The sequence below is a fragment of the Sphingobium sp. DN12 genome, from assembly GCF_051058005.1.
Lineage (GTDB): Bacteria > Pseudomonadota > Alphaproteobacteria > Sphingomonadales > Sphingomonadaceae > Sphingobium > Sphingobium yanoikuyae.
This window is the reverse complement of the sequence record NZ_CP173717.1, coordinates 1,796,354-1,911,696: the sequence shown is the minus strand read 5'-3', so window position 1 is coordinate 1,911,696 and position 115,343 is coordinate 1,796,354. Positions and strand designations below refer to the sequence as shown.

Genomic DNA, 115,343 nt, shown 5'->3' with positions numbered 1-115,343 from the left:
CCTCAATGATTGGTATATCTTGAGGCGCCAAGCAAGTTTCTGTTTTGGGCCGGGAAGGCGAATTAGGGCGCGCTCTGGAAAAATTGCCGCTTAATCTCTATGTTGCTGGCAACAGGGTAAAAGGGGCGCGCCAGCAGGGCGGGTCCGTTCAGGGACGTTTCGATGCTGCGTAATCTCATCGCCTATCTGGATTCGGTCAAGTCGCGCGACCCTGCGCCGCGATCGCGGGCGGAAATCCTGCTCTATCCCGGTATCTGGTCGCTGGCCTTCCATCGCGTGGCGCATCGTCTCTATCGGGCGCGGCTCTATTTCCTGGCGCGGGGGGTCAATCATCTGTCGCGATTCCTGACCGGCAATGACATTCATCCCGGCGCGAAGATCGGCAAGCGCTTCTTCATCGACCATGGCTTCACCGTGATCGGCGAGACGGCAGAGATTGGCGATGATGTCACCCTTTATCAGAATGTGACGCTGGGCGGGACCGATCCCGCCAACGGGATCGCCGGCAAGCGCCATCCGACGCTGGAAAATGGCGTGATCGTGGGGTCGGGCGCGCAGGTGCTGGGGCCGGTCCGTGTCGGCGCCCGTGCCCGTGTCGGCGCCAATGCGGTGGTGACCAAGGATGTGGCGGAGGCCGCGACCATGGTCGGCATTCCCGCGCGCGCGATGCTGGTCGATGTTACCGCCTATCAGCGTGACTTCCTGCCCTATGGCACGCCCTGCTCCGATTGTTTCGATCCGGAAAAGCAGAAGCTGGAATTGCTGCAGTGCGAAGTGGAGCAGTTGCAGAAGCGGCTGGCCGAGTTGTTGGCGCAGAAGCAGGTGCCTGAACTGCCTGCCGATGATGTCGCCCTGTTCAAGGAGCGTGGCCGGGCCTGATGTCCAATGTGACGCCGTTCCCAGCACCCAACGGCCAGCAACAGGGGCAGGTCGGGTTCGATCGCCTGGAATTGCAGCGGATCATGGATCTCTATGGTCGTATGGTCGCCGCCGGACACTGGCGCGACTATGCCATGGACCTGGGGCGTGAGGCGGCAATTTTCTCCGCTTTTCGTCGCTCTGCCGAGCGTCCTGAGTATCGGATCGAGAAGCGGCCGGCGTTGCGTAACCGCCAGGGCATGTGGGCGCTGGTGGGTGAGGCCGGCCATGTGCTCAAGCGCGGGCAGGAGTTGCAGGGCATATTGGCGCCTGTCGAACGCAAATTGATGCGCATCGTCGAGGATTGATCCGCCGATCCGGTTAATTGTGCCCGCACGCTGCGGCAGTTCGGCGCATTTTCCATTCGCCCCACGTCCACATGTGCCCGCCTAGCGCCAAGTCGCGTTGCAACGGCGTCATGACCCGACTTATGCTGCATCGCGTCAACAGGTGGCTGGTTCCACTGACGCGGCAACTGTCCGAACAGGCCGGGGGCTTCGATCTTTGTCAGGGCGAGAGGTGCGCGCATCCGGATTTTCCGGAGCGCTCTGTCGCGTCCTGTCCGGATCGGGGCGATCGGCTGCGGGCGGATTGTCGATTAGCTTGCACATTGGACAAGGAGAATTGTCATGCGGATCGTGATGACCGGATCTGGTTATGTTGGTCTGGTATCGGGCGCCTGCCTCGCGGATTTCGGCCACGAAATCATCTGCGTCGACAAGGATGAACGCAAGATCGCCAAGTTGCGCGAAGGCGGCGTGCCGATCTATGAGCCGGGCCTCGCCGATCTCATCGCGCGGAACGTCAAGGCGGGCCGTTTGAGCTTCACGACCGATCTGGCAAGCTCGGTTGCGGAGGCCGATGTCGTCTTCATCGCGGTCGGCACCCCGGCGCGTCGGGGGGATGGCCATGCCGACCTCAGCTATGTCTATGATGCTGCGCGCGAGATTGCCGGCGCGCTCAAGGGCTTTACCGTTGTGGTTACGAAGTCGACCGTGCCGGTCGGCACTGGCGACGAGGTCGAACGGATCATTCGCGAAACCAATCCCGACGCCCAGTTTGCGGTTGCCTCTAATCCCGAATTCCTGCGCGAGGGTGCCGCGATCGAGGATTTCAAGCGGCCGGATCGCATCGTCGTCGGCATCGAGGACGAGCGCGCACGCCCGGTGATGGAAGAGGTCTATCGCCCGCTCTATCTCAATCAGGCGCCGCTGCTGTTCACCGGTCGTCGCACCAGCGAACTGATCAAATATGCCGCCAACGCCTTCCTGGCGATGAAGATCACCTATATCAACGAGATGGCCGAATTGTGCGAACGGGTCGGCGCGGATGTGCAGCAGGTAGCGCGCGGCATTGGCCTTGATAACCGGATCGGTTCGAAATTCCTGCATGCCGGACCCGGCTATGGCGGCTCCTGCTTCCCCAAGGATACGTTGGCGCTGGTCAAGACGGCCGAAGATGCTGGCGCGCCCATTCGCCTGATCGAAACCACCGTCGCGATCAACGAAAGCCGCAAGCGCGCCATGGCGCGCAAGGTGATCGGCGTGTGCAACGGATCGGTGCGTGGCAAGACGATCGCGGTGCTGGGCCTGACCTTCAAGCCCAATACCGACGATATGCGCGATGCGCCGTCGCTGTCGATCATCCAGGCACTGCAGGACGGCGGTGCGCAGATCCGCGCCTTCGACCCCGAAGGGATCGAGGCGGCCCAGCCGCTGCTGCAGAATGTCGATTTCTTCCACGATCCCTATGCCGCCGCCCAGGGTGCCTCGGCCGTCGTGCTGGTCACCGAATGGGATGCGCTGCGCGCGCTTGACCTGTCGCGCCTGCGCGGCGTGATGGCCGGCAATGGTCTGGTCGACCTGCGCAACATCTATCGGCCCGAAGTCGCTGAAGCGGCTGGATTTATCTATGACAGCGTTGGCCGTGGCATGGCGCCGGAGTCCGAAATGCTGGTTGAAGCGGCCGAGTAAAAGTTCCTCGCCTCGTCGCAAAAATGGCTGATTTGCGACGAGGCGAGCTTGTCTGGAAGCAATTGTTAACCCTCGTGGCGGACCCTTTAGGGACACCAAAACGGGGGTTGCATTATGCGCAGCAAATCGGCCGGCTCCATGATCGGAGCCGGAGCAATCATTACGTCTGTCTTCGCGGCAGGCGCCGCCACGATCCTGTCGGGCGGAACCAGTACGACCAGCAGCTCATCGACCAGCACGGCCGATAGCGGCACGGTCACCATCTCCAGCAGCAGTACGAGCAGTGCAACGACGACCAGCACGGCGACGACCAGCAGCACCAGCAACAGCTTTGCCGACTTCGACTTCGCCAATGGCACGGTATTGCCGGGCAAGGCGACGCTCTGGATCGGCAACGCCACCTACAAGCCGGGCAGCAGCACCGCCTATGTCCCGGTCTATCTCGATCGGGCGACGCCCAACACGGTGATCGCGCGGATCACCACGGTGAACGGCACCGGCACGCTGAAGGCGACGTCTGGCACCAATTACAAGACGGTCGATACCGTCGTTATCTTCCGGCCGGGCGATCCGCTGGAACAGACGGTGGAAGTGCCGGTCATCAGCGCGACCGAAGGCCAGCAGTTCAGCGTGAAGCTGCGTGAGGCGCCCTGGGGCGCACTGCAGGGGCAGTCGACGGCGACCGTCACGGCCAAGGCCTATGTCGCGGCCACCGAGAAGGCGACCGGCACCTTCCGCGAAGCGCGGACCTTCGCGGCCTCGGGCACGCTGCAGTTCGAACTGCTCAAGGACACGCACAAGCGGTCGGTCGATGGCGGCTGGGATCGCTGGGCCACGACCCTGTCGCATGGCCGGGCGCAGACCGGCAATGGCGAGACCGGCCTCTATGTCGACACCACCACCTATCCGGGGATCGAAGGGCCGGTCTATTGGAGCAACAAGGGCCTGGTGCTGCACAGCCAGGTGCTCAAGACGCCGATCAGCTATGAGGGCGTGACCTATAATTATGGCGCGTCGATCCTGGATGGCCGCAACTTCCTCGCCTCGCAGATCGGCTATGGCCAATATGAGTGGGAAGCGAAGATGCCCAACCGGCGCGGTTCCTGGCCCGCTTTCTGGCTGATCTCGACCAGCGGCTGGCCGCCGGAAATCGATGTCTATGAAGGCTTTGGCTATCAGAGCTATTGGGATTTCGATCGCCATGTCGGCCAGACGATCCATGTCGGCGCCAACAGCACCCGCTATGACCAGCGCGGCATCGTCATCCAGACCGAACAGGCCTATGGCCTGTCGGGCTATTCGCAGGATTTCCACAAGTTCGCGGTCGATATCCAGCGTGACTACATCACCTGGTTCGTCGACGGCAAGGAAACCTACCAGTCGGTCAACCCGTTCAAGGGCTTCCGCTTCTATCCGCTGATGAATGTCGCGGTGAAGACGACGGGTGCCTATGACGATGGCAGTGGCGACATGACCATCCGCAGCTTCAAGGTCTATTCCGCGCCATAATAGGCTCGGCTGCCCCGGCCCGTCAGGGCATAGAGGCGGCCCCAGCATTTGATCCACTGCCCGGCGATGTCGACCCGTCGCGCGCCGGGCAGTAACAGGGCGAGGAGACCGGCGGTCCGCATCGCGAACACCGCCAGCGTCCGACCGAACAGGGTGAGGGTGCCGAGGATGCCGGGCCGATGCTTCCGGCGGGTCAGCGTCTCGGTAAAGCCGATCCGCCACATGCGGGACAGTATCCAGCCGAGCCGGACCCGTTCGGGCGGCACCCATTCGCTGACGCGCGCATCTGCGGCCCAGCCGAAACCGATGCCAATATCATATAGCCGGGTGAGGTAATCCAGATCCTCGCCGCCGCTGCGATTGAAGCGCGGATCGAACCAGGGGGCGGGCAGCGCCTCTAGCGCCTTGCGGCTGAGCAGCAGATTGTTGCTGGCCCATAGCATATCGGTGGCGCCCGAAGGCCGATCCTCTGCCCGGAAAACCAGCGCTTCGCGCGCCCAGTGCGGCGGGGGGCGCAGGAAATGGGCGTCGACCGGGCCGCCAACCACATCGGCGCCGCACATCTCGCGACAGGCCAGCAGCGCGTCGAGCCAGCCGGGCTGCGGCCATTCATCATCATCGATCATCGCCAGATACTGCATTGCCGGAGCTGCCAGTGCGGTGGCGACGATCGCGTTGCGGACCGAGCAAAGGCCGGGCTCTGGCACATGCAGGATGCGGATCGGCAAAGGATAATCGGGGTCATCCTGCATCTCGTGCGCGACCATCGCGCCTTCCTGCCCGACGGGGTCGTTGTCGGCGACCAGCAACTGGACATCGTCATGCGGCACGACGGCGGCCAGGCTTTCGAGCAGGTGGCGCAACTGGCCCGGCCGGCGGAACGTCGGGATGGCGATCCAGATGGTCGGGGCGGCGGGCATCAGGCAGCAACCTTGACGGGGGCCGGGCGGGCGCGCCCGCCGCGTTGCAGCCATTTGATGATCTTGTGGCCCGGCAGCTCGATCAGGCGATAGCTCGCCCAGCAGAGCAGCCAGGTGGCGACCAGCATGGCGGCGATGAAGACCCAGTCGTGGCCGACAAAGCCGTGACGATGGGCGATGCCCATGACACGGGCCATGATGTCGCGCACAAGCGGGTGCCAGAGGTAGATGGAGTAGCTGATCAGGCCCAGATGATAGCTGACCGGATTGGCCATCACCGCGCGAGCGGCGGCGCCATCATAATAGCAGGTGAGGACCAGCGCCGGCATCAGGCAGACGACCAGCACGTCGGCGGCTCGGGGCAGCATCAAGGCGACAGCGATAATGACACATATGGCGGCAAATCGGCCGGGGCCGGCAAGCAGGCTGCGGGTCAGCGCCATGTCGCGGATGCGATAGGTCAGGACGCCCAGGGCAAAGCCGGCAAGGCAGCGCAGCAGCGTCAGCACCGTGTCATAATCGTTGACATCCAGGGGGCCACTGGCGCCCCGGCCGGAACTGGCGACCAGCACCAGAATGCCGACGCACAGTGCCAGTTGCGCCCAGGCCCAGCGGGAAAAGGCCATGATCGCGATCAGCGGATAGAGGAGATAGGCGGCAACCTCCGTGCTGACCGACCAGCTGTTGCCCGCAATCGGCTGGGTGCCCCAGCCCCAGCTCTGGATCATCAGCAGGTTGGTGAGGATATTGGGCAGGTCGAGCGGGATCGCCTGCGTCCCCGACACATTGACCAGGATGCGGGCCATGAACACCAGCGTCACGATCAAGTGCAGCGGCCAGACGCGGGCGGTGCGGTTGATCAGGAAGTCCATGTAACTGGACCGCCCCAGATTGTGCATCAGCCGGTCATAATAGCCGTAGGAAATGACGAAGCCACTGAGAATGAAGAATAAATCGACCGCCAGATAGGCGCGTGAGAAAAGCGGGATCGCGAAGGCCTGAAAGGCCGGCGCATGGGGAATATGGTAGAGCAGGACCGAAACGGCGGCGATGCCGCGCAGGCCCGTGAGCGAGGAAATTCTCATGCGGCATGTCTCCCGGCCGGCGGCGCGTCGTCGAAGGCCGCAGCGATGGCGTCCCACAGCGGCTTGCGGCGCAGGGAACCGTCCAGCGGCAATCCGCGCGACAGCTGGCCGTCGGGCCATTTATAATCCTTGTAGTTGGACAGCCAGGAATAGCGGTCCGACAGGCCCCAGCAGAGCACGGCCTGCATCGCCGGATTGTCCAGCGCGACATCGATGAAGGCCCGGCCGACACTGGCAACTTCGCTGTCACGCTTGGCCGGGTTGGGCGGGCCGCCAATGTCGGCAATGTCGAACTCGGTAATCTCCAGCTTCAGGCCGTAGCCGCGCAACTGGTCAAGGAAATCGGCGAAGCGGCGCTCGTTGAACCCCTCCTTATAGGGTTTGAGATGCCCCTGGATGCCGATCGCGTCGATCGGCACATCGCGCGCCTTCAGCCGGTCGAGCAGCTTCAGCATCGCGGTCCGGCGCCGTTCGCAACGCGGCGAGTCATGTTCGATGCCATAATCGGTCAGGAACAGGGTCGCCCTGGGATCGGTCTCGCGCGCGGTGTGGAAGGCGATGTCGATATAATGTTCGCCCAGCGCCTGCATCCACATGCTGTCGGCGCGCATCCCGTCGGCGCGGCCGTCATTGGGCTCCAGCGCCTCGTTCACCACGTCCCATTCCTGGATGCGCCCGGCATAGCGGGGCATGGCGGTGGTGATATAGCTGGTCATCAGTTTCCGGCGGCCGCGATCGCTGGCGGCCTGCAGTGCGGGTTCCAGCCATTTGGGCTGGGCAGCATACCAGACCAGGGCATGGCCGCGCGCGCGCATGTCATGCTTCTGGGCGAAATCGATGATCTGGTCGGCACCGCTGAAATCATATTGGCCCGGTTTGGGTTCGGTCGTGCCGCGCTTCAGCTCATATTCCTGCACCAGGATATTGCATTCCTGCGCCACCGCCTGGGTAAAGCCGGCATCCTCGCGCAACTGGCGCGACTTGACCGCTGCGCCGAAATAGCGGCCCTTGGCACGGGCATGGGTCGCGAGGCCGGGCGGCATGGCGGCCGCCGCCACGCCAGCGGGCAGCGTCGCCGCCAGCGCCATGCCGCCGGCCAGAAATTCGCGACGCTTCACAGGCGCGGCCTCCCGCCCACCATCTGGGCCATGTCGATCCATCGGTCGGAAATCCGGCGATAGACCGGGTCGGGCAGGATGATCTGCATCAGCACGGTCGCGGCCAGTCGAGGACCGAAGGCGCCGCGCAGCACGGCGCCGACATAATAGCGCATCGCCTGAAACCGGCTGGTCGGCCAGATGCTCTTGGCTGCATGCCAGCCCATATAGGCGGAAAAGGCACGGGCCGAGATATGCGGGCGCAGGTCGCGCAGCCAGATGAGGCTGCCGACGCTGCCGCGCACCGCCGACAGCCGATGTTCGGCATCGCGGTCGGCCCAGATCGTGCCGGGCCGCGCGGTCATCTGGAACTGGCCGCCGGCCAGCGCAAGGCGAACGGCAAAGTCGGTATCGTCCCCGAACTTCACATCCTCGCGATAGCGGACCTTGTTGGCGAGGCCGCGACTGAGCGCCAGGCTGCTGGTCTGGATGAAGCCGCGATCGCACATGAGATAACGGTCGATCGTCTCGCCGGTCGCGATCGCGCGCGGGGGCTTCAGGAAATTGCGGCCCTGGCCTCGATCGACCAGCACCTGACCATAGGCGACCACATTCTCGTCCTGTTGCAGCAGGGGCAGCAGGTCGGCGAGATGATGGGGCAGGAAACGGTCATCGCAGTCAAGGAAGGCGATATAGCGCCCGCGCGCCTGCGCGATCCCGGTGTTGCGTGCTGCCGATGCGCCGCGATTGGGCTGGACGATGACGCGCAGGCGCGGATCTGCGATCCCGGCCAGCACCTGTTCGGTGTCGTCGGTCGATCCGTCGATCACGACGATCACCTCGATCAACGCGATCGTCTGGTCGAGCGCGGACAGCACCGCGTCGACCACCTTGTCGCGGCGCTGATAGGTCGGGATGACCACGGAAAAGAGCGGCGAGGCCGCCTGTTCCTGCAGCGCGGACGGAGGTTGCCAGGCCGCCATCACGAACGGGCGCCGCTACTGAGGGCATCGGCCTTGCCGAAGCGCAGGACGAAGCCGTTGACGAGCGAACGATAGAGCGACTTTGGCATGTAGGAGCGCAGCACCTGGCGCGCGATTACCCGTGGCGGCACGCCGCCGGCGGTCAGGCCGATGGCGAGGTCGCGGATCGCCGCGACCGGGCGGATCGGCGCCATATGATAGGCGAGCACGGTAGCGCGATAGCCACGCCGCGCCCGATTGGTCAGCATATGGCCGCAGCGATCGAGCCAGTCGAGCGAGGTTTCATAGCCGCGTACATAGGAGGTACGGCCGACCTCTGTGGCGTCCAGCCAGATGGTGAGCGGCCGTTCGATCATCCGGAAGCGCGCGCCGGCGCCCTGAAGCCGGACGCAGAAGTCGAGATCCTGCCCCTTCTTGAGCGCGGGATCGAACAGCACCTGCTGGGCCATGCGGGTCGGCACGACCATCGTCGAGGTCTGCATGAACTGGTTGGCGCAGAAGAGATATTCGCCGACATCCTCATCTTCCCGAATGCCGCGGTCTGGGCGGATCCAGTAACGGTCGACGCCCCGGTCCACCTTCATCCGAGAATAGAGCACGGCATGGCCGTCGTCGTCCGCCAGCGCTTCCGCCATGGTCGACAGCTTGCCGGGCAGGAACAGGTCGTCGGAATCGAGGAAGGCGATGTAGCGCCCCTCGGCGGCGAGAATGCCCCGATTGCGCGCCGCACCACCACCGGCATTGTCCTGCCGGATGTAACGCAGGCGCGGGTCGCCGATCGCCTCGATCACCGGGCCGGGATTATCATGCGAGCCATCATCGACGACGACGATCTCGAAATCGGTCCAGTCCTGCGCCAGTACCGACCGGATCGTGTCGGTGACCACGTCGGCGCGGTTGTAGAGCGGGATGACGACGGAGAAGAAGGGGATGTTGGTCATGCGCCATGGACCTTTCGATATTCTTCATAATGGATGCCGGCGAGGCCGGCGATTTTGCCCGCGGCGCGATAGAGCTTGCCGAGGCGCTCCACCCGCTTGCCGCGGTCCAATGTGGTGAGGGGGCCGACCGCGCCGACCAGGAAGCCGACCGCGATGCGGGGGCTTTCGCTGAGCGCCGCACGAAGGGCGCCGCCATGGGTGCGGGCGACGATCATGTCGGTCATGCCGACGCGATAACCGCGCATCAGCAGCCATTTGGCGGTGACCCGGCTGGCCGGGATGAGTTCGGTGACCAGCGCTTCCTCCGACCAGGCGAAGCGGAAGCCGGCGCGCTGCATTCGGGTGAAGAGCTGCTTGTCCGACCCGCCGGTGAGCGCCATGCGCTCGTCGAACGGACGGGCGCCGATGCGACGCAATGCGTTGGCGGACATCAGCACATTGGCGGTGCTGTCGACCAGCGAGACCGGGCCGGACTTGTCGCGGCGCTTGGGCTGGAGCAGCGGATGACGCGAGGCCCAGGCGGGCAGCGGGCTGTCCATCTCGCGCAGCACCGCGCCGCCGACGACATCGGCGTCCCAGCGATCGGCCGCCGTCACCAGCGCGTCGATCCAGCCAGGGCATGCCGCCTCGTCATCGTCCATCATCGCCACATGGGTGACACCGGGACGGGCGAGAGCCGCCTCGACCAAGGCGTTGCGGACCAGGGGGATACCGCGTTCCCGCACCAGCAGCGCCTCGATCGGCCAGCGATAGCCCGATGTCGCCAGCGCCTCCACCACGGCCAGCCCCTGCTGCTCCCTTGCGTCATTGTCGGCGACCAGCACATCGATCCGGTGGCGGGTTTCGAGCGCGGCGAGCGAGGCAAGCGTGCGCCGCAGCCCCTGGGGGCGATTGCAGGTCGCGATGCAGATGACGACATTAGCCATGGGAAGCCTCCGGGCGGGCGAGAAAGCGGCGGCGCCACTGCGGCAGCGGGCGCGCCTTGTAGGTGGCGTGAGCAGCGGCGATGGCCGCCAGAAAGATCACCCAGACCTGCCGATCCTTGTCGAAAAACGAGGTTTCCAGCAGATTCTGGTAAAGGACGAAGACCCAGATCGCGAAGCAGGGCACCATGATCGGCCGGTTCTGCGGCGTCGCCCCGGTCAGGAACCAGATGGCGGGCAGCGCCAGGAAGGTGAGCAGCAGCATGATGAGACCGAGCGGTCCGGTCGTCACCAGGATTTCCAGATAGCCATTGTGCGAATGGGCGGTCAGCGTCTGGAACGCCTGGTTGAGATAATCGAGCGAGGGGCTGCGATCCCCGACCTGCCAGAAGCCGCCGAAACCCGCGCCCAGGAAGGGGTGGTCCTTGAGATAGGCTAGGTCCACTTCCCAGATGGATACGCGGCCGGTGAAGGAAGTGGGATCGGCGAAGATCCGCTCGACCACCGGCTGGAAGGCGACATATAGCCACAGCACCCCGACCATGCCGAGCGCGACCATGATCAGCAGCACTGCCCGTTTCTGGGTGGAATCGCTCAGTGCCCGATAGACGGCGCAGACGCCAAGGATGGCGAAGGACAGGGCGAGCGAGGTCTTGCTCTTGGTCCCGATCACGAAGACGAAGGCCATCACCGAGAAGAGGGCATAATACCATTTCTTGGTATCGACCCAGGCATTGGCCGCGACCATGAAGGTAAGCGCCATGACCGCGCCGGCAATATTCTTGTGGAAGAAGAAGCCGCGCCAGGCGCCGATCAGCGCCTTGTCGCTCTCGGTCGGCGGATGGACCGCCGCCGAGGTCAAGGGCAGGGAGACCCAGCAGATGACGAGGGACAGGATCAGGGCGTAGCGCAGTGCCTGGAGCAGCCTTTCGGGGCCGATCAGGCTGAGCGCGCTGAAGGTGATGTAGATCACGATCAACTGCTGCATCGCCCGCTTGAACGACACGAACGGATCGACACCCCAGCTGCAGGTGATGAAGAACCAGGCGAGCATGATGGCCAGCGGCCAGAGCGTGAAGCGATAGCGTGGCGGATAGCGGCGGATCAACTGCACGCCGGTCAGCAACATGGCAAAGCCGATGAACAGCACCTGCTTGAACAGGTCCGATCCGTTATTTTCCTGCGCCATGGCCACCAGTTCATCCTGGGTGCGCGAGGCGAAGGGCTGCTGGCCGATGAAGACCAGCATCAGGAAGGTGAAATAGAAGATCTGGGCGACCAGGATCAGCCGGGCGCTTTCGGTCTTCTTGATGGCGGCGACGCCCGGCCGGGTCAGGACCGGCGCGGGAATGTCACGATGCCAGGGCGTGCTTGCCATCGCTCAACCCTCCGCCTGGTTGCGGCGCCAGCTGCGGTCGAGCTGCCAGATGCCGAGCATCATGACGAGCTGCGACAGCACGACGCCGGCGATGGAGAAGACGGGCGCGACCAGCAGGGTCAGCAGGGTGACGGCGGCAATGCCGACGCCGCAGCTGCGCAGGCTCTGGGCGGCGAGCGGACGGAACGCCTTGCGTGCCTGGGTCATGACGCTCATCGGCGTCTGCACGCACTGGACCAGCGAGAGCAGCGCGCAGAGCGCCACGGCAGTGATCACCAACTGATGGTCGAGCGTGGGCTTGAGGATCAGGCCGGGGAAGAAATAGAGCGCGCCGGCCGCGACCACGCAGGTGCCGAGCCACAGGAAGACAAGGGCGCCCATGAAGATGCGTTCCGACTGGATCGCGGCCTGATGATCGCCGCGCGCGACGGCACGGGTCATGCGCGGGCGTTCCAGCTGGGTGAGGGCGGTGATGCAGACATTGACCGGGCGGAAGAACAGCATGCCGACGGCGATCGGCGCGAAGGCGGTGGGCCCTGCCAGCAGGGTCACGGCATAGCTGTGGGCGTTCGACGTCGCCTCGGTCGACAGCACGCCGACCAGCGTCCAGGCTGACTGTTCCTTCCACACCGGGCGGTAGGCGCGCAGGGCGGCCAGCGGCGACATGGCGACATGGCGGCGCAGATAGGGACTGCCGAAGGGCAGCAGGCCAGCCAGGCTGGCGGCGACCAGCATCGTGCCGATACCGGTGAGGTCCGCGCCGGTGCGCATCGCGACCAGCAGGCCAATGAGGATGGTCGCGGCATAGGCGATGTCGGACCGGGCGGCCTGCATCGGCGCATGATGGGCATAGGCGTTGGACCGGCCGAACCAGCGGATCAGCGACAAGGTGCCGGCGAGGCCGAAGACCAGGGCGGCCTGCGGCGTCGCGGTGGTCCAGGCGATGGCGGCGCAGATCAGGCCCTGGCTGAGCGAGAGCAGCAGGTTGACCGGAAAGAAGAAGCCATGCGCCGCGCGATCGACATCCTCGCCCTGATTGACGGCGATCGTATAGGGCGTCGACACCAGCGCGTTGGACAGGCTGTAGCCGAACTGGATGATGACCAGCAGGAAGGCGAGCACGCCGATGCCGGTGGTGGCGAGATGATGGATCGAGAAAAGCTGGACCAGCAGATGGCTGACCGAGACGATCGCCGAGGAGAAGCTGGCGAGGCCGAAGCGGCCGAAGATGGTGCCCAGGCGCTGGGTACGGCCGGAAGCCGCCTGCGCCTCAGCCATGGCGGTGCTTCCAGATCAGCCACAGGGCATGGGGATTGGTGGTGATATAGCGCCAGGCCAGTTCCTTGGGCCTGGTGCCCATGCGGTGCAGCCATTCCAGGCCATTGCGCTGCATCCACATCGGCGCGCGCGGATAGTCGCCGGTGATATAGTTGAACAGGCCGCCGCAGGTGACGATCCAGCCGGCCTTGATCCGATCGCGATTGCGCACGCAAAAGGCCTGCTCGCGCGGCTTGCCGGTGCCGACCCACAGGACGTCGGGTGCGGCCGCATTGATCGCGTCGATCACCGCATCCTCTTCCTCCGGCTTCCAGAAGCCGTTGCGGCGCCCCGCGACGGTGAGGCCCGGTGCCATTTCGACGATTCGATTGGCGCAGGCGGCGTTCACCTTCTCCTCGCCGCCAAGCAGATAGTAGCTGACACCGGCCTTGGCTGCGGGCACCAGGCTGTCGATGAACATGTCGGTGGTGCTGGATCTGTCAGCAATCGGCGGCTGGCCGACCCAGCGCGATGCGGCGACGACGATCTGGCCATCGGCATGGATCAGGTCCGCCTGGGCCAGATTCTCGCGAAAGCCCTTGTCCGTGGCGTTCATCGACAGGCCCTGACCATTGCAGTCGAAGATCAGCAGCGGGCGCTGGTCGAGCGCGCGGCGGAGCGGCGCCTCGCCCAGCATCCGGTCGATCAACGCGTCGAGCGACAGGGTCGACACCGGAATGCCGCCGACCAAGGCGATTTCCTCCGGCGTGGATACGGGCTGTTGCAGCGGTTGGCGGGGAATGGCCTGCTCCAGGCTCATGCGATCACGCTCCCTGCGATTGCGACGCCGTGGCGGTCCAGATCGTCGATCACGCGGCGCATATCGGCGATCGCGGTCTCGCCGCGCCGGGCGACAATGGTGACAGCATCGAAGCCCGCGAGGATGGAGCCGAATGGCGTCTGCTCGCCGCGCCGCTGGGCGAGGTAGAAGAGCATCGACGTGTCATGCAGGCCCCAGCCGGCGGCGGTGTCCGCCAGCGGCCCCTTGGTCACCAGGCTGGATGCGCTGCCCGATGCCCGGCCGGCGGTCATCAGCCAGAGGCCATCGACCGCCGTGCGTGCGGCGGGCAGCAACGCGGCACTGCCCAGCAATTGTTCGGCCAGACCCGCCTTGTTGGCGACGCGGAACAGCCGGTCGAGCGAGGGGCGGTCGATATCGACATCGACCAGCATCGTCTGCCCGTCCATCTGCGCCATCACGACGGCCAGATTGGCGGCAAGGATCGCGGCCTCGTCGCCCGCGTCGATCGACAGGATGGCAAGGCGCAGGGCCGCGCCGTCGCTGTCCTTTGCCGCCGCGCGCATCTTGGCGCGGATGGTGCGGACCTTGGCGGCATAGGCATCTGCCGGGTCGAAGGCGCTGACCACCAGCGGATCGACTCGCTGGTCGCCGGCCGCCAGCAGCGGGAAGCCGCCCTGCATGGCGAGGATGACGCCTGCCGTTTCAGGATCGAGCAGGCCAAGGTCGATCGCCGCCTGCTGGAAGGGCTGGCCGGCGGCATGGCCATGGGCTTCGATCCGGCCGATGTCGGTTTCGGCGAGGAAGCCATGTTCGACCGCGAGTTGCGCGAAATCCTTGGTATCGCGGGCGCGGGGCTTGAGGCCGGTCGTGGCGCCGGCGGTCAGATGGGGATGGGCACTAGCCGTGGAACGCAGTCTCATGCGGCCTCCTGTCGCTTGGGGAGCCAGCCGCCCCGCGCGGGGGCAGGCAGCAATTCGGTGATGACTTCGACCTCGGTCGCGCGGGCCACGCCGGCGGCGGAGCGGACGCGGGGCTGAGCGATTTCGATCAGGACGACCGCCGCGATGCCGCCGACCAGGCCAAGGGCGATGCCGCCCACCAGCCAGAGCAGCAGGTTGGGCTTGGCGGGCAGCAGCGGCACGCTGGCCTCGTCGAGCAGGCTGGCATTGGGCTGCGAGATCTGGCTCTTGAGCGCCGCTTCGTTGAAGCGCTGGCGCACCGTGTCATAGGTCTGGCGGGCCGCATCGACGTCGCGCTGCATGACCATCAACTGGTCCTGCACGTCCGACATGCGGATCATGCGGTCTTCCTGCGATGCCATGTTCGACTTGAGGTCGCCCTCGCGGCGGCTGGCGGCGACGCTGTTGGCGCTGACCGCACCGGCCTGGCTGGCGCGGGCGGCGCCGAGCTTGGCCTGGAGTTCGGACAGTTGGGCCGAGGCGGCGGCCATGGTCGGGTGGTTCGGACCAAGGGTCTTGCCCAGTTCCTGCACCTTGGCCGACTGGGCCGCGACCTGTTCCTGCAAATTCTGGACGATCAGCGACCCTTCGATGTCGGACACCGAACCGGCGCCGGCCTTGCCGCGCGCGGCGGCGGCTTCGGCCTGGGCCTGGGTGAGCTGATAGGACATGTTCTTCAGCTTCTCGGCCTCAAGATCCATGCGGTTGATGCCGATGATGTCATGGGCGCGCTGGAAGTCGGACAGGCGCTTCTGCGCATCCTCATAGCGGCGGCGCACGTCGGCGGTCTGTTCGTTGAACCATTTGGCCGAGGTGCGCGCCGGCGAGGCGCGCAGTTCCACCTGCTCGCGCATGTAGATCTGCGCGGCGAGGTTGGCGACGCGGGCGGCGACCTGCGGATCGGGATCGAGATACTGGATCTGCAGCACGTTGCTCTGGCGGCCGGTGGTCACCAGCAGCCCGGCCCGCACGCGCGCGGCGGCCTGTTGCAGGCGGGCATCGGCCGGCATGTCCGCGGGCAGCGCGTCGATGAAGCCCGCTTCCTTTGCGACCGCATTGATCACCTTGGCGCTGCGGATGATGTCGGTCTGGGTGCCCAGGATCGAGTCCACCTCGACCCGGCCCTGATTCTGGGTCGTGTCGGTCGGATCGGTCTGCGACAGGTCCAGCATCAGCGAGGTCGTCGCCATATATTGGCGCGACTGCATGAAGGCCGCGACCGCGATCAGCAGGAACAGGGCGCCGCCGATCATCGCGGCGACCCGCCAGCGCGCCTTGACGGCGGCGGCAAGGTCCAGGGGGTTCATCGTCATAGTCCGTCCACTCCTCGGAGCATGGCGCGCATTTCCTCGGCCGGCGTCGGCGCGACCGTGCGCGGCGCGGGCTGCTTGGCCATCAGCAGCAGAAATTGCGGCGCCAGCGTATCTTCAAACATCCACAATTCGCCGCCCGGCGTGGGCGTGAGGGCAGGCTGCAACCGGGCCAGCGCATCGCTGGCATCGGCCTCCATGCCCGGATATTCGCCCAATATGTCGCTGCCGACGCGCAGCAGCCGCTCCAGCGAAATCGCCGACATCTGCGATGCGACGATGCCGGCCAGCGCGATCATCCGGCGCCCGGATGCGCTGTCACGCAGGGCGCGGGTGAACAGGCCATGGCTGGCGCTGCTCATTTCCGCCCAGTCGTCCAGCGCACTGGCCAGGCCCTGTTCGACATCGCTGGCGGTCACCTGCTCGCGGCCGCCGGCCTCGGTAACAAGCGCCGCCTGCATGCCGAACAGCCGGGCGTGATAGGGCGACCCCATCGCCGCGCCGGCGAGCGCCTCGACGGCTTCGGGCGTGATCGACAGTCCGGCCTTCTCGCCGCAGCTTGCCAGCAGCAGTTCCAGCTCGGGGCGGGCGATCGGGCTGACCCGCTGGGGCGCGATATGGCGGCGGAGCGAGGGATGGGCGGCGATCAGGCCGTCGACGTCCCCGGCAATGCCGACCAGCACCACCTGCACCGGCGAATGGATATCGGTCAGCAGCTTGAGCAGCGTTGCGACATCCTGCTTGGCGGTGTCGGAGCGGACCCGGTCATACTCGTCGAGGATCAGGATGGAGCGCTGGCGCACCTCCTCGACCAGCAGGGTCGCAAGGCCATTCACGTCCAGCGGACCGGTAGCGAGCTTGCGGGCCCGTTCCTGGCCCGCGCCGCTCATCGGCAGTTCGGTCAGGAAGGGGCGGAACAGCGAGTCGAAATCGGCCTCGCCGCTCGCGGACCCGTAAAGGGCGACGCAACCCGCCTCGTCCGCCAGATCGCCGAAGACGCGCGCAAGCGAGGTCTTGCCCGATCCGCGCGTGCCGAAGATGATTGCATGCTTGCGCTGGACCACGATCGCCTCGACCAGCTTTTCCAGCTCATTGTTGCGGCCGGCCAGGCCATGGCGGTCGGTCACCGGCATGGCGGTGTTGAAGGCGCTGTAGATCGAATCCCGGCGCAGGCTGATGGGCTTGAGCGGCGTTGCCATCGCGCCCATCGAAAGCGGTCGGGGGGTGTCGTCGGGCGCCGGTTCGGGCTCGGCCGACCGGTGGAAGCTCGGTGCGACCGGTTCCTCCAGCAGCAACGGGGCCTGATCGGGGATGACGCGGGCGGAGGGGCTGGAGCCGCCGGCCAGTCGGCGCGGCAGGGACCAGAGCCAGTCGAGCGTGCCCGCCGAGCGGGCGCCGAAATCATGTTCCATCGCGGTCAAAACAGCTTCTCCCGGATGATGAGGACGTCTTCGGGCTTGACCGGGTCATCCAGCTTGGCCTGGACCTCCTGGCCGCCGCGCTTCACCTTGATGCTGCGGGTCGATCCGGCGAGGGTCGGACCACCGGCCAGGGCAAGCGCCTGACGGAAGGTCTGGCCCGCGACATAGGAGAAGGCGCCGGGCTGCTGGACCTGGCCATAGACATATACCTTCTCGGCCGGCGGCACGAACAGGATGTCGCCGGCCTGGAGCGGCCGTCCGGCGCCAGCGCTCATGTCGGTGAGCGAGATGCGCACCGCGCCGCTGCCATCGGCGGGGGTCAGGATGACGGCATTGGCGCCGGCCGTCGTCGCGCCGCCGGCCTTGGCCAGCATCGACGCCACCGTATAGTTGCGGTCGAGCGGATAATTGCCGGCCTGGGGCACATTGCCCAGCACCGTGACCGAGCGGCTGACATAGTCGCTCACCTCGACGCTGACCGAGGGTTTGGTCAGATAGCCGCCACCGGCATAGCTCGCCGCGATGTCGGACGCGAGCTGGGATGTGGTCTTGCCTTTCGCATCCACCGGCCCGACCAGTGCGAGCAGCACCGTGCCATCGGCCTTGATCCGGGTTTCGGTCGACAGGTCGGGCTGGCCGAAGATCGAAATCTTCAGCTGATCGTCCGGACCGAGCAGATAGCCGGCGGGGGCAGACGCCGCCGGCCGCGCGGGCGTGGCGGCAACCGCCGCGGCTGCGGCGGCACCGGCAGGCGCCTGTGCCGTTTGGGTTTGGGCCGACAATGCGGTCGGCACCGCCAGCAGGGGGAGGGCGGCAAGGATATGGAAGCGTGTCGCTATTCTCATGGGTCAGGCTCCCTTCGGGTCAAAAGCGCAGCAGGGCTGAGAGCGTCACCTGCGTGCCGCTATAGTTGGAGACATCGGTGTCGGTCCGACGGCGGTAATGCTGGGCGTCGAGGCTGAGATCGAAGCGATCGGTCAGTTTGCGCTTGAGCGTCGCGCCGAACTGGCGATTACGGTCAGCCTCGATCGAGAAGGGGCGCAGCGCCGCATCCTGCCGGAACTTGCGCCTCTGCCAGTCGGCATAAAGGCCGGCCGAGGTCAGTTCGCTGATCGCGAACTCCCCTTCGATCCGATAGCTGGACCGGATCGCGAAGCCGCTGGCGATCAGGCTGTCGTTCATGATGTCGCGGGCGGTGGAGGCGGTCAGCTTCACGCGCGGAATGATGCTGGTCGACAGCCGCACATCCCAGCCCATGCCATTATAATTGCCGACCGCGGCGGAATCGCTGCTGACATCCAGCCATTGCAGGTCGGCATCGATCTGGGTGATCGGCGTGACCGAGCGCTGGAAGCGCAGGCCATAGGCGTTGATACGGTTCTTGATGCCCAGCGTGCGCCGGTCGCTGACCGTCCGCTCATAATAAGTGGTGAGCGTGCCGAAACTGGGCTTGTTATAGCCCAGGCCGACCTTGAAGCTGTCGCTGTCCTGGTCGGCATAGTCGAAGTCATCGGCATTGCGCGTCGTGTCATGCTGGTAGCCGGCGACCGGGAAGAAGCCTGGCCGCTCGCACGACAGGTCGGCCCCCAGCGTCGAGAAGCGCTGGAGATTTTCGGTCGCGGCGTTGATGTCGCCATAATCGGCGCGCTGCTGGCGATAGCTGGCGCGCGGCGTGATGCCGCAGGTCGCTCCGAATCGAATCGTGGCCTTGGCCTCCGCATCGAGTCGCAGCTTGCTGCGCTGGGTCTCCGACACGAACTGGTCATAGCCAGCCTTGGCCCGGATCTGGATGTCGTGCCGACCGACTGGATGGGCATAGGTCGCCTCGATCGAGGGTGTGACGATCAGGTCGCCGGTGGGGTCTTCGACCCGGTCGTCGACGCGATAGACATTGTCGTCATAGAGAAGATCGAGCCCGGCCGTCAGGTGCAGGCCGAGCGTATCTATGCGCTTGTCATCATCCTGGGCCTGCGCCGTGGAGGGCAGGCCGGCGAACAGCATTGCGCCGCCAAGAGCGGCCATGGCGGCCGCATGCGGCCATGCAAAATCATTTGCTGCGGGCGCACAGGGGCGCGCCCGCAAACACGGGTTATGGGCATTATCCAAACGCATGAATCCTTATTGCATTGCAGCAACAAGGGGCATGCTAATCGTATTTTTACGTAATGCACACGGGTCCGGACGCGACTTGTCGCGCCAAAACAACGGCTCGTTTCATCGACGAAAGGAGCCGTTAACAGCCGATCCCGGCTGTTAATCTGAGGGCAAGGAAACTGGCCCCGATCAGAAGATCAGATAAGCGATCGCGCCGATTGCCGCGCAGAAGGCGAGGATGCCCGCCCAGCGCGAAACAAACTGGATCGGACCTTCCGCGCGGTCGGCGATCGACAGCGCATGGCCGTTATCGGGGAGATCGCGGACGGCGATGCCCGCATCGGAAAAGGAGGTTTTCGTTGCGGCAACTGCCGCCAATTCATCAGCCACGACCGTCATCCTGGGAACTTTATGAACGGTCGTTAATATAGGATTTTAGGGTTCACAAATAGTTTACATCGGCATGAAAGCCGGCTCAGCTCATCGCAAAAGCCGGCTTCTGATGCGGAAAATCCTCAATCCTGGTCAAAGCCCCTGTAAACATTGGGGCTTTGCCAGGAAGCGGGATCAATAGGCGTTGCGGTGAACCAGAACCCGTGCCGTGCCGACCAGGATGCCGATGTCGCGCATCAGGCTCCAGCCATGCAGATATTCCAGATCCGCCTCGACCCGGTTCAGAATGTCGCGCCGGGTTTCGGTCGCGCCGCGGAAGCCGCGGATCTGGGCCAGGCCGGTGATGCCGGGCTTGAGCGCATGGCGATGCCAATATTGGCGGTCGACCTGCCAGAACAGCTGGTCCTCGGCGGTCGAGCCCAGCGCATGGGGGCGCGGGCCGACCAGGCTCATCTCGCCAAGCAGCACGTTGAGGAGCTGGGGCAGCTCGTCGATGCTGGTGCTGCGGATGAAGCGGCCGACGCGGGTGATGCGGTTATCGTCGCGCTGGGTCGAGGTGGCGCCGGCGGTGTCGCACTGTTCCACCCGCATGCTGCGGAACTTGAGGATGTGGAACAGGCGGTTGCCGCGGCCGATCCGTTCCTGGCGGAAGAAGACCGGGCCAGGCGAGTCCAGCCGGATGGCGACGGCCACGGCGATCATCAGTGGCGCCAGCGCGATGAGCACCGGCACGGTCAGGATGATGTCGAGCAGCCGCTTCTTGGCGCGATTGGCAAGATTGAGCGGGCCGCGAGCGACCACCAGCGTCGACACGCCGCGATGGCTCTGCACCGCGAGCGGCGCCATCGGGTCGAGCTCCGGCACGATGATCTCGCCCAGGATATTGCCGCCCTTGAGCATCTGCGCCCAGTCTGCCTTGCGCTCCAGCGGGCAGGAAATGACCACCCGATCGAAATCGCGCAGCAGCATGCCAAGCCGATGCAGCATATAGGGATCGTCAAGATCGGCGCGCAGGCCGAGCGTCGGTGCGTCCACGATCGTCATGCCGTTCACATCGTCGGGGATCAGGCCGTCGTCGATGATCAGCAACTGGGCGAACAGCCCTTCGGCGAAATGGCGACGAACGGCGCGGACGACCAGCACCCGCTGCATCACGATCAGCGCGCCGCTGAAGAACAGGCCTGTGCTGATGCCCAGGCGCGAGAAATTGTCGGTGACCTTCAGCGAGAAGACGACCAGCAGGAAGATCAGCAGGGTTCCGGCGAAGGCCATTACTGCACTGCGGCATGACGCTGTCATGCTGGTCAGGCAACGCGGGTTATAGGCCTGGTTGTGAAAGGCGATGGTGCCATAGACCAATATCCCGCCGGCGAGCGGTTGCCAGACCTCCATCGACAGGATCGGAATACCCGCCACGCGCAGGCCGATGACGAACCCTGCGGCCAGGGCCATCATGTCTGCAAGCAGCAGAACCAGGCTCAGCCACAGGCGCGCGTTCCGCTGGAAAGCGGCGGTGGCGGGCTGGCGACTGGGGGTTCCTGCAATCGCCAGATCTATTTTGGACATCGGCAACCCTTTAAATGCGTCGTGACGTCATGGTCCGCCCGCCCGTCGTCAGACGGTGGCGATCTTTCCCCAGGACATCCGCTGCCTTTGATTTATGTTGCGTAGCAGCAGGACATAGTTGCTCGGTTGTTACAATTGGGGGAGGGATATTCGGACGCACATTTCCGACGATCCGTTGAGCGCGCATTTTTCATCCTGCCGCCCCTTCGTTCTGTCGCAGGGAAAATCGATCAGACGCGGTGAGAGGCCTCGCTGGCCTGACGGAAACGACGTCGAATCAAATCGCTCAGCGAAACAGCCACCAGCCGATCAGAAGCAGCGCGCCGACGAGGGCCACGGGGCCGGCCCAGCGTGACAGGAACTGCACGCCGGCTTCGGCCAGATGATGGGGGAAAAGCCAGATTCTGGGGCCATCTGCATCCTCGCCATGATGCGGGACGGGATCATGCCGTGGCGCCGGCCGGGCGCTGTCGTGTCCGGCATTGCGATCCTGCGGTGGCGGAAACAGATCGACCATCATCATTCCCGATGCGATGCGAGGATAGCGACCGCAGATCACGATAACCTGCGGCCGGGCAAAGATAAACCATTATCCCTGCCCGGCCGCGTTCGGTTCAATAGCGGAAACGCGCCGATGCATAGACGGTGCGTCCCGGTTCGGGAAAACCATCCGTCAGCGTGTAATAGTCATCGAACAGATTGCGGCCGCCAATGCTGAGGTCGATCTGGTCGGTCAGCGCCAGATCGACGCGCAGGCTGGCATTCACATAGGCGCCGGTGCGGTCATAGCGGGCGGGCTGCGACGCCGGGGTTGCGGTGAACAGGGTCCAGCGGTTCGATGCCAGATCGACGCTCGGGACGATATGCAACCGTTCGACAGGCGCCCAGTCGATGTAGGCAAAGCCCTTGTGCGTGGGAACGCCGGTGGGACGGAAGCGCGCGTTGGACGGATCGGTCAGATCGCGCTTGATGCCGGTATAGTTGATGCCCGCGTCCAGCCCCGGCAGCAGCGTCGCCGACGCCGACAGTTCGATGCCATAATATTCACCCTTGCCGACATTGCGGCTCTGGCTGAGGTTGGTGAGGGCGCAGCCCGTGGTCGGCACGGCGGGCGGTGTGGTCGATGCGGTGCAGGGATAGGCCGGCGTCGGCACGCTGAAGATGGCGTCCCGCACCCAACTGTAGAAGAGCGCGCCTTCCAGCCGGATGGATCCCTGGCTCCAGCTTCCGCCGATCTCCGCATTGGTCGCCCGTTCGGCCTTCAGGTCGGGGTTGGGGATGGCGGTGTTGAAGCGCTGGCTGAACCGTTCAAAGATGGTCGGGAAGCGGGCACGCGATGACAGGCTGGCGTGGAACGACAGCGCATCGCTGGCCTGCCAGTCGAACCGGCCCTGCGCGTTCCAGGTGTCGGCGTCCCTGCGCGGGTAGTTGTAGATGACCGATGGCGTGCCCGACGTGCCGAGCGGGGCGCCATATTCCTCGGCTCGTTCCAGGTTGCGCCAGTCATAGCTGCCACCCAGGGTGAAACGGAGCGTCGGGCTCAGCGCCAGTTCATTTTCCAGCGCGATGGAATAGGTGGCCTCGCTTTGGGTCTGTTTCGGCTCCGTGGTGGCGACGCCGGCCGTCGAAAAGCTGGTCTGGAACTCGACATGCTCATCATGGCGATAATGGAAGGCGAGGCGCAGCGTGTCCGCATCGGTCGCACTGAAATCGAGCTGGGCCGATCCGCCCCAGGCCTTGTCCTCATAGGGGCTGTCAAAGGCATAGGGCCGGCTCTGCGTGGTCTGCGTTCGGTCGTTGAAGGAACGGAGCATCGAATCGAACTGGTTATAATAGGCGCGGGTCTTGAGCGTCGCCCGGTCACCCAGCGCCGTGGTCGACAGGAAATAGACGCTGGTGATGTCCCAGGACGGCCAGTCCCAGAAACGGGCCGTGGTGACCGTGTCGCTGATGTGGAGCGGCGCGCCCTTCGATCCTTCCTGATAGGTATAGCTCAGCGCATATTCGTCCGTGGCATTGGGGGTGAAACCGATCTTGGCATTGACCCGCCAGTCTTCCGCCCGTGAAAAGTCGCGCGCGCCGCCATCTTCCAGCGTTGGCACGCGCGGCGTGAAGCCATTGGGCAGATCCCAATGATCGGTAAAGCTGTGGGCATAGCTGGCCTGCGCATACCAGAGGTCGTGCCGGGTGCCGACCTTGGCCGACGTGGTATAGTCGGCATAGTCCATGTCATTGTCGAAGCTGACCTGTCCGCGCAGGTCGATGTCGAGCGCCTTGGTCGGCTTGCTGGTCACCAGGTTGATGGCGCCGCCCATGGCGCCGGGGCCGTCAAGCACAGAGGCATAGCCCTTGGCCACCTGGACCTCGGCAATGTCGGTGGTCAGGAAGCGGCCATAATCGAGCCGGTTGTCGGCGGGCAGATAGACACGGATGCCATCGATCGAGAGTGGCACCTGGAACCGGTCGAACCCGCGCACGAAGACCAGCCGCTCGTTGCGGGTGCCGCCGCTGTTGCCGGCGGAGACGCCGGGCATGAGGTTGACCGCATCGTCGAGCGAGGTGCGGTTGAAACTGTAGATGGCGTTGGAGGACAGGGTGCTGCCGTCAATCTCGATCCCGCTGGTGCGGGGGGCGGTGACGATGATCTGGCCGAGCGAAAAGCGATCGCTGTCGCCGGTCGCGTCGGGCGCGCCCTGCGCCGCTGCCGTCGCGGTCCAGCAGCAGGCGCTGGCGAGCAAAATGCGCATCATGGTCTGTCGCATGAAAATCCCCCTATTCTTGGTCGTTCGACTCGCTATATCCCGCCGTATATAGTTTTGCCTTCGGGAGGGAAGCCCGTGCGTCAGCCACTGTTCCTGCTGTTTCCGGCCCTGTGCGCGGCCTTGGTGCCGGCATCGGCCTTCGCGCAAATGTCGGGCATGCCGGCCTGCACTGCCCCGGCCGATCCGCCGGCGGAGATGGCATCCTGGCGCGCGCCGCAGCCGATGAAGGCGGCGGCGGATGCCAAGGGAGCCGGCAAGGTCAAGCTGAAAGCCGGGCAGGCCGTGGCGTTGACCCTGCTGCCGACGCCCAGGATCAGCTATCCGCTTCGCCCGGCCAAGCCCGGCGGCAGTGTCAGCTTCGGTGGCATCGTCCATTTCACCGTCGATCAGCCCGGCACCTGGCGAGTGGCGCTGAGCAGTGGAGCCTGGGTCGATGTGGTGAAGGACGGCACGGCCGCGACCTCGACCGCGCATGGCCATGGCCCCGATTGCACCGGCATCCGCAAGATGGTCGATTACCGCCTGGAACCGGGCGACTATATCCTCCAACTCGCAGCCAATGGCGATCCGAAGATGACGGTGCTGGTGACCCGTCTGCCGTGAAATCGGCGCGCTGGCCGCTATTGCTCGCGACGCTGCTGCTGATCGGGGCAGGGCGGCCGTGGCATTGGAGCTTGCCCCTGGGCGAAGCACCGCCCCCGGTCCCGGTCGGCAACGCAATGAGCGCGGCGAAGGTCGACCTTGGCCGCCGCCTTTTCTATGATGCCGACCTGTCGGCCAATGGCACGTTGAGCTGTGCTGGATGCCATGAGCAGCATCGTGGCTTTGCCGACGGCAATCGCACGCGGCCCGGCGTCCATGGCGATCCGGGGCTGCGCAATGTGCCGGGCCTGGCCAATGTCGCCTGGTTGCCGCGCCTCACCATGGCCGATCCGGCGATCACCAGCCTGGAGACGCAGGTCGCCGTGCCGCTGCTGGGCGAGCATCCCATCGAAATGGGGATGAAGGGGCTGGAGGCGGAACTCCCGCGTCGGTTGGGCGCCGATGCCTGCTATCGTCGGATGTTCGCGCGCGCTTTCCCGGACCGTCGCGGCCGGATCGACATCGCAACGGTGTCGGCGGCGCTGGCGGCGTTCGAACGCACGCTGATTTCGCGCGACAGCCCTTATGATCGCGATCGACGGGGGCAGGCCGGTGCCCTGTCGATGTCGGCCCGGCAGGGTATGCAACTGTTCGCGGACAAGGGCTGCGCGTCATGCCATGCGGGGCGGGATTTCAGTGACGGCGCCTATCATCGGCTGGAACCGGCGACGGCCGCCGATCCGGGGTTGGCGGAAAAGACGGGGCTGACCAGTGATGCCGGGCGTTTTCGCACGCCCCCGCTCCGCAATGTCGCGGTGACCGGTCCCTGGTGGCATGATGGGTCCGCGCAAACGCTGGACGCGGCGATCCTGCGCCATGGCCAGAAACTGACCGACGCCGAACGGATCGCGATCACGGCTTTCCTCGACAGCCTGACCGATCAGGCGTTCCTCACCGATCCACGCTTCGCCATGCCGGCTGAAGCCTGCGGCAAGAAACTATGAAAGAGGGGCGGGCAGGGGGATCGGCCGCAGCAGGGTGTCAAGCTGGCCCTGTGCCCGTCCTTCCGTCGCGGTGAGCGCGGCCCCTTCCAGCGCGCGATAGGCGGCCAGCACGGCCCGCCCGGCCTCCGTCACCCGCGCGCCACGATCACGGCCGCCGCCAGCCACCGTCTCGACCAGCCGGTCGTTCCAGCAGCGGTTCATCGTGTCGACCAACAGCCAACTGCGCCGATAACTCATGCCCAGCGCCCGCCCGGCCGCCGATATCGAGCCGTGCAGCGCGATCGCATCGAGCAGATCGGCCTTGCCCGGTCCCATGGCGATCTCATCCCCGCAAAGGATCTGGATCTTGAGCTTGAGCGTTCCGGTCTGCATGGCCCTGCCTGATTGCGTGCGATTTGTTCCTCTTAGCCCGTTGTCGCAGGTTCAGCGAGGGGGTGGCATGAGCCGCATTTACTACCGCCTTGGAATTGCCGAAATCCTGTGGGACAGGCGCAATGGTCGCCGAAAAACATAGATAGCCGGATAGAGAGACATGCCCCAGCCTTCCGCCCCGATCCAGACCGCGCGCCTGCGCCAGCCGATCGGCCTGTTGATCGGAACGGCATTGGGGGCTGCATTGCTGACGCCGGGCCTTGCGGCCGAGCCTGCCCCGTTCGAGCTGACCGGGCCGGACATCAAGGTCAGCGTGACCCGCGGCACGTCCAGCTTGCCGATCAGCCAGGTGCCGAGCCTGCGGGCGGGCGACAAGCTGCTGATCGAGCCGAACCTGCCCAAGGAACAGGGCGCCAATTTCGTGCTGATGTCGGCCTTCCTGCGGGGCGCGACCAACCCGCCGCCCAAGGACTGGATCGACAGCGCGGAAACCTGGAAGAAGAAGGACAAGGATCGCCGCCTCGCCCTGACCGTGCCGGACGGCGCGCGACAGATGGTGCTGTTCCTGGTGCCCGAGACCGGTGGTGGCGAGGGGACGGTCAGCGATGCGGTGCGGGGAAAACCCGGCGAGTTCGTGCGGGCAACCCAGGAACTCAATCAGGCGTCGCTTGATCGCTCGCGGCTGGATGCCTTCATGACGGCGATCCGGACGCAGGAAAACAGCCATCCCGAATTTTTGCGCAGCGTTGCCCCGGCGCTGGCGCGCAGCCTGTCGATGAAGCTCAACGAGGATTGCCTGTCCAAGGTGATCGAGCTTCAGGCGGCATGCCTGCTGGAGAATAAGGACCAGCTGGTCATGGCCGACGTCCATAGCAGCTCCATAGCTGAGACGCTGAGCGGCACGCCGACCGACCTGGCCCTGCAACTCGCCTCCACGCGTGAAGCGGGCTATGGCTATTACAGCCCCTATATCGGCGTAGTGCGCGATCTGGCCCGGATGTTCGGGGCCTTCAGCAGCCCCAGCTTCGAATATCTGCCGACCGTCAGCCTGCGCCGCGACGACAATATCGGGCTGATGCTGAACAAGGCGCCGTCCTTCGCCAAGCCCAAGTCGGTGATGGTGGTCGGCATGCCCTCGATCGAGGCGGACAGCCCGCCGCGCCTTCGCAGCGGTGCGCAGGCACCGATCTGCGCGGCATTGCCCGGCACGGTGCTGCCGGTCGAGGGAGCGCCGCTCATTTATTCGACCAGCTATGCGCGCGGCATGACGGTGCAGTTGAAGGCGGCGTCGGGCCAGACGATCGAATATCCGCTGGAGGCACGGGCCGATCGCGGCGGCTATGTGATCCGCGCCGATGGTCCCTGGCCGGCCGACTTCAGGGGATCGATCGAGGCTCATGTCTATGGGCAATGGGGGTTCGATCGGTTCGAAGGGCCCGATTACATCCTGCAGCGGCCCGATGACGCGGCCTGGCAGGTGAAGGGCGAGGCGCCGACGCTGGTCGTCGGCCGCGACAATGGCCTGACGCTGACGGGCGGTGCGCCTTCTTGCGTCGAAAGTGTCACCCTGCGCCAGGGCAATGCAGCGCCCCAGGCGATCGGCTGGAAGGTGCAGGGCCGCGATGCGCTGGACCTGACCCTGCCGCTTGCTGATCGGCGCGCCGGACCTGTCACTGTCGATGTCAAATATCAGGGCGTCGCCAAGCCATTCTCCATGGCGCTGCGCGCCTATGCCCAGGCGAGCAAGCTGGACGGGCTGACCGTGCATCAGGGCGATGCCTGGGGCGAACTGACGGGGCAACGGCTCGATCAGGTGGCGAGCGTCGACCTTGGCGGGCGTAGCTGGAAACCCGATGGCCTGACCCGCGACGGTTCGGTCGATCGGCTCCGTCTGACGGCCGCGGGCGATGGGACTGTGCCCGCCGAAGGCGCCAGCGCCCGCGTGCAGCTGGAGGATGGGCGCATCGTATCCGTGCCGGTCACGATCGCCCCCGCGCGGCCCCGTGTGACCCTGCTCAACAAGAGCGTCACGCCAGCTGCGGCAACGGGTCTGCCGGTGACGCTGGGTGGATCGGACGTGCTGCCCAATAATGGCCGCCTGGTCTTTTCCGTGCAGGCGCAGGACGGCACCAAATTGGCCATGACCGATGCGATCGAGGTGGCGACGCAGGATGGCGGGGCCAGTGTCCGGCTGACGGCCGGTTCCGGCCTGCAACTGCAAGGCCCGCAGGTGATGGTGGCGACCCTTGATCCGGCGGCGCTCGGCCCCGCCTTTGGCCCGCTGCAATTCCGCATCGTGCGGGGCCGCGAACAGGGGGATTGGCAGCCGCTGATGCCGCTTGCCCGCCTGCCGCGGATCGAGGCGGTGGATTGCGCGGGCAAGGAGCAGAAGGATCAGGGCTGCACCATCAAGGGACGCGACCTGTTCCTGGTCGATGCCGTCGCCGGCAATCCCGCTTTCGATCAGCCCGCCCCGGTGGCGCAGGGCTTCACCGGATCGACCCTGACGGTCCCGGCGCCGACCGACGGCAAGCTCTATGTCCGCCTGCGCGACGCGCAGGGCGCGATGCTGGTGGTGCAGGCGCCATCGCCCGCCGCCTGATCGCCTTCCCGATCAAGGCTGGCCGCGCTAGGTTGACAGAATAGAATGATTTCGAGGCCCGAATGACCGTCATTGCCGCCTATCTCTATCGCAACGGCCAGAGCGTGCGCGAAGTGTCGATCAATGAACGGATCGATTGCGCCGAGGACAAGTCGGAATTCGTCTGGATCGGCGTCGCCAGCCCGACGGCCGAGGAAATGCGGACGCTGCAGCAGAATTACAATCTCCACCCGCTGGCGGTGGAGGATGCGATCAAGGCGGACCAGCTGCCCAAGGTCGACATCTATGGCGAGCAACTGTTCGTCGTCGCCCGCACCGCCCATGTCGAGGAGAAGACGATCGCCTATGGCGAGACAGCGATCTTCGTCGGCCACAGCCATATCATCAGCGTCCGCCATGGCTCGGCGCGTGGGCATATCGAGCTGCGTCACGCGCTGGAGGCGGTGCCGGACCGACTGGCCCATGGCGTCGATTATGTGCTGCACGCCATCCTGGACTTCATCGTCGACGGCTATCTGCCGATCGTCGAGGGGATCGAGGAGGAAGTGCTGACGATGGAGCAGCACACGGTCGACAATTTCCTCGGCCGCGACGAGATCACCCGCATCTTCAACCTGCGGCGCCAGTTGATCCGTTTCCAGCGCATATTGGGGCCGATGCAGGAGGTCGCGACCAAGTTCGTCAAGATCGACCTGCCCTGCATCGACCCGGAAACCCGACCTTATTTCAGCGATGTGCGCGACCATGTGCGGCGGGTACAGACTATGGTCGACGATCTGCGCGAGGTGCTGAATTCCGTCTTCGAGTTCAGCAATTTGCTGGAACAGCAGCGCACCGGCACGATCACCCGTCAGCTGGCCGCCTGGGCCGCGATCCTGGCGGTGCCGACCGCAATCGCCGGCATCTACGGCATGAATTTCGAGCATATGCCCGAGCTCAAGACCCGCTACGGCTATTTCGTCGTGTTGGCGGTGATCCTGCTGATCTGTTCGATCCTCTATCGGCGGTTCCGCAAGCTCAACTGGCTCTGAGCGCATCGCCCCGCCGAAATGGGGCGGCGGTCGCTTGACCTATTCGGACAGGCGGTGCCAGCCTGTCCAAATGGGAGGTCCGGCGATGGATGAGGCGCGCGACGCGTTCGAGGCGATCAATGCCCATATGCTGCGGTTTCTGCCGGAACTCGTCGCGGAACTGGGCGGGGAGGCGCCGGACAGCAGCGGTGCGTCGCCCAGCTATCGCCAGACCATCGCGCTGATCGAGGAGGCCGCGCATCGGCTTGGCTGTCCGGATTTCGGCATGCGCCTTGCCCTGCGGCAGCGTGGCGTCGACCTGTTCGGGCCGCTGGGCGACGCGATGCGCAACGCGCCGACGTTTGGCGCGGCGATCGATTATGTGTGCAGCCATAATTATGCGCACAGTCTGGCTGCGGCGGTGTGGCTGCGGCGCTTTCCTTCCGTCCGCCATGTCTTCGTCGGGCACGACATATTGCTCGACGGCGTGCCCAACCGGGCGCAGGCGATGGAGCATATCCTGTTGGTCGGCCATCTCTTCGCGATGGAACTGACCGGCGGGCGGGCACGGGCGCGGCGGGTGCATTTCCGCCATCAGCCGATCTCGCCGGCGCGCATCTATCGCCGCTATTTCGGATGCCCGGTCCATTTCGGCCAGAATGAAGACGGGATCAGCTTTTCCGAGCGCGACATGGCAAGCCCGGTGATCGACCGGGACGCTGCGGTCTTTGCCGCGGTCACCGCCTATATCGAACGCGAATTTTCCCATCGCCACCCGCCGCTGCATGCGCAGGTGCGCGGCATCGTCATGCAATGGCTGTGGACCGCCCATTGCTCGAACGATTGGGTCGCGGCCGAACTGGGGCTGCACCCGCGCACGCTGCACCGCCGGCTGGCAACGGAGGGCACGAGCTTCCAGAAGATCAAGGACGAGGTGCGGCGCGACATATTGCGCTATTATCTGGAGCAGACCGACATCGACTTCGCCCATGTGTCGGAGAAGCTGGGCTTTTCCGAACAGTCGGTGATGACGCGCAGCTGCAATCACTGGTTCGGGGCGTCGCCGACGCGGTTGCGGGCGCGGTTGCACGCGCCCGCCTGACCCTTCAGCCCGCAATCGAGGTGCGGTGCATCATCCGCCCGGAATCGCGGGCATAGGGCACCACCCGGTGCAGCGCGCCGGTATTGCTCCAGATCACGAAGTCGCCCGCCTGCCACTGATGCTGATAGACGAAATCGGGCTGGGTCGCCCATTCGTTGAGCCGGGCGATATAGGCGCGGCCATAGGCCAGCTCCATGCCGACGATCCGGTCGGCGGTCGACCCGACGATCAGGCTCTTGCGGCCATTCTTGTGGGTCTGGACCAGCGGTCGTTCCTTCTCGACGCCGATCGCCAGCTTGCCCTTTTCCGCTTCGGGAATGGCGTCGGCGATCGAGCGCAGGCTGGCGGCGACGCTGTGGATGATGCGCAGATCCTCGATCTCGGCGCGCTGCGCTTCCGGCATCTGTTCATAGGCGGCGAAGCTGTTGGCGAATTCAGTCTGGCCACCCTTGGGCGCCAGGCGTCGGGCCGAGAGCAGCGTCGCGAGCGGCGGCGGCATCTCCATCGGCATGCCGTCCATGTGCCAGAAGAAGGTGCCCAGCACATATTCCGGCGCGCGGTTGATCTTGCGATCCAGCGTCACCTGATAGACGTCCTCGTCCTTGTTGGTCGTCGCTTCGCTGGTGAGGTTCAGGCGCCCGCCGAGCAGGTCGGTAAAGGCCAGTTGCTCCTCATTGGTGAAATGGACCTGCGGCATGACCAGCACGGTCCGTTCCTCCAGCATGTCGCGGCACTGGGTGACCACCTCGGGATCGAACAGCGCCTCCCGATCGGCCTCGACCACCGCGCCGATCAGCAGCTTGACCGGGCGGAAGGTGACGCGGCTCTTGTGAATGACGTTCATGATCCTGCTCCTTCGATCTCAACCTTGTTCGGCGGCCATGCCGGAAAAGCCGATGCAATAGCCGCCATCGACCGGCAGCAAGGTGCCGGTGATGTAGGATGCCTCGTCACTGGCGAGGAATAACGCCGCATTGGCGATCTCGCTGGCGAGGCCCCACCGGTCCATCGGGATGCCGGGCACGCGGAAGATGCCGGGCGGCGGTTCGGGATGATCCTTGGCCATCGGCACCAGTCCGGTCCAGATCGATCCAGGCAGCACGGCGTTCACGCGGATATTGTGCGCGGCATAATCGAGCGCGGCGCATTTGGTCATCTGGCTGACCCCGCCCTTGGCGGCGGCATAGACGCCATGGCCTTTCCACCCGACCATGCCGGTGGCCGATCCGATATTGACGATCGCGCCGCCGCCGCTTTCCAGCATGGCGATCACGCCATATTTCATGCCCAGGAACACGCCCTTCAGATTGACGGCATGGACCCGGTCCCAATTGTCGCTGCTCTGTTCGTGCAACGGCATGATGCCGCCGCCGAAACCGGCATTATTGACCAGGATGTTGACCCGGCCAAAGGCGTCGCAGGCAGCGGCGATCATCGCCTGGACATCCGCTTCCTCGGCCACGTCGACATGCAGGCCGACGGCGCCGTTGCCGATGGCGGCGGCGACCTCATCCTGCGCGCCGCTGATGTCGGCGCACAGCACCCGCGCGCCTTCCTGCGCGAAACGTTCGGCCATGGCCTTGCCCATGCCCGATCCCGCGCCGGTGATGACCGCGCTCTTGCCCGCCAGCCTCATGGCATCGGCTCCGTGTCGATGGTCGGCTGGATCAGGATGCGGCTGACATTGGCGCGGCGCGGCAGGCTGACGGCGAGCAGGATGCCGGCGACGATATCGTCCGGCGCCATTGCCCCGTCCTTGTGGGTGTGCTGCTGGATCATGTCGCGCCATTGCGGGTCGGAAATGGAGCTGGCGATCTCGGTCGCGGTGGCGCCCGGTTCGATGATCGAGACGCGGATACCGGCCTGGCCGCCTTCCTGCCGAAGGCTTTCGGTGAAGCCGGTGAGGCCGAACTTGCTGGTCGAATAGGCGGCAAAGCGCCAACCCGATCGGCGGCCGGCGGTCGAGGAGATGTTGACGATGTCGCCGCTGCCCTGTGCCTTCATCACCGGGAAGGCGGCGCGGCAGGCATGGATGGTGCCCATCAGGTTGATGTCGATCACCCGCTGCCACTGGGCGCTGGTCAGGCTTTCGATCCCGCCCGCCTCGTTGACGCCGGCGGAGTTGACGAGGATGTCGAGCCGGCCGAACCGCGCCATCGTGTCGGCAACGACGGCCGCTGCATCTGCCTCGACCGAGACGTCGCCGGGCAGGGCGAGCGCCGTGCCGCCCGCCGCTTCGATCCGCGCGACTAGCGCGTCGAGCCGGTCGCGACGCCGTCCGTTGACAGCGACATTGACACCCTCAAGCGCCAACGCAAACGCCGCCGCCTCGCCAATGCCCGAGGATGCGCCGGTGACCAGCGCGACCTTGTTTTCCAGTGCTGTCATGACCTCTCCTTGCCCCGCAGGCCTGTGTCGGGCCGCGATGCTGAACAGGTTATTAGCAGGGGTGGGGCAGGGGACGCGATGCCGGTAATGGCGATAGCGCTGGGGCGATCATTTGGCTTCGAGCTGGTCCAGCATGGCCTCGATCATCGCCAGAGCCTGGTCATGGCCTTCGGTGAGGCCAAGCGCGGTCTCGCTGACCAGCATGCGGGCGAGCGAGGCGGCGATCATCACCAGGCCGCCGGCCTGACCCGCCCGATCGGCCGGTAGCAGCGCCGCGACGGCCTGCGCCTGATGCGCGCGGAACGCCTGGGCGGCGGTGACGATCTCGGCCCGCACCGCCTCGCGATGATGGGCGATGGCGCTGAGTTCTGCGGCGAGGGCCGCGGTCGAGGGATCGCGCATCATCTCCCACATGGCACGCAGCGGGCGGGGCGCGGCCATTGCGTCGGCGAACCGGGTCATGCGGCGCTCGTTGATCCGCTGCACCACGGCGCGGAGCAGATCGTCCATGGTGCGGAAATAATAATAGAGAAGCTGGGTCTTCAGGCCCGCCTGCTGCGCCACCTGCCGCGCGGAAATGCCATGTTCGCCGACCTCTGTCAGGATCGTTTCGGCCGCGTCGATGAAGCGGGCGCGGTTCTGCGATCCTTCGGCGCCAAGTCTGCGAGCGGTAGCCATATCGTCCTTTCCGTCCTTCTCCGCCTTCGCTTCTGGGCAATTTTGCGATGCGCGGCAATGGCCGCGCGCCTGTCCATTTTGGTCAAGTCGCCGTGTCGGGGCGTCGCTAGCCTTGGCGCCAAACAAGCCCATTTGCGGAGAGACGATCCATGACCAGCCCGACGCTCGATTGTTCGGATATCGACAATTATCTGGGCAAGCCGATCCAGCCCGCGCGGATGGTCGAACCGATCAACAATGGCGATATCCGCCGCTGGGTGCAGGCGATGCACTATCCCAACCGGCTCCATTATGATGCGGGCTATGCCGCGCAGAGCCGCTGGGGCGGCATGGTGGCGCCACAGAGTTTTGCCGTGACTATGGACTGCGCCCATGGCTCCGCGCCGTCCTGCATCGGCCGGGTGCCCAATTCGCACATGCTGTTTGGTGGCGACGAATGGTGGTTCTACGGGCCGCGCATGGTGGCGGGCGAACGCATCCTCAATGAGCGCATCCCGTTCGACTATACCGTCAAGGACACGAAATTTGCGGGGCCAACCTGTTTCCAGCGCGGCGATAATTTCTATTATAACCAGCAGGGCGACCTGATCGCCAAGCAGCGTTCCACCTCGATCCGCTACAGCCAGGAAGCGGGCAAGGACAATGTCCCGACCGAGGGCTTTGACGATCCGGTCTGGACCGACGACCAACTGGAGGAACTGGAAGCGCGCAAGATGCAGTGGATCCAGATGCTCCACGATCTGGGCCATGACCGGCGCTGGTGGGATGATGTGACGGTCGGCGCGGCGCTGCCAGAACGGGTGGTCGGCCCGCATTCGATCGTGTCCTTCGCGACCGAATGGCGGTCCTATATCTTCACCCAATGGGGCGGCACCCACCGGCGCACCGACCTCGACATGGAGGCGCTGGGTTTCGTCAAGGAAATGGCGGGGCATGAGAATGACCCGGTGATGGAGGCGATCAATCCGGAATTCACCGACGGCGCCTATGTCGGCCCGTCGCGTGGCCATCTCTTCCCGCGCTGGGCCCGGTTCATCGGCATGCCGCGCGGCTATGGCTATGGTGCGTCGATGGGGGCGTGGATCACCGATTATTTCGCGGGCTGGGCGGGGGAGTGGGGGATGATCCGCCATTCCGCCTGCAATTATCGCAGCCCGGCGCTGACGGGCGACATCACCATCACCACTGGCACGATCCTCGACAAGTTCGTCGACGAGGATGGCCGGCACATGGTGCAGGTCGATTGCCGCATGGCCAATCAGGCCGGTGCCGTGCTGGCCACGGCCAAGGCGGAAATCGAACTGCCCAAGCGGCCGGCCTGATCCGTCTGGTCAAGCGCGCCGCGCTGTGGAATAGCGCGGCGATGGATTTAGACGATCAGTTTCGCCATTATTTCGGCACCGACGACCTTGCCAGCGTACCGCCGGAGGGCATGGCGGCCGGGATCGAGCGCATGCAGGTGGCCTTCGGGCTGGAGGCCGACCGCCCCCGGCGCTTTGCCCTGTGGACGTTGCTCTACATGCTGGGCGCGGCACCGGACCTGGATGTCGCCTTCGAGGATGAAGCCGATCGCAATGCCGCGCGCGACGTGATGGACATGCTGGACGAATAGGCCGCAGGCGCGATGGGAAAAGGCATCACCAGCGCCGGCAGGAAGGAACGCGCGTCGGCGCGCGGCGCGATATTGGCCGCGACCGAGAGGCTGATGGTCGAGGAAGGCTATGCCGCCGTCACCACCCGGCGCGTGGCCAAGATCGTCGGCGTGACGCCGGCGCTGGTCCATTATCATTTCGCGACGACCGATGACCTGCTGCTGGAGTTGTTCCGCAGCCTGTCGGCCCGGTTCAAGGAAGAACTGGCGAACCGGCTGGATACGCCCGATCCGCTGCGCGCGCTGTGGCGGCTCAATTCCGATCCGGATGGCAGTGCGATCGTGCTGGAGTTCATGGCTCTGTCCAACCATCGCAAGGCGATCCGGCAGGAAATCGCCGCCTTTGTCGAGGAATTGCGCGATATCCAGACGCGGGCGATCGGCGCGGCCGATGGCGCGGGGCTGTCGCCAGTGGGGCTTTCCGTGCTGGCGGCGGGCATGGCCCGGTCGATCGTGATGGAACAGAGCCTGGGCGTGACGCTGGGCCATGACGAGGCGCTGGCCATGGTGGAGGCGCTGATGCGCCACGCCACCGGCAAGGATGCCGACGAACACACCGCCTAGCCGGTCAGCCGGCGCGATGATGCGCGCCGGCCTTATCCTTATTTCTTGGCCGGGATCTTGTTGAGATCGGCCTGCACCTTGGCAAGCGCGGCGTCGGTCAGCGTGTCGGCAGCATATTGCTGCACGCCCTTCAGCGTCATCGAACGCGCCATGTCGATCTGCGGATTGGCGGTGAAGCCGGGCAGATTCTTGTCGAGAACGGCCTTGGTCGCGGGATTGTCGAGCAATGTGCCGATGTCGGTCGTCTCGACGCTATAGGCCGGGGCAGGCGCGGCGGCAGGGGCCTGCGCCATGGCGATGTGCGGCGTGGTCGCAGCGAAGATCAGGCTGGTGGCGATCAGGGCAGTTTTCATCGGCATCCTCTCAAGGCAACAAATCTGGTCCCGACGTCCGGTGGCCGTGAGACGATCTGTATCATAAGCGGGGCCGAGCAGGCAGGGAACCGGGGCGCAATCCAACCGCCCCGGCGATGTTTGGTTCAGTAGCTGCCGCCGATCCAGCTGCGCACGACGGCGCCCTGGGCATCCAGTTGCAGCAGGTCGGCGCGCAGGCCCGGCGCGATGCGGCCGGTTTCGGCGGCAAGGCCCAGGAAGGCGGCCGGGGCCGCCGATGCCATGGCGATGGCGCGTTCGATTGGGACGTCCAGCATGGCGACGCTGTTGTGGACGGCGGTGATCATGTCGAGATTGGAGCCGGCGAGCGTGCCGGCATCATCGGTGCAGGCGCCATTGCGGACCAGGATATGGCGGCCCTGGAGGATGAACTCGTCCGCGTCGGAGCCGACCGAGGGCATGGCGTCGGTGACCAGCATCAGCTTGTCGCATGGCTTGCACCGCAGCGCGATCTTGAGCGCGGTGGCGCTGACATGATGGCCATCGACGATGATGCCGCAGGTCACGCTATCCTGCTCCAGCGCTGCGCCGACGATGCCGGGCTTGCGCGACCCCAGTGGCGACATCGCATTGTAGAGATGGGTGACGCCCGACAGGCCAGCCTCGACCGCACCGATCATATCCTCATAGCGGCCATTGCTGTGTCCCGCCGCGACGATCACGCCGCGCTCCACCAGCTGGCGCACCATGTCGGGCGAGGTCCGTTCGGGCGCCAGCGTGACCAGGGTGCGGCCGCGCTTGAGCGAAGACAGCACTTCCAGCCCCTCGGCATCGAGCGGCCGGATCTTGTCGCCGTCGTGAATGCCCTTGCGCTCGATATTGAGATAGGGGCCTTCGATATGGATGCCGAGCACGCCCGGCACGCCGGCCTCGATCGCGGCGTCGACGGCGGCGACTGCCTGGCGGATGACGGCCAGATCGTCGCTGATCAGCGTCGGCAGGAAGCCGGTCGTGCCGAAACGCCGATGGGCGGCGCCGATCGCGGCGATGCCTTCGACCGTCGGGGCATCATTGAACAGCACGCCGCCGCCGCCATTGACCTGCGTATCGATGAAGCCGGGCACCAGCCGGTCGCCGCCGAGGTCGCGCCGCGCGACATCGGCCGGGATATCGGCGTCGGGCAGGATCGCGGCAATGCGATCGCCTTCGATCAGCAGCGCCTTGCCGGCATGGAAGTGGCCGTCGATCAGGATCGACCCGTTGACCAGAGCGTGACGCATCAGAGGGTCTCCGTCACCTTGGCAAGGTGCGGGGGCTGATCCGGGTTGAAGCCGCGCCGGACCGACAGCGCATTGACCGCGCGGTAGAAGGCGTGGACCTGAAGCATCGGCTCGATCGCCGAATGGGCGGCGGGCACCGGCAGGTGGATGGCGCCATCGACCGGCTCCCCGGCGATCAGCACCTGGCCGCCGCGCGCGACAACCTCGCGCACCAGTTCATCGACGCTTTCGGCGGTCTCGTCCGCCTGGCGGAAGACCAGCAGCGGGAAATCGGGGCCGACCAGCGCCATCGGGCCATGCTTGACCTCGGCCGCGCTGAACGCTTCGGCGTGGAGGCCACTGGTTTCCTTGAATTTGAGCGCGGCTTCCTGCGCGATGCCAAAGCCGATGCCGCGGCCGATGACGTAAAGGCCGCGCGCGGTGGCGAGCTGTTCGACGAGCGGCGTCCAGTCGCAGGCCCAGGCCTGGGCAAGCAGGGCAGGGGCAGTCTCCAGCGCCGCCAGCAATTCTGCATCCTCGCTCCAATGGGCGGCAAGGTTCAGCAGGCTGGCGATCGATGCGATATAGGATTTTGTGGCGGCGACGCTGCGTTCCGGCCCGGCATGGAGCGGCAGCAGCGTATCGACCTGGCCGGCGAGCGGCGAGTCGGCGACATTGACCATCGCGACGGTCCTTGCGCCTGCGCTTTTGGCCGCATCGACCGTGGCCAGGATGTCGGGGCTCTTGCCCGACTGCGAGATGGCGATGGCCAGCATGTCGGCGAGTGCCGGAGCCGTGCCATAGACCGAGGCGATCGAGGGCGCGGCCGACGTGGTCAGCAGGCCCAGGCGCGTTTCGAACAGATATTTGGCGAAGGTCGCCGCATGGTCGGAGCTGCCGCGGGCACAGGTGACGATGCCGCGCGGCGGATTGGCGCGCAGGCTGGCGGCCAGCGTCTTGACCGTTTCGGCGTTGGCGGCGAACTGGCGGGCGATGACGGCGCCGGCCTCTGCGGCCTCGGCGAACATCAGGGTATCTTGCGGATTGAGCATCGTATCAGGCATCTTTTCGGTCAGGCGCGCATGTCGAGTTCGGCAACGAAGTCATAGGCATCGCCCCTGTACCAGCTTTGCGTCGCTTCGATGACGCGGCCATCGTCCAGGAAACCGCGCCGTTCGATGTAGAGGCCGGGCGCCCCAGCCTCGATCCCCAGAAGCTTGGCCTGCTCGGCGTTGAACAGGACGGCGCGCAGGCGCTGGAGGGCACGGACCGGACGGTTGCCGGCGGCTTCCAGGGCGGCATAGAGCGAGGCGCCGACGACATCGACACCGTCGAGGCCGAAGCCGGGAATGGTCGAATATTCGAGCGCCATCGCGACATCGTCGGCATAGCGGATGCGGTTGAAGCGGTAGACGGCCGCGCCGGGGCTGAGGCCCAGCGTCAGCGCGTCGTCGGGCGTGACCGCGCCGACGCTGCGGCCGAGCCACTCGCTGCGCACGGTGCGGCCGCGTGCCGCCATATCCTCGGAAAAGGAGGAAAGCTTGGCGAACTGCTTTTCGACCCGGTTGGCGACGAAGGTGCCGGCGCCCTGCTTGCGCACCAGCAGTCCTTCCTCGACCAGGGAATCCAGCGCCTTGCGCAGGGTGATGCGGGACACCGAGAGTTCCGATGCCAGGTCGCGTTCGGGCGGCAGCGCCTCATTGGGTTTTAGGCGCTGGGTGCGCAGCGCTTCGCGCAGCGCGTCTTCGAGCCGGCGATAGAGCGGGCCACCGCCCAGCGCGTCGAGCGGTCCAATCTGTTCGGCAAGCAGCGGCATCTCGTCTCCACCAGCATCTGTGTTGCCTGCACACTAAGACCAATTAAATACCATATGCCAGTGAAAAATTTCAAACGCCGTCACAATTTTGAAAATATCCCTCTTGACGGCGATATGACTTCGGCGGATGGTCTGCTTATTGGTATGCAGTTGGTCCGCCCAATTGGTGCCATGCATCAAATATAAATAAGGGGTGAGATATGGGGATTCGGACTTTTCTGGTCGGTACCGCCAGCGCCATCGCGCTGTTTTCCGGTGCCGCGCATGCGCAGGGAAGCGATGCTTCCGCGCCGGACGCCGATGCAAATGCCAGCGATATCGTCGTCACCGGCTATCGTGCCTCGCTCGCCAAGGCGATCGACGTCAAGCGTAACGCTGACGCGATCGTCGACAGCATTTCCGCCGAAGATGTCGGCAAATTTCCCAATACCAATGTCGCCGAAGCGCTGACGCTGGTGCCCGGCGTCACCGTCGACCGCCAGTTCGGCCAGGGCGAAAAAGTGTCGATCCTGGGCACCGATCCGGCGCTCAACCGTACCCTGCTGGACGGCCAGACGGTGGCATCGGCCGACTGGTTCATCCTCGACTCGCCGGGCCGCACCTTCAACTATGCGCTGCTCGCGCCGCAGCTGGTCGGCCGGGTCGATGTCTACAAGTCGCCGGAACCGCGCATTGACGAAGGTTCGATCGGCGGCACGGTCAATGTCGTGACCCGCAAGCCGCTGGAGCTGAAGCCCTTCACCATGGCGGGCCAGCTTGGCTATCTCTACAATGATCGCTCGAAGAAGGGTGACATCCAGGGATCGGCGCTGGTCAGCTGGCATAATGAGGAAGGCACGTTCGGCATCCTCGCCTCCTTCCAGCGCGCCAAGGACCGGCTGCGCCGCGACGGCGTCGAAACCTATGGCACGATGAAGGCCGACCAGTGGGCCGGCGGTAATGCCGACAATCCGGTGGACTCGCGCGACAATGGCTGCGTTGGCGAATGCGCCACCACGCTCAGCAACAATCTTGATGCGATCAGCCCCAACGCCTTTGGCACCTCCTATTTCGAACAGGGCCGCGAGCGCCTGACCTATTCGGCCACCGCCCAGTGGAAGCCGGTCGATGAACTGACGCTGGAGGCGAGCTGGCTCAAGATCGACGCCACCTACAACAACCTAAACCAGTCCATGTATGCCTTCCAGGGCAATACCTGGAACAGCCTGGGCGCGCTGACCGGGCTGGAAGTCAATAACGGCATCGTCACCAGCGCGACCTTCAAGAATGCGCTGTCGGTGCTGGACGTCCAGTATCGCGAGGCGGAAATGAAGTCCGACACCTATCGCGGCAAGGCGAGTTGGGACGGTGGCACCTGGGATCTGACGGTCGAAGGCGGCCTGTCGGACGCGGACGGCGGCACCAAACGCCAGGTCTTCCTCGAATTCCTGAACTGGGCGGATTACACCGTGAACATTGGCGATGCGCCCAAATCGCCGGGTTCGCTGACCTATGCCACCGACGTTCAGGGTAACCCCAATGCCTTCGCCACCGATCCGGGCTGGAGCGGCAACACCGTCACCAAGCCGACCAGCGACAAGGAGCGTTACGGCCAGGCCGACCTCGGTTTCGATTTCGACGGTGCTTTGAAGCGCATCCAGATCGGCTATAAATATCGCCATCACGAGACCGGCCAGCAATATGCGGGCATCGCGCTCAATGGCCTGGGCGTCGCGGCGGCGCAGTTCGATCCCAAGACGGTCGCGGGCAATTATCTGCGCGGCTTCAGCGGTGTGAACGACCAGATGACCGACCGCTTCATCATCAGCGGTCCGTCGATGGTCGACTATCTGGAAGGGCAGACGCTGCCGACGCCGTCGATCTTCGCGGCGGCGGAATTTACCGCCGGCAACTGGAACATCCAGGAAGATATCAACGCGGTCTATGCCCAGGCCAATTTCGATACCGGCACGCTGCGCGGCAATTTCGGCGTGCGCTATGTGAACACCAAGACCGACAGCGCTGGCTATGTCTGCAACGCTGGCGCGCCCTGCAACAGCGCGGCGGACTGGACCTGGCAGACCACCAAGCGCAGCTATGACAACTGGCTGCCCAGCGCCAACATCGCCTGGACCGCGCAGCAGGATCTGATCCTGCGCTTCTCCGCCGCCAAGGTGATGTCGCGTCCCAACTATGCCGACATGACCAATTATTTCTGGCTGTCGGACACGGTCCTCACCGGCGGTGGCGGCAACCCGAACCTGAAGCCCTATACGTCGGGCAATCTCAACGCCTCGGTCGAATGGTATTTCAAGCAGGGATCGATCCTGTCGGCGGAAGTCTTCTACAAGGATATCAGCAATTATATCCTGCAGAAGACAGCGCCCGAGAGCTATTTCAACCAGTCTCAGGGCCGGGTGACGACCTATCAGATCAGCCGTCCCTATAATGCCGGTTCGGCCGAGGTGAAGGGCTTTGCCGTCGCCTATCAGCAGAACCTGCCCTATGGCTTCGGCATATTGGCCAACTACACCTATTCCGACGGTTCGGGTGAAGGCGGCCAGGCGCTGCCCTATAATTCCAAGCATCAGGCCAGCGTCAGCCCCTTCTTCGAAAGTGGCCCGGTCGCGCTGCGCGCCACTTACACCTGGCGGTCGAAATATTTCACCGGCATCGACCGTGGCGACAATATGTTCGTGCGGGACTCCGACAATCTGGACGTGTCGGCGACCTATAATGTCACGCCGCAGATCGGCATCACCCTGTCGGGCATGAACCTGACCGACGCGGAATATTATGCCTATGCCAATACCACGGCACTGCCGCGCGGCGTCTATCGCTCGGGCCGCAAGTTCCTGGCGACGGTGAACTTCAACTATTGATTGCCTCGCCTGTCAGAAGGCGCATGACTTGAAGACGGCGGGACGGAACGCAACAGCGTCCGCCCGCCGCACGTCCCTTGTCGCGTCCGCGCGGCGTGGCAGGGGCACGCTATTTTCGGGAGCCTGTTTCGTGATCCGTGCCCGCCGCCTGACGCTGCTAGCGTCGCTGATGCTGTCCGGCATCGCCACCGCCCCGGCCATGGCCGAACTGCCCCGCCTGTTGCCGGTGCCCGCGCAGATGCGCGAAGGGCAGGGAACTTTCCTCATTACATCCACCACCCCGATACGGGTTCCGGCCAATGACGCCGCCGCCCGCAACGCGGCCGAGCGGTTCGCCGACCTGGTCGCGCGCAGCCGGGGCTTCCGTCCCCGGATCGAGACGGGCGGTGACGCCAACAATGCGATAGTGTTCCGCCGCGCCAAGACCGGTGCGGCGGAATCCTACACCCTCGACGTGACCGGCAAGGGCGTCATAATTGCCGCTGGCGATGATGCTGGCCTGCTCTATGGCGCGGTGACGCTGTGGCAGGCGATGACACAGGATCAGGGGGCCGGCCCGGTATCGGTCGCGGCGATGCAGATTGCCGATGCGCCGCGCTTCCAGTGGCGCGGGCTGATGCTCGACAGCGCCCGCCATTTCCAGTCGCCGGCCTATGTCCGCCAGTTGATCGACTGGATGGCGGTCAACAAGCTCAACCGGCTGCATTGGCATCTGGTGGATGATCAGGGCTGGCGTATCGAAATCCCCAAATATCCGCGCCTCACGGAAATTTCCGCCTGGCGTGTGCCCGCCGGGGCGCCTGGCGCGCCGCCGCTGCCCAAGGTCGGCGGCTTTTACACCCAGGCCGAAATCCGCGAGATCGTCGCCTATGCCGCCGCGCGCGGCGTCATGATCGTGCCGGAGATCGAGATGCCGGGCCATGCGCTGGCGGCGATCCGCGCCTATCCCGCGCTGGGCATGGGCGTGCCGATCCCGCCCGGCACGGAGTCCGACTGGGGCGTCTTCCCCTGGCTCTATAATGCCGATGACGCGACCTTTGGCTTTCTGGAGGACGTGCTGGCCGATGTGATGGCGCTGTTCCCGTCGCCCTATATCCATATCGGCGGCGACGAGGCGGTGAAGGACCAGTGGAAATCCTCGCCGGCGATGCAGGCGAAGATGAAGGCGCTGGGCATCAGCAGCGAGGACGCGATGCAGGGCTGGTTCATGCACCGCATCGACGATTTCCTGACGAAACATGGCCGCAAGCCGATCGGCTGGGACGAGATATTGGAAGGCGGTGCCTCGCCCCATGCCACCATCACCTCCTGGCGCGGGATCGAGGGCGCGGTGACCGCCGCCAAGTCGGGCCATGACGCGATATTGAGCCCGGCGCCGATCCTCTATTTCGACAATCGCCAGGGCTTCGGGCCGCTGGAACCGCCGGGGCGTGGCCATCTGTCCGACCTGCGCAGCGTCTATGATTTCAATCCCGAGCCCGAAGGGCTGAGCGCCGCAGAGCAGCAGCATATATTGGGGCTGCAGGGCAATCTCTTCACCGAGCATGTCCGCACCGAGGAACGCGCCCAATGGCAGCAATTCCCGCGCGGTAGCGCCGTGGCCGAAATCGGCTGGTCGCCGGTCACGAGCCATGATTTTGCTAGCTTCATGGACCGGCTGGTGCCGCAGATGATGCGCATGCGGACGCTTGGCCTCAAGCCCGCGATCAGCGCGCTGACGGTGACGGCGAAGACGGATTATGCGCCGAGCGACAAGACGGCGCGGGTGACGCTGGAGAGCCAGTCGGGCTTCCCGATCCATTTTACGCTGGATGGCAGTGCGGTGACGCCGCGCGCGCCGGTCTACAAGGACGGCCTCAGCCTGCCGGTCGGTACCCGGCTGCGGGCCGGTACTGCCTGGCGCGGCGGGATGATGCCGGTCGCGATCGACATCGGCCTCGACGCGTCCTTCCTGCGCCGCCGCACCGATGAGCAACTGGCAAGCTGCGCCAACAAGGTGGTGCTCTCGCTGGAGGATGATGCCCCGGCGCAGGGCGAGCGGGCGCATTTCCTGATCGATATCCTTGAGCCCTGCTGGCTCTATGTCGACGCCCCGGTTGGCGGCGCGTCCAGGATTGCGATCGAGGTCGGCCAGCTTCCGTTCAATTTCCAGATCGGCAAGGATCGCGACGCCATCCATTTCCGCCCCCCGGCGACCCCGGCGGGCGAGATGGAAGTGCGGGCCGGCGGTTGCGAGGGCGAGCGCATCGCCGTGCTGCCGCTGGCACCCGCGGTCGGCAATCCGGAGGTGACCCGTCTGGTTGCACCGATCGCGCAGCGCAGCGGCAAGGAGAATTTGTGCATCACCTATACGGCGAAGGATGTTGAGCCCCTATGGGCGATCAAGCAGGTGGAACTGATCCCATGAGCGGGATGATGGCCAGCGTGACGTTGCGCGCGCCCCTGACGGGCTGGCTGGCGTCGATCGAAAGCGTGCCCGATCCGGTCTTTGCCGAGCGGATGATGGGTGAGGGCTTTGCCATCGACCCGATCGAAGGCGAAGTGCGCGCGCCGGCCGACGCGACCGTGCTGACGGTGGCGCCGACTGGCCATTCGGTCTCGCTGCGCCTCGCCAATGGCGCCGAACTGCTGATCCATGTCGGGCTGGAGACGGTAGCGCTGGGCGGCAAGGGCTTCACGCCGCAGGTGAAGCCGGGCGATGCCGTGGCGGCCGGAGACCTGCTGATCGACTTCGACCTTGACGCCGTGGCGCAAGGGGCCAAGGCGCTGATCACGCCGGCGGTGCTGGCGGGCGAGGGCTATGTCCTGTCGCTGGAGCCGCTCGACCGGCTGGTCGGCTGGCAGGATGGCGTCGCGCGGATCACGGCGCTGGCGCCTGCAGCGGCCAAGGGTGACAGCGAAGGTGACAGCCATCAACGGGTCGTGCGCGTCGACGCCCCCCATGGCATTCATGCCCGCCCGGCCGCGCGGATCGCGGCGCTGCTGCGCACCTTCGTCGCGCCGGTGGCGATCGTGCGGGACGGCAAGAGCGTCAATGCGCGCAGCACGGTCGCGCTGCTTGGCCTGGGCGTGCGTAGCGGCGATGAGATCATGATCCGGGGCGCGGGCAGCGATGCCCGCGCGGCGGTCGAGGCGCTGGTGGCGCTGATCGAAGCGGGGTTGGGCGAGGAGGCGAAGGCTGTTCATCCTGCGGCTGCGCCGGTGGTGCCGCAGCATGGGCCGGTGACGGCCGCACCGGGCCTGGCGATCGGCCAGGTGGTGCAGCTGCGCGTCGCCGATGTCGATGTGCCGCGCGACGGGCAGGGCGGAGCGGCCGAACATACCGCGCTGGCGCGGGCTATGGCGGCGGTCGATGCCGAATTGTCGGCGGGCCATGGTCTGGCCGCCGAAATTGCGGCGGCGCATCGCGCGCTGCTGGCCGACCCGGAACTGGCCGAGGCGGCCGGGCACCAGATCGATGCCGGGCGCAGCGCAGCCTTTGCCTGGCGCCATGCGACCGCCCAGGCGTCCGAGGCGATCCGCGCGACCGGCGACCCGCTGCTGATGGAGCGTGTCGCCGACCTGATCGATATCGAGCGGCAGCTGATCGCCGCCCTGCTCGGCAGCGAGGCGAGCGCGGTGCCGGCGCTGCCTCCTCAAAGCATATTGATCGCCGAGGATCTGCTCCCCTCGCAATTCCTGGCGTTCGATAGGGACCGTCTGGCCGGAATCTGCACGGCGGCCGGCGGTCCCACTTCCCATGTCGCGATCCTCGCCGCGTCGGCCGGCATCCCGATGCTGGTCGCCGCTGGCCGGGATGTGCTGGCCATTGCCGAGGGGCGGACGGTCATTCTCGATGCGGACGGGGCCCGGATCGATGCCGATCCGGGCGTGAACACATTATCGGAGGTCAGCGAACGGATCGCCGCCGCGCGCGAGCAGCGCAGCCGCGACCGGGCACAGGCCCATGCCGATTGCCGCATGGCCGACGGCACCCGGATCGAGATTTTCGCCAATCTGGGATCGCAGGCCGATGCCGCCGCCGCCGTGGCGGCCGGGGCGGAGGGGTGCGGCCTGCTGCGCACCGAATTCCTGTTCCTGGACCGGGAGGAGGCGCCGGACGAGGCCGAGCAAAGAGAAATCTATTCCGGTATCGCAACGACATTGGGCGATCGACCGCTGATCGTCCGCACGCTCGACATTGGCGGCGACAAGCCCGTGCCCTATCTGCCGATGGCGGCCGAGGAAAATCCGGCGCTGGGCCTGCGCGGCGTGCGCCTGAGCCTCGCCCGGCCGGACCTGATGCAGGTGCAGTTGCGCGCGATCCTGCGCGCCGTGCCGGCGGACCAGTGCCGCATCATGCTGCCGATGATAGCCGACCTGTCCGACTATCGGGCGGTCAGGGCGATGCTGGTCGCGGAAAAGGCGGCGCTGGGCATCGACGTGCCGGTGCCGCTGGGGGTGATGATCGAGACGCCGGCGGCGGCGATGCTGGCCGACATGCTGGCGGCCGAGGCCGATTTCCTGTCGATCGGCACCAATGACCTGACCCAATATACGCTGGCCGTCGATCGCGGCAATGCGGCGGTATCGCACCGGATCGATGCGCTGCATCCCGCCGTGCTGCGCCTGATCCGCGAAGTCGGCCGCGGGGCGCAGCGCCATGGTCGTTGGGCCGGCGTCTGTGGTGGCCTTGCCTCCGACCCGCTCGCCGCGCCGATCCTGATCGGCCTCGGCATCACCGAATTGTCCGCCACGCCCGCCGCCATCGCCCGGCTGAAGGCGGTGGTGCGCACGCTCGACATGGCCCGTTGCATCGACCTGGCGGAGCGCGCCTGCGCCGCCGAAAGTGCCGCTGCCGTGCGCGAAATGGCCCAAGGAGTCCTGGCATGAGCTTCCGTCCCGCCATCCTGCTGGCCCGGCTGCAACCGCTCGGTCGTGCGCTGATGCTGCCGATCGCGGTGTTGCCGATCGCCGCGCTGTTGCTGCGCCTTGGCCAGCCCGACATGCTCGCCATTCCCTTCATCGCGGCGGCGGGCGATGCTATCTTCTCCAATCTCGGCCTGCTCTTCGCCGCCGGTGTCGCCGTCGGCCTGGCGCGTGAAAATCACGGCGCGGCGAGCCTGGCCGGCGTGATCGCCTATCTGGTGACGACCGAAGGCGCGAAGGTATTGCTCGTCCTGCCGCCCGACGTGGCGGAGGCGGCGCAGGCGGCCTGGCGCGCCAAGGAAATCGCCAAGGTGTCCGTTCCTGCCGGCATCCTGTCGGGTATCGTCGCCGGGCTGCTCTACAACCGCTTTTCCGACATCAAGCTGCCCGATTATCTCGCCTTCTTCGCGGGGCGGCGCTTCGTGCCGATCGTCGCGGGGCTGGCCGGCCTGTTCGGTGCGCTGATGTTCGGCCTTGGTTTCCCCTGGATCGAGGCGGGGATCGATCGCCTCAGCCAATGGGTGGTGGCGGCCGGGCCGCTCGGCCTGTTCGTCTATGGCCTGCTCAACCGGCTGCTGCTGATTACCGGGCTGCACCACATCATCAACAATGTCGCCTGGTTCCTGCTCGGTGACTTCCATGGCGCGACCGGCGACATCAAGCGCTTCTTCTCGGGCGATCCGACTGCCGGCGGCTTCATGTCGGGCTTCTTCCCGGTGATGATGTTCGGCCTGCCCGCCGCCTGCCTTGCCATGTATCGCACCGCCTTGCCCGATCGGCGCAAGCGGGTCGGCGGCCTGCTGCTCAGCCTCGCGCTCACCTCGTTCCTCACCGGCGTGACCGAACCGATCGAGTTCAGCTTCATCTTCCTGGCGCCGATCCTCTATGTCGTCCATGCGGTGCTGACCGGCCTGTCGATGGTCGTCATGGACGCGCTGGGCGTGAAGCTGGGCTTCGGCTTTTCCGCCGGCCTGTTCGACTATCTGATGAACTATGGCCTTGCGACCAAGCCGCTGATGCTGATCCCGGTCGGGCTTGTCTATTTCGCTGTCTATTATGCCACCTTCAGCTGGTGCATCCGCCGCTTCGACCTGAAGACGCCGGGGCGCGAGGATGAACCCGCCACTGCGGCCGAGATGTCAAGCGTGGCCGGTGCGCGGGGGCCGGCGATGGTCGCGGCGCTGGGCGGGAAGGCCAATGTCCGCTCAGTCGACGCCTGCACCACCCGGCTGCGGCTGGTGCTGGACGACAGCGCGATTGCGGACGAGGCGCGGCTGAGGGCGCTTGGTGCGCGGGGCATCGTCCGCCTGCGCGATGGCGGTTTCCAGGTCGTTCTGGGGCCGATCGCCGATCAGGTTGCGGCGGAGATCCGCAGCGCGCTGACCGGGCATGATCCGGCGCCGATCGCGGGCACGTCCGATCTGGTCGCGCTGCTCAAGGGCGCCGGCGTCCGCGCGGTCGAGCCGCGCGGCACGCGCCTGCTGGTGCGCGTCGATAGGCCCGCTGCCGTGGATGCGGCCGCGTTGCAGGGCGCGGGGGTCAAGGCCTGGGTGCTGCCGGCATCGGCCGATGGCTGGCTGCACCTGATCCTGGGCGATCAGGCAGAGCCACTGGCGGAGGCGCTACGGGCTGCCTAACCCAGCGCAATTCGCCGGCTGATGCCGATCGCGTCGAGAAAACGCTCGTCATGGCTGACGACCAGCAGGGCGCCGTCATAGCCGCGCAGCCCGGCCTCCACCGCCTCGATCGCTTCGAGGTCGAGATGGTTGGTCGGCTCGTCGAGGATCAGCAGCGGCGGCGGCGCGCTGCCCAGCACGCAGGCCAGGCCCGCACGCAGCATCTGCCCGCCGCTGAGGCTCCCGACCCGTTGCAGCGCGGCATCGCCGCGAAAACGAAAATGGGCGAGCAGGGCGCGACGGCCATTCTCGTCCAGTTCGGGGTGCAGCCGCGCGAGATTGTCCGCGATCGACAGCGCGGGATCGAGCAGTGCGGCAGTCTGGTCGAGCACGGCGTGGCGCACCGATCGGTCGATCCGTCCGGAGAGCGGCGGCAATGTGCCGGCCATGGTTGCGAGCAGGCTGGTCTTGCCCGATCCATTGGGCCCGGTGATGGCGATTCGTTCCGGCCCTTCGACCAGCAGTTCGACATGTTCCAGCAGGGGCGTCGCGGGATCATGGCCGACGCTGACATCGGTGAGGCGCAGGACGATCCGATCCGGCGCAAGGCCGGTCGAGGGCAGGGTGATGCGGATCGGCTCCAATATCTCGACCCGGCTGCGTGCGGCCTGCGCCTGGTCCTCCGCTTCGGCGCGCAGCCGCTCCGCGACATGGCGGCCGGCGGCGGAAGAGGCTTCCGCCTGGTTCTTGCGGGCGCCGATAAGGATGCGGGGCATGTCGCCGCGCGCGCCCTTGCGCGCGCCGGCTGCGTCGCGTCGCTGCTGGCGCTCGGTCGCGACCTGGGCCTTGCGCGTGGCCTGCTTCACCTGCCGCTCGGCGATGTCGAGGTCATGGGCGGCGGCGGTGAGTTCAATCGCCTTGCGCTCGCGATAATGGGACCAGTTGCCGCCATAGCGCTGGGCGCCGAGGCCGGTGAGTTCGACGATCGCGTCGACCCGCTCCAGCAGTTCGCGATCATGGCTGACGAGGATCAGCCCGGCGCGCCAGCCATCGACCAGTTCGGCGACGGCCGCGCGCCCGGCCCGGTCGAGATTGTTGGTCGGTTCGTCGAGCAACAGGAAATCGGGGGCTTCCAGGATCGCGCCGGCAAGCGCCGCGCGGGTGCGTTGGCCGCCCGACAGGGTGCAGAGCCGGGTATCCGGCCCGGCATCGAGCCCGACCCGCTTCAGCGCGGCGTCGATCCGGCTTTCCAGCGTCCAGTCGGCATCGGCCAGTTGCTCGGCGGTGGCATCGCCACTTTCGGCGAGGCGCAGCAGGGCGATGGCATCGGCGACGCCCCACAGATCGGCGATCCGTTCATTCGCGCCGAACTGCACGGCCTGGCGAAGACGGGCGATCCGGCCCTGCACGGCGATACTGCCGCTGCTGGGGGTGAGATCGCCAGCGATCAGGCGCAACAAGGTCGTCTTGCCGACGCCGTTACGGCCGACAAGGGCGGTACGTTCGCTCTGGAAACGAAGGTCTAGACCGGAAAGGACGGACTGGCCGTCAGGCGTGGTCCAGCCGAGATTGGAACAGGATATGGCGGGCATGAGCATGAATTTCCCTGGCAGCGGTGCGGATCGGCATTGCGGTCAGGTTGAAATCCACGGCACGGTCTCTTTTCTTGTGAATTGAGGCCGCAATCTAGCTGCGATCGCCGCCCTGTTCAAGCGCCGGGCCGTACAGGGCAAACATCGGCATCGCGATAAACGACGAAAAACCGCGCTTTTCTGCGGCCTGGCGGGATGTTCCCGCTCGTTTGTGCGCATGCTGTCACCGGCCGTGGACTTGTGCCGGCGGGCGCTGCTCCGCCATGGCAGGGCAGAACAAAGATTTCCTCGGAGGGGAACCATGAGCATAGCCGTCTTCGACTGTTCGGACATCGACCAATATCTCGGCAAGCCGATGCAGCCTGCGCGGATGCGCGAGCCGATCCACAATAATGATATCCGCCGCTGGGCGCAGGCGATGCATTATCCCAATCTGCTCCATTATGATGCCGATTATGCCGCCGAAGGGCGCTGGGGGCGGCTGGTCGCGCCGCAGAGCTTTGCCGTGACGATGGATGATGGCCATGGCGCCGGACCGGCCTGCGTCGGTTCCATCCCCAATTCGCACCTGCTGTTCGGCGGCGACGAATGGTGGTTCTATGGTCCGCGCATCCAGGGCGGCGACCTGGTCCATAATGAGCGCATTCCGTTCGACTATACGGTCAAGGATACTAAGTTCGCCGGGCCGACCTGTTTCCAGCGTGGCGACAATAATTACTACAACCAGAATGGCGAACTGATCGCCAAGCAGCGCTCGACCTCGATCCGCTATCTGGCCGAGGCGGGGCGCGAGAAGACGACCGATGTGGTCGAGGGCACCGAAGATCCGGTGTGGAGCGACGAGGAACTGGCGCAGATCCAGGATCGCAAGTTCGACTGGGTGCAGATGCTGCACGAACTGGGCCATGGCAAACGCTATTGGGACGATATCCAGATCGGCGCCGCGCTGCCCGAACGTGTCATCGGCCCGCACAGCATCGCCAGTTTCACCACCGAATGGCGCGCCTATCTTTTCACCATCTGGGGCGGCACTCACCGCCGCACCGATCTCGACATGGAGGCGCTGGGCTTCGTCAAGGAAATGGCGGGACATGAAAATGACCCGGTGATGGAGCGGATCAATCCGGAACTGACCGACGGCGCCTATTTCGGCCCGTCGCGCGGCCATCTCTTCCCGCGCTGGGCCCGCTTCATCGGCATGCCGCGCGCCTATGGCTATGGCGCGTCGATGGGCGCCTGGATCGTCGATTATCTGGCGGGCTGGGCCGGCGAATGGGGCATGGTGACCCATTCGGTCGCTTCCTATCGTGGGCCGGCCTTCACCGGCGACATCACGATCATGACCGGTACGGTGGTCGACAAGTTCGTCGACGATGACGGTCGCGACGTGGTGCAGATCGACTGCCGCATGGTCAATCAACTGGGCACAACCCTGGCGACCGCCAAGGCGGAAGTTGCATTGCCGCGCAAATAAGCGCGGCAATGGCCGCGGCGCGTTTTTGCGGCTCGCAGTGCCAAGATGTTGAAGCAAAAAGGGGATTTTCCTGCGTGCGACGAACGGTGCGTCGCACGCAGTGCCCGCAATGGCGCAACTTCTTCGAATTTCTAAAGATTTTGTTAACCATTTTACTCTAGGTTTTCCTTGGATATCAGGGAGAACAGGGCCATGCGCTCCGACGCAGAAAGCCTTCTGGCCCGGCTGGGGCGCCGGGATTTTCGCTATCGCGAGTTCGCGGACAGTTTCGCGGACATGGAATTGTGGCCGATTTTCGAGGCCCTGCTGACCGACCCGCGCGTGGTCGGACGCCCCCTGTCCAAGCTGGAAGCGCGCGAGGCTGAAGCCGTGCTGGCGGTCCGCCGCGCCGAGCCCGAGCAACATGCGCCCGCACCCCGCGCCAATGTGACCAGCATGTTCGACGCCTATCAGGACGCGCCGCCATCCGCTGCGCCGCGCGGCAATCTGCGCGATTTCCTGGGCCATCTGTCGAACGATCCCGACAAGCGAGATTATTGATGCCGCTGATCCTCTGTCATTCACCCAAGGGCGGCGTCGGCACCAGCTTCATCGCGGCGCAACTGGCGATCCATCTGGCGCAACGCGGGCATGATGTCAGCGCGCTCGACTTCACCTATCAGGATTCTCTCAAGCTCTATTTCGGCCTGACCCCGGCCCAGGGCCTGCCGGAACTGAACGACGGCAGCGCGGACCAGATCGCGGTGTCGGGCGTCGCGCTCTTTTCCGCTTATGGCCTGCGTCGTGACGCGACCTTCCAGGATCTGCTGGGCAAGCCGGATCATTCGCCGTTCGCCGGCAAGAAGATCTTCATTGCTGATGTGGCGGCGGGTGACCGCGAGACCAAGGACATGTTGCTGCCGCATGCCGCCCTGCATGTCTGTCCCCTGCATCCGCGCCCCGGATCGCTGGCGGCCCTGCCCAAGGTCGAGCCGGGCACCGCGACGATCGATCTTGCCAAGACCGGGTTCGTGCTCAACCATCTGGACGATACCCATCGTCTGTCGCGCCACACCCATATCTTCCTGCGTGAACTGTTCGGCAGCAAGCTGCTCGGCACAATCCGCCGTGACGAGGCGGTGAACGAGGCAAGCGCGATGTTCGAGCCGCTGGCCCGCTTCGCGCCGGCCAGCGTGGCGCTCAACGACCTGCGCAGGCTGGTGACGACCGTGGAACAGGCGGCCGGCCTGGTCGAGGCAGCCGAGGAGGCGGCTTCGTGAAGGCCCGGCAGGCGATCCTGAGCAACGGACTGCTGGTGCTGGCCGGGCTGTTCGCCCTGCTGGCGATCACCGTGCCGCTCGATCTGGAAGCACAGTGGATCTTTGCCGGCATCACCATCGTGGGCGCGACCATATTGGGGCGCATGCGCAGCCGCCGCGCACTGCTGGTGCTGGCGATCCTGTCGATGATCGTATCGACCCGCTACATGTTCTGGCGCACCACCGAAACGCTGGAGTTCGGCACATTAGCGGAATTTCTGTTGGGGTCGGGCCTGTATCTGGCCGAAGTCTATGCCTGGCTGATCCTGGTGCTGGGCTTCCTGCAGACTGGCTGGCCGCTTGACCGCGAAGTGGTCGAGATCGAGGGGGAGCCCGATCAGTGGCCCAGCGTCGACGTCTATGTTCCGACCTATAATGAAAGCCTGGAAATCGTCCGCAACACCGTGTTCGCGGCGATGGACATGGACTATCCGGCCGATCGCTTCCGCGTCTTCATCCTGGATGACGGTCGCCGGCCGGAGTTTCAGGCGTTCGCGCGCCAGGCCGGCTGCGGATATCTGACCCGCGGCGACAATCTTCATGCCAAGGCCGGCAACCTCAATGCCGCGATGAAGAAGACCAATGGCGAACTGATCGCCATCTTCGACTGCGACCATGTGCCGACCCGCGCCTTCCTGCAGATGACCGTCGGCTGGTTCCAGCAGGATCCCAAGCTGGCGCTGATGCAGACGCCGCACCATTTCTATTCGCCCGACCCCGCCCAGCGCAATCTGGGTACGGTCCGCGACCTGCCGGGCGAGGGCGACCTGTTCTACGGCGCGGTCCAGTCCGGCAACGACCTGTGGAACGCGACCTTCTTCTGCGGTTCCTGCGCGGTCATCCGCCGCGATGCGCTGGCCCAGACCAACGGTTTTGCCGGCGAGACGGTGACCGAGGACGCCCATACCGCGTTGAAGTTGCAGCGCATGGGCTGGAACACCGCCTATATCGGCGCGCGCCTGTCCGCCGGCCTCGCGACCGAGCGGCTGGTGCTGCATATCGGCCAGCGCATCCGCTGGGCGCGCGGCATGACGCAGATCTTGCGGATCGACAATCCGCTGTTCGGGCGTGGCCTCAATTGGCAGCAGCGACTTTGCTACCTGAATGCGATGCTGCATTTCCAGTTTCCGCTGCCGCGCATCGTCTTCCTGACCAGCCCGCTTGCCTATCTGATCTTCGGCCAGAACATCATCCATGCCTCGGCCTCGCTGATCTTCGCCTATGCGCTGCCTCATCTGGTCTGTTCGATGACATCATCGGCCAATACGCAGGGCGGGGATCGCCGACCGTTCTGGGGCGAAATCTACGAGACGATCCTGGCTTTCCACCTCGCGCGCCCGACGGTCATGACCTTCTTCCAGCCGCGCAAGGGCAAGTTCAACGTGACGGACAAGGGCAGCCTGCTCGACCGGACCTATTTCGACCTGTCGACGGTGCGCCCGCACCTGATCTGCATCGGCCTCATCATCTTCGGCATCGGGCTGGCGATCGTGAAGCGGGTCTTCTTTCCGCATCTGTTTAACATCCAGACCGATACGCTGGTGCTGAACGTCGTCTGGGCCGTGTTCAGCCTGATCATCCTGATCGCCGCCGTTTCGGTCGCGCGCGAGACGCGGCAGGCGCGCGAATATATCCGTATCGTCACCGAATTGCCTGTCACCCTCTACATGGCCGATGGCTATGTGATCGACGCGACGACGATCGACATTTCGATGGGCGGTGCCGCGATCGCCGTGCCGCCCGACTTCCCGCTGCGCGACCGGCGCGTCGCCTATATGTCGCTGCCGATGGGTGACGAGAAGCTGACGATCCCGGTCGAAATGGTCCGGTTCGATCGGGGCGAGGTCAATCTGCGCTTCCAGGAACTGGACATGATCTCTTCGCGCCACCTTGTCCGCGCGGTGATGGGCCGTGCCGATGCCTGGCAGCCCGCTGCCCCCCGCAAGCCGGTTTCGGCCCTGCACTCTCTCTGGGATATCATCGTGGTCGACTATATGACCCTCAAGCGCCTGTTCCGCCTCAACCGCACGGAGCGCCGCAAGCAGAAGAAGGCCGTTCGCCTGGCCGCCGCTGCGAAAGCCGCCAAGCAGGCCGCGGCCGCATTGCTGGGCCTGGCCGCGATCGGGACGCTGGCGCTCGCAGGCAGCGATCGCGCCTTCGCGCAGGCGGCACAGGCGCCTGCGGCGACGCTGGCACCCGCCACCGCAGCGGGCGTGCAGAAACAGCGGCTCAGCTTCCGCGACCTGCAGGTCAAGATGCCGATCCGCCTGGCCGGCACGCGCGGCGAAATCGGCATTCCCTTCGGCATGCGCCGCAACGAGGTGGTGACCGACAGCAGCCTGACGCTGAATTTCGCCTGGTCGCCGGCGATGCTCGGCGACCTCAGCCAGCTGGTCGTGTTGCTGAACGGCGAAGTGGTGCGTACCATTCGCCTGACCCCGGCGGAATCCGGTGGTCAGAACATCACCATTCCGGTCAATCCGGCGCTGTTCCTGCCGGGCGACAACCAGCTGAACCTGCGCCTGGTCGGCCATTATGCGCGCGATTGCGAGGATCCGTTCCACAGTTCGCTCTGGGCCAATATCAGCAATGTCCGGTCCTGGTTCGACCTCAGCGTCCAGACGCTGCCGATGGCGCCGGATCTGGGCCGTCTGCCCGGTCCCTTCTTCGACCGGCACGACAATCTGCCGCTGCGCCTGCCCTTCGTCTTCGCCGGCACGCCGCGCGCAGGCGAGCTGGAGGCGGCCGCCAGCCTGGCCTCCTGGTTGGGTGCGCAAGCCAGCTATCGCGGCTTTTCGTTCAAGCCGGTCTACAACCAGATCCCGACCGGAAACGCGATCCTGTTCGCGACGCCGGACCGGCCGATCGCCGGCCTCAACCTGTCGATCACCGGGCCGAGCGCCACGGTCATCCGCAATCCGCGCGACACGTTCGGCGAATTGCTGGTGGTGATGGGCCGCAACGCCAGCGAGTTGAAGCTGGCCGCTGCGGCGATCGCCAGCGGCCGCGGTGTGCTGAGCGGCGCGCGGATGAACTTTGATGGGGTCCGCATCCCGACCTATGCGCGCTATGCCGCGCCGCGCTGGCTGCGCACCGACCGCCCGGTTCAGCTGGGCGAGATCATGGATGCCAATGCGCTGCAGGGCATGGGCCTGCCGCCTGGCCCGTTGTCAGCGCGCTTCCGGGTCGCGCCCGACCTCTTCTTCTGGCCGCGCCAGGGCGGTCGCCTCGACCTGCGCTATCGCTATCCGGCGGCCAAATGGCTCGATCGTCGTGCCTCGCGCCTCGATGTCTCGATCAACAACCAGTATCTGCGCACGCTGCCGCTCGCCGGGGCTGGCTGGTGGGACAGCCTGTTCGGGGCGCAGGGCGCATCGTCCAACGATTCCAGCGCCTCGATCGTGTTGCCGCGCTACAATCTGTTCGGCCAGAACGAGCTGATTTTCGACTATAATCTGATCATTGCCGACAAGAAAAAGTGCGAAGGGACGCTGCCCGACAATGTCCGGGTCAGCGTGCGTCCGAGCAGCAGCATCGACCTCAGCCGCGCCTATCATGCGCTGCACATGCCCGATCTCGCGACCTTTGCCGGCGCCGGCTATCCCTTCACCATCCGTCCCGACCTGTCGGAGACCACGGTGCTGATGGGCGGCCAGCCTTCGGCCGGGGCGGTCGAGGCCTTCCTGGTGCTGATGGGCCGCATGGGCGATTCCACCGGCGCGCCAGTGACCGGGGTCGTCGTCGCCAACGCGGTCGATGGCGAGCGGCTGCAGGGGCGTGACATCATCGTTATCGGTGGCAGCAGCGTCGCGGGTTCCGACCAACTCTTCGCCGGCGCACCGGTCCGCTATGAAAATGGCCGGCTGCAGGTGACGGAGATGAGCCCGGTCCAGCGCATCTTCGCCTTCTTCTCGCCGTTCGATCGATCGGGTGATGGCGAAGCGGACGCATTCGTGACCTCGTCCAGCGGCTTTGCCGGCATTGTCGGCTTCGAATCCCCGTTCGAGAATGGTCGCAGCGTCGTGGCCCTGCTGGCGGACGATCCGCGCGCATTGCCCGATCTGGTCGGCGGCATGGCCGATGCCAAGATCAACGCCCAGATCCAGGGCGACCTGGCCGTCACCAGCGGCGACGGGATGAGCAGCTTTGCCGTCGGACCCGGCTATTGGGTCGGTTACCTGCCCTTCTGGATGAAGGCGGCCTTCTGGCTGAGCCAGCGTCCTTTGCTGATGGCCGCCTGTGGCCTGCTCGCGGCGCTCATCCTCGCCGGACCGCTCTATCTCTACCTCAGCCGGCAGCAGCGCCGCCGCCTGAGCAAGGAGGATGAGGCATGAGCCGCACCCTCCGCCTGCGTGTCACCTGCGCCGCCCTGGCGCTGGCCTGTATGGCGCCGCTGCCGACGCTGGCCGATGTGCCGGGCGTTGCGCCGCTGATCCAGCAGGGCCGCTACTGGCAGTCCAAGGGGCGGCAGGATCTCGCCAACCAGGCCTATCGCCGGGCGCTGGCGCTCGATCCCAATAATGCCGAAGCGCGCAAGGGGCTTGCCGGCCCACCGCCCAAGGCACAGCCGGCACCCAAACCCACGCCCACGCCCGCGCCGGCACGGCGCGCCGAAACGACGCCACGCCCGACGCCCACGCCGGCTGCGGCCCCCTCGGCGGCAAATCGGACGCAGACCGCGCGCCCGAGCGGCAATACTGGCGGCGGCGCGTCGCGCGCGAGCGGTTTCAAGGCGCTCGACGCCAATGATCTGGATGGCGCCGAGCGGGCGTTCGAGCGCGCCGTGGCGGCCAATCGCAACGATGCCGACGCGTTGGGCGGCCTTGGCCTGGTGCGCTTGCGCCAGGGGCGCTTTGGCGAAGCGCGTGACCTGCTCGATCAGGCGTCGCAGCGCGGTTCGGCCGGGCAATGGGCGCAGGCGCTGGCCTCCGCCCGCTTCTTTGGCGGGCTGGCCGATGCGCGTGCGGCGCTGGCGCAGGGGCGGCTTGGCGAAGCGCAGGCCGATGCCGAGGCGCTGGTCCGTTCCGGTTATCCGCAGCGTGGCCCGGCGCTCGAATTGCTGGCCGATATCTATGAGCGGCAGGGGCGCTATGCCGATGCGGCAGATCTCTACCGGCAGGCAAATGAAGGGACGAAACAGTCCGATGGTCGGCTGGCGAGCCGGGCGGCGCGCGATCGCGCCCGTGCCGCGGCCGCGCGCGGCGATGATGTCACCGCCGAACAGGAATTTCATTCCGGCCTGTTGCTGGACCAGCAGGATCCGTGGATCCGTTACGAGTTTGCCCGCTATCTGATCCAGCGCCAACGCCTGCCCGAGGCGGAATCGCTGATCAACTCGCTGGGATCGTCGAGCGACCCGGACTGGCTCTATGCGGCAGCGTTGCTCAACGCCGATCGCGGCCGGGCGTCGGCCGCCGATACGCTGATGGCGCGCATTCCCGAAATGCAGCGCACGGAACAGATGCGCAATTTCGCCGTCGGCCTGAAGGTGGATGGTGCGATCGAGCGGGCCAAGGCCATGGCCGCGCAGGGCCGGCAGGCCGATGCGCTGATGGCGCTGCGCCAACTGGCTGCGACCCCCGGCATCGACCCGACCAAGCAGGCGGCTGTGGCCGACGCGATGTTCGAACTGGGTGACCGGGAAGGGGCGGCGCAACTGGCGCAGCAGGCGCTGACCGCCGGGACCATCACCGACCCGGCCGGCTATGAACCGATCGTGCGCGTGCTGGCCAAGACCGGGCGCGATGCCTTTGCCACCAGCGCCGTGCAGCGCGCCGCGCAACTGGCGGGCAATACGCCCGACGGCCAGCGTGTCGTTGCGCGGATGAACGGCATTATGGCGGCGTCGCAGGCGGATCGGCTGCGACTGGCCGGACAGAACGCCCAGGCCTTCGACCTGCTGCAAGGCGCATGGAACGCCGCGCCGGGCAATCAGGAAGTGCTGGCCGCGCTGGCACGGCTCTATCAGTCCGGTGGCATGCCGGCCCAGGCGGCGCAGACCTACCAACTGGTCCTGGCCCAGTCGCCCAATGACAAGGGCGCGTTGATGGGCCTGATCGAGACGGCGGGCGCAGCGGGCGACAAGGATCTGGCGCGCGCCACGATCGAGCGCGCCTTGCAGCAATCGCCCAATGATTATCAGATTTACATGGCGGCGGCGCGGATGGAGCAGGCGCGGGGCGACGAGGGCGCCGCGCTGCGCTATCTGAAGCGCGCGAAGGAAGTCTATGCCGCGCAGAGCGGCGCAGGCAATGTCACCGCCAGCAATCCCTTCGCCGCGACGATGCAGGGCAACAACCCGTTCCGCAACCAGTCGGCTGCGGTCGCTCCTGCGGCGGTCAATCCGTTCGCGCTGGGATCGGGCGCCCGGCTGGCCGGACAGGCGCCGTCACCGGCAGGCATGGCGTTCGCGCCGATGCCGCAGGCTGGCGAAGCCGGCGGCTTCCCGCCTGCGGTCGTGGCCCAGTCTGCGCCGATGCCGGGCGGCTATCCGCCGGTCGGCGTGCCGGCGTCTGCGCCCGGCGGATCCATGATGACGAGCGGCGATCCGGTGATGGACCGTATCCAGACCGAGATCCGAACCCTGACCCGTGACAGCGGCCCACGCGCCGAACTGCGCACCGGCTATCGCGAGCGATCGGGTGAAGCGGGGCTAAGCGAACTCAAGGAACTGACCGGATCGGCCGAAGTGTCCACCAGCCTTGGCAACGGGCGGATCAAGGCGAGGGCGGAAGCGGTGGTGCTGGATGCCGGCCGTCCCAGCCGGTCGGGGCTCGCCCGCTTCGGCCGCAATGCGACGCCCGAAGCGCAGGGGATCGTCGATCAGGAGGAGTCCGCGCTGGTGGATGCCGATACCCAGCATGCGTCCGGCGTGGCGCTGTCGGCCGGCTACGAGACACCACTTCTGAAACTGGAGGTCGGCGTCACGCCGCTCGGTTTCGAGGATAGCGACGTGACCTGGCATGCGGCGATCAGCCCGCGTTTCTCGCCCTATGCGACGGCGCGTGCCTGGTTCGAGCGCAAGCCGGTGACCGACAGCGTCCTGTCCTATGCTGGCACACGCGATCCCGTGACCGGGGCGATGTGGGGGCAGGTGATGCGGACCGGCGGCGGCGCATCCTTCTCCTATGATCAGGACGGGGCGGGGGTCTATGGCGACCTGTCCTATTATAAATATGCCGGGCATGATGTCCGCAAGAACCATGGTTTCCAGGCCAATGTCGGTGGCTATCTGCCCTTCTATCGCGGCGATCGCTCGTCGATCACCGGCGGCGTCAATGTGAACTATCAGGATTTCGACAATAATCAGAACTACTTCACCTACGGCTTTGGCGGCTATTTCAGCCCGCAGAGCTTCTTCAGCATCAGCCTGCCGGTGCGTTATGCCTATGCGTCGGACCTGCTGGAGGTGAAGGCGGGCGTGGCGCCTGGCTATCAGAGCTACAGCCAGGATCAGGTCAACGTCTATCCGACCGATCCGGCGGCACAGGCGGTGCTGGATGGCCTCAAGGCCCAGAACAGCGATGTGCGCTCCTATTATGACAGCCTGAGCAAGACCGGCTTTGCCCTTTCGGCGGACGGCTCGATCTATTATCGTGTCAGTCCCAGCACGCGGGTCGGCGGTGAGATGAGCATCAACACCTTCGGCAGCTATGACGAGTTCAAGTCGCTGATTGGGATCAAACAGTCTCTGGGAGGCAATTGATGATCCGGGAAGCCGTGGAATATCAGCCCGCCGAAACCGATCAGTGGACGATGGACGGGCTGTCGCTGCTGACCGCGATGATCGGCAGCGAGGTGTTCGGCACCGCGACCCGTGGTCAGGCCGATGCCTTTTTCGGCGCGGTCGGTCGGCGCATCGCGTCGCTGCTTCAGGTCGCCGACATTTCGGACGGCGATGCGCTGATGGCGCGGATCAACCGGCTGTGGCGGACGTTGGGCTGGGGTGAGGCGCAATTGCGGATGACGGACGATGCAATCATGATCCAGCATGTCGGTTTGCCCGAAACGCTCCAGGGCGATGTCGATGGCCGCTGGGCGGACATGGCGCCGCCGCTGCTGCGTGGCGCCTATGACGCCTGGTTCCGGGCGCTGGGCGGCGGCGCGGACCTGCATACATCCGTGCTGCAATGGCGCGACGGCATCATGGAAATACGCCATGGGCGTTGACCGGCGTGCGTTGCTGGTGGGGATGGGACTGGTTTTCACAGCAGCCTGTGCCAAGGCGCGTCAGCCGCGGGGCAGCAGCGTGACCAATGGCGACTGGGCCCGGTTCAAGGCCGCCTTTCTCGATCCGTCCGGCCGCATCATCGACAATGGCAATGGCGGTGTCAGCCATAGCGAGGGGCAGGGCTATGGCCTGGGCCTGGCATTGTGGAACGATGACCGGGAAGCGTTCGACGCTATCCTGCGCTGGACCGATAGCAATCTGGTCCGGCCTGATATGGCGCTTTACGCCTGGCGCTATGACCCGCGGCAGCCCAATCCGGTGGCGGACACCAATAATGCGACCGATGGCGACCTGTTCATTGCCTGGGCGCTGGCCGAAGCCGCGAAAAGCTGGGGCGAGGGGCGCTATGCCAGCCGTTCGGCCGAGATCCGCGCCGCGATCCGCCAGCATCTGGTGCTGGAGCGCCATGGGCGCAAATTGCTGCTGCCCGGCCTGCAGGGCTTCGTCACGCCAGAGGCGGTGACGCTCAACCCTTCCTATTTCGTCTGGCCCGCGCTCGACGCCTTCCGTCGCCTGGATGGGGATGCTGCCTGGGGGCGGATCATCAGTGACAGCGAAGCGCTGATGGCGGCGGCGCAATTCGGTCCGCTCAAGCTGCCGACCGATTGGGTCGATGTGACGGGCCATGACATGGTCGTGCCGGCCGTGGGCAAGCCCGCCCGTTTTGGCTTCGACGCGATCCGTGTGCCGCTCTATGCCCAGGCCGGGCGCCGGGCTGCGCTGCTGAAGCCGATCCGGGATTATTGGCAGGGCTATGTGACCCGGCAACAGCCGATCCCGGCCTGGGTCGATGTCCAGTCCGGGGAGGTCGCGCCCTATGCGCTGTCGGCGGGTGGCATGGCGATTGCCGGCAAGATCATGGGCCTGCCGCAACCGGCAGGCCTGTCGACCGATTATTATGCGGCCTCGCTGCAGATGCTGGCCGGCAAGCTCGCCTGATCGGGGCTGAGCTGGTGGCTCAGCCCAATATCCCCGGCAGGTCGAGCCCCTTGTCACGGGCACAGTCGCGCGCGATCTCGTAGCCCGCATCGGCATGGCGCATCACGCCGGTGGCCGGGTCGTTCCACAGCACCCGTTCCAGCCGCGCGGCCGCTTCCGCCGTGCCATCGGCGACGATCACCATGCCGCTATGCTGGCTATAGCCCATGCCGACGCCGCCACCATGGTGGAGCGACACCCAGGTCGCACCCGACGCGGTGTTGAGCAGGGCGTTGAGCAGCGGCCAGTCGCTGACCGCGTCCGACCCGTCCATCATCGCCTCGGTCTCGCGATTGGGGGAGGCGACCGAACCGCTGTCGAGATGGTCGCGGCCGATGACGACGGGGGCCTTGAGTTCGCCCTTCGCCACCATCTCGTTGAAGGCGAGGCCAAGGCGATGGCGATCGCCAAGCCCGACCCAGCAGATGCGCGCGGGCAGGCCCTGGAAGTGGATCTTCTCCCGCGCCATGTCGAGCCAGTTGTGGAGATGGGCATTGTCGGGCAGCAATTCCTTCACCTTGGCGTCGGTCTTGTAGATATCCTCCGGATCGCCCGACAGCGCCGCCCAGCGGAACGGGCCGATGCCGCGGCAGAAGAGCGGGCGGATATAAGCGGGCACGAAGCCGGGGAAGTCGAAAGCATTGTCCACGCCCTCATCCTTGGCCATCTGGCGGATATTATTGCCGTAATCTGTGGTGGGGACGCCGGCGGCCTGGAAATCCAGCATGGCACGGACATGGACCGCCATGCTGGCCTTGGCGGCCTTCGCCACCGCTTCGGGCTCGCGCTCGCGCCGCTCGATCCACTCGGCAACACTCCAGCCGGCGGGCAGATAGCCATTCACCGGGTCATGGGCGCTCGTCTGGTCGGTCAGCAGGTCGGGGCGGATGCCGCGCGCGAACATTTCGGGCAGGATTTCGGCCGCGTTGCCGAGCAGGCCGACCGAGACGGGCTTCTTGTCGGCGCAGCTTTTCTCGATGATTGCCATGGCTTCCTCGATCGTCGCGGCCGCGACATCCAGATAGCCGGTGCGCAGGCGCATCTCGATGCGGCTCGGCTGGCATTCGATCGCCAGGCAGGAAGCACCAGCCATGACGGCGGCGAGCGGCTGCGCGCCGCCCATGCCGCCCAGCCCCGCCGTCAGCAGCCATTTGCCGCTGAGGCTGCCGCCATGATGCTGGCGCCCCATCTCGACGAAAGTCTCATAGGTGCCCTGCACGATACCCTGGGTGCCGATATAGATCCAGCTACCCGCAGTCATCTGGCCGTACATGGCGAGGCCCCGCTTATCGAGTTCGTTGAAATGCTCCCAATTGGCCCAGTGCGGCACCAGATTGGAGTTGGCGATCAGCACGCGGGGCGCATCGCGATGGGTGCGGAACACGCCGACTGGCTTGCCCGACTGCACGAGCAGGGTCTGGTCGTCGTCCAGCCGCTTCAGTGTCTCGACGATCCGGTCATAGCTTTCCCAGTCGCGCGCGGCGCGGCCGATGCCGCCATAGACGACCAGTTCCTCGGGCCGCTCGGCGACATCGGGGTGGAGATTGTTCATCAGCATGCGCAGCGGCGCTTCGGTCAGCCAACTCTTGGCGCTGAGATTGGAGCCGGTGGCGGGCTTGATGATGCGGCTATTGTCGGTGCGGGTCATGGAGGATCAGCCTTCCTGGCGGGTGAAGGCGAGGCAGGCCTTCAAGATGGCGGTGAGGGTGGCGGTCAGCGGCGCGGCATGGTCCGGGTCGAGCGGCGGCGGCCAACTGGCCTCGGTCCGCTCGGCCGGTTCTTGGAGATAGCCGCGCATCGCCAGTTCCATCTGGATCGCATGCACGCCCTGTTCGGGGCGGCCATAATGGCGCGTGGTCCAGCCACCACGGAAGCGGCCATCGACGACATGGCTCATGCCGCTTGCCGCGCAGAGGCGGGCGACTTCGGCGGTGAGGTCCGGCGAACAGGTCGTGCCGAAATTGGTGCCGATGTTGAACTGCGGCAATGCGCCGTCGAACAGGCGTGGCACAATGCTGCGGATCGAATGGGCGTCGTAGACGACGACCCGGTCATGCCGGGCGCGCAGCCGGTCGATCTCGGCCTGCAGTGCGGCATGATAGGGTGTGAACCAGCTGGCCCGCCGCCGGTCGATCTCGGCCGCGTCGGGGACGGCGCCGGCATAGAGCGGCGCGCCGTCGAAATCGGTCGTCGGGCAGAGTTCGGTCGTTGCCTGTCCCGGATAGAGCGAGGCGCCGGAAGGATCGCGATTGACGTCGATGACGCTGCGCGAAATGGCGGTGCGGATCGTCGTCGCGCCCAGATCGCAAGCGAAGGCGTAAAGCTGGTCCACCCACCAGTCGGCATCGGCGCGGGCGATCCAGGGCGAGCGGAAGCCGTCGCCGACATCGGCGAGATCGGTTCCTGTATGCGGGAAGGCGACGATCAGCGCCGCCTCGCCCCGCCGGATGTCGAGCCAGTCGCTCATCCCAGCACCGGCAGGGCGTGACCAGCGGCCGCCACCAGCGCGCCCGATCGGACGATGCGGTTGGCTGCCTCCATATCCGGGTGGAAATGGCGGTCGTCGGTCAGGTGCGGCACCGACTTGCGGACGCAGGCGCGCGCCGCTTCCAATGCAGTACTGGAGGTGAGCGGGGCGTGGAAGTCCATGCCCTGCACCGCCGCCAGCAATTCGATGCCGATCACTGCGGTCGCATTTTCCGCCATGTCGAGCAGGCGGCGCGCGCCATGGGCGGCCATGGAGACATGATCCTCCTGATTGGCGCTGGTCGGGATCGAATCCACGCTGGCCGGATAGGCGCGCTGCTTATTCTCCGAGACCAAAGCGGCGGCGGTCACCTGCGGGATCATGAAGCCCGAATTGAGGCCGGGTTTCGGCGTCAGGAAAGCGGGCAGGCCCGACAGCGCCGGGTCGACCAGCATGGCGATGCGGCGCTCGGCGATCGATCCGATCTCGCAGATGGCGAGTGCGATCATGTCGGCGGCGAAGGCGACCGGCTCGGCATGAAAATTGCCGCCTGACAGCGCCTCGTCGCTTTCCGGGAAGATCAGCGGATTGTCCGACACGCCATTGGCCTCGATGCCGAGCGTGGTCGCTGCCTGACGCAGCAGGTCGAGCGCGGCGCCCATCACCTGCGGCTGGCAGCGCAGGCAATAGGGATCCTGCACGCGTTCATCGCCCTTCAGATGGCTCGCGCGGATGGCGCTGCCTGCCATCAGGCCGCGCAGCGCATCGGCCGTCTCGATCTGCCCGGCATGGCGGCGCAGCGCGTGGATGCGCGGATCGAAGGGGGTGTCGGAGCCCTTGGCCGCTTCGGTCGAGAGCGCGCCGGTGACGAGCGCGGACTGGAACAGCGTCTCCGCCTCGAACAGGCCGGCGAGCGCGTTAGCGGTCGAGAATTGGGTGCCGTTGAGCAGCGCCAGCCCTTCCTTGGGGCCAAGCTCCAGCGGAGCGAGGCCGGCACGGGCCAGCGCCTCGGCGGCGGGCAGGCGCTCTTCGCCCAGCATGATGTCGCCGACGCCGATCATCGCGGCGGCCATGTGCGACAAGGGCGCCAGATCGCCGCTGGCGCCGACCGACCCCTGGGCCGGCACCACCGGCGTCAGCCCCTGAACCAGCATCGCCTCCAGCAGGGCGACAGTCTGCGGCTGCACGCCCGACGCGCCCTGGCCCAGGCTGGCGAGCTTCAGCGCCATCATCAGGCGGATGACCGGCACGGGGGAGGGGGCACCGGTGCCGGCGGCATGGCTCAGCACGATATTGCGCTGGAGCGTGGCGAGGTCTTCGTCGCCGATCCGCACGCTCGCCAGCTTGCCGAAGCCGGTGTTAATACCATAGACCGGCTCGCCCTTCGCCAGGATGCGCGCCACCGCCGCCGCGCTTTGCGCAATGCGCGGCGCGGATGCACCATCAAGCCCGGCCGTCGCGCCGCGATAGATGGCGCGCCAGTCGGCCAGCGAGGCTTCGCCGGGGACGAGGATGATAGCGTTCATTGACCACTCCAGATGCGGGCATGGAGCGGGTTATACCCCATGCGATAAACCAGTTCGGCGGGGCGCTCTATGTCCCAGATGGCAAGGTCGCAGCTTTTGCCGACCTCCAGTGTGCCGATTTCGTCGGATAGACCCAACGCGCGCGCGGCATTGCGGGTGACGCCCGCCAGGCATTCGTCGACGGTCAGGCGGAACAGGGTCGCGCCCATGTTCATCACCAGCAGCAGCGAGGTGAGCGGCGAGGTGCCGGGGTTGCAGTCGGTCGCCAGCGCGATCGGCACGCCGGCACGGCGCAGCCCGTCGATCGGCGGCAGCTTCGTCTCGCGCACGAAATAATAAGCGCCGGGCAGCAAGGTCGCGACCGTGCCGGCGCGGGCCATGGCGGCGATGCCGTCTTCGTCCAGATATTCCAGATGATCGGCCGACAGTGCGCCATGGCTGGCGGCGAGCGCGGCGCCATGCAGGTTGGAAAGCTGTTCGGCATGGAGCTTCACCGGCAGGCCGAGCGCGCGCGCGGCGCTGAACAGCCGGTCGGTCTGCGCCGGCGAAAAGCCGATCCCCTCGCAAAAGGCGTCGACCGCGTCCGCCAGCCCTTCGGCGGCGACGGCGGGCAACAGGTCGTCGCACAGCATCGCGATATAGGCGTCGGCATCGCCGGCATATTCGGGCGGCAGGGCGTGGGCACCGAGGAAGGTCGTGATGATCCGCACCGGCCGTTCGCGGCCCAGCTGGCGCGCGGCGCGCAGCATCCGCAGTTCGGAGACGGGATCAAGGCCATAGCCGGACTTCACCTCGACCGTGGTGGCGCCTTCGGCGATCAGCGCGTCGAGCCGGGGCAGGGCGCTGGCGACCAGGTCCGCCTCGCTCGCTGCGCGGGTGGCGCGCATGGTCGAGACGATGCCGCCGCCGGCGCGGGCAATCTCCTCATAGGAGGCGCCGGCCAGGCGCAGTTCGAACTCTGCGGCGCGATCGCCGCCATGGACCAGATGGGTGTGGCAGTCGACTAGGCCCGGCGTGATCCAGCGGCCGGCACAGTCGATCGTTTCGGTGGGGGCGAAGGCAGGGGCATCGGCACGCGAGCCAGCATAGGTGATGCGGCCGTCGCGCGCGGCGATCACGCCGTCCTCGATCGCGCCGATCCCATCGCCCGCCATCGTCGCCAGCCGGGCATTGGTCCAAAGTCGGTCGCATATCATCGTCATCGCCAGCCTCCCTTCACGGCCTCCCGCCCAGATTGCATGATTCGATATTTAATGTATAGACATTATATCGGTCCGGGAGATTTGCAGTCCATGACGTCCCTGTTTTTCGACCATGTTTTGCTGCCGGAGGGGTGGGCGCGGGACGTCCGGATGGTGCTGGATGACGGCACGATCGCGTCGATCGAGCAAGGCGCCGCGCCGCAGGCCAAGGATATACGTCACGCCGTCGCGCTGCCGGGTCTGCCCAATCTGCACAGTCACGCCTTCCAGCGGGCGATGGCGGGGCTGACCGAGGTGCGCGGCCCGGCGGGCGACAGTTTCTGGACCTGGCGCGACCTCATGTATCGCTTCGTCGATCGCATGACCCCGGACGATATCGCGGCGATCGCGGCGCTGGCCTATGTCGAGATGCTGGAAGGCGGCTTCACCCGCGTTGGCGAATTTCACTATCTGCATCACGCCCCGGACGGCGCGCCCTATGCAAACCCGGCCGAAACCAGCCTGGCGATCATGGCGGCGGCGGCGGAAAGCGGCATCGGCCTGACGCTGTTGCCGGTCTTCTACGCATGGTCGGGCTTCGGCGCGCAGCCACCGAGCACGGGCCAGCGGCGCTTCATCAACGATCTCGATGGCTTTGCCCGGCTGCGCGAGGCCGCGATCATGGGCGCACGCGATCTGCCCGATGCCGTGGTCGGCGTGGCGCCGCACAGCCTGCGCGCGGTCGCACCCGACGAACTGGCGCTGCTGGCCCGGATCGCGGGTCATAATCCGGTCCATATCCATATCGCCGAGCAGCAGAAGGAAGTGGCCGACTGCATCGCCTGGAGCGGCCAGCGGCCGGTCGAGTGGCTGCTCGATCATGCGCCGGTCAGCAAGCGCTGGTGCCTGGTCCATGCGACGCACATGACCGAGGACGAAGCACGGGCAATGGCGGCCAGCGGCGCGGTGGCGGGTCTCTGCCCGATCACGGAAGCCAATCTGGGCGACGGCGTCTTCCCGGCTAAACCCTTCCTCGACGCCGGCGGCGTCTATGGCGTTGGCAGCGATTCCAATGTCCGCATCGATGCGACCGAGGAATTGCGCCTGCTTGAATATGGTCAGCGCCTTGGCCTCCAGCAGCGCAACGTGCTGGCGCGCGAAGCGGGCCTGTCGACGGGCGATCACCTCTACCGTGCGGCGGTGGCAGGCGGCGGGCAGGCGCTGGGCGTCCCGTCCGGGTTGCGTCTCGGCGCCTCGGCCGACTTTGTCACGCTGGACCTCGCACAGCCGTCCTTGGCCCATCGCCCGGCCGAGCGCCTGCTCGACGGGCTGATCTTCGGCGCCGGGCGCGAGGCCATCGATACGGTCTGGCGCCGGGGCGTGCAGATGGTAAGCGGCGGGCGGCATCGCGCCCGCGACGCTATCGCCACCCGTTATCGCCGGACGCTGGAGAAACTGACCGCGTGAAACAGCCGCTACACGAGAAGATTCGCGCCGATTTCGAGGCCCGCATCCTGGCCGGCACGCTGGCGCCGGGCGACCGGCTGCCGACCGAGCAGGAGTTGATGCAGGCCCATGGCTGTTCGCGCATGACCGTGAACAAGGCGCTGTCGGCGCTGCAATCGGCTGGCCTGGTCGAGCGGCGCAAGAAGGCGGGCAGCTTCGTCGCCCGGCCGCGCGTCCATTCGATGGTGCTGGATATCCCGGACCTTGCCGTCCAGATCGGCGAGCGCGGCCAGCGGCACAGCTATCGCCTGACCCGGCGGCAGGTGCGCGGCCCGATTGCGGGGCGCGACGAGGAAGCGGCGCTGGCCAATGGCGCGCAACTGCTGGAACTGGATGGCATTCATTGCGCCGATGATCGGCCGCTCGCGGTGGAACATCGCCTGATCGCGACCCGCGCCGTGCCAGCGATCGTCGATGGCGATTTCGACAGCATCTCGCCGGGCACCTGGCTGCTGCAGCATGTGCCCTGGACCGAGGCGGAGAACCGGATTTCGGCCGTGGGGGCGACGCGGGAGGAGGCCGCCCAGCTCGGCATCGCGCCCGGTGCGCCCTGCCTGTGCGTCGAGCGCCATACCTGGCGCGGCGGCGATCCGATCACCTATGTCCGCCAGGTCTTCCTGGCCGACGCCTATGACATGGTGGCCCGCTTCGGGCCGGCGGGCGGTTGACGGGGCAAAGGCAAATCGGCGCTCTTCCCTGCGGCTGACAAGGGCTGTCGGCAACGGGAAAGAGCGCCCATCGACAGGCTCCGGTCAGGCCTCAAAGGCCGCCATCTGCCTGTCGCTGCGAAGACCTCATGGTAGCGTAGAGGCCTCCGCATTCTCGATCGTCATGATGCCCGGCTGCATGCCGCGCTCGGCCTTCTGCCGGGCGACCATGGCGCGGACTTCAGCGCGCAATGCCTTTGCATCATAGATGATGCCGTCCTTGATCGTGTAATCGACGCCGCCGACCCGATCGACCTTGCCGGTCGCGTCATTGAGCCTGATCGATCCGGTGCCGAACAGCAATTTCATATTGGCCAGCGGGTTGCCCTTGATGACGACAAGATCCGCCTTGCGGCCGACGCGGATGGTGCCGATCTGGTCCTCATGGCCGAGCAGCCGGGCGCCTTCCTGCGTCGCGGCGTGGATCACCTCCAGCGGGCTGAACCCCGCCTCGCGCAGCAATTCCATCTCCTGGATATAGCCGAAGCCTTAGAGATTGTAGATATAGCCGGAATCGCTGCCCACGGTGACGCGGCCGCCACGGTTCTTGTAGTCGTTCACGAACCGCATCCAGCGGCGATAATTGTCCTTCCACGCCATTTCATGCTCGGTGGTCCAGTCGAACCAATAGGCGCCATGATTGGTGCGGCTCGGGCGATAATAGTCCCACAGCGCCGGCAGGGTGTAGTCGGCATGCCATTGCGCCCGGCTCATCCGCATGAAGTCCCGGCTGGTGAGATAGGCGGTGAAGGTGGGGTCCAGGGTGAAACCGCGTTCCAGCAGCCTGTCCATCACCTTGTTCCACTGGTCCGATCCCGGCTCGGCCGCCTGCGCCCACAGCCGCCCGGCCTCGCCGAAGCGCATCTGTTCGTCATTGTTGATGAAGTCGGTGGGGAAGGCTTGGATACGCTGGTCGGTGAACATCGCCTCGGGCAGGCCATACCAATGTTCCATGCTTTCCAGACCCGCGCCCGACGTGCCCAGCACATTGGCATAGGCGACCAGTTGCTGGGCATGGTGCATGGTGCTGTGCAGGCCGAGCTTCTTCGTCTCGTCGAGTGCGGCGTAGAGCACGTCCTCCGGCGCGCCGCCGATGAACTTGATGCCGTCGGCGCCGCGCTTCTTGGCTTCCTGGATCACAGCGCGGGCGGTGGCGGCATCGTTCACCGGGCCGCGTATCTGGTGGAACATCGGATAGATGTCGATGCGTGGGGCGACGATCTCGTTGCGGGCACTGCGGGCCTTGATCTCGGCCAGCCATTCGATCGGATGGCCGCTGCCCAGGTCGCGGACGGAGGTGATGCCATGCGCCATCCAGAGCTTGAGAATATAGTCGGACGGCACTTTCTGCGCGTCGCTCAGCGAATGAAGATGGACATGGGCATCGACGAAGCCAGGCATGACATAGGCGCCGGCCAGGTCGATCTCATGGTCGCCGGGCGCGGCGCGCAGCGCCGGATTGATCGCGCCGGGCGCGCCGATCGACTTGATTTCGGCGATGCGGTCGTTCGACAGGACGATGTCGAACGGCCCCTGCGCCGGCGCGCCGGTGCCGTCGATCATATAGACATGGCGCAGCACCGTGCGCTGGAACGGCCCCACGCCCTGGTTGCGGGCGGGAATGGGATCGGCCGCCTTTGCTGCCGGCGCATTGGATGCTTCGGGCGCCGCGAGCGCGCTGCCGCTCAGGAGCAGCGCCGCCAGGGCGAGAATGGGACGGGACCGGACGGCCATGCGACGCTCTCCTCTATCGCTGTTGTGAAAGGCGGGCCGGAGCATCACTGTCCCGGCCCGCCTGCTCGTCGGATCAGAACTTCATCCGCGCGCCGACGAAGTAGCGGCGACCCAGCGTGTCATAGAGCGACACGTCGGTATTGGCGTCGCCGACCAGCGTCGTGCCCAGGATCGGCGGCTGGCGATCGAGCAGGTTGTTGACGCCGCCGAAGAAGGAGAAGGTCTCCGTCGCGTCGATCGAGAAGCTGGTGTCGAGATACCAGACCGGGTCCACCGACTTCACTACATTGGTCGCGGTCGGATAGAGCTTCAGATCGCCGATCATCCGGCCCTGCAGGCGGAAGCTCAGCGGGCCGCTGGCATAGGTGGCACCCAGGTTCAGCTTGAAGTCCGGGGTGATGAAGCCGCCGGTGCCGACCGAACAGCCCGCACCATAATAGCCGGCGCAATCCTGCGGGGCGGAGGTGGCGAGCACCTGCGTCGTGCGCTCGAACAGCCAGCTGGCGATCGCCTGCAGCGACAGGCTGGCATCGTCGCCCAGCGACAGCGCACCGGGCAGCGGCACGCGATAATCGACCTGCGCGTCGATACCGTTGACCTTGAGCGAGCCGATATTGTTGCTCGACACGCTGACATAGTCGAGCTGGCCATTGCCCAGGCGCGTGATCGCCCGGCAGGTGGCGCTGCCGGCATCCATCATCGTGTAGCAGTCGTTCATCGTCTGCTGCGCGTTGACGGTCATGATCGCGTCGTCGACCTTCACGTTGAAATAATCGACCGTGATGTTGAGGCGCGGGATGAAGGGAGGCGAGATGACCGCGCCGATCGTGTAGGTCTTCGACTTTTCCTCGCGCAGGTTCGGATTGCCGCCGCTGTCCTGGTTGAGGCCCAGCGTCGCCTGGGTGAAGTTGGCGATCTCGCCGGCCGGTACGCCAGTGGCGACGCAGAAATTCTTGAGCGCGTCGCTGCGATTGTCGCCGCCCGAGGTCGGGATGGCGCAGGGATCGGTGCCGCTGGAATAGCCGCGGGTCACCGCCGTATAGAGTTCGGCGATATTGGGCGCGCGGATCGCGCTATTATAGGCGCCGCGGATGCGGATCCAGCTGACCGGGGCATATTCGCCGCCCAGCTTCCAGGTGAAGACCTTCCCGACCGAGCTGTAATCCGAATAGCGGGCCGCCCCCTCGATTGCGAGTGTGTCGAAGAAGGGCATGTCCGCCAGGATCGGGATGCGCAGTTCGCCGAACAGTTCCTTGACGTCATAGGCACCGGCCAGCGCCTTTTGCGACACCGCGCCATATTCATTGGCCAGGTCGAGCGGGCTGGGGCTGAACGTGTATTTGTCCTTGCGATATTCGGCGCCCAGCGCGACCGAAACCGGGCCGGCCGGCAGTTCGAACAGGGTGCCGGCGATGCTGGCGCCCGCGACCTGGCGGGTGAATATGTCATGGCTTTCGCGCACCGGGGTCAGGAAGGCGCCGGCTTCCTGGCTGATCGAATTGAGGCCCAGGATCGACACGGGGACGCAGCCCAGCGACTGGTTGCGACAGACGACATTGCCGGAGGAGTCGATGACCGCGTCCAGACCCATCGACAGCCGGGTCTGCGAAATCAGGCCCTCGTTCCGGGTGTCGGTGCGGTTGCGCATATATTGGTAGAAGGCGTCCCACTTCCAGTCGCTGCCCAGCAGCGACACATCACCGCGCAGGCCGGTGGTGATCTGGTAGGATTGCCGTTCGTAGCGATAGTTGCGGGTGCCCAGTTCGTCCGCGCGGCGGCCGCCGCCGACGATTTCCGCCGTGCCGTCGCCATTGGTGTCGAAGATGGCGGCATTGTTGGTGAAGAACTGGCGCAGGCTTTCGGGCAGCACCGGGTTGCTGGCATAATTGGGGATCAGCAATGTCGAGGAGGCGGCGCCGGGCGTCAGCGGGGTGAAGCTGTCGGGCGCCAGGATCATGTCATTCTTGGCGTTGACGAAATAGGCCTCGGCATAGGCAGTGATCTTGTCGGCCACCTCATAATGGGCGTTGGCGGCGACGTTGAAGCGATCGAGCGGGCGCTGCAGCAGATTATAGGGCGCGTAGTTGTAGGTATCTTCGGGCTGGCAATAGGGCAGGACGGTGCCATTCTCGCCGAAGCGAATGCCGGTGACCGAGGTGCAGCTGCCACCGGGAGTCAGGTTGACGCCGGTCAGCGCGGCGCGCTGCGCGGCGCTCAGCGGGACGCGGGTGCCGGGGATGCTGCCCGAACCCGAATAGACCAGCTGGCCGTTGACTTCGCCCAGCGGCGTGCGGCTGAAACCACGATCATTTTGGGTGATCGACGACTGGCGCGTCCAGCTGCCCGACAGGGTGACATTGCCCCGGCCATCGGCGGTGCTGGTGCCGAACGTCAGGTCGAGCTTCTTCGATTCGGCGTCGCCGCGGTCGCTGATGCCATATTGGGCGCTGGCTTCGACGCCCTCGAACTTGTCGTCGAGGATGAAGTTGACCGCGCCGGCGATCGCATCGGAGCCATAGACCGCCGACGCGCCGCCGGTGATGATCTCGACCCGCTTGATCAGGGCGTCGGGAATGGAGGCAAGGTCGACATTGCCGCTGGAATCGGCGGGGATGAAGCGGCGGCCATTGACCAGCACCAGCGTGCGGGTGTTGCCCAGACCGCGCAGATTGGCGGTCAGCACGCCCGACCCGCCGCCATTATTGACGGTGGAGGTGTTGCCCGATGCCAGCTGCGGCATCTGGTTCAGGGTCTTTTCCAGCGTGACGTTGCCCGACAGCTTCACATCCTCGCTGCCCATGACCGAAATCGGGCTGGGCGCGGTCAGATCGGTGCGGACCAGGCGCGACCCGGTGACGATGATGTCGGTGGGCGGCTGTATGTGTTCCTGTGCCTCCTGGGCATGGGCGACCGAACCAAAGCCGCCGCCGGCCAGGATGGTCGACAGCAACAGAAAGGCATTGCGGCGGCCGTACAGGCCCGCCGGTCGGATCGTCATCATTGGTCTATCCCCTTGTAATCGCTAGGATTCAATTCATTCGACACAGATTATGATTTTGCATGCGCAGCAATGTGGGATGCTGCGCCGATGTCGGCTCCTGCGTACCGGACCGCCTGACGGTCCCCCGGACGGGTGTTCAGCTCCTCTCTCTGTCTTTGCGGCTCTTTGACCGCTTCAATGTATATTGGATATCGTATACTTTAATCATGCTGAGGCTGCAGGAGGCTGTCAAGATTGCAGTTAAATGTCAGTCCGCAGTCGCCGGCGAAAAGCGTCGAACGTGGAGTTAGTATTATGAAAATAAATAGAAAAATTGTTCGCGCCCTGCTGCTGTCGGGCGCGGCTCTGGGACTGTTCCGGCCCGATATTGTTGCGGCTGACACAATCTGGATACGCGACGTAACCGTCATCGACGGCACCGGGGCCGCAGCAAAGGCGGGGCAGGACGTGCTCGTTGCGGATGGGCGCATCGCAGCGATCGGCGCAAAGCTGAAGGCGCCGGCTTCGGCCAGGCAGGTCGATGGTCGCGGCCGCTATCTGCTGCCCGGCTTCATCGACTCCAATGTTCACGCAACCGTCTATGGCAACCCGGCCCGCCGCGACACCTCATCGCGCTATGCCGACCGGAACGAGGAACTGGCGCTCGAATTTGCCCAGCGCCAGTTGCGCGCGGGCGTCACCACCATGCGTGACAGCTATGGCGTGCTGCCGCCGCTGCTGGCGGTGCGCGACCGGATCGCCAGCGGCCAGGCGATCGGCGCGCGCATGCTGGTGGCGGGCAATATATTGGGCTGGGGCGGGCCATTTTCGCTGACCTATTCACTGACCGGCGATCGCGACCTGACCCTGTTCCAGGAACAGTGGAACGACATGCTGGCCCAGGGCATGGGCGAGGAACTGATGGACATGACGCCGGAACAATTGCGCGCCGCCGTCAGCGCCTATCTCGATCGGGGCGTCGATTTCCTCAAATATGGCGGCACCAGCCATTTCATGATGCCCTCGCTGATCGGTTTTTCGCCGCGCCAGCAGGCGGTGATCGTGGCGGAGGCGCACAAGCGCGGCAAGATGGCCGAAACCCATGCCACCAGTTCGGAAGGGCTGCGCCTGGCGGTCGAGGCGGGGATCGACCTGATCCAGCATCCCGAGATATTGAGCCGCGACTATCCCGACGATCTGATCGCCCTGATCCTGTCAAAGGGGACGTTGTGCGCGATGCGGTCCAACATGGTCACCGGCGCGGTGCGGCAGAAGCAGATTGCCCGGCGCGCCAGAGCGGTGGCGGACATTGCGCAGATGCCGCCGGCGCTGACCAGCACCGAATTGCGCCGTCGGGCGACGATGCGCGGCGACGATGCGGAGATCGAGCGGCGCAATGCCGAGCGGCTGGTCGCGGCCGGATGCCCCGTCACGATCGCGACCGACAATTATCTGGGTGATGCGCCCGAATTTCGCCGCAGCCCCAAATCGCCGGAGCAGGAGCCGGGCGAGGGGAGCCTGTTGGCGATCGAGGGGCTGGTGGAACTGGGCATGACGCCGATGCAGGCGATCGTCGCGGCAACCCGCAACGGCGCGCGGGCGGCCGGCCGGCTCCAGGATCTGGGCACGGTGGAGCCGGGCAAGATCGCCGACCTGCTATTGCTCGATGCCGATCCGCTAGCCGACATCCATAATATCCGCCGCCTCGGCCGGCTGTTCGTTGCGGGCAAGGAGGTCGATCTTCAGGCCCTGCCGCAGACGCACCTGTTCATGGTCACGGATAAGCGCTGAGCATAAGCGGCGCCGCATCATCATGGACGCGGCGCCGATGGCTCACATGGCGCTGTCGTAGAAGGCCAGCAGGTCGCGGCGGAGGCCCTTCATGGACTCCGGGTGGATGTAGATCATGTGCCCGGATTCATAATAGCGATAGCTGATATTGGCCTGCAGCGCCTTGTCGAGCTGCATGTGCTTCAGATCATATTCGGCGCCGGCAAAGGGCGTCGCCATGTCATAATAGCCGTTGAGCGACAGCACTTTGAGATGACTGTTGGTGCGCATCGCGCGGGCCAGGTCCAGCGCGGTGTCGGCCGCCGGCATTGGCCGGCCGCCGCCGCCCGGCGCGCGATGGCGCTGGTCCCAGGCCGGGCTGATCTCCTTGTAGAAATTCGGGCGGTAACTGAGCGGCGTCTTGTAGCCCAGCGTGCCGAACAGATAGGAATTGAGCGCCGCGATATAGGCGCCGCTGATCGAGGTGTCGGCCGCGTCAAATTCGGGATCGGCGGCGCTGTCATCGACATCGATGCCGACGAAGCGGGAATCCAGCCGGCCGACGGTGCGGCTGCTGTCGCGCATCAGCTCCTTGCGGAACCGGCCGAGATCGACGCGCAGCTTGTTCTGCAGGATGAAGCCCTTGGACAGGCCGGTATAGGCGGCGAGCTGGGTGGCGATCGCATCGCGCTCGCCATCGGGCAGGTCGTCGCCCTTGGCCAGCGCGGACAGATAGGGCCCTAGGGCAAAGGCGCGCACCTCGCTCAGGAACGGCTCCAGCGTCGCCGGACGATTGGGCAGGCGGTTATGATACCAGGCGGTCGCCGCATAGCTGGGCAGATAGGTGACGTTGATCTGGTCATAGCCCGGATTGCGGATGCCATAGTTCAGGATCGACGACAGCAGCACCACGCCGTTCATCTGCACGCCGCGTTCCTGCAACGTGTTGACCAGGCCCGCGGCGCGCAGCGTGCCATAGCTTTCGCCGAGCAGGAATTTGGGCGCGTTCCAGCGATTGTTGATCGTCAGATAGCGCTGGATGGCGCTGGCAAAGGCATCGATGTCCGGATCGACGCCCCAGAAATCCTTGCCCTGCGCCTTGCCGAGCGGGCGCGACAGGCCGGTGCCGATCGCGTCGATGAAGACCAGGTCGCTGCGGTCGATCAGGCTGTCGGGATTGGGGCCGATGGCGAAGGGCGCGGGACGGGCGGTGTCGGGCGTCGGCGTATCCACACGGACGGGGCCAAAGGAGCCGATGTGCAGCCACATGGTCGACGAACCCGGACCGCCGTTGAACAGGAAGGTGACGGGGCGTTCCTTCGCGCCCTTGGCCCGATCGGCGACATAGGCGGTGTAGAACATGCTCGCGATCGGCTCGCCGGCATCGTTGCGGATCGTCAGCGTGCCGGGCGTGGCGCTATAGTGGATCAGCTTGCCGGCGACGGTCACCGACGCGCGGCTGGGCATCGCCTGTTCCTCGACCGGGGCGACGGCGCTATCGTCCTTCTTCGTCTCTTCCTTCTCCGCCGGAGCGGGCTTGTCGGCGGCGATCGACGGCGCAGCCAGTGCCGCCAGCAGCAGGGGAAGGGCGGAATATGCGATGTTTTTCGGGATCATGACTCTGCCTGTTGCCTTCATTTGCGGCGAACCGTACATCGTATACCAAATCTGTCAAATGCGCATATGCGTCATCTTCGTAAAGTTCCAAGGGAGGACCAAAACATGAAGAACCGATGGCCCCGGCTCGCCGCCGCTGCCGCACTGCTGCTCGCCACGCCGGCACTGGCGCAGGGCTTCGATGCCGCGCAGGTCAAGCAGGGCGACCATGTCATCCGCGATTTCGCCTTTCGTTCAGGCGAGAAACTGCCGGAACTGCGGATGCATTATCGCACCATCGGCACGCCGCATCGCGACGCCAAGGGGCGGATCGACAATGCGGTGATGATCCTGCACGGCACCGGCGGATCAGGCGCGCAATTCCTGCAACCGCAATTTGCCGACGAGCTGTATGGCCCCGGCCAGCCGCTCGACGTGCGCCGCTATTTCATCATCCTGCCCGACAATATCGGCCATGGCGATTCCTCCAAGCCCAGCGACGGCCTGCGCATGGCCTTTCCCCATTATGATTATGACGACATGGTCGAGGCGCAGCGCCGCATGCTGGTCGACGGGCTGAAGGTCGATCATCTGCGGCTGACCTTCGGCACCTCGATGGGCTGCATGCACATCTTCGTCTGGGGCGAAAAGCATCCCGGCTTTGCCAGTGCGCTGATGCCGATGGCGTGCCAGGCAGCGCCGATCGCCGGGCGCAACCGGATGTGGCGCAAGGCGGCGATGGACGGCATCCGCGCCGATCCGGCCTGGCAGGATGGCAATTACACGGCGCAGCCGCTGCTCGGTCTGCGCACCGCGTCCAGCCTGTCGCAGATTGCCGGTGCCGCCGCTTGGTACATGCAGGTGCAATTCCCCACGCGCGACGCGGTCGATGCCTATTGGAAGGAACGGTTCGATCGCGACATCGCCAGCCGCGACGCCAATGATTATCTCTATCAGCTCGATTCCTCGCGCGATTATGATCCGTCCGCCGATCTGGAGAAGATCAGTGCGCCGATGACGTGGATCAATTCCTCCGACGATTTCATCAATCCGCCGGAAATGGGCATGGCCGAAACGGCAGCCAAACGGCTGAAGACCACCCGCTACAAGCTGATCCCCTATTCGCCCGAGACGCGGGGGCACAGCACCCACACCTGGGCGAAATTCTGGAAGGATGAACTGGTCGCGCTGCTGGCGCGCAGCTGATCCTTGATGCGCCTGTCGGCGCATGGCGGCTCCAGCCCGCTCTCCCACCCGGCCACCCAACGGCAGTATATATGGGTGGCCGGGTGGGGGAGCGGCCGGTAAGGAATGGAAATGCGCTCTTCCGCGCATTGCCCAAAAGACGCTATCGGCCGCCTTGCTTCATGAGGCGGCCGATCCACGGAGAAAGTGCCAGGACGGCAAGCCCGATCAGCATGGCAAGGCCGCCGATCCGGCCATAGGCGGCGAGCACTGTGCTGGCCTGGTCGGCCCCTGCCGATGCGCCGATGGCGGCGGCGATCACGCCCGACATGAAATTGCCGCCCGCCGTCGCCAGGAACCAGGTGCCCATCATCAGTCCCAGCATATGGGGCGGCGACAGGCGCGACATCGCTGCCAGCCCGACCGGCGACAGGCACAGTTCGCCCATGGTGTGAAGCAGGTAGAGCAGCAGGATGAAGAGCATCGGCATCTTCGCCCCCGGCAGCATCATGCCCGCGCCGACCAGCAGCAGGAAACCGGCGCCGACCTGGATGATGGCCAGGCCGAACTTGGCGGGGGCGGACGGCTCCAGCCCGCGCCGGCCGAGCTTCAGCCATAGCCAGGCGAAGAAGGGCGCGAGCAGGAAGATGGAGAAGGGACCGACCGCCTGGAACAGCGAGGCCGGCACGGTGATGCCAAACATGGTGCGGTCGACATGCCGATCGATGAACAGGTTGAGCGAGGAGCCCGTCTGTTCGAACAGACCCCAGAAGACCGGCTGCACCACCAGCAGGAAGATCGCCACCAGCAATCGTCCGCGCGCCGCCGGATCGAGCTTCAGGCAGGCATAGGCGACAAGGCCGATGCCCATGGCTACCCCGCTGGCGCTCAGCAGATAACCGACCGTCGCGGGGCTGGCGAGCAGGGCCAGCATCGCCGCGGTGAACGGCAGGGCGCTGGCGTAAAGCCAATATTCGCGTCGGATGCCGAATAGTGGGCTCGCCAGCCAGGCCGGATCGGGCGCCTCGCCCTGGCCCTGCAACAATGGCCTGCCCATGACGAAGACGATGATGCCCAGGATCATGCCCAGCGCCGCCGCGCCAAAGCCCCAGGACCAGCCGATCGTTTCGCCCAGCAAACCGCAGACGAGCGGACCGAGCGCGCCGCCAAGATTAATTCCCATGTAGAAGATGGTGTAGGCCGGGTCGCGGCGCATGTCGTCGCGGGGATAGAGCTGGCCGACCAGCACCGAGACATTGGCCTTGAGGAAGCCGGTGCCGACCACGATCACCGCCATGCCGGCGAGGAAGATGCGGGTCGCGCTCTCACGGTCTCCGCCCAGCGCATCGAGGCCGAGGAGGATATGGCCGCAGGCGATGACGATGCCGCCGAACAACACTGCCTTGCGCGCGCCCAGATAGCGATCGGCCAGCCAGCCACCGACCAGCGGGCTGACGAACACCAGCGCGATATAGGCGCCATAGAGCATGCCCGCGCGCTCGTCGGAAAAGAGGAACTGCTTGGTCAGGTAGAAGATCAGCAGCGCCCTCATGCCGTAGAAGGAGAAACGCTCCCATAATTCGGTGAAGAAGAGGATGAACAGGCCGCGCGGATGGCCGAGGAAGGTGGCGGTGGCGTGATGATCGGCTGGGGGCATGGCGCTCATTGGCAATAGGCGGGGTGGGTCGCGTCCGGCTCGAACGCGGACACATGGTTGAGAGCGATCACCCAGCGGCCCTCGACCTTGCGCATCAGCCGCGTGTTGATGCCGGACTGGCCGGGTTTGGCTGCAAGGTGGAAGCGGCTGATCAGCTGGGCCGCGTCGGGTGCCAGCATCTCGATCCTGATGTCGCAGAAATGGAGCGTGCCGCGCGTTTCGGGCGAGGCGCCATAGTCGCGGACATAATGGTCGAGCGTGCCCTGCCAGTCGCGCTGGAACTGGCCGCGCGACACGAAGGTGACGCCGGGGTTGAGGAAGCCCGCCATATAGCCGCGAAAATCACCCCGGTTCCAGGCAAGCTCCATGTCGGCGATCACCTGCCGGATCGCCGCCTTCTCGGTCTCCACCGAAGGGGGGATCGGCGCGGCGCCCATGCAGAGCGCCGCGCCGATCAGGGGGAGGAGAATGCGCTTATTGCGCCGCACCGGACGCCCCGGCTGCGGCCTTGGCCTTTTCCGCCTGGATGAAGCGGTCAAGCTCCGCCTCCATCACCGGCAGCGGCACCGACCCCATGGTGAGCAGCGTGTCGTGGAACGGGCGCTGATCGAACTTGTCGCCCAGTTCCGCTTCGGCCTTGGCGCGCATCTTGCGGATCGACAATTCGCCCAGCTTGTAGGCCAGCGCCTGCGCCGGCCAGGCGATGTAGCGATCGACCTCATTGGTGATGTCGAGCTTCGCGAGCGCGGTGTGGCTGGCCATATAGTCGATCGCCTGCTGGCGGGTCCAACCCATGGAGTGCATGCCGGTGTCGATCACCAGCCGCACCGCGCGCCACATTTCGAACGTCTCGCGGCCGAATTCCTCATAGGGCGTCTCATACATGCCCAGCTTGGTCCCCAGCCATTCGGTATAAAGGCCCCAGCCCTCGCCATAGCCCGAGAAATAGGTCTGGCCACGGAATGCCGGGCGGTTGGGGGCTTCCAGCGCGTAGGCGGCCTGGAAGCTGTGGCCCGGATTGCATTCGTGCAAGGTCAGCGCGGTCAGATTGTAGAGCGGACGCGAGGGCAGGTCATAGGTGTTCATCAGGCAGGATTCGAGCCCGCCCCGACCCGAGGTGTAGATGGGCGCGATCTCGTCCGGCACCGGCAGGATGGTGAAGCGATAGCGTGGCAGATTGTTGAACGTGTCCTTGAGCTTGCCGTCCATCTTCTTGGTGACATAGGCGGAATAGGACAGCAGCTCGCGCGGGGTCTTGGCGTAGAATTGCGGATCGGTGCGCATGAATTCCAGGAATTCGGCGAAGCTCCCCTGGAACTTGGCGTCCGCCATCGTCTTCTTCATGTCCGCATCGATGCGCGCGACTTCCTTGAGGCCGATCTCGTGGATCTGCTGCGGCGTCAGGTCGAGCGTCGTATATTCGCGGATCTGGTCCTGGTAAAAGGCCTTGCCGTCGGGCAGCGAATAGGCGTCAATCGTCTTGCGCGCCTTGGGCATATATTCGCCGCGCATGAACGTCAGCAGCTTCTGGTAGCTGGGCGCGATGGCGTCGCGGATCAGCGCCTGGGCCTGCGCCTGCATCGCCTGGCGCTGGTCGGCCGGGATGGTGTCCGGCATCGCGGCGAACGCCTTGTAGAAGGGATTGTCGGTGCCAGCGGCCAGGAACGGCTCGATCGTCTTGTCACGCCCCTCGATCGACACGCGCGGCACGGTATAGCCGCGCTTCAGGCCCGCCTGCATGTTCGCAATCTGCTCGTCGAAATAGCGCGGGATGTCCTTCATCCGGCCGAGATAGCGGCGATAATTGTCGGCGCTGGAAAAGGGCGTGCGCGGATTGAGGCCGGTCCAGAAGAAGGTGTCGCTGTTGAACGGCGCCTCATAGGTCTTGTATTTGATCTTGGTCGCATTCTCCCAGACTGAGGTCTTAAACACCGCCTTGTTGATATATTCCTCATGCGACAGTTGCGCGTCGGGAATCTGGTCGAGCTGTTTGAGGATATCGCTCCAATAGGCATAGCGGCGCTGCTGGGTGGCGGCGGTCACGCTGGGCAGATGATCGTCGGCGCCGCCTTCCGTCCGGCCGCTGTCGGGCAGGCGGGCGAATTCCTTCTGGCGCCAGCTCCATTCGGCGTCATACAACGCCTTGAGTTTCAGGTCGGCGGCGGTCGGCTGTGTGGCCGGTGCATTGGTGGTCGGCGCCGTCTGGGCGAGGACAACCGGGGCCGTGCCGGCGAGCCAGGCGATGGCGAGCAAGGATGCGGCATGGGGCATTTTCATGAATGTCTCTCTTCCCTGTTCGGCGAAGCGATCCGGCGCCCCGCTCCTATCAATAATGTATACGATATACCTTGATTAAGGCGGGTCAAGTGCGTGTTTCGCCGGCGGGTGTGAAAATGCGCGCGCCGAACATCGGGCCGGCCCGCGTCATGCCGGGGGCCGGCTGGACGCGGATCATCACCGTGCTCTTGCCGCGCGTCAGTGCTTCGGGAATGGCGTAGGTGACGTCGAAAAATTCGCCCGGCCGGTCGGCATCCAGCTTCTGCGTCGCGATTTTCTGGCCATCGACCAATATGTCGAACAGCCGGTTGCGCTCCTCGCCCCAATAGGTGGCCTGCAGGATCAGCGGGCCGGACTTCACCTTCATGCGGAACTGGAAATGGCCGTCGGTGCGCGCGTCGCGCCCATGCCGTCCGCGATAGGTTGTGGTGTAGGAAAGTTTCGCCTCCAGCCCATGATCGCGCTCGGGCTGCATCTCGCCCAGATGCATGACATCGACCGAGCGCCGCTCCAGGTCACGGAGGCGCGCCTGCTCGACGGCAAAGGCTTGTTGTTCGACGCCCCATTCCTGCTGGGTGAAGCGCTTGAAATAGACGGCGGTGCGGCGATCGCGCTGCTGGAAGAAGGGCGCGAAGCTGAGGTCGGCGGGCTTGCCGATGCCGGCGGTGCGATAGGCGGGGACGGCGCCGGGGGTGGCGGCAAAGCCCTGCGTCACATCGGCGGCGACCAGCGCCGGGGATGGACCGTCAAAGGGCTGGTCCGCCGCGCCCAGATCGGCCGCCAGCACGACCGGGCCGTGCAGCAGCGCGATGGTCCGGGCATCATCCGGCGTTGCTTCGACCCGCAATGCCATCGGCAGGTCCAGCGTCACCTGATCGCCGGCCTTCCACTTGCGATCGATCAGGGCATAGCCATCGGCGATGCGCGGGGCGGGCAGGGGCGTGCCGTTGACGGCGATACGCGCGCCCTGGCACCATCCGGGGATGCGCAGCGCCAGGGTGAAGCGGCCGGCCCGCGCCAGTTTCGGGATCGACATCGCGATGTGCCCGTCGAACGGATAGCCGGTCTCGATCCGCAGCTTCGCGCCCCGCGCCGCCCAGTCGGCTTCGCTGGGGATATAGAGATTGGCGATTAGCATGTCGGCCGGCCGGTCGGCATCTTCCCACCAGATGGCTTCTCCGTGCTTGGCATGGCTTTCCATGCCGCTGCCGACGCAGCACCAGAAATCGTCGAACGGTTCCGACCAGACGCGGTGCGACCCCGACATCAGCGGCACCATATAGGCGAACATGCCGGTGGCCGGGTTCTGATGCGCCAGGATATGGTTGATATGGGCGCGCTCATAATAGTCGAACAGGCGCGCTTCGGGCTTCCACGCATAGAGATGCCGGGTCAGCTTCAGCATGTTGTAGCTGTTGCAGCTTTCGCAGGTCTGTTCGGTGATATGCTTGGAAATGGTGCCGGGATCAGGGAAATATTCCCGGTCGGCATTGCCGCCGATGACATAGCTATATTGCCCGACCACGGTCTCCCAGAAGAAGTTGGCGGCGATTGCGTCGGCGGCATTGCCGGTGATCTCGTGCAGGCGCGCAAGGCCGATCAGCTTGGGGATCTGCGTATTGGCGTGGATCCAGGGCAGGCTGTTCTGCCGCTGGGCCAGCGGATCGAGCACCTTGCGATGGCGCAGGCGCGTGGCCAGCGCCAGCCAGCGCGGATCACCGGTGCGGGCGTGCAGTTCGGCGAAGCTCTCGTTGATGCCGCCATGCTCGCAGTCCAGCACCTGCTGCACCTGTGCATCGTCCAGTTTCGCGAACACGCCGTCGATATAGGCGCCCAGGGCCAGCGCGACGCCGCGCGCTTGGCTGTTGCCCAGATGGGTTTCGGCGTCGAACAGGCCGGCGAACAGCTTGTGCCAATTATAGAAGGGCACCCAGCAGCCGTTGAGATCGAACCCGGCCGATCGGATGTCGCCGCGCATAATCTCCGGGAAGATCAGCCTGCCATCCTCGATCACATCGTCGCGACGGCGGGTGAAGCCCGCGACATAGCCATCGCCGGCCGCCGCCTGGCACTCGGCCAGTTCGGCGATAATATAGGCGGCGCGGCGGGCGCATTCGGCGTCGCCGGTCTGGGCGTGCATCAGCGCCAGCGCGGTCAGATAATGGCCCAGCGTATGGCCGGCGATGGTATCATTTTCCCAGCCGCCATAAATGGCGCCCTTGGGCGTCAGGCCGGCATGTTTGCGGAAATTGTGCAGCAGCCGATCCGGCTCCAGCCGCAGCAGATAGAGGCGATTGCCCTCGACCGCGTCGGCAAAGGGGGAGGGGAGAAGCCGGGTCGCATTTAGCGGCAAGGTGCGCGCCGATTCGGGCAGCGCACTGCCGGTTGCGGCATGGGCGACGCTGCTCCATCCCTGCCAGGCGGGGGCCGTCGCGGCGGCTGTCGCGGCCAGCAACATGGCCCTGCGGCTGAGGGGCGTGTGACGGTGGGACATGGCGGCTCCGGCTTGTCTGTAATCGTTATACCGTATACGATATTGCGATTATGGTTCGGGATCAAGATGGAGGATGCATGTCTATCTTCAACGCTGCGGCACGGGCAAGAAAGGCATGAGCGCGGACGAAAGCGTCACGCTGACGCTGCAGCAGGTCGCGGATCTGGCCCATGCCGTGCTGCGCCGCCATGGTCTGGCGGAGGCACATGTCGGCCCGGTTGCCGCGACGATCATTGCCGGCGAGCGCGATGAATGCGCGTCGCATGGCGTCTATCGCCTGCTCAACTGCGTCCATACGCTCAACAGCGGCAAGGTTGTGCCGGATGCCGTGCCGGTGGTGCATCATGTCTCGCCCGCGCTGCTGCGCGTGGATGCGGCCGGCGGCTTTGCCCAACTGGCTTTCGCTACGGGATTGCCTTTGCTGGTGGAAAAGGCACGGACGATGGGCATCGCCGCCATGGGCATCAATCGCTGCGTGCATTTTGCCGCGCTCTGGCCGGAGATCGAGGCGCTGACGGATCAGGGGCTGGTTGCCTTTGCCTGCACCCCCAGCCATGCCTGGGTCGCGCCGGCCGGCGGCACCTCGCCGCTGTTCGGCACCAACCCGATCGCCTTTGGCTGGCCGCGCCCCGGCGGCGATCCCTTTGTCTTCGATTTCGCCACCAGCGCGGTCGCGCGCGGCGAGATCGAACTGCATCGCCGTGCCGGCAAGCCGATTCCGGAGGGCTGGACGATTGATGCCCAGGGCCATCCGACCACCGACGCGGAAGCGGGCCTGGCCGGAGCGCTGCTGACCTTTGGCGGGCACAAGGGATCGGCCCTGTCGGCGATGGTCGAACTGATTGCCGGGCCGCTGATCGGCGATATGACCAGTGCGGAATCGCTGGCGCATGACGATGGCGCCAAGGCATCGCCCTATGGCGGCGAACTCATCATCGCCATCGATCCCGCCGGCTTCCTGGGCGCGGCGGCCGCCGAGCATATGCAGCGGGCCGAGGCGCTGTTCGACGGCATTACCGGCCAGGGCGCACGCCTGCCATCGCAGCGGCGCTTCGCGGCGCGTCGCCGCACCCCCGCTCAGGGCTGCCGCATTCCCCGCGCGCTCTATGAGGAACTGGCGGCGCTCAGCTGAGCGCCGCCAGCGATTTCAGGCAAAAGGCTGGTCGATCGCGACCGAGGGCGGGGTGAACCAGGCGGCCCCGGTCTCGGTCACGTAAAAATGATCCTCCAGCCGCACGCCGAAGCGATCCGGCACGACGATCATCGGCTCGTTGGAGAAGCACATGCCCGGCTCCAGCGGGGTCATGTCGCCGCGCACCAGATAGGGCGCCTCATGGATCGACAGGCCGATGCCATGACCGGTGCGATGGGGCAGGCCGGGCAGGCTGTAGTCAGGGCCAAGGCCCGCCGCCTCCAGCAGGCGCCGCGCCGCCGCGTCGATCGCGCCACAGGGGACGCCGGGCTTGACCGCGTCGAACGCGGCCTGCTGCGCCTCCTTCTCCAAGGCCCAGATGCGCCGCTGCTCGGCATCGGCCTCGCCATAGACATAGGATCGGGTGATGTCGCTATGATAGCCGCCGATGGTGCAGCCGGTATCGATCAGCACCATGTCGCCTTCGGCCAGCACGCTCTCGCCCGGCAGGCCGTGGGGATAGGCGGTCGATCGGCCGAACTGGACGATGCAGAAGCTGCTGCCCGATGCGCCGAGCGCCCGGTGCGCGGCCTCGATGAAGCGGCGCACCTCGGTCGCGGTGATGCCGGGGCGCAGGATGCGGGCAGCGCGGCGATGCACCTCCAGCGTCATCGACTTGGCCTGCTGCATCAGCGCCAGTTCGGCGGCCGACTTGCGGCTGCGGCAACCGTCGATCACGGCCGAGGCGGCAACCAGCGTCACGTCCGGCGCGGCAGCGCGAATGCGCTCGACGAACAGGAAGGCCATGGCCGGGTCGATCCCCAGCCGGGCGACGCCCAGCGTCCGGAGCGCGTCGGCGACGAGCGCGGACGGGCTTTCATCCTCCTCCCACAGGCGCAGGTCGCCGGCGTCGATCTTGAGGTCGGCTTCCAGCGAGCCGCGTTCGAAGCGCGGGCAGATCAGGATCGGCTCGCCGGTGAGAGGCAGCAGCATCGCCACCAGTCGCTCGCTCGCGCCCCAGGGGACGCCAGCGAAATAGGCGAGGCTGGTCCCGGCATCGATCAACAGCGCGTCGAGCCCTTCCTGCGCCATCAGGGTGCGGGCTTTGGTAATGCGCGCCTGATATTCGGACGCCGTGATAGCCGGCGCACGATCGGACCAGGGGGCAAGCCCGGCCAGTTCGGTGGCGGCATCGGAGCCGCCGATCTGTTGTGTCATACTCTATCCTTCAAAGCGGCGGAGCGAAAAGGGCGTGGCGTCGACCGGCGGGGTTGCGCCGGTGGCCAGCGCGGCGATGATTTCGCCGGTCAGCGGTCCCAATGTCAGCCCCAGATGCTGGTGGCCGAACGCATAGAGCAGGTTTTCCGCGCGGTCACTCCGGCCGATCGCCGGCAGATAATCGGGCAGGGTCGGGCGCGCGCCGATCCAAGGCCTGGCGTCCGCCTCGATCGGCAGGCCCAGCGCGGCGGCATGGGCGCGCAGCCTTTGCCATTTGCGCGGGTCCGGCCGGGCGGAAAGGCTAGAAAATTCGACGAAGCTCGCTGCGCGCAGGCCGCTTTCGAACCGGGTGACGATCATCGATCGATCCTCGAACACCACCGGCGGCATGTCCATCGGCCAGCCTTCGGGCGGGTTCGGCGTCTGCAGATGATAGCCGCGTTCGGCGATGATCGGGACCTTGTGGCCCAGCGGGCGCAGCAGTGCGTCCGATGCGGTACCGGTCGCGACGATGATATGGTCCGCGTCCAGCGTCCGGCCGTCGGCCAGTTGCACCTGTGCCTGTCCATCACGGGTAGGAAGCGCGCCAACCTCCGCCTGCTCGATCCGCCCGCCTGCCGCCAGCAGCGCCTCTCTCAGATCCTGCGCCAGCCGGGTCGGGTCGGCGATGCGGCCGCTGCCCTCACAGCGAATCGCGCCGATGATCGGATGGGGGAACAGGGCTTCGAGCAGGGCCATCTCGCGCGCCGTCGCGTCGCGGAAACGCGCCGTGCCGCAATCGGCGGCCATCCAGGCGCGGTGCCCGGCCAGCGCGCTCGCCTCGCTTTCCCAGACGATGAAATGCCCATCCTCGATCAGGTGGCTCGGCCCGGCGCATAGCGCGTCGATCCGCTGCCAGGCCGGCATCGCCTGACCCAGCAGCGCCTTTAACGCCGCGCGTCCTGCCGCAAAGCGCGACGGGCGCGCGGCATTCAACAGGCGCAGTGAAAAGGGCAGCCAGCGACCGATGTCGCGCCAGGGCAGGCCGAGCGCGCCGCCGCGCCAGAACAGCCGTCGGGGGAAGCTCTTCACTGTTGCCATCGACGCGAGCGGGTCGATCTGCTCCACCGCGACATGGCCCGCATTGCCCCAGGATGCGCCGCGCAGCGGGCTTTCCCGTTCGATCAGCAGTGTTGAAATTCCCTTTTCCTGCAATCGGATAGCGCAGGATGTTCCGACGATGCCGCCGCCGATGATGATTGCGTGTTGGGTCAATTGACTTCTTTTCACTTGGCGTTGACAATTAGATACCGTATACGATCCTCAGTTTCAACGGAGGCTTATGTGAATTCCTCAAAATTGACGTGGCGTGGTGTCTACCCTGCCGCCACCACCCAGTTCACCCCCGATCTGGACGTTGATATCCCCGCAACCCAGGCTGTCCTGGATGCGCTGGTGAAGGATGGCGTCGACGGCCTCATCATCGCCGGCACCTGTGGTGAGAACAACTCGCTGGAACCCGAAGAAAAGCGCGCTGTCGTCAAGGCGGCGGTCGAGGTCGTGGACGGCCGCGTGCCGATCCTGGTCGGCGTGTCCGAATTCACCACACGCCGCGCCGTCACCTTCGCGCAGGACGCGGAAAAGCTGGGCGTTGACGGGCTGATGCTGCTGCCCGCCATGGTCTATGTGCCGACCGTGGGCGAGCTTTGCACTCATTTCGAGACGGTGGCCAAGGCGACGTCGCTGCCGATCATGCTCTACAACAACCCGCCGGCCTATCGCGTGAATATCGGCATCGACGCGCTCACCCGCCTCGCCGACACGCCCAACATCGTCGCGGTCAAGGAAAGCGCACCCGATCCGCGCCGCTTCACCGACCTGATCAACGCCTTTGGCGACCGCTATATCCTGATGGCGGGCCTGGACGATGTCGCGTTCGAGGGGTTGTTGCTGGGCGCCCATGGCTGGATTTCCGGTCTCACCAGCGCCTTCCCGCGCGAATCCGTGGCGCTGGTCGCGGCGATCAACCGGGGCGATCTGGAAGAAGCCCTGCGCATCTATCGCTGGTTCATGCCGCTGCTGCACCTCGATGCCGATCATGATCTGGTCCAGTCGATCAAGCTCGCCGAAAGCATCATGGGACGCGGCACCGAGCATGTCCGTTTGCCGCGCATGCCGCTGGAAGGTCAGCGCCGCGCTGACGTCATCCGCTGGGTCGAGCAGTGCGCTGCCACCCAGCCCAGCCTGACGGCGGTCTGATGTCCGCGGTGCGCCACACCTTCTTCTGCATAGACGGCCATACGGCGGGCAATCCCGTCCGTCTGGTCGCGGGCGGCGCGCCGCTGCTCAAGGGAAAGTCCATGGCGGAACGCCGCCTGGACTTTCTCGACCGCTTCGACTGGATCCGCACCAGTCTCTGCTTCGAACCGCGTGGCCATGACATGATGTCGGGCGGCTTCCTCTACCCGCCGACGCGCGACGATACCGACATCGGTATTCTCTTCATCGAGACCAGCGGCTGTCTGCCGATGTGCGGCCATGGCACGATCGGCATGGTGACGTTCGGCCTGGAAAATGGCTTGATCCAGCCGGCGACGCCGGGCAGGCTGCGGGTCGAAGTGCCAGCCGGCGTCATCGACATCGATTACACGACCGACGGCAAGCGCGTGACATCGGTCAAGATCCGCAACGTCCCCGCCTATCTGGCGGCGGAGGGGATCGCAATCGATGTGCCGGGTTTCGGGCCGCTCAGCGTCGATGTCTCCTATGGCGGCAATTACTACGCGATCGTCGAACCGCGGGGCGCTTATACCGGCCTCGACGACCTCGGCGCATCGCGCATCGTGGAACTCAGTCGCACCATTCGCGAACTGGTGCGCGCGCAATATCAGCCGGTCCATCCGCTCGAACCCAGCATCAAGGGGGTGAGCCATGTGCTGTGGGCCGACAAGCCCAAGGGTGAGGGCGCCGATGGCCGCAACGCCGTCTTCTATGGCGAGCGGGCGATCGACCGCAGCCCCTGCGGCACCGGCACGTCAGCGCGGCTTGCGCATCTGGCGGCCAAGGGCAAGCTGAAGGTCGGCGACCGGTTCGTGCATGAAAGCTATATCTGCAGCCGCTTCATCGGCCGGGTCGAGGCCGAGACGATGATCGGCGACCAGAAGGCGATCATTCCCTCGATCGAGGGATCGGCGATCGCCACCGGTTTCAACACCATCTGGGTCGACCGCGAAGACCCGTTCTGGGCCGGCTTCACGGTCGTATGAAATCGAAGGCGCAGAGCGGGCGGACGGGATCGTCCATCATATACGAAGTTGTATTCCGCCGTCCGCTCTGTGCTATGTTCGCCGCATGAGCCTAGTCATCCGAAACCTGTCCGACCAGTTGGTCGATCTTGTCCGTGAGCGCATCCTGTCCGGCCGGGTGCCGCCCGACGGACCGATCCGCCAGGACGCGCTGGCCGCCGAACTGGGGATCAGCAAGATTCCGCTGCGCGAGGCACTGGCCCGACTGGAGCAGGAAGGACTGCTCAAGTCGCAGGCCAATCGCGGCTTCTTCGTGCGGAGCCTCAATCGGGTGGAGGCGGACGAAGTCTATGCGCTGCGCCTAAAGCTGGAACCCGATGTTATGGCGTTGGCCGCCGAACGGGCGGACGAGGCGGAGCATCAGGCCGCGATCAACACGCTGGCCACCCTCTATCAGGTCACCGACGAAGGCGGCGACGGGGTGGGCGCGTTCAACCGCGCCTTCCACATGGCGCTGCTGCGCCCCAGCAACCAGCCGCTGTCGGTCAATATTCTCGAACGGCTCCACATCCTGTCGGAACGCTATGTCCGCAAGCATCTGGAGCCGCTCGGCCGCGACGAACGCGCCAATGACGAACATCGCGAGATGCTCGATGCCTGGCTTGCCCGCGACGGCCAACTGATCCGCGAACTCACGGTCGCACATATCCGCAAAACCATGGACGATCTCATGGTTCAGCTCGACGCCGACGACTGAACCATAACCGAGCAACCGGAACGTCCATAAGAACAGGGAAGGAAATTTCGGTTGAGCACTGGATTTTGGGGACCGATCAAGCCGATCGGCGCCGGTCATCACGCGCAGCATCAACAGTTGCGCAAGACATTGTCCTGGCCGCATCTGATCGCGCTGGGGGTCGGGGCGATCGTCGGCACCGGCATCTACACGCTGACCGGCGTGGGCGCCGACCGGGCGGGGCCGGCGGTGATCCTGGCCTTCGCCATTGCGGGGGCCGTATGCGCCTGCGCTGCGCTGGCCTATGCCGAACTGGCCACGCTGATCCCGACCGCGGGCAGCGCCTATACCTACACCTATTCGGTGCTGGGGGAGACGCTGGCCTGGGTCGTGGGGTGGAGCCTGATCCTGGAATATTCGCTGGCGTGCAGCACCGTGGCGGTCGGCTGGTCGGGCTATCTGGTCGGCTGGGTACAGCAGGCGGGGATCAGTTTGCCGCCGATGCTGCTCGCCGGGCCACATGGCGGTGGCATCGTCAACCTGCCTGCCGTGCTTGTGGCACTGGCGATCGCCGGCATGCTGATCGCGGGCACGCGGGAAAGCGCGACGCTCAACATCGTTCTGGTGGTCATCAAGCTGACCGCGCTCGCCGCCTTCGTCGCGCTGGCGCTGCCCGCCTTCCAGTCCGACCATCTCCAGCCCTTCATGCCCTATGGCTTCGTCAGCCATGTGGAAGGTGGCATGACGCGCGGCGTGATGGCGGCGGCGGCTATCGTCTTCTTCGCCTTCTACGGTTTTGATGCGGTCGCGACCTCGGCAGAGGAAGCGCGCAATCCTGGCCGTGACCTCACCATCGGCATCGTCGGATCGATGGCGGTCTGCACCCTCATCTATATGGCGGTCGCGGTCGCGGCGATCGGCGCGCTCGACTATCGGGCGCTGGCCGGTTCGTCCGAACCACTGGCGCTGGTGCTGCGCACGCTGGAGCATCCGGTCGCCGCCTGGCTGGTGGCAGGCGCCGCGCTGGTCGCGCTGCCCTCCGTCATCCTGGTCATGATGTATGGCCAGAGCCGCATCTTCTTCGTCATGGCACGCGACGGGCTGCTGCCGCGATCGCTCAGCAAGGTGTCGGAAAAGACCGGCTCGCCTGCCCGCATAACCGCGATCACCGGCGTCTTCGTCGCGGCCGTCGCCGGCTTCTTCCGCCTCGACGAGATTGCCGAACTGGCCAATGCCGGCACGCTGATCGCCTTCATCGCGGTCGCCGGCTGCATGATGGCGCTGCGCCGCAAGGCGCCGGAAATGCCGCGCGTCTTCCGCTGCCCGCAGCCCTATCTGGTCGGTACGCTGGCGATCGTCGGCTGTATCTATCTGCTGATCAGCCTGCCGGAAAAGACGCTGCTGCGCTTTGGCCTGTGGAACCTTGTCGGTCTGGCTCTCTATTTCGCCTATAGCCGCGGCCGCAGCCTGCTGCGTACCACCGGCCGTGCGGCAAGCGAGGAAGGCCTGCCGGAATAGTGCAGCCGTAACCTGAGCCGGCTAGTTGCGTCACAGCGACTGGCCGGCTTGTTCAATAGCCCACAGCATAACCCATGCGGCGGGGATCGGCGCCGGCCATGCGGGCGCCCGATGGGTCGGCCAAAATGCCTTGTACGCTGCCGATCGCATAGGGGCCGACCAGTTCGATCTTGTGCCCCATCGCGGTCAGGCGCTGGATCGTTGCGTCGGGGAATCGTCGTTCCGCCTGCACGGTGATCGCCGCGCCGGGCTTGTAGAAATTGGGATCGGCGTCGAGCGCGAAGCGCGGTGCTTCGATCGCGGCCTGGATCGGCAGGCCGCGATCGACGACATTGACCAGGAACTGGAACTGGGTCTGGCCGATCGTCTCGCCGCCAGGCGATCCGAAGACCAGTTTCAGCCGGCCCTTGTCGAGGACGATGGTCGGGCCATTGCCGAGCAGGGCGACCTTGCCCGGTGCGACCTTGTTGGGATGGCCGGCATAGGGGGCGGACGACCCCAGGCGCAGACCGTTGTTGAACAATATGCCGGTATTGCCCATCACCAGGAAGGTGCCAAAGCCACCGCCGACGGTGGTCGTGACCGCGATGGCATTGCCGTCGGCATCGACCGCCGACAGGCTGGTGGTGTCGCCGCCGCGCGTGTGATCGTCACCCTGATGCGCGAAATCCTGCCTTGCCCGCTCCAGCGCGACCTTGTCGAAGGCGGCGGCATTGCCGCCCTGCGGATAGAGGCCCGCGCGGGCCGCATCGATCAGCTTGCGTCGCTCGGCGGCGAAGCGCTTGGACAGCAGCCCCTCGACCGGCGTCTGCGCGAATTTGGGATCTGCGGCATATTTATAGACATCGGCCTTCGCGACCTTGATCGCCTCGATCAGATAATGGGTGAAGAGGGGATCGTCGGCGGGCAGCGCGGCGAGGTCGAGCCCCTCGACCAGATTGAGCTGTTCGCACAATTCGAGTCCCGTGCGCGAGGTCAGCGGGCTGCAATAGACATCCAGCCCGCGATAATTGGTCGTCACCGGATCGTCCCAGCGCGGCTGATAGGCCTTGAGGTCATCGAGCCGCAGCCAGCCGCCGGTCTCCTTCGAGAAGCGGGCAAATTCCTGCGCGATCGGGCCGGTGTAGAAATAGTCATGCGCCGCCTGCAGCGCGCGATCCCGATCGGCGCCGCCCTTGAGCGCCTGGCTTTCCGCATCGGCAAGGGCCTGAAAGCTGCGGGCCAGATCGGGATTGCGGAAGATGGAACGGGGCGCCGGGGGCTGGCCACCGGGCAGGAAGATCGCCGCGCTGGTCGGATAGAGCGCCAATGTCTTCTGCGCGCGCGTGATGAACATCGCGATGGAGGCGTCGAGCGGATGGCCGTCGCGGGCATAGCCGATCGCCGGTTCGAGCAGGGTCGAGAGCGGCAATTTGCCGAACCGGCGGGCCAGCGCGATCCAGCCGCCAAAGGCGCCCGGCACGGTCAGTGCCTTGGGGCCATGGTCCAGCGCCTTGGGATCGCCATCGGGATCGAGCAGGCGCGGCGCGCCGCCGGTGAAGGCCAGTGACTGGACCTTGCCCGTCTTGCGATCGAGACAGGTGGCAAAGCCGTTGCCGCCCGCGCTGGATGCCCAGGGTTCGACCACGTTCATGACCGCCATCGCCGCGACCACGGCATCAGCGGCGGTGCCGCCCTGCATCAGCATGCGGGTGCCGGCCATGGCGGCCAGTGGATGGCCGGCGGTCACGCCGCCATGCGGCATGGGCACTTCGACCCGGTGCGCGGCGACGCTGGCGCTGCCGGTGCGGGGCGCGTCGGGCGCGCGTGCGCCCGATTGGGCCAAAGCGCGGCCGGGCAGGGCGGAGAGCGCCATGCCGGCAAGGCCGGCGGCCAGCATTTCGCGGCGATCCAGGAAGGATGGGGGCGTATCGGACATGGCGGGGCGACCTTGCAGGGGAAAGGAAAAGGAGGAATGGGCACGGCAGCATCGCGCCGTGCCCATGTCTTGCAAGCCTTTAGAAGACCTTCTTCAGGCTGGTGTACCAGTAGCGCGCCTGCGGCTGGTAGAGGCTCGACAGATAGCCGGCGGACGAGAGCGGCGGATCCTTGTCGAAGATGTTGCGCGCGCCGATCTGGACGGTGGTGCCGTTCAATGGGCCGTCATTCTTGAACGTATATTGGCCATAGAGATTGACCGTCGTCTGGCCCTTCACCGTCCAGGGATTGGCGGACGCATCGCGCACGCCATTTTCATAGACGCTGTCGATATATTGCGTGAAGGCGCCGATCTTCCACGGGCCGAGCGACCAGTCGAAGGTTGCCGAAAGCCGCCAGCGCGGCTGGCCATCGCGACCGATGACGTCGCCGCCGCCCTGGATCGGCACGCCGGCATTGATCTCGCCAGCGGCCTGTCCCGCAATCACCTGCTGCACGCCCGCCGGGGCGTCGACATAATAGCTGATCAGGCGCGAGGCATTCACGTTGAGCGAGAAGGTGCCGACCGACGTCGTGGGCAGGAAATAGTCCAGATTGAAGTCGATGCCCTGAACGGTGACCGGCAGCAGATTCTGGAAATTGGCGACGACGTAGAGCAGTTCGCCCACCGGTGCGAGGCCGGTGCCGGCGACGCGGGCGATATCGTCCGCCGTCGGATCGCGGCGGATGACGTTGGGGTTGCTGCTGCCCTGGGTGCGCAGCAGATAGTCGAGGTTGAGCGCATTTTGATAGTCGAGCAGGCCCACGACATTCTTCTGCTGGATCTTCCAGCGGTCGACGGTGAAGGTGACCTTGCCGAGGCCATCGCCCAGTTTCGGCGACAGCACGGCGCCGAAGCTCCAGCTGGTCGATTCCTCGGGCTTCAGGTTCGGGTTGCCGCCGCTGCGACGCAGCACCGACACGTTGCAGACCGCGCTGGAGAAGTTGGTCGCGCGCCCGGAGCGGACATCGGCATCGCACAGCACATAGTCGAAGCCGCCATTGACGCGATCGAGCGTGGAGGTGTTGATGACCTCCAGGTTCGGCGCACGGAAGCCCTGCGACCAGGAGCCGCGCAGCATCATGCCCTCCAGCAATTCCCACGATCCCGCGATTTTGGGCTTCGCCACAGAGCCGACGTCGCTATAATCCTCGTAACGGCCCGCGACCTGGAAATTCAGGCGACGGAACATGGGGATTTCCATTTCCGGGCTGAAGATCGGGATGGCGAGTTCGGCATAGGCGGACTTCACGTTGCGCTTGCCGCGTACGTCCGGGCTGGGGCTGGCACCGCCAAGGTCGGAGCCATAGAAGACGCCGGTGACCGCATCGGTATAGGTGGTGTCGACCCCGGCAATGCCGCCCTGATAGGTGGAGCGATTGTCATGATAGGTCTCGCGCCGCCATTCGATGCCGGCCGCGACGCCGATGCTGTTGTCGGCCCACAGGCCCAGCAGATTGGCGTTCGACACCTTGAAGTCCCACAATGCCAGCGAGGTGCGGGTCTTGCGGGTCGCCTCGATCATGAAGCTGTCGATCGTCGACTGGCTGTTGGGCGTGCAGTCGCCGATCGAGGGCGTGTCGACGCAGCCGCCGTTGAACGGATTATAGGCGTCGGGCGTGGTCTTGTTGATCGCCTGTTGCAGCAGCGTGTTGGAGAAATTCTCCTGCGTGTCCTTGGCCGTGGCCCAGGTGTAGAGGCCGGCCGATTCCCAGTCGAAATCGCCGATACTGCCGCGCAGGCCGCCCAGGAAACGATATTGGTAATTGGTCACGTCGACCTTGCGCGATCCCACATCGACATAGCTGAGCGAGGTGATCTGGACCGGCAAGCCCTCGGCCGGAACCACCGAAAGGTCGAGGCCGGGCAGGCGGTTGGGTGATCCGACCGGGCCAAGCGGGTTCCAATAGGCATTGGCCGCCACGGTGATCGGGATGTTGGCGAGCGAGCCGGGCGCGCCGATCGTCGAACTGGTCTTGCCGCGATAGAAGCCGACCTCGCCGAAGAAGGAGAGGGCGTCCGACAGTTCATAGTTGATGTAGGAGAAGATATTGATGCGCTTGACCGAAGGCTGGGCGGTCAGGTCGTCAAAGGTCGCCGGCGAATTGAAGCGCAGGTTGGAATCCGCACCCGACATTTCCGTCGCGCCATTGCCGTCATCATAGCAGGTGTCGGGCGTGCCCGATGCGATCCGGCAACCGGCATTGGCGCTGGGCTGGATGTGGAACTGGCCCGAACTGTTGGTGAAGGCAGTGCCGTTGCTGGTGAGCGTCTGGTTGAGGAAATTGGCGCCGCCGCCGGGGCGGACAACGCGGAAGGTGCCCCAGGGCGTGCTGGTGCTGGTGCCGTTCCAGGCCGCGACATTGGCGAAGGGGGTGCCGGCGACATAGCCGCGCCGATCGACGCTGGCGGTATAATCCTGGTCGCTGAGATAGAGTTTCGACTTCTGCGCATAGCCGCCGAAGATCGAGATATTGCCGCGGCCTTCGGCGAAGTCGAACCCGACCAGGCCATTGGCGGCAAATTCGCGCAGATTGGTGCCTTCCGCGCCGCCATATTGGACGTCGAACTTGGCGCCCTTGTAGTCGGACTGGAGCACATTGTTGACGACGCCGGCGACCGCGTCCGAACCATAGAGGGCGGCTGCGCCGTCGCGCAGCACTTCGACGCGCTCGATATTGCCGACGGGAATGGTGTTGGCATTGTAGCCGAAGGTCGGGACGCCGGAATCGACCACGCCGGTGATCGCCTGCGATGTCGGGTGCAGCACGGTGCGACGGCCGTTGATCAGCAGCAACGTATTGCCCTGGCCCAGGCCACGCAGCGAAACGGTCGATACGTCGCCGCGCGCGGCATTGGCGTTGCCGCCGCCCAGCACCTGTTCGTTGAAGGTGACGCCACCCAGTTGCGGGATGGAGCGATAGAGGTCGGCACCCGAAACGGCGGCCACGGCCTCGATCTGCTCTTCGCCGACCAGGCTGACCGGCAGCGCGCCGGCGGTATTGGCGCCCTTGATCTGGGAACCGATGACGACGATTTCCGCAGCGGCCGGTTCACCGGCCTGCGGGGCGGCTTCTGTGCTGGACTGGGCCTGGGCCATGCCGGCCGTCAATGCCCAGAGACTGGCACTGGTTAGGGCGGTGGTTAAGGCGAAAAGCGTCTTTCCTCTTTCTCTCGTCATTATTGTTCCCCTGTGATGAAGCCTTGAGCTTCGCGCCGTTAGGCAAAGGTGCCTTTCCGGTTCAGAGTTTGGGGAGGTCGGCAAATGTCGGCGCCGCACGATGCGTGCAGCGACCCATGCTTATTGATGACCGTTCAGATAGTGCATTTGCAGGCCCTCCCGAAAAACTGGAGTTCCGGCATCATCCCTTGCGTGGGAAATCGTTGCTGCTGTCGCCCTCACGACGGCAAGGCTTTTTCCGGGCACAACACCCACCATTGTGCGCGTTCATTGCGCTAGAACTGATGGGCGTGAAATTTCCACCATATGTTTCGAAATATTTTTGAAATAAAATCGGATTTACCGGCATATAGCGGAAAAATCGGGTTGGCTCGTTGTTGCGCGTATCGGCCGGCAAACGCCTTCCCTCGGGTGATGCCGGACAGGCCGAAAACAGGGGATTCCATCGATGAGCGATAACGCAAAGCAGGGGGTGACCCGGCGGGAGTTCGCGGCGTCGGCCATGGCCGGTGCGGCCTTGGTCGCGGGTGCCGGGCCAGCCTCCGCCCAGGCGGGCAATGCGCCGGCAAAGCCCGGCAAGGCGGCGATCGAGCCAACCAGATTGGTTAGCGCAGGCGAAACGCTGCGGCCAGAGATCGTCGGCCAGTTCGGCATCGTCGCGGCCGGGCGCCATTATGCGGTGGCGGCGGGTACGCGCATCCTGCTGGCCGGTGGTAATGCGACCGACGCCGGTGTGGCGGCGGTCTTTGCCGCGGCCGTGACCGAGATTTCGCATTTCGGCTTTGGCGGCGAAGCGCCGACCATCATCTATGACGGCAAGACGAAGAAGGTGTCGCTGATCAGCGGCCAGGGCGTCGCGCCGGGGCTGGCCACGCCCGACAAGTTCGCCGACGCCGGCGTCATTCCGGGCAATGGCCCCAATGGCGGCACCGTGCCGGCGATGGTCGATGCAATGGCGCTCGCGCTCCAGCTCAACGGCACGATGGGGCTGCATGACGTGATGCAGCCGGCGATCGAGCTGGCCGACGGTTTCGTCATGTATAATTTCCTGGCCGAAGTGTTCGTCAGCCAGCAGAAGGCGACGTCCAAATATAAGGACGCCTACGACGCCTATTATCCCGGTGGCCAATTGCCCAGGACCGGGGAGATTTTCCGCCAGCCCAATCTCGCCCGCACGATGCGGATCATTGCCGACGCCGATGCCGCCGCGTTCAAGAAGAGCGGCGATCGCAAGGCGGCGATCCAGGCTGGGCGTGATGCCTTCTACAAGGGCGACATCGCCCGCCGGATCGGCGCCGCGATGGAGCGGGACGGCGGCCTGATGCGTTACGAGGATCTGGCCAAGTACAAGGGCAAGGTCGAGGCGCCGGCGATGACCAGCGTCTTTGGCTATCAGGTCTGCAAGGCGGGGTTCTGGAGCCAGGGTCCGGCCATGCTGATGGCGCTCAATATTGCCGAGGCGGCCGGGATCGCGACGATGGAGCCGGGCTCCGCGCCCTATCTCCACACCGTTGCCGAGGCAATCAAGCTCGCCTTCGACGATCGCAACATGTATTTTGGCGATCCCGATTTCGCGACGGTGCCAATGAAGGGGCTGTTGTCGAAGGACTATGCGGCGCAGCGGGCCAGGCAGATCGGCCCGCGTGCCTCGCTGGAGCATCGCTTCGGCAATCCCTGGGCGTTCGAGGGCAAGGCGCGGACCACGCCGCAATTCACGCCGCATATGCTCAAAGCCCCGGCCAAGCCGACCGCTGACACGACGGCGATCGAAGTGGTGGACAAGGACGGCAACCTCTTTTCCTGCACGCCCAGTTCCGGCTGGATGCTGGGCGGCGCCTATATTGCGGGCGATACCGGCGTGCCGATGAGCAACCGCCTGACCGTGTTCGACCTTGATCCGGAAAGCCCCAATGTCCTGGTGCCGGGCAAGCGGCCGCGCACCACCCTGTCGCCATCGATGGTGCTCAAGGATGGCCAGCCCTATCTGGCGATCGGGACGCCGGGCGGCGACAATCAGGATCAGCAGATCATGAATGTGCTGCTGCGGGTGCTGGCCTTCAACCAGCCGCTCCAGGCCGCGATCGAGGCACCGCGCATCAACTCCAATCATTTCCACGGCTCCTTCGGCATCAAGAAGGATGAGCCGGGTGTGCTGGAAATCGAGGATCGCGTGCCAGAGGCGGTGCGTGACGATCTGACCGCGCGCGGTCACAAGCTGGACGTGCTGGGGCCGTTCGCGGTGTCGACCGGCATCGTCGCGGCCGGCGTGGTGCCGGGCAGCGGCACGCTGCGCGGCGGCGCGGATGTGCGCCGCGAACGCTATATATTTGGTTGGTAAGGGGATCGATCCGATGAAATCTGCCTTCAAGCTTCTGTCGCTGGCCCTGTTGTCGGCCGGCGCCGTCCAGGCCTATGCCCAGCCCGCCAATCTGCCCCCGCCTGGCGGCGAGACCCCAATCGCCTTCGATGTGCATGAAGGCACCTCCATGGCGGTGTCGGTATCGCCCGACGGCAAATGGCTGGCGGTCGACCTTCAGGGGAGCCTCTGGATCATCCCGATCAGCGGCGGCAAGGCGAAGCGGATCACCGACTATTTCAACGATGCCCGCCAGCCGGTCTGGTCGCCCGACGGTTCGCGCCTCGCCTATTTTTCCTATCGCGACGGCAATTATGATCTCTGGACGATCAAGCCGGACGGCAGCGACATGCGCAAGCTGACCGAGGGCGCTTATGATGATCGCGAGCCGGCCTGGTCGCCCGACGGCCGGACGATCGCCTTTTCATCTGACCGCAGCGGCAATTACGACATCTGGACGCTGGACATCGCCAGCGGCGCGATGAAGCAGGTCAGCAGCAACGGGCGCGAGGATCGCATGCCCAGCTGGTCGCCCGACGGCGCGCGCATCGCCTATTCCGGGACGGATGGCGCCAAGACCGCCCTCTATGTCACGGCCCTTGCCGATGGGCAGGAAAGCCTGTTGAAGCAGGTGCAGGGCAAGATCGACGCACCGTCCTTCGGCCCCGGCGGCGAGCTTGCCTATGTGGTGCAGGACGCCCAGGGCAGCCGTCTGGAAATCGATGGCAAGGCCGTCAGCGGCGCCGAGAATGTCTTCCCCTTCCGTGTGTCCTGGGGGAAGGGCGGTTACTATTATGTGTCCGACGGCAAGATCCGCAGCCGCAAGGGCACCAGCCTGTCGACCGTCAACTTCGCTGCCACGCTGGAGGTGGTGAAGCCCAGCTACGCCCGCGCCAAGCGCGACTGGGATTCGACCGCGCCGCGCAAGGCGCTGGGCATCGTCCACCCGACCCTGTCGCCCGACGGCAGCCGCATCGCCTTTGCCGCGCTCGGCGATCTCTATGTCATGTCGTCCAAGGGCGGGGTGCCGGAGAATCTGACCAAGGATGGCGCGCTCGACACCGATCCGGCCTGGTCGCCCGATGGCCAGAGTCTGGTCTACACCTCCGACAAGGGCGGTGGCCTGCCGCAGCTGTGGATCCGCGACATGAAGACCGGCGAGGATCGCCGGCTGACCGACATCGACACCCAGCCGCTAGGTGCCGCCTGGTCGCATGATGGCACGCGGATCGCCTATATCGATGTCGACGGCCGCTGGGGCGTTGCCGGCCTGTGCGTGGTCGATGTCGCGACCGGCAAGATCACCCGCCTTCAGGGATCGCTGGGCCAGCCCGGCAGCCCCAGCTGGTCGCCCGACGGCAAATATGTCGCCATCCCGCTATCCTACAAATATTCCAACAGCTTCCGCGAGGGCACCAACCAGGTCTACATGGTGCCGACCGATGGCGTGGGCAAAGCCTTCTGGCATCTGCCCGAACCCAATATGTCGATGGACACCCGCGCTGGTGGTGGCCCCGCCTGGTCGCCCGACGGAACGAAGATGGCCGCCATCTATGAGGGGCTGCTGAAGATCTGGCCGGTGGCCGCCGACGGCAAGCCGCTGGGACCGCCGCGTTCCTACACCTCCGACATCTCCTATTTCCCGAGCTGGGCCGGCGACAACAAGACGATCCTGTTCCAGTCGGCCGACAAGCTGAAGTCGCTCGACACCGAAACCGGTGCGATCACCGACATCCCGCTGGACCTGACCTATCGCATCGCCAACCCGACCGGGCGCACCGTCATCCATGTCAGCAATCTGGTCGACTCCGTTCATGACGTGACCCAGCATGACAAGGACATCATCGTCGACGGCCATCGCATCGCCGAAATCCGCGACCATGATCCAGCGCTGCATCAGGCGGAGCATTTCGTCGATGGCACCGGTCTCACAGCCATTCCCGGCCTGATCGAACATCACTCCCACGCCCAGAAGGATTTCGGCTCCAATCTGGAACGGGCCTGGCTTGCCTATGGCATCACCACGGTGCGCGATCCGGGCACGCAAATCTATGATGCGGTGGAGGATCGCGAGGCGGCGGAATCGGGCGCGCGCCTGTCGCCGCGCCTCTATGTCGCCGGGCCGCTGCTCGAATGGCAGCGCGTCTATTACAAGATGGGCGTGGCGGTCTCCAGCCCGGCCCATCTGGAGCGGGAATTTACCCGCATGCGCGCGCTCCATTATGACATGATCAAAAGCTATGTGCGCATGCCCGACCTGTTCCAGCGGCAGATCGTGCGCGCTGCCCATGAAATGGGCATACCGGTCAGCGGCCACGAAATCTTCCCGGCGGCCTTTTCCGGCGTGGATGGCACCGAGCATATGGGCGCGACCAGCCGGCGCGGCTATTCGCCCAAGCAGGGGCCACAGGGCATGGCCTATGAAGATGTGATCCAGCTTTTCGGCCGCAGCGGCCGGACCCTGACGCCCACCCATTTCGGCGCGATGACGCCCTATCTGGCCAAGCATCCCGGCTACAAGGACGACCCGCGCCTCAATCTCTATCCGGTCTGGGCACGGGAAACGATCACCGAAGCCGATCCGATGGCCAGCATGCTGCGCCCGTTGCTGGAGGGGCAATATAAAAGCCTGAAGAAAATGTATGACGCCGGCACGCTGGTGACGGCGGGCACCGACACGATGATCGCCAACAATCTCCATGCGGAGATTTCCTCCTATGTCGACGCCGGCCTGACGCCGTTCCAGGCGCTTCAGACCGCGACCGTCAATTCAGCGAAGGATCTGAACCTGGATGCGGGCACGCTGGAGGCCGGGAAGCTGGCCGACATCGTGCTGGTCGACGGCGATCCGCGCGCCGACATCGCCAACACCTTCAAGGTGAAAAAGGTGATGATGAACGGCGTCATCCATGACGTGGACGACATCGTCGCCGGCGGCATGCGGAAATGATCCGGCGATTGCCGTTCGCTTTCGATTGACCTGAGCCGTCGGACTGCTGCTATGGGCGTATCCAAAGGGGCGCCATGCGAATTGTCATCATCGACGACAGCGGATTGAGAGCGACGGTCCTGGAAGAAGGCCTGCGTGAGGCGGGCTATGACGATATTCATATCGTCCCGCCCCGCGGTGCCTTCGTTGCCCGGCTGGAGCGGATGGCGCCCGATGTGGTGCTGATGGATCTGGGCAGTCCCAGCCGCGACACGCTGGAGGAGATGCTGACGGTGAGCCGCGCGCTTGCCCGGCCGATCGCGATGTTCGTCGATCAGTCCGACGATGCGATGATCGGCGCGGCGATCGATGCCGGCGTGTCGGCCTATGTCGTCGACGGCCTGCGCAAGGAGCGGGTGAAGCCGGTGCTGGAATTGGCGGTGCGACGTTTCAATGCCTTTGCCCGCATGCAGTCCGAACTGGACGAGGCGCGCACCGCGCTGGCCGACCGCAAGATCATCGACCGGGCGAAATCGATCCTGATGAATCAGCGCAGCCTGTCCGAGCAGGATGCCTATGCGCTGCTGCGGTCGAGCGCGATGAACCAGGGCAAGAAGATCGTGGATGTGGCGCAGGCGCTGATTACCGCCAGCGACCTGCTGGGAGGGGGCATATGAGCGAATTGCTGCGGATAGCCTTTCTGCCGCTGACGGACGTGGCCGTGCTGGCGGTCGCGCGCGAACGGGGTTTTGCCGAGGAAGAGGGGATCGCGCTCGATCTGGTGCGCACCACCAGCTGGGCGACGCTGCGCGACCGGCTGGTTTATGGCCAGGTGCAGGGCGCGCAGATGCTGGCGCCGCTGGCCGTGGCAGTCACGCTGGGCCTCAGCCAGCAGCCCGCCGCACTGGCCGCGCCCTACAAGCTCAACGTCAACGGCAATATGCTGGTGATGGCACCCGACTTCGCCAGGGCACTGGAGCCGGACATCGCCCGGCGGCTCGCTGATCCGCTGGGCACTGCCCATGATTTTGCGGCCGCGATCGGGCTGTGGCGGCGCAAGCCGGTGATCGGCGTGGTCCACCGCTTTTCCAGCCATGCGATCATGTTGCGCTATTGGCTGGCGAGCGCGGGCATCGATCCCGATAGGGATGTCGTGCTGCGCGTGCTGCCGCCCTCGCTGACGGTCGAGGCGATGCGGGCGGGTGAAATTGACGGCTTCATCGCCGGCGAACCTTGGGGCAGCGCGGCGATCGAAGCCGGGCTGGCTGAAACCGTCGCGATCGGCGAACGCATCTGGCAGCGCGGCGTGGAAAAGGTTCTGGCCTTTCGTCAGGACTGGCTGGAGGCGAACCCGGAAACGGTCGATCGCTTACTGCGCGCGCTCGCCCGGTCGGCCGCCTGGTGCGACGATCCGGCGCATCATGAGGCGCTTGCCGATCTCCTGTCCGACCCCCGCTATGTCGATCAACCGGCCGAGTTGATCCTGCGCGCGCTGTCGGGGCGGATCGTGGCGCGCCTCGGCGACGTGCCAATCGCCAATCCCGACTTCATGCTGTTCGCGCGCGAAGCCACCGCCTTCCCCTGGCGCAGCCAGGCGCTGTGGATCTATTCGCAGCTGGTCCGCTGGGGCATGGTGGCCCATGATGCCGAAACTGCGGCGCGCGCCGCCGCCGTCTTCCGACCGGACATCTTCCGCCGGGCGCTGGCCGATAGCGGCCTGCCGATGCCGGGCGCGAGCATGAAGCTGGAAGGGGCGGTCACGACCCCGATGCCGGTCGGTGCCCATCGCGGCGACCTGACGCTTGGCCCGGATCGCTTTTTCGACGGGCGAATCTTCGACCCCGAACGGATCGAGGATTTCCTGCGGGATTCTGCGCCGCTCCGTTGATATGAAGGGCGAATTTGTGCCTTGCAACATAATGCATTCTACGGGATAAGATAAAGGACCGCGCGACGAGGCGCGTCCAGACGAATGCGCCGTCCCAAGGGTGGGATCGCCATTCCATCCATTTTTCGCAGCAAAGCCGCTGACCGGACCACGCCATGAGTGCGCGCGTCCGGCCTGCGGCTTTTTTCGTTTCCAATTCCATTGGTTGGGGGACGCATCATGGCTACTGCTTATTGGGACCGCGAAGGGGAGGCCGCATCGGCCACCGCCACGACAAGCTTCTGGAAGGCCGGCCACGCGCCGACCCTGATTGCCGCCTTTCTCTATTTCGATCTCGCCTTCATGGTCTGGGTCTTGCTGGGGCCGCTGGCGCCGATGATCGCCAAGACGCTGGCGCTGACGCCCGCGGAAAAGGGGCTGATGGTGGCGACACCGACGCTCGCCGGCGCGCTGCTTCGCGTCGTCAACGGCCTGCTGGTCGATCGCATCGGCCCGAAGCGGTCGGGCGCGATCAGCCAGATCATCGTCATCGCCGGCCTGTTCCTGGCCTGGCTGATGGGCGTCAACAGCTTCGGCGGCACGCTGGCTCTGGGCGTGATCCTGGGCTTTGCCGGCGCCAGCTTCGCGATCGCGCTGCCGCTCGCCAGCCGCTGGTATCCACCCGAGCATCAGGGCAAGGCGATGGGCCTTGCCGGCATGGGCAATTCGGGCACGGTGCTGGCCTCGCTGTTCGCGCCGATGCTGGCCAAGGCATTTGGCTGGAATGCGGTGCTCGGTCTTGCCTGCATCCCGCTGTCGATCGTCTTCGTCGCCTATATGATCATGGCCAAGGATGCGCCCAACGCGCCGCCGGCCAAGCGGCTGGTCGATTATTTCGAGCCGCTCAAGACCGCCGATGCCTGGTGGCTGATGGCCTTCTATGCCGTCACCTTCGGTGGCTTCGTCGGACTGGCGGCATCGCTGCCCATCTATTTCACCGACCAGTTCGGACTGACCCCGATCATCGCGGGCTATTGCACCGCAGCCTGCGTCTTCGCCGGGTCGCTGGTGCGGCCGATGGGCGGCGCGCTGGCGGATCGGATCGGCGGCGTGAAGGCGTTGATGATCGTCTATGTCGTCGCGGCGCTGGCGCTCGCCGGGGTGTCGCAGGCGACGACACTGGCCAGTGCGCTGGCCCTGTTCGTCCTGGCCATGCTGGCGCTGGGCACCGGCAATGGCTCGGTCTTCCAATTGGTGCCGCAGCGTTTCCAGGCGGAAATCGGCGTGATGACCGGCCTAGTCGGTATGGCCGGCGGCATTGGCGGCTTCTACCTCGCCAGTTCGCTCGGGCTGGCCAAGCAACTGACCGGCAGCTTCGCACCCGGCTTCCTGATCTTCGCCGGTCTTGCCGTGCTGGCCCTGCTGGGCGTGGCGCTGGTCAAGGCGAAGTGGCGCGCCAACTGGACCAGCGGCGCCCGTATCTGAGTTGGAGAGGAGGGCGGCGGCCTCTTTGAGGACTGCCGCCCCGAGCCACGCTCTTTCCGTCCGAGGGGGGACGATCATCCATGAAATATCTTCTCGCAACGACGGCCGCGCTGGCCGTCGCCGGGCCTGCTTGTGCCCAGCAGATCGACCTGAAACCCGTCGCTGAGGCGCGGCTGCGCTACGAACATGTCGATCAGGATGGCCTGGCGCAGCAGGCGGACGCGCTCACCGTCCGCGCTCGCGCCGGCCTGACGGCCAGCAGCGGCGCGCTGTCGGCGACATTGGTGGGGCAGGGGACATTGGCGGTGATCGACCGCTATTTCGACGGCTTCGACAAGGCCGCGACCAAGCCGCTGGTGGCCGATCCGCAGAATGTCGCCCTCTATATCGCTCAGTTGCAATATCGGACCAAGGCGCTGATCCTGACCGGGGGACGGCAGAAGATCGTGCTGGATGATGAGCGCTTCGTCGGCAATGTCGCCTTTCGCGACAATGGCCAGACCTTTGACGCGGTGCGCGCCGAACTGACCCCGGCCAAGGGGCTGAAACTGGATGTCTCCTATGCCTGGAGCGTACGCACCATCTGGGGCTTGCAGGGCAAGGGCGCGCGCCAGCAGGCGGTCAGCGGCAACAATATCCTCGCCAATCTTTCCTATGCCACGCCGCTGGGCACGCTCAGCGGCTTTGCCTATCTGGTCGATCAGGACGAGGCGGCGGTGCAGGGCTATCGCCTGTCGAGCCAGACCTATGGCGTGCGTCTGGTGGGGAGCCAGCCGCTCTCCAAATTTGCGAAGCTCGCCTATCAGCTCAGCTATGCCCGTCAGTCGGACTATCACCGCAATCCCAATGATTATGCCGCCGATTACTGGCTGGCCGACGCCACGCTCGACCTACATGGCTGGAAGCTCAATGCCGGCTATGAGGTGCTGGGCGCGAGCCATGGCGCTGCGCTCACCAGCTTCCAGACGCCGCTCGGCACCAATTTCAAGTTCCAGGGCTGGGCCGATAAGTTCCTGACCACGCCCGCCAACGGCATGCGCGACCTCTATGTTGGCACCGGCTATGGCTGGAAGCAGGTAGGGCCGCTGTCGGGCGTCGCACTGGCCGCCACCTGGCACCGGTTCGAGAGCGACCGGCTCGACCAGCATTATGGTAATGAGTGGGATCTGATCGCATCTGCGAAGCTGCGCAGGACCGCCCTGTCGGTGCGCTACGCCCATTATGATGCGCGGGCGATGGCGACCGATACCGACAAATTATGGCTTCAGGCCGACTGGAGCATCTGATTGAAAAGCCATGAGAGGAATCGCTTGAGCGTTCGGGCGATTCCCCATATGCTGCACTGCAAGGGACAAGGATGTCCCGCTTCACATCGCTGCGACGGTTCAGGGTAGGATCGGCAAGGCACTAGATGATGGCAAAGCCGCCATCCAGACTCTCGGGTTTCAACCTCCGAGGGTCTGGATGGCGGCTTTTTTCTTTTCTGGAGTAACGGGGATGGACTTTCAGGACGGGATCGACCCGGTCACGCAGGATGAGGACAATGTCCTGCCGCCCTTGGGGCAAGCACGCGAGCACCTGGTCGTCATCGGCAACGGCATGGCCGGTTGCCGCGCGGTCGAGGAATTGCTGGCCCGCGATGCGGGGCGCTATCGCATCACCATCTTCGGCGCCGAACCCTATGTGAACTATAACCGCATCATGCTTTCGCCGGTGCTGGCGGGCGAAAAGACGTTCGAGCAGATCGTCATCAACGACGCCGCCTGGTATGCCGACAATGGCATCGAACTGATTGCCGGCGATCCGGTAAAGGCCATCGACCGCGCCACGAAGACCGTTTCCAGCCAGTCGGGCCGCACCATCGGCTATGACAAGCTGCTGATCGCGACCGGCTCCGATCCGTTCATCATCCCGGTGCCCGGCAAGGATCTGCCCGGCGTCATCAGCTTCCGCGACATGAAGGATGTCGATACCATGCTCGCCGCCGCTGCCGATGGCGGCAGCGCGGTGGTGATCGGCGGCGGCCTGCTCGGCCTCGAAGCCGCCCATGGCCTGACCCTGCGCGGCATGAAGGTGACCGTCATCCACCTGATGGACACGCTGATGGAGCGGCAACTGGACGAGGCCGCCGGCTGGCTGCTCAAGACCGCGCTCGAAGGCCGCGGCCAGACCATTCTGACCGGCGCCAATACCGAAGCCATTTATGGCGACGGCAAGGTTGAGGGCGTGCGCCTGAAGGACGGTCGCGAAATTCCCGCCAGCCTGGTGGTGATGGCGGTCGGCATCCGCCCCGCGACCGCGCTGGCGCGCGACGCCGGCCTGGCCGTCAATCGCGGCATCCAGGTCGACGATCATATGGTTACTAGCGATCCCGATGTGCTGGCGGTCGGCGAATGCGTCGAACATGACGGCAATGTCTACGGCCTGGTCGCGCCGCTGTGGGACATGTGCCGGAGTCTCGCCGATGGCCTGACCGACCAGCATAGTGGCTACCAGGGCTCGGTCACCTCGACCAAGCTCAAGGTCGCGGGGCTGGACGTCTTTTCCGCCGGGGACTTTTCCGGCGGCGAGGGGTGTGAGGATATCGTCCTGCGCGACGCCTCGCGCGGCGTCTACAAGCGGGTCATCGTCAAGGACGACAAGCTGATCGGCGCGGTCCTCTATGGCGATACCGTCGATGGCGGCTGGTATTTCGACCTCCTCAAGCGCGAGGAGAATGTCGCCGACATGCGCGACATGCTGATCTTCGGCCAGGCCTTCGCCTCGGGAGGGGGCGCGCTGGACCCTAAGGCGGCCGTTGCGGCGCTCTCGGACGATGCCGAGATTTGCGGCTGCAACGGCGTAGCCAAGGGCCAGGTCGTCTCGTGCATCGCCAAGGGCGCGCACAGCCTGGATGCGGTCCGCGCCACCTGCAAGGCGTCGGCCAGCTGCGGCAGTTGCACCGGCCTGGTCGAAACCCTGCTCGCGCTGACGCTGGGCGAGGATGTCCAGTCGGGGCCGAAGACGATGTGCAAATGCACCAGCTTCACCCATGACGATGTCCGTCGCGAAATCGTGGCGCAGGACATGCGCTCGATCCCCGAAGTCATGCAGAAATTGAACTGGTCGACGCCGGAAGGCTGCTCCTCCTGCCGCCCCGCGCTCAACTATTATCTGCTCTGCGCGCTGCCGGGCGACTATCAGGACGACCAGCGCAGCCGGTTCGTCAACGAACGCATGCACGCCAATATCCAGAAGGACGGCACCTATTCGGTCGTACCGCGCATGTGGGGCGGGCTCACCAACCCCAGGGAACTGCGCGCGATCGCCGACGTGGTCGAAAAATATAATGCGCCGATGGTCAAGGTGACCGGCGGCCAGCGGCTGGATATTTTCGGCATCAGGAAGGAAGACCTGCCCGCCGTCTGGGCCGATCTCAATGCCGCGGGCATGGTGTCGGGCCATGCCTATGGCAAGTCGCTGCGCACGGTGAAGACCTGCGTCGGGTCGGAATGGTGCCGCTTCGGCACGCAGGACTCGACCGGTCTGGGCGTCAAGCTGGAACATATGACCTGGGGGTCATGGATGCCCCACAAGTTCAAGATCGCGGCATCGGGTTGCCCCCGCAATTGCGCGGAGGCGACGATCAAGGATTTCGGCGTGGTCTGTGTCGACAGTGGTTATGAACTGCATGTCGGCGGCAATGGCGGCATCCATGTCCGCGCCACCGACCTGCTCTGCAAGGTCGCGACCGAACAGGAGGCGATGGATTATTGCGCCGCCTTCATCCAGCTCTATCGCGAGGAAGCCCGCTATCTGGAGCGCACCGCGCCCTGGATCGAGCGCGTCGGCGTCGATTATGTGAAGAGCCGCATCGTCGCGGATGACGTCGGCCGCGAAGCGCTGCGCGCCCGTTTCCTCTTCTCGCAGCAGTTCATGCAGGATGATCCCTGGGCGCGTCGCGTCGCCGGCGAGGACGCCGAACTGCACCAGCATCTGGCCGAAGTCCGCCCCATGGAGACGCTCGCATGATCCCGAACACCCAAGTCGGCACCTGGCTGGATATCGGCCCCGTCGATCAGATCTCGCCGGGCAACGCCCGCACCCTGCCGGTGCGAGGCGGCGAGGAAATCGCCATCTTCCACACGCAGGACAACCAGTTCTACGCGCTGGTCAACAAGTGCCCGCACAAGCAGGGACCGCTGAGCCAGGGCATCGTCCATGGATCGGTCGTTGCCTGCCCGCTGCACAATTGGAACATCTCGCTCAAGACCGGCAAGGCACTGGGCAGCGATGAAGGCTGCGTCCCCATCATTCCGCTCAAGGTCGAGGCGGGCCGCATCTTCCTGCTGCGCGAGGCGGTCATTCCCGTGCCTGCCGCGGCAAAGGCGGCCTGATGGCGCAGGCGATCCGCACCACCTGCGCCTATTGCGGCGTCGGCTGCGGCATCGCCGCCACGCCGACCGGGCCGCGCTCGGTGATCATCAAGGGGGACGAGGCGCATCCGGCCAACGGCGGGCGCCTCTGTTCCAAGGGCACCCATCTGGGCGAGACGGTGGGCCTGACCGGCCGGCTGCTGCACCCGATGATCGGCAAGCGCCGCGCCAGTTGGGACAAGGCGCTGGATCTGGTCGCGAAGAAATTTCGCGAGACGATCGAGCGTCATGGCCCGGACAGCGTGGCCTTCTATGTCTCGGGCCAGTTGCTGACCGAGGATTATTATGTCGCCAACAAGCTGATGAAGGGCTTCATCGGCTCGGCGAACATCGACACCAACAGCCGCCTGTGCATGTCGAGCGCGGTCGCCGGCCACAACCGCGCCTTTGGCGAGGATGTCGTGCCGGCCAGCTATGATGATCTGGAGCAGGCCGACCTCATCATCCTCGTCGGCTCCAACACCGCCTGGTGTCACCCGATCGTCTATCAGCGCATCCAGGCCGTCCGCGCCGCGCGCGGCACGAAGCTGGTCGTGATCGACCCGCGCCGCACCGAAACCTGCGAGGGCGCGGACCTTCATCTGCCGATCCGGCCTGGCAGCGACGTCGCGCTGATGACCGGGCTGCTCGCCTGGTGCGATGCGCAGGGCGTGACCGATCCGGCCTATCTGGCCGATCATGTGAACGCGCCCGACGGATTCTGGGATCATGTCCGCACCGGCCATGACCTGTGGACGACGGCCCAGACCTGCGACCTCGACCCGGCGCTGCTGAAGGCCTTTTTCGAGCTGTTCGCCGCGACCCCGCGCACCGTCACCCTGTTCAGCCAGGGCATCAACCAGTCGATCCGCGGCACCGATCAGGTCAATGCGATCATCAATGTCCACCTCGCCACCGGCCGCATTGGCAAGCCGGGCGCGGCGCCCTTTTCCATCACCGGCCAGCCCAATGCCATGGGCGGGCGTGAAGTCGGTGGCCTCGCCTCGACGCTCGCCGCGCATATGGACTTCGCGCCGGAAAATGTCGCCCGCGTCGGCCGCTTCTGGGCCGCGCCCCAGATGGCGACCAAGCCGGGACTGAAGGCCGTCGACCTGTTTCGCGCGATCAATGAGGGGCGGATCAAGGCCCTCTGGATCATGGCGACCAATCCCGCCGTCTCGTTGCCCGATGCCGGCCGGGTGCGCGACGGGCTGGAGGCGATCCCCTTCCTCGTCGTGTCGGACATCATCGCCGACACCGACAGCAGCGCCCATGCCCATGTCCGCCTGCCGGCCGCCGGCTGGGGCGAAAAGGACGGCACGGTCACCAATTCGGACCGCACCATCAGCCGCCAGCGCCCGTTCATGGCATTGCCCGGCGAGGCCCGGCCCGACTGGTGGATCATCACCCAGGTCGCCCGCCGCATGGGCTGGAAAAACGCCTTCGCCTATGATCGGCCGGCTGACATCTGGCGCGAACATGCGCGTCTGACCGCTTATCAGAATGCGGGGCAGCGGCTGCTCAACCTGCGGGCGCAGGCGGCGATCGGCAACGACGCCTATGACGCGATGGACAGTTTCCGTTGGGGCGGGGCGCCCTTTGCCGACGGACATTTTCCAACCCCGGACGGCAAGGCGAGGCTGGTGCTCACGAAGCAGATGGATTTGCAGGGGCCGCTGCGCGACTGGCCGCTGACGCTCAACACCGGCCGCTATCGCGATCAATGGCACACGATGACCCGCACGGGGCTGGCGCCCAAGCTGGCGCGCCATCGCGAGGAGCCTCTGGTCGAAATCCACCCGCAGGATGCCGATGCGCTGGGCCTGGCCGATCGCGATCTGGCGCGGGTGTCGACCGCGCAGGGCAACAGCATCTTCCGCGTCAGCATCAGCGACGGCCAGCGGCCGGGCGAAATCTTCACGCCGATCCATTGGACCGACCAGATATCGAGCGGCGGGCGTACCGGCCTGTTGCCGCGTCCGCTGGTCGATCCGCATTCTGGCCAGCCCGGCTTCAAGTCGACTCCGGCCGCGGTCGAGAAGGTCTCGACCCAATGGCAGGGATTTCTGATCCTGCGCGGGCAGGAGCCAGTGAAACTGCCCTGCCTCTGGGCAACGCGGGTCTCGGTGCCGGGCGGCGCACTCTATGAACTGGCCGGCAATGGCGATGCCGCCCGGCTGGAAGCCTGCCTGCCCAGGGGCGAGCGGGTCGAGGCGATCGACCAGGTGCGCGGCAGCCGACGGGTCGCGATCATCCAGGATGGCCGGCTGGCGGGTGTGCTGTTCGTCACCCGCACCGGCCTGTTGCCCTCGCGCGACTGGCTGATCGGCCAGTTGGCGGTTGACGATGTCGGCGCAACCGTTCTGGCGGCACGCGGGCCGGGCAGCCAGCCGGACAAGGGCGCCACCATCTGCGTCTGTTTCGATATCGGCCTCAACCAGATCGTCGCGGCGATCCGCGACCAGAAGCTGGTCGACGTGCCTGCCATCGGCAAGGCGCTGGGCGCCGGCACCAATTGCGGCTCCTGCCGCCCCGCCATCGCCAATATCCTGGCCCAGACATCTCAGGAGACATTGCATGCAGCCCAATGACCTCATCGCGCCGGGCGACGTCTGGCTGGTCGGTGCCGGGCCGGGCGATCCCGACCTGCTGACGCGCAAGGCCGAAAGGCTGATCCGCGCGGCGGACATCATCTTCTACGACGCGCTGGTGGGGCAGGGCATATTGGACCTTATTCCCGATCAAGCCGAACGGGTCAGCGTCGGCAAGCGGTCGGGCCGCCATTCGAAGGACCAGCAGACGATCGACGAAATGCTGGTGGAGGCGGCGCTGGCGGGCAAGCGGGTGGTCCGGCTGAAGGGCGGCGACCCGGCGATGTTCGCCCGTTCGACCGAGGAAATGACGGCGCTGCGCGCGGTCGGCGTTCGCGTTCGGATCTGCCCCGGCATCACGGCGGCCAGCGCCGTCGCAGCGTCGGCGGGTATTTCCCTGTCGCTGCGCGGGATTGCGCGCCGGGTCCAGTTCGTGACGGCGCATAGCCGCCGGGGTCAGGCGCTGGATCTGGATTGGGATGCCCTGGCCGATCCGGCCTGTACCCTGGCCGTCTATATGGGGCGCGAGGCCGCTCCGGAACTCAGTCGCGCGCTGATCGCTGCGGGCTTGCCGGGCGCGACCCCGGCGCTCATTACCTGCGATGCGTCGCTGCCGCAGGAACAGCAGTTGCGCACGCGCCTTGATCTCCTGCCGCTGGTGACGCAGGCTTTTGCCGATGATCGTCCGACCCTGATCCTGATCGGCGAGGCGGTGGCTCAGGCCGACATAGCCATGGCTGGCGCAACGGACGATGTCCGCCGATCGATGGCATCGCGCTGAAGCAGTAACAGCGACGCCGTATATCTAACTGATAATATTGGAAAGTGGTCGGGGAGACAGGATTCGAACCTGCGACATCCTGCTCCCAAAGCAGGCGCGCTACCAGACTGCGCTACTCCCCGATGCACGCGCGCCTTAGCGGTCGATCGCCGCCGGCGTCAATGCCCGAAAATCATGTCGGATCACATATACTGCGCGGGACAAACAAAAAGGGCGGACCATATAGGCCCGCCCTTCGAAATCTCGCCGTGGCAGAGATTAGTGCGCGTTCGCAACGTTCTCAGCA

The 115,343-nt window shown here is 65.6% G+C and carries 87 protein-coding genes and 1 tRNA gene (1 of these 88 cut by a window edge); 42 read left to right on the top strand and 46 right to left on the bottom strand.

The window, feature by feature from the left end; all coding sequences use genetic code 11:
• Nucleotides 1-162: 162 nt before the first annotated feature.
• The 4 genes from epsC to ACI6S0_RS08955 all read left to right on the top strand — a co-directional run bounded on the left by epsC (nt 163) and on the right by ACI6S0_RS08955 (nt 4,400).
• Nucleotides 163-879: a serine O-acetyltransferase EpsC gene (epsC, locus tag ACI6S0_RS08970; protein ID WP_434405581.1), complete on the top strand. Its 717-nt coding sequence runs from the start codon at nt 163-165 to the stop codon at nt 877-879.
• Complete coding sequence (locus ACI6S0_RS08965; RefSeq protein WP_004212406.1) at nt 879-1,226, top strand: DUF2794 domain-containing protein; 348 nt, start codon at nt 879-881, stop codon at nt 1,224-1,226. Before epsC ends, ACI6S0_RS08965 begins: the two co-directional genes overlap by 1 nt.
• Before the next feature lie 321 nt (nt 1,227-1,547).
• The gene (locus ACI6S0_RS08960) at nt 1,548-2,891 is read left to right on the top strand and encodes a UDP-glucose dehydrogenase family protein (RefSeq protein ID WP_434405580.1); all 1,344 of its coding nucleotides are present in this window, start codon (nt 1,548-1,550) and stop codon (nt 2,889-2,891) included.
• Between the two features lie 114 nt (nt 2,892-3,005).
• Nucleotides 3,006-4,400 (top strand): family 16 glycosylhydrolase, encoded by a 1,395-nt coding sequence (locus tag ACI6S0_RS08955; protein WP_434405579.1) that lies wholly within the window; start codon nt 3,006-3,008, stop codon nt 4,398-4,400.
• On the opposite strand, the gene ACI6S0_RS08950 is transcribed toward ACI6S0_RS08955, so the two are convergent.
• From ACI6S0_RS08950 to ACI6S0_RS08865, 18 genes are all read right to left on the bottom strand, one after another.
• Nucleotides 4,385-5,320, bottom strand: a complete 936-nt coding sequence (locus ACI6S0_RS08950; RefSeq protein WP_434405578.1) for a glycosyltransferase family 2 protein — start codon at nt 5,318-5,320, stop codon at nt 4,385-4,387. The genes ACI6S0_RS08955 and ACI6S0_RS08950 overlap by 16 nt on opposite strands.
• Nucleotides 5,320-6,405, bottom strand: coding sequence for an acyltransferase family protein (locus ACI6S0_RS08945; protein WP_434405577.1), 1,086 nt, complete (start codon nt 6,403-6,405; stop codon nt 5,320-5,322). Before ACI6S0_RS08945 ends, ACI6S0_RS08950 begins: the two co-directional genes overlap by 1 nt.
• The gene (locus ACI6S0_RS08940; protein WP_099232683.1) at nt 6,402-7,523 is read right to left on the bottom strand and encodes an endo-1,4-beta-xylanase; all 1,122 of its coding nucleotides are present in this window, start codon (nt 7,521-7,523) and stop codon (nt 6,402-6,404) included. The genes ACI6S0_RS08945 and ACI6S0_RS08940 overlap by 4 nt, the downstream gene beginning before the upstream one ends.
• The gene (locus ACI6S0_RS08935; RefSeq protein ID WP_004212417.1) at nt 7,520-8,485 is read right to left on the bottom strand and encodes a glycosyltransferase family 2 protein; all 966 of its coding nucleotides are present in this window, start codon (nt 8,483-8,485) and stop codon (nt 7,520-7,522) included. The genes ACI6S0_RS08940 and ACI6S0_RS08935 overlap by 4 nt, the downstream gene beginning before the upstream one ends.
• Nucleotides 8,485-9,426, bottom strand: a complete 942-nt coding sequence (locus ACI6S0_RS08930; protein WP_037521495.1) for a glycosyltransferase family 2 protein — start codon at nt 9,424-9,426, stop codon at nt 8,485-8,487. Before ACI6S0_RS08930 ends, ACI6S0_RS08935 begins: the two co-directional genes overlap by 1 nt.
• Nucleotides 9,423-10,352, bottom strand: coding sequence for a glycosyltransferase family 2 protein (locus tag ACI6S0_RS08925; RefSeq protein WP_037521501.1), 930 nt, complete (start codon nt 10,350-10,352; stop codon nt 9,423-9,425). The genes ACI6S0_RS08930 and ACI6S0_RS08925 overlap by 4 nt, the downstream gene beginning before the upstream one ends.
• Nucleotides 10,345-11,727, bottom strand: coding sequence for an O-antigen ligase family protein (locus tag ACI6S0_RS08920; RefSeq protein ID WP_434405576.1), 1,383 nt, complete (start codon nt 11,725-11,727; stop codon nt 10,345-10,347). Before ACI6S0_RS08920 ends, ACI6S0_RS08925 begins: the two co-directional genes overlap by 8 nt.
• Before the next feature lie 3 nt (nt 11,728-11,730).
• Nucleotides 11,731-13,005 (bottom strand): polysaccharide biosynthesis protein, encoded by a 1,275-nt coding sequence (locus tag ACI6S0_RS08915; RefSeq protein WP_010339075.1) that lies wholly within the window; start codon nt 13,003-13,005, stop codon nt 11,731-11,733.
• Entirely contained in the window at nt 12,998-13,804 is an 807-nt protein-coding gene (locus tag ACI6S0_RS08910; RefSeq protein ID WP_434405575.1) for a WecB/TagA/CpsF family glycosyltransferase, read from the bottom strand. Before ACI6S0_RS08910 ends, ACI6S0_RS08915 begins: the two co-directional genes overlap by 8 nt.
• Complete coding sequence (locus ACI6S0_RS08905; RefSeq protein ID WP_284110641.1) at nt 13,801-14,706, bottom strand: capsular biosynthesis protein; 906 nt, start codon at nt 14,704-14,706, stop codon at nt 13,801-13,803. The genes ACI6S0_RS08910 and ACI6S0_RS08905 overlap by 4 nt, the downstream gene beginning before the upstream one ends.
• On the bottom strand, nt 14,703-16,058 hold the full coding sequence (locus ACI6S0_RS08900; protein WP_313229380.1) for a GNVR domain-containing protein: 1,356 nt from the start codon (nt 16,056-16,058) through the stop codon (nt 14,703-14,705). The genes ACI6S0_RS08905 and ACI6S0_RS08900 overlap by 4 nt, the downstream gene beginning before the upstream one ends.
• Entirely contained in the window at nt 16,055-17,467 is a 1,413-nt protein-coding gene (locus tag ACI6S0_RS08895; RefSeq protein ID WP_434405915.1) for an AAA family ATPase, read from the bottom strand. Before ACI6S0_RS08895 ends, ACI6S0_RS08900 begins: the two co-directional genes overlap by 4 nt.
• A gap of 5 nt (nt 17,468-17,472) precedes the next feature.
• Entirely contained in the window at nt 17,473-18,321 is an 849-nt protein-coding gene (locus tag ACI6S0_RS08890; protein ID WP_069338382.1) for a polysaccharide biosynthesis/export family protein, read from the bottom strand.
• 19 nt (nt 18,322-18,340) lie between these two features.
• Nucleotides 18,341-19,498, bottom strand: a complete 1,158-nt coding sequence (locus tag ACI6S0_RS08885) for a hypothetical protein (protein ID WP_434405574.1) — start codon at nt 19,496-19,498, stop codon at nt 18,341-18,343.
• Nucleotides 19,499-19,759: 261 nt separating this feature from the next.
• Nucleotides 19,760-19,969: a hypothetical protein gene (locus ACI6S0_RS08880; protein WP_069338383.1), complete on the bottom strand. Its 210-nt coding sequence runs from the start codon at nt 19,967-19,969 to the stop codon at nt 19,760-19,762.
• 168 nt (nt 19,970-20,137) lie between these two features.
• Nucleotides 20,138-21,529 carry a sugar transferase gene (locus ACI6S0_RS08875; protein WP_004212431.1) on the bottom strand — a complete coding sequence of 464 codons (1,392 nt, stop codon included), beginning with the start codon at nt 21,527-21,529 and terminating at the stop codon, nt 20,138-20,140.
• A gap of 286 nt (nt 21,530-21,815) precedes the next feature.
• Complete coding sequence (locus ACI6S0_RS08870; protein WP_434405573.1) at nt 21,816-22,052, bottom strand: hypothetical protein; 237 nt, start codon at nt 22,050-22,052, stop codon at nt 21,816-21,818.
• A gap of 91 nt (nt 22,053-22,143) precedes the next feature.
• Nucleotides 22,144-24,291, bottom strand: coding sequence for a TonB-dependent receptor plug domain-containing protein (locus tag ACI6S0_RS08865; RefSeq protein ID WP_434405572.1), 2,148 nt, complete (start codon nt 24,289-24,291; stop codon nt 22,144-22,146).
• Between the two features lie 75 nt (nt 24,292-24,366).
• Here ACI6S0_RS08865 and ACI6S0_RS08860 point away from each other — a divergent pair, with 75 nt between their 5' ends.
• Nucleotides 24,367-24,894 carry a hypothetical protein gene (locus ACI6S0_RS08860; protein WP_434405571.1) on the top strand — a complete coding sequence of 176 codons (528 nt, stop codon included), beginning with the start codon at nt 24,367-24,369 and terminating at the stop codon, nt 24,892-24,894.
• Complete coding sequence (locus ACI6S0_RS08855) at nt 24,891-25,877, top strand: cytochrome-c peroxidase (protein WP_434405570.1); 987 nt, start codon at nt 24,891-24,893, stop codon at nt 25,875-25,877. The genes ACI6S0_RS08860 and ACI6S0_RS08855 overlap by 4 nt, the downstream gene beginning before the upstream one ends.
• On the opposite strand, the gene ACI6S0_RS08850 is transcribed toward ACI6S0_RS08855, so the two are convergent.
• On the bottom strand, nt 25,872-26,249 hold the full coding sequence (locus ACI6S0_RS08850) for a winged helix-turn-helix domain-containing protein (RefSeq protein WP_434405569.1): 378 nt from the start codon (nt 26,247-26,249) through the stop codon (nt 25,872-25,874). The genes ACI6S0_RS08855 and ACI6S0_RS08850 overlap by 6 nt on opposite strands.
• A 160-nt stretch (nt 26,250-26,409) precedes the next feature.
• Here ACI6S0_RS08850 and ACI6S0_RS08845 point away from each other — a divergent pair, with 160 nt between their 5' ends.
• The 3 genes from ACI6S0_RS08845 (at nt 26,410) to ACI6S0_RS08835 (ending at nt 30,963) form a co-directional block, all read left to right on the top strand.
• Nucleotides 26,410-28,851, top strand: a complete 2,442-nt coding sequence (locus ACI6S0_RS08845; RefSeq protein WP_434405568.1) for a hypothetical protein — start codon at nt 26,410-26,412, stop codon at nt 28,849-28,851.
• Between the two features lie 62 nt (nt 28,852-28,913).
• On the top strand, nt 28,914-29,882 hold the full coding sequence (locus ACI6S0_RS08840; RefSeq protein ID WP_434405567.1) for a magnesium and cobalt transport protein CorA: 969 nt from the start codon (nt 28,914-28,916) through the stop codon (nt 29,880-29,882).
• Nucleotides 29,883-29,967: 85 nt separating this feature from the next.
• Complete coding sequence (locus ACI6S0_RS08835) at nt 29,968-30,963, top strand: AraC family transcriptional regulator (protein ID WP_434405566.1); 996 nt, start codon at nt 29,968-29,970, stop codon at nt 30,961-30,963.
• 4 nt (nt 30,964-30,967) lie between these two features.
• Here ACI6S0_RS08835 and ACI6S0_RS08830 read toward each other — a convergent pair whose 3' ends face one another.
• From ACI6S0_RS08830 to ACI6S0_RS08815, 4 genes are all read right to left on the bottom strand, one after another.
• Nucleotides 30,968-31,807, bottom strand: coding sequence for a TauD/TfdA dioxygenase family protein (locus ACI6S0_RS08830; protein WP_434405565.1), 840 nt, complete (start codon nt 31,805-31,807; stop codon nt 30,968-30,970).
• An 18-nt stretch (nt 31,808-31,825) separates the two neighbouring features.
• Nucleotides 31,826-32,599, bottom strand: a complete 774-nt coding sequence (locus tag ACI6S0_RS08825; RefSeq protein ID WP_434405564.1) for an SDR family NAD(P)-dependent oxidoreductase — start codon at nt 32,597-32,599, stop codon at nt 31,826-31,828.
• Complete coding sequence (locus ACI6S0_RS08820; protein WP_434405563.1) at nt 32,596-33,351, bottom strand: SDR family oxidoreductase; 756 nt, start codon at nt 33,349-33,351, stop codon at nt 32,596-32,598. The genes ACI6S0_RS08825 and ACI6S0_RS08820 overlap by 4 nt, the downstream gene beginning before the upstream one ends.
• Before the next feature lie 108 nt (nt 33,352-33,459).
• Nucleotides 33,460-34,029, bottom strand: a complete 570-nt coding sequence (locus ACI6S0_RS08815) for a TetR/AcrR family transcriptional regulator (RefSeq protein ID WP_434405562.1) — start codon at nt 34,027-34,029, stop codon at nt 33,460-33,462.
• 149 nt (nt 34,030-34,178) lie between these two features.
• Between ACI6S0_RS08815 and ACI6S0_RS08810 the strand changes: the two genes are divergently transcribed.
• Genes ACI6S0_RS08810 through ACI6S0_RS08800 form a run of 3 tightly spaced genes read left to right on the top strand, consistent with a single transcriptional unit; the run spans nt 34,179 to nt 36,244 of the window.
• Nucleotides 34,179-35,351 (top strand): FAS1-like dehydratase domain-containing protein, encoded by a 1,173-nt coding sequence (locus tag ACI6S0_RS08810; protein ID WP_434405561.1) that lies wholly within the window; start codon nt 34,179-34,181, stop codon nt 35,349-35,351.
• Nucleotides 35,352-35,392: 41 nt separating this feature from the next.
• On the top strand, nt 35,393-35,641 hold the full coding sequence (locus ACI6S0_RS08805) for a hypothetical protein (RefSeq protein ID WP_434405560.1): 249 nt from the start codon (nt 35,393-35,395) through the stop codon (nt 35,639-35,641).
• Between the two features lie 12 nt (nt 35,642-35,653).
• Nucleotides 35,654-36,244, top strand: a complete 591-nt coding sequence (locus tag ACI6S0_RS08800; protein ID WP_434405559.1) for a TetR/AcrR family transcriptional regulator — start codon at nt 35,654-35,656, stop codon at nt 36,242-36,244.
• A 38-nt stretch (nt 36,245-36,282) separates the two neighbouring features.
• On the opposite strand, the gene ACI6S0_RS08795 is transcribed toward ACI6S0_RS08800, so the two are convergent.
• From ACI6S0_RS08795 to ACI6S0_RS08780, 4 genes are all read right to left on the bottom strand, one after another.
• A complete protein-coding gene (locus ACI6S0_RS08795; protein WP_037521534.1) occupies nt 36,283-36,597 on the bottom strand; it encodes a hypothetical protein in 315 nt (104 codons plus the stop codon).
• A 125-nt stretch (nt 36,598-36,722) separates the two neighbouring features.
• On the bottom strand, nt 36,723-37,856 hold the full coding sequence (gene nagA, locus ACI6S0_RS08790) for an N-acetylglucosamine-6-phosphate deacetylase (protein ID WP_434405558.1): 1,134 nt from the start codon (nt 37,854-37,856) through the stop codon (nt 36,723-36,725).
• Nucleotides 37,856-38,899, bottom strand: a complete 1,044-nt coding sequence (locus ACI6S0_RS08785) for an SIS domain-containing protein (RefSeq protein ID WP_434405557.1) — start codon at nt 38,897-38,899, stop codon at nt 37,856-37,858. The genes nagA and ACI6S0_RS08785 overlap by 1 nt, the downstream gene beginning before the upstream one ends.
• An 8-nt stretch (nt 38,900-38,907) precedes the next feature.
• Nucleotides 38,908-39,651 carry a GntR family transcriptional regulator gene (locus ACI6S0_RS08780; RefSeq protein ID WP_010339098.1) on the bottom strand — a complete coding sequence of 248 codons (744 nt, stop codon included), beginning with the start codon at nt 39,649-39,651 and terminating at the stop codon, nt 38,908-38,910.
• 200 nt (nt 39,652-39,851) lie between these two features.
• Between ACI6S0_RS08780 and ACI6S0_RS08775 the strand changes: the two genes are divergently transcribed.
• From ACI6S0_RS08775 to nagE, 4 genes are all read left to right on the top strand, one after another.
• On the top strand, nt 39,852-42,512 hold the full coding sequence (locus ACI6S0_RS08775) for a TonB-dependent receptor (RefSeq protein WP_434405556.1): 2,661 nt from the start codon (nt 39,852-39,854) through the stop codon (nt 42,510-42,512).
• 130 nt (nt 42,513-42,642) lie between these two features.
• Nucleotides 42,643-44,919 carry a beta-N-acetylhexosaminidase gene (locus ACI6S0_RS08770; RefSeq protein WP_434405555.1) on the top strand — a complete coding sequence of 759 codons (2,277 nt, stop codon included), beginning with the start codon at nt 42,643-42,645 and terminating at the stop codon, nt 44,917-44,919.
• On the top strand, nt 44,916-47,384 hold the full coding sequence (gene ptsP / locus ACI6S0_RS08765; protein ID WP_434405554.1) for a phosphoenolpyruvate--protein phosphotransferase: 2,469 nt from the start codon (nt 44,916-44,918) through the stop codon (nt 47,382-47,384). Before ACI6S0_RS08770 ends, ptsP begins: the two co-directional genes overlap by 4 nt.
• Nucleotides 47,381-49,057 carry an N-acetylglucosamine-specific PTS transporter subunit IIBC gene (gene nagE, locus ACI6S0_RS08760; protein ID WP_434405553.1) on the top strand — a complete coding sequence of 559 codons (1,677 nt, stop codon included), beginning with the start codon at nt 47,381-47,383 and terminating at the stop codon, nt 49,055-49,057. The genes ptsP and nagE overlap by 4 nt, the downstream gene beginning before the upstream one ends.
• Here the strand turns inward: nagE and ACI6S0_RS08755 are convergent.
• The gene (locus tag ACI6S0_RS08755; protein WP_434405552.1) at nt 49,054-50,634 is read right to left on the bottom strand and encodes an ABC-F family ATP-binding cassette domain-containing protein; all 1,581 of its coding nucleotides are present in this window, start codon (nt 50,632-50,634) and stop codon (nt 49,054-49,056) included. The two genes, nagE and ACI6S0_RS08755, sit on opposite strands and share 4 nt — an antisense overlap.
• Before the next feature lie 295 nt (nt 50,635-50,929).
• On the opposite strand from ACI6S0_RS08755, the gene ACI6S0_RS08750 reads away from it, so the two are divergent.
• The 7 genes from ACI6S0_RS08750 (at nt 50,930) to ACI6S0_RS08720 (ending at nt 62,569) form a co-directional block, all read left to right on the top strand.
• Nucleotides 50,930-52,102 (top strand): FAS1-like dehydratase domain-containing protein, encoded by a 1,173-nt coding sequence (locus ACI6S0_RS08750; RefSeq protein ID WP_125996869.1) that lies wholly within the window; start codon nt 50,930-50,932, stop codon nt 52,100-52,102.
• A 192-nt stretch (nt 52,103-52,294) separates the two neighbouring features.
• The gene (locus ACI6S0_RS08745) at nt 52,295-52,642 is read left to right on the top strand and encodes a hypothetical protein (RefSeq protein ID WP_099230088.1); all 348 of its coding nucleotides are present in this window, start codon (nt 52,295-52,297) and stop codon (nt 52,640-52,642) included.
• A complete protein-coding gene (locus ACI6S0_RS08740; RefSeq protein WP_017499185.1) occupies nt 52,642-53,361 on the top strand; it encodes a ParA family protein in 720 nt (239 codons plus the stop codon). The genes ACI6S0_RS08745 and ACI6S0_RS08740 overlap by 1 nt, the downstream gene beginning before the upstream one ends.
• Nucleotides 53,358-57,734 (top strand): UDP-forming cellulose synthase catalytic subunit, encoded by a 4,377-nt coding sequence (gene bcsA, locus ACI6S0_RS08735; protein ID WP_434405551.1) that lies wholly within the window; start codon nt 53,358-53,360, stop codon nt 57,732-57,734. Before ACI6S0_RS08740 ends, bcsA begins: the two co-directional genes overlap by 4 nt.
• On the top strand, nt 57,731-61,105 hold the full coding sequence (locus ACI6S0_RS08730; protein WP_434405550.1) for a cellulose synthase subunit BcsC-related outer membrane protein: 3,375 nt from the start codon (nt 57,731-57,733) through the stop codon (nt 61,103-61,105). Before bcsA ends, ACI6S0_RS08730 begins: the two co-directional genes overlap by 4 nt.
• Complete coding sequence (bcsD, locus tag ACI6S0_RS08725; protein ID WP_010339109.1) at nt 61,105-61,569, top strand: cellulose biosynthesis protein BcsD; 465 nt, start codon at nt 61,105-61,107, stop codon at nt 61,567-61,569. Before ACI6S0_RS08730 ends, bcsD begins: the two co-directional genes overlap by 1 nt.
• Nucleotides 61,559-62,569, top strand: a complete 1,011-nt coding sequence (locus ACI6S0_RS08720; protein ID WP_434405549.1) for a glycosyl hydrolase family 8 — start codon at nt 61,559-61,561, stop codon at nt 62,567-62,569. Before bcsD ends, ACI6S0_RS08720 begins: the two co-directional genes overlap by 11 nt.
• A gap of 19 nt (nt 62,570-62,588) precedes the next feature.
• On the opposite strand, the gene hutU is transcribed toward ACI6S0_RS08720, so the two are convergent.
• From hutU to hutI, 4 genes are read right to left on the bottom strand one after another with little or no spacing between them, the layout of a single operon-like run.
• A complete protein-coding gene (hutU, locus tag ACI6S0_RS08715; RefSeq protein WP_434405548.1) occupies nt 62,589-64,256 on the bottom strand; it encodes a urocanate hydratase in 1,668 nt (555 codons plus the stop codon).
• Between the two features lie 6 nt (nt 64,257-64,262).
• Nucleotides 64,263-65,075 carry an N-formylglutamate deformylase gene (gene hutG / locus ACI6S0_RS08710; RefSeq protein WP_434405547.1) on the bottom strand — a complete coding sequence of 271 codons (813 nt, stop codon included), beginning with the start codon at nt 65,073-65,075 and terminating at the stop codon, nt 64,263-64,265.
• A complete protein-coding gene (gene hutH, locus ACI6S0_RS08705) occupies nt 65,072-66,601 on the bottom strand; it encodes a histidine ammonia-lyase (protein WP_434405546.1) in 1,530 nt (509 codons plus the stop codon). The genes hutG and hutH overlap by 4 nt, the downstream gene beginning before the upstream one ends.
• Nucleotides 66,598-67,797 carry an imidazolonepropionase gene (hutI, locus tag ACI6S0_RS08700; RefSeq protein ID WP_434405914.1) on the bottom strand — a complete coding sequence of 400 codons (1,200 nt, stop codon included), beginning with the start codon at nt 67,795-67,797 and terminating at the stop codon, nt 66,598-66,600. The genes hutH and hutI overlap by 4 nt, the downstream gene beginning before the upstream one ends.
• Nucleotides 67,798-67,893: 96 nt before the next feature.
• Here hutI and ACI6S0_RS08695 point away from each other — a divergent pair, with 96 nt between their 5' ends.
• Nucleotides 67,894-69,249: a formimidoylglutamate deiminase gene (locus ACI6S0_RS08695; RefSeq protein WP_434405545.1), complete on the top strand. Its 1,356-nt coding sequence runs from the start codon at nt 67,894-67,896 to the stop codon at nt 69,247-69,249.
• Entirely contained in the window at nt 69,246-69,956 is a 711-nt protein-coding gene (hutC, locus tag ACI6S0_RS08690; protein WP_434405544.1) for a histidine utilization repressor, read from the top strand. The genes ACI6S0_RS08695 and hutC overlap by 4 nt, the downstream gene beginning before the upstream one ends.
• 126 nt (nt 69,957-70,082) lie before the next feature.
• Here hutC and ACI6S0_RS08685 read toward each other — a convergent pair whose 3' ends face one another.
• The 3 genes from ACI6S0_RS08685 to ACI6S0_RS08675 all read right to left on the bottom strand — a co-directional run bounded on the left by ACI6S0_RS08685 (nt 70,083) and on the right by ACI6S0_RS08675 (nt 74,730).
• On the bottom strand, nt 70,083-70,463 hold the full coding sequence (locus ACI6S0_RS08685) for an amidohydrolase family protein (protein ID WP_434405543.1): 381 nt from the start codon (nt 70,461-70,463) through the stop codon (nt 70,083-70,085).
• Nucleotides 70,464-70,484: 21 nt separating this feature from the next.
• Nucleotides 70,485-71,729 carry an amidohydrolase family protein gene (locus ACI6S0_RS08680; RefSeq protein ID WP_434405542.1) on the bottom strand — a complete coding sequence of 415 codons (1,245 nt, stop codon included), beginning with the start codon at nt 71,727-71,729 and terminating at the stop codon, nt 70,485-70,487.
• 73 nt (nt 71,730-71,802) lie between these two features.
• On the bottom strand, nt 71,803-74,730 hold the full coding sequence (locus ACI6S0_RS08675) for a TonB-dependent receptor domain-containing protein (protein WP_434405541.1): 2,928 nt from the start codon (nt 74,728-74,730) through the stop codon (nt 71,803-71,805).
• 294 nt (nt 74,731-75,024) lie between these two features.
• Between ACI6S0_RS08675 and ACI6S0_RS08670 the strand changes: the two genes are divergently transcribed.
• Nucleotides 75,025-76,500, top strand: coding sequence for an amidohydrolase family protein (locus tag ACI6S0_RS08670; protein WP_434405540.1), 1,476 nt, complete (start codon nt 75,025-75,027; stop codon nt 76,498-76,500).
• Nucleotides 76,501-76,542: 42 nt separating this feature from the next.
• Here the strand turns inward: ACI6S0_RS08670 and ACI6S0_RS08665 are convergent, their stop codons facing one another.
• Complete coding sequence (locus tag ACI6S0_RS08665; RefSeq protein ID WP_434405539.1) at nt 76,543-78,096, bottom strand: S10 family peptidase; 1,554 nt, start codon at nt 78,094-78,096, stop codon at nt 76,543-76,545.
• Between the two features lie 105 nt (nt 78,097-78,201).
• Between ACI6S0_RS08665 and ACI6S0_RS08660 the strand changes: the two genes are divergently transcribed.
• Nucleotides 78,202-79,281: an alpha/beta fold hydrolase gene (locus ACI6S0_RS08660; RefSeq protein WP_434405538.1), complete on the top strand. Its 1,080-nt coding sequence runs from the start codon at nt 78,202-78,204 to the stop codon at nt 79,279-79,281.
• A gap of 142 nt (nt 79,282-79,423) precedes the next feature.
• On the opposite strand, the gene ACI6S0_RS08655 is transcribed toward ACI6S0_RS08660, so the two are convergent.
• The 4 genes from ACI6S0_RS08655 to ACI6S0_RS08640 form a co-directional block, all read right to left on the bottom strand.
• Entirely contained in the window at nt 79,424-80,926 is a 1,503-nt protein-coding gene (locus ACI6S0_RS08655) for a peptide MFS transporter (protein WP_434405537.1), read from the bottom strand.
• Entirely contained in the window at nt 80,923-81,354 is a 432-nt protein-coding gene (locus ACI6S0_RS08650; RefSeq protein WP_017502456.1) for a YybH family protein, read from the bottom strand. Before ACI6S0_RS08650 ends, ACI6S0_RS08655 begins: the two co-directional genes overlap by 4 nt.
• A gap of 37 nt (nt 81,355-81,391) precedes the next feature.
• Nucleotides 81,392-83,194: a DUF885 domain-containing protein gene (locus ACI6S0_RS08645; protein ID WP_434405536.1), complete on the bottom strand. Its 1,803-nt coding sequence runs from the start codon at nt 83,192-83,194 to the stop codon at nt 81,392-81,394.
• An 85-nt stretch (nt 83,195-83,279) separates the two neighbouring features.
• Nucleotides 83,280-85,688 carry a beta-L-arabinofuranosidase domain-containing protein gene (locus ACI6S0_RS08640; RefSeq protein WP_434405535.1) on the bottom strand — a complete coding sequence of 803 codons (2,409 nt, stop codon included), beginning with the start codon at nt 85,686-85,688 and terminating at the stop codon, nt 83,280-83,282.
• A gap of 73 nt (nt 85,689-85,761) precedes the next feature.
• Between ACI6S0_RS08640 and ACI6S0_RS08635 the strand changes: the two genes are divergently transcribed.
• Nucleotides 85,762-86,820, top strand: a complete 1,059-nt coding sequence (locus ACI6S0_RS08635) for an Ldh family oxidoreductase (RefSeq protein ID WP_434405534.1) — start codon at nt 85,762-85,764, stop codon at nt 86,818-86,820.
• Between the two features lie 15 nt (nt 86,821-86,835).
• Here the strand turns inward: ACI6S0_RS08635 and ACI6S0_RS08630 are convergent, their stop codons facing one another.
• Entirely contained in the window at nt 86,836-88,038 is a 1,203-nt protein-coding gene (locus tag ACI6S0_RS08630) for a M24 family metallopeptidase (protein ID WP_434405533.1), read from the bottom strand.
• Between the two features lie 3 nt (nt 88,039-88,041).
• Complete coding sequence (locus ACI6S0_RS08625; RefSeq protein WP_434405532.1) at nt 88,042-89,292, bottom strand: NAD(P)/FAD-dependent oxidoreductase; 1,251 nt, start codon at nt 89,290-89,292, stop codon at nt 88,042-88,044.
• 69 nt (nt 89,293-89,361) lie between these two features.
• On the opposite strand from ACI6S0_RS08625, the gene ACI6S0_RS08620 reads away from it, so the two are divergent.
• From ACI6S0_RS08620 to ACI6S0_RS08605, 4 genes are all read left to right on the top strand, one after another.
• Nucleotides 89,362-90,276, top strand: a complete 915-nt coding sequence (locus ACI6S0_RS08620) for a dihydrodipicolinate synthase family protein (RefSeq protein WP_434405531.1) — start codon at nt 89,362-89,364, stop codon at nt 90,274-90,276.
• Nucleotides 90,276-91,283 carry a 4-hydroxyproline epimerase gene (locus ACI6S0_RS08615; protein ID WP_434405530.1) on the top strand — a complete coding sequence of 336 codons (1,008 nt, stop codon included), beginning with the start codon at nt 90,276-90,278 and terminating at the stop codon, nt 91,281-91,283. Before ACI6S0_RS08620 ends, ACI6S0_RS08615 begins: the two co-directional genes overlap by 1 nt.
• 85 nt (nt 91,284-91,368) lie before the next feature.
• A complete protein-coding gene (locus tag ACI6S0_RS08610) occupies nt 91,369-92,019 on the top strand; it encodes a GntR family transcriptional regulator (RefSeq protein WP_004212495.1) in 651 nt (216 codons plus the stop codon).
• Nucleotides 92,020-92,070: 51 nt separating this feature from the next.
• The gene (locus ACI6S0_RS08605; RefSeq protein ID WP_434405529.1) at nt 92,071-93,516 is read left to right on the top strand and encodes an amino acid permease; all 1,446 of its coding nucleotides are present in this window, start codon (nt 92,071-92,073) and stop codon (nt 93,514-93,516) included.
• Between the two features lie 52 nt (nt 93,517-93,568).
• Here ACI6S0_RS08605 and ACI6S0_RS08600 read toward each other — a convergent pair whose 3' ends face one another.
• Nucleotides 93,569-95,434: a gamma-glutamyltransferase family protein gene (locus ACI6S0_RS08600; protein ID WP_434405528.1), complete on the bottom strand. Its 1,866-nt coding sequence runs from the start codon at nt 95,432-95,434 to the stop codon at nt 93,569-93,571.
• A gap of 79 nt (nt 95,435-95,513) precedes the next feature.
• Nucleotides 95,514-98,573 carry a TonB-dependent receptor domain-containing protein gene (locus ACI6S0_RS08595; protein ID WP_434405527.1) on the bottom strand — a complete coding sequence of 1,020 codons (3,060 nt, stop codon included), beginning with the start codon at nt 98,571-98,573 and terminating at the stop codon, nt 95,514-95,516.
• A gap of 529 nt (nt 98,574-99,102) precedes the next feature.
• On the opposite strand from ACI6S0_RS08595, the gene ACI6S0_RS08590 reads away from it, so the two are divergent.
• The 10 genes from ACI6S0_RS08590 to cobA all read left to right on the top strand — a co-directional run bounded on the left by ACI6S0_RS08590 (nt 99,103) and on the right by cobA (nt 115,057).
• The gene (locus tag ACI6S0_RS08590) at nt 99,103-100,992 is read left to right on the top strand and encodes a gamma-glutamyltransferase family protein (RefSeq protein WP_434405526.1); all 1,890 of its coding nucleotides are present in this window, start codon (nt 99,103-99,105) and stop codon (nt 100,990-100,992) included.
• A gap of 13 nt (nt 100,993-101,005) precedes the next feature.
• Nucleotides 101,006-103,960, top strand: a complete 2,955-nt coding sequence (locus ACI6S0_RS08585) for an amidohydrolase family protein (protein WP_434405525.1) — start codon at nt 101,006-101,008, stop codon at nt 103,958-103,960.
• A 74-nt stretch (nt 103,961-104,034) separates the two neighbouring features.
• Nucleotides 104,035-104,616 carry an ANTAR domain-containing response regulator gene (locus ACI6S0_RS08580; protein WP_004212504.1) on the top strand — a complete coding sequence of 194 codons (582 nt, stop codon included), beginning with the start codon at nt 104,035-104,037 and terminating at the stop codon, nt 104,614-104,616.
• Complete coding sequence (locus tag ACI6S0_RS08575) at nt 104,613-105,827, top strand: CmpA/NrtA family ABC transporter substrate-binding protein (RefSeq protein WP_434405524.1); 1,215 nt, start codon at nt 104,613-104,615, stop codon at nt 105,825-105,827. The genes ACI6S0_RS08580 and ACI6S0_RS08575 overlap by 4 nt, the downstream gene beginning before the upstream one ends.
• A 219-nt stretch (nt 105,828-106,046) precedes the next feature.
• Entirely contained in the window at nt 106,047-107,291 is a 1,245-nt protein-coding gene (locus tag ACI6S0_RS08570; protein ID WP_037518134.1) for a nitrate/nitrite transporter, read from the top strand.
• 80 nt (nt 107,292-107,371) lie between these two features.
• A complete protein-coding gene (locus ACI6S0_RS08565; RefSeq protein WP_434405523.1) occupies nt 107,372-108,577 on the top strand; it encodes a hypothetical protein in 1,206 nt (401 codons plus the stop codon).
• Between the two features lie 211 nt (nt 108,578-108,788).
• Nucleotides 108,789-111,302, top strand: a complete 2,514-nt coding sequence (gene nirB / locus ACI6S0_RS08560) for a nitrite reductase large subunit NirB (RefSeq protein WP_434405522.1) — start codon at nt 108,789-108,791, stop codon at nt 111,300-111,302.
• A complete protein-coding gene (gene nirD, locus ACI6S0_RS08555; protein ID WP_434405521.1) occupies nt 111,299-111,667 on the top strand; it encodes a nitrite reductase small subunit NirD in 369 nt (122 codons plus the stop codon). Before nirB ends, nirD begins: the two co-directional genes overlap by 4 nt.
• Entirely contained in the window at nt 111,667-114,276 is a 2,610-nt protein-coding gene (locus ACI6S0_RS08550; RefSeq protein ID WP_434405520.1) for a molybdopterin-dependent oxidoreductase, read from the top strand. The genes nirD and ACI6S0_RS08550 overlap by 1 nt, the downstream gene beginning before the upstream one ends.
• Nucleotides 114,263-115,057, top strand: a complete 795-nt coding sequence (cobA, locus tag ACI6S0_RS08545) for a uroporphyrinogen-III C-methyltransferase (protein WP_434405519.1) — start codon at nt 114,263-114,265, stop codon at nt 115,055-115,057. The genes ACI6S0_RS08550 and cobA overlap by 14 nt, the downstream gene beginning before the upstream one ends.
• Before the next feature lie 45 nt (nt 115,058-115,102).
• On the opposite strand, the gene ACI6S0_RS08540 is transcribed toward cobA, so the two are convergent.
• Both ACI6S0_RS08540 and ACI6S0_RS08535 read right to left on the bottom strand, forming a co-directional pair.
• Nucleotides 115,103-115,179 (bottom strand) — tRNA-Pro (locus ACI6S0_RS08540).
• A gap of 136 nt (nt 115,180-115,315) precedes the next feature.
• Nucleotides 115,316-115,343, bottom strand: partial view of a hypothetical protein gene (locus ACI6S0_RS08535; protein WP_004212530.1) — the end only. Its footprint extends 185 nt past the window's final position; the window shows 28 of its 213 coding nt (coding positions 186-213); its start codon lies off the right edge, out of view; its stop codon occupies nt 115,316-115,318.

Excerpts from the sequence above, each read along its gene's own strand:
- ACI6S0_RS08730 (WP_434405550.1), top strand. The coding sequence starts at position 57,731 with ATGAGCCGCACCCTCCGCCTGCGTGTCACCTGCGCCGCCCTGGCGCTG.
- ACI6S0_RS08965 (WP_004212406.1), top strand. The coding sequence starts at position 879 with ATGTCCAATGTGACGCCGTTCCCAGCACCCAACGGCCAGCAACAGGGG.
- ACI6S0_RS08785 (WP_434405557.1), bottom strand. The coding sequence starts at position 38,899 with ATGCCTGATACGATGCTCAATCCGCAAGATACCCTGATGTTCGCCGAG.
- ACI6S0_RS08590 (WP_434405526.1), top strand. The coding sequence starts at position 99,103 with ATGAGCGATAACGCAAAGCAGGGGGTGACCCGGCGGGAGTTCGCGGCG.
- ACI6S0_RS08780 (WP_010339098.1), bottom strand. The coding sequence starts at position 39,651 with ATGCCGCTGCTTGCCGAACAGATTGGACCGCTCGACGCGCTGGGCGGT.
- ACI6S0_RS08595 (WP_434405527.1), bottom strand. The coding sequence starts at position 98,573 with ATGGCCCAGGCCCAGTCCAGCACAGAAGCCGCCCCGCAGGCCGGTGAA.
- hutH (WP_434405546.1), bottom strand. The coding sequence starts at position 66,601 with ATGAACGCTATCATCCTCGTCCCCGGCGAAGCCTCGCTGGCCGACTGG.
- ACI6S0_RS08810 (WP_434405561.1), top strand. The coding sequence starts at position 34,179 with ATGACCAGCCCGACGCTCGATTGTTCGGATATCGACAATTATCTGGGC.
- ACI6S0_RS08640 (WP_434405535.1), bottom strand. The coding sequence starts at position 85,688 with ATGTCCCACCGTCACACGCCCCTCAGCCGCAGGGCCATGTTGCTGGCC.
- ACI6S0_RS08805 (WP_434405560.1), top strand. The coding sequence starts at position 35,393 with ATGGATTTAGACGATCAGTTTCGCCATTATTTCGGCACCGACGACCTT.
- ACI6S0_RS08660 (WP_434405538.1), top strand. The coding sequence starts at position 78,202 with ATGAAGAACCGATGGCCCCGGCTCGCCGCCGCTGCCGCACTGCTGCTC.
- ACI6S0_RS08875 (WP_004212431.1), bottom strand. The coding sequence starts at position 21,529 with ATGTCCAAAATAGATCTGGCGATTGCAGGAACCCCCAGTCGCCAGCCC.
- ACI6S0_RS08580 (WP_004212504.1), top strand. The coding sequence starts at position 104,035 with ATGCGAATTGTCATCATCGACGACAGCGGATTGAGAGCGACGGTCCTG.
- ACI6S0_RS08845 (WP_434405568.1), top strand. The coding sequence starts at position 26,410 with ATGCCCCAGCCTTCCGCCCCGATCCAGACCGCGCGCCTGCGCCAGCCG.
- ACI6S0_RS08915 (WP_010339075.1), bottom strand. The coding sequence starts at position 13,005 with ATGGCTGAGGCGCAGGCGGCTTCCGGCCGTACCCAGCGCCTGGGCACC.
- ACI6S0_RS08910 (WP_434405575.1), bottom strand. The coding sequence starts at position 13,804 with ATGAGCCTGGAGCAGGCCATTCCCCGCCAACCGCTGCAACAGCCCGTA.
- ACI6S0_RS08815 (WP_434405562.1), bottom strand. The coding sequence starts at position 34,029 with ATGGCTACCGCTCGCAGACTTGGCGCCGAAGGATCGCAGAACCGCGCC.
- ACI6S0_RS08695 (WP_434405545.1), top strand. The coding sequence starts at position 67,894 with ATGACGTCCCTGTTTTTCGACCATGTTTTGCTGCCGGAGGGGTGGGCG.
- ptsP (WP_434405554.1), top strand. The coding sequence starts at position 44,916 with ATGAGCGGGATGATGGCCAGCGTGACGTTGCGCGCGCCCCTGACGGGC.
- ACI6S0_RS08885 (WP_434405574.1), bottom strand. The coding sequence starts at position 19,498 with ATGGCCGCTCTTGGCGGCGCAATGCTGTTCGCCGGCCTGCCCTCCACG.
- ACI6S0_RS08755 (WP_434405552.1), bottom strand. The coding sequence starts at position 50,634 with ATGCTCATGCCCGCCATATCCTGTTCCAATCTCGGCTGGACCACGCCT.
- ACI6S0_RS08550 (WP_434405520.1), top strand. The coding sequence starts at position 111,667 with ATGGCGCAGGCGATCCGCACCACCTGCGCCTATTGCGGCGTCGGCTGC.
- ACI6S0_RS08930 (WP_037521495.1), bottom strand. The coding sequence starts at position 9,426 with ATGACCAACATCCCCTTCTTCTCCGTCGTCATCCCGCTCTACAACCGC.
- hutU (WP_434405548.1), bottom strand. The coding sequence starts at position 64,256 with ATGACCCGCACCGACAATAGCCGCATCATCAAGCCCGCCACCGGCTCC.
- ACI6S0_RS08905 (WP_284110641.1), bottom strand. The coding sequence starts at position 14,706 with ATGAGACTGCGTTCCACGGCTAGTGCCCATCCCCATCTGACCGCCGGC.
- ACI6S0_RS08835 (WP_434405566.1), top strand. The coding sequence starts at position 29,968 with ATGGATGAGGCGCGCGACGCGTTCGAGGCGATCAATGCCCATATGCTG.
- ACI6S0_RS08895 (WP_434405915.1), bottom strand. The coding sequence starts at position 17,467 with ATGGAACATGATTTCGGCGCCCGCTCGGCGGGCACGCTCGACTGGCTC.
- ACI6S0_RS08850 (WP_434405569.1), bottom strand. The coding sequence starts at position 26,249 with ATGCAGACCGGAACGCTCAAGCTCAAGATCCAGATCCTTTGCGGGGAT.
- ACI6S0_RS08900 (WP_313229380.1), bottom strand. The coding sequence starts at position 16,058 with ATGACGATGAACCCCCTGGACCTTGCCGCCGCCGTCAAGGCGCGCTGG.
- ACI6S0_RS08670 (WP_434405540.1), top strand. The coding sequence starts at position 75,025 with ATGAAAATAAATAGAAAAATTGTTCGCGCCCTGCTGCTGTCGGGCGCG.
- ACI6S0_RS08565 (WP_434405523.1), top strand. The coding sequence starts at position 107,372 with ATGAAATATCTTCTCGCAACGACGGCCGCGCTGGCCGTCGCCGGGCCT.
- ACI6S0_RS08890 (WP_069338382.1), bottom strand. The coding sequence starts at position 18,321 with ATGAGAATAGCGACACGCTTCCATATCCTTGCCGCCCTCCCCCTGCTG.
- ACI6S0_RS08825 (WP_434405564.1), bottom strand. The coding sequence starts at position 32,599 with ATGAGGCTGGCGGGCAAGAGCGCGGTCATCACCGGCGCGGGATCGGGC.
- cobA (WP_434405519.1), top strand. The coding sequence starts at position 114,263 with ATGCAGCCCAATGACCTCATCGCGCCGGGCGACGTCTGGCTGGTCGGT.
- ACI6S0_RS08800 (WP_434405559.1), top strand. The coding sequence starts at position 35,654 with ATGGGAAAAGGCATCACCAGCGCCGGCAGGAAGGAACGCGCGTCGGCG.
- ACI6S0_RS08750 (WP_125996869.1), top strand. The coding sequence starts at position 50,930 with ATGAGCATAGCCGTCTTCGACTGTTCGGACATCGACCAATATCTCGGC.
- ACI6S0_RS08870 (WP_434405573.1), bottom strand. The coding sequence starts at position 22,052 with ATGATGATGGTCGATCTGTTTCCGCCACCGCAGGATCGCAATGCCGGA.
- ACI6S0_RS08880 (WP_069338383.1), bottom strand. The coding sequence starts at position 19,969 with ATGACGGTCGTGGCTGATGAATTGGCGGCAGTTGCCGCAACGAAAACC.
- ACI6S0_RS08600 (WP_434405528.1), bottom strand. The coding sequence starts at position 95,434 with ATGTCCGATACGCCCCCATCCTTCCTGGATCGCCGCGAAATGCTGGCC.
- ACI6S0_RS08925 (WP_037521501.1), bottom strand. The coding sequence starts at position 10,352 with ATGGCTAATGTCGTCATCTGCATCGCGACCTGCAATCGCCCCCAGGGG.
- ACI6S0_RS08865 (WP_434405572.1), bottom strand. The coding sequence starts at position 24,291 with ATGCGACAGACCATGATGCGCATTTTGCTCGCCAGCGCCTGCTGCTGG.
- hutG (WP_434405547.1), bottom strand. The coding sequence starts at position 65,075 with ATGAGCGACTGGCTCGACATCCGGCGGGGCGAGGCGGCGCTGATCGTC.
- ACI6S0_RS08585 (WP_434405525.1), top strand. The coding sequence starts at position 101,006 with ATGAAATCTGCCTTCAAGCTTCTGTCGCTGGCCCTGTTGTCGGCCGGC.
- ACI6S0_RS08935 (WP_004212417.1), bottom strand. The coding sequence starts at position 8,485 with ATGGCGGCCTGGCAACCTCCGTCCGCGCTGCAGGAACAGGCGGCCTCG.
- ACI6S0_RS08650 (WP_017502456.1), bottom strand. The coding sequence starts at position 81,354 with ATGGGCGCCGCGCCGATCCCCCCTTCGGTGGAGACCGAGAAGGCGGCG.
- ACI6S0_RS08840 (WP_434405567.1), top strand. The coding sequence starts at position 28,914 with ATGACCGTCATTGCCGCCTATCTCTATCGCAACGGCCAGAGCGTGCGC.
- ACI6S0_RS08795 (WP_037521534.1), bottom strand. The coding sequence starts at position 36,597 with ATGAAAACTGCCCTGATCGCCACCAGCCTGATCTTCGCTGCGACCACG.
- nirB (WP_434405522.1), top strand. The coding sequence starts at position 108,789 with ATGGACTTTCAGGACGGGATCGACCCGGTCACGCAGGATGAGGACAAT.
- ACI6S0_RS08665 (WP_434405539.1), bottom strand. The coding sequence starts at position 78,096 with ATGATCCCGAAAAACATCGCATATTCCGCCCTTCCCCTGCTGCTGGCG.
- ACI6S0_RS08945 (WP_434405577.1), bottom strand. The coding sequence starts at position 6,405 with ATGAGAATTTCCTCGCTCACGGGCCTGCGCGGCATCGCCGCCGTTTCG.
- ACI6S0_RS08635 (WP_434405534.1), top strand. The coding sequence starts at position 85,762 with ATGCATGTCTATCTTCAACGCTGCGGCACGGGCAAGAAAGGCATGAGC.
- ACI6S0_RS08675 (WP_434405541.1), bottom strand. The coding sequence starts at position 74,730 with ATGATGACGATCCGACCGGCGGGCCTGTACGGCCGCCGCAATGCCTTT.
- ACI6S0_RS08950 (WP_434405578.1), bottom strand. The coding sequence starts at position 5,320 with ATGCCCGCCGCCCCGACCATCTGGATCGCCATCCCGACGTTCCGCCGG.
- ACI6S0_RS08645 (WP_434405536.1), bottom strand. The coding sequence starts at position 83,194 with ATGAAAATGCCCCATGCCGCATCCTTGCTCGCCATCGCCTGGCTCGCC.
- nagE (WP_434405553.1), top strand. The coding sequence starts at position 47,381 with ATGAGCTTCCGTCCCGCCATCCTGCTGGCCCGGCTGCAACCGCTCGGT.
- ACI6S0_RS08830 (WP_434405565.1), bottom strand. The coding sequence starts at position 31,807 with ATGAACGTCATTCACAAGAGCCGCGTCACCTTCCGCCCGGTCAAGCTG.
- nirD (WP_434405521.1), top strand. The coding sequence starts at position 111,299 with ATGATCCCGAACACCCAAGTCGGCACCTGGCTGGATATCGGCCCCGTC.
- ACI6S0_RS08775 (WP_434405556.1), top strand. The coding sequence starts at position 39,852 with ATGGGGATTCGGACTTTTCTGGTCGGTACCGCCAGCGCCATCGCGCTG.
- ACI6S0_RS08575 (WP_434405524.1), top strand. The coding sequence starts at position 104,613 with ATGAGCGAATTGCTGCGGATAGCCTTTCTGCCGCTGACGGACGTGGCC.
- ACI6S0_RS08685 (WP_434405543.1), bottom strand. The coding sequence starts at position 70,463 with ATGGAATTGCTGCGCGAGGCGGGGTTCAGCCCGCTGGAGGTGATCCAC.
- ACI6S0_RS08960 (WP_434405580.1), top strand. The coding sequence starts at position 1,548 with ATGCGGATCGTGATGACCGGATCTGGTTATGTTGGTCTGGTATCGGGC.
- ACI6S0_RS08570 (WP_037518134.1), top strand. The coding sequence starts at position 106,047 with ATGGCTACTGCTTATTGGGACCGCGAAGGGGAGGCCGCATCGGCCACC.
- ACI6S0_RS08655 (WP_434405537.1), bottom strand. The coding sequence starts at position 80,926 with ATGAGCGCCATGCCCCCAGCCGATCATCACGCCACCGCCACCTTCCTC.
- ACI6S0_RS08820 (WP_434405563.1), bottom strand. The coding sequence starts at position 33,351 with ATGACAGCACTGGAAAACAAGGTCGCGCTGGTCACCGGCGCATCCTCG.
- ACI6S0_RS08680 (WP_434405542.1), bottom strand. The coding sequence starts at position 71,729 with ATGGCCGTCCGGTCCCGTCCCATTCTCGCCCTGGCGGCGCTGCTCCTG.
- ACI6S0_RS08720 (WP_434405549.1), top strand. The coding sequence starts at position 61,559 with ATGGGCGTTGACCGGCGTGCGTTGCTGGTGGGGATGGGACTGGTTTTC.
- hutI (WP_434405914.1), bottom strand. The coding sequence starts at position 67,797 with ATGATATGCGACCGACTTTGGACCAATGCCCGGCTGGCGACGATGGCG.
- ACI6S0_RS08610 (WP_004212495.1), top strand. The coding sequence starts at position 91,369 with ATGAGCCTAGTCATCCGAAACCTGTCCGACCAGTTGGTCGATCTTGTC.
- ACI6S0_RS08615 (WP_434405530.1), top strand. The coding sequence starts at position 90,276 with ATGTCCGCGGTGCGCCACACCTTCTTCTGCATAGACGGCCATACGGCG.
- ACI6S0_RS08955 (WP_434405579.1), top strand. The coding sequence starts at position 3,006 with ATGCGCAGCAAATCGGCCGGCTCCATGATCGGAGCCGGAGCAATCATT.
- ACI6S0_RS08745 (WP_099230088.1), top strand. The coding sequence starts at position 52,295 with ATGCGCTCCGACGCAGAAAGCCTTCTGGCCCGGCTGGGGCGCCGGGAT.
- bcsD (WP_010339109.1), top strand. The coding sequence starts at position 61,105 with ATGATCCGGGAAGCCGTGGAATATCAGCCCGCCGAAACCGATCAGTGG.
- ACI6S0_RS08920 (WP_434405576.1), bottom strand. The coding sequence starts at position 11,727 with ATGGCAAGCACGCCCTGGCATCGTGACATTCCCGCGCCGGTCCTGACC.
- ACI6S0_RS08740 (WP_017499185.1), top strand. The coding sequence starts at position 52,642 with ATGCCGCTGATCCTCTGTCATTCACCCAAGGGCGGCGTCGGCACCAGC.
- epsC (WP_434405581.1), top strand. The coding sequence starts at position 163 with ATGCTGCGTAATCTCATCGCCTATCTGGATTCGGTCAAGTCGCGCGAC.
- ACI6S0_RS08630 (WP_434405533.1), bottom strand. The coding sequence starts at position 88,038 with ATGACACAACAGATCGGCGGCTCCGATGCCGCCACCGAACTGGCCGGG.
- nagA (WP_434405558.1), bottom strand. The coding sequence starts at position 37,856 with ATGCGTCACGCTCTGGTCAACGGGTCGATCCTGATCGACGGCCACTTC.